Below are 100,275 nucleotides of genomic sequence, written 5' to 3'. Positions count from 1 at the left end.
TTCGTCACTACGACGAGACCCAAATCCTCCTTAACTTACAACATCAAATTTGTGCCACAGGTGCTGACGGGGAACACAGCAGCACGCGATTATCAGGAATCACTTATGGCGCTGGAGACGCGGACGAGCTTTAAGGCATTTGCCGATATGGGTAAGCTGCCCGAGAAAATGAAACGCTATGAGAATGAGCTCGATACGGTCGAGGTGACAATAGACCGACAACGGACACTTGGCACGATGATCGAAGATATGCGGCGCTTCGGTGATATGACGCGCCTGCTGGGTTTTGAGATCCTGCGCGATGACACAGGAACGGGCTTTCTGACATCAGACAATCCGGTGCTCTATTTTGATCCTTCCGATCCGGGCATTCGTCATCCCTATATAGAGAACAGCAGAATTAAGCTCTTTTTCCCGCTGACACCGGTCCATGTCTTGCATGGAGCTACGCGGCTACAGCATCTCGGTCAGGTGCCGCAGGTTCGCGGAATTTCAGATGCTAAGAAAATCCAGAAGATCAATCGCCACACATCGCGTTTCGCCTATCGACTCGCATTTGCCAAGGACCGCGCGCACGACCAGCTGGTTCAGCGTCATGCTGCAACATCACCGGTCTTTACTGCTCGCGTCGTGCGAACTCCCAAAAAGATTGATTATCATATCGCACATAAATTCGCAGCTCGACCGAATCTCCCCGCATTCAAGCCTGAGAACTGTGAGGATGATTTATATGAGGAGGATTTCGAACTTTAGATACAAATCTCGATTTCCTTCTGCGCCGAACCTAAGGACTGAACCCCTAGCCGAGCTGTTTTGGGATATAGAAGATTCTGCGATGAACGAAGAATCGCAAACTTACTTGCTTTTTCACTATTTTTAGTATATTCACCGAACGATGAAATATAGCGAATCAATGAAAATTGAAGAAGAGGCCAGAAATGAGCTGGTTGCTCTGCTGTCGGCGATCGATGCGGTTAAAATCATCAATATCAAACGCGAACCAGCAAGCGATGATGTCATTCTGGACTTCCTAATGGAGTTGGAACACGCCCGCAAAAAATATCACCTCGCGTGCGAAGTAAAATCCAATGGCCAGCCTCGGCACATCCGGAATGCCATATTCCAGCTCCACCATTTCGCACGAAACTTCGGCAACACCGCCTATCCGGTCATCATAGCGCCCTACCTCTCGCCGAAGTCACAGGACTTATGCCGGGCTGAAAGATTCGGCTATCTCGACTTTGTCGGTAATGTGCATCTGGAGTTTGGCTCGGTCTTTATTGATCGCAAAACCGATGAAACGCCAAAAGGCGAACAGCGGTCGCTACGATCAATCTTCAAGCCCAAAGCCGCCAATATCCTGCGTAATCTGCTGAACGATCCCGAACGGCGGTGGCGCGTTACCGAGTTGGCGGAGACCGCCAATGCCAGCGTCGGGCATGTCAGTGAAGTTGGTCAGGCCTTGCGTGAACGGGAATGGGCCGTGCAGTCGAAAAACGGCCTGTATTTGACCGATCCTGACGGATTGCTCGATACCTGGTCGCAAGAATATGAGCAGCCGGATGGTGAACGTGTCGAACTATATACCCATCTGCATGGCAGCGCCTTGATCAATACAATCGAAGAATTGATGGCGGATTATCCCGAGCCAAAAATCGTATTCGGTTCCTACACTGCCGCAGGCTGGCTTGCCCCCTATGCCCGAGCGGGAAAAACCTATCTCTATGCGGACGAACGCGGGCTGGGTGAATTGCAGGAACGACTTAACCTGCAGCAACCGCTCAAGGGGCCGAACATAGAGATTTGCGTACCCAATGAACCTGGCGTGCTCAACGATATCGAACGGTTTGGCGATCACGTCGTTTGCACTAGCGCCGTGCAAACCTATCTTGATCTCATGAATTCTGGCGAACGGGGACGCGAAGCGGCCGAACATCTGCGGAAAGCGAAATTACAATGGCAGTAAACAAGGAACCGCAATCGGCAGCAGACTACGAAGATCGCGCCACCGAAGCGGTCAAGTCGGTCATTGTGGAGATTGGCCAAGTATTAGGCAGCTACAAAGGCAAATTCGCCATCATTGGCGGCTCTGTTCCCTGGTTGCTGCTCGATCCGGAAGACATGCCGCATGTCGGCACTATTGATGTGGACCTCGGACTGGACCCCGTAGCGCTAGCCGATGGCGAATATAGCCTTCTTGTGGAAGCGCTACTCGGACAAGGGTATCAGCAGTCTGACAGTCTCCAACGTTTCCAGCTGATGCGGTCGATCGAACCTCAAGACGGTTCGGAAACCATCAATGTCATTGTAGATTTTCTAATGCCCAAAGATGCCGTGCTAGTAAAGAACGGACCTAAATTGATCGAGAATTTTGCCGTTCAAAAAGCAGACGGCGCAGATTTGGCTGTCGCATTTCAGCAGTTCGTCAAGGTTGAAGGCAATATGCCGACGGGCGGTAAAAACCGTGTCGAGATCGCCGTCTGTACTATACCGGCATTGCTGGCGATGAAAGGGCACGCCCTGAACGGACGCCTCAAGCAAAAAGACGCGTATGACGTCTATTATTGCATCCGCAATTATCCTGATGGGATAGACGCGTTAGCGAAAGCCTGCAGACCGGTGCTGGAAGAAGCGAGCGGCGCGGAAGGCTATAAGTGCATCAACGAAAAATTTGAAACCTTCGATAGCTATGGCCCGACCAGTGTTTGCAATTTCGTTGCAGAAACTCACATTTTGGGAGGGCGCAGCGCCGATGAATGGCAACAAGATGCCTACGGTCAGGTCGATGTGTGGCTAAAAGCGCTCGGATTGCGCGCGTAGATGTCTGCATCGAATATTATCGGCATTCCGGCCGACGATAAAAGCTTTGAAGAAAATTGCGTTATCCTGTTTGCCGCGCTGCTGAGCGATCCGAATGTCAAACTGGTCGGGACAAGGGGAAAAGCGCAATCGGGGCTCGATATTACTGGGCGCCGCGACCGCGACCCCAACCAGCCTGTCGGCATCCAGTGTAAACTGATTACGCGCCGCGCCAAGCTGACCGAAAAGATCATTCGCGATGAAACCGAGCAGGCTCTGCGCGTCAAACCTCATTTGACCGAATATTTCATCGTAACCACGGCGCGCGATGATCCGCTGTATGACGAAATCGCAACCACGATATCGCAGGAACAAGCCACGCTCGGCCGCAAGATCGATGTTCAAGTGTGGGGCTGGGATACACTGGAGCCCAAAATACGCGCTAACAAAGCGGCGCTGGATGCCTTCGACCCAGGCCACAGCGCCTCGACGGATCGGATAATTGAGCTGGGCGAAGAGTCCCTCCAAAACCAAGGGCAGCTGCAGGGCACATCAGATTATATGATCGCGCTGCAAGAGCAAACACTTGCGAAAATCGCTGCCTTTGCTCCGGATACCGGAAAAAGTGATGCTCTGGATGCGCATCTGGACACGCAAATCGACGGTTACCGGGACATTCTCAACAGCGGGAAGCCCAAAACCGCGCTCGAGCTGCTGGAAAAGCTGCAGGGCAAGCTCACCGAAGACCATTCAAAGGCCATACGTGCGCGCGTGTGCGCCAACATCGGTCTAGCGCAGCAAAGGCTTGGCGATGAGAAAGCCGCTGGCGAGTTGCTGCTCCAGGCCTATGAAATCAACCCGGATGATCCGAAAGTGGCAACCAACCGGACCCTCGGACTGCAATTGCTCGGGCGGTTCGAAGAATCCGTCGAATGGGCTAAGACCAGATTGGAAGACGATCCGACCGACGAGTTCGCGGCAGGTTTTATGTTTCAAGCGGCCACGCTGATGGACGATCCACCCGATCCCTATCAGCTGGTTCCGGCTGACCTGCTCACAAACTCGACGGTCCGGCTGTACTGCTGCAATTTTCTAAGGTCTGTTGGAAGGATCAAGGAATGGCAGGATCTGGCCATTCAGACTTGGGAAGACGATCCTGACGATTCCGGGGCAGCACGAACCGCCGCCGAAGCGCTGCTCGAAAAAGCGATTGGCGATGGAGAATTCGAGCGCGCGCCGTGCCTGACATCGGAACGTCTCGGATATCTGAAACAGGCGCAGGAACTGCTACAAAAGAGCTGGAACGAGGCACGCGGCTTCGAAAACGCCGATCAAAGCACCTACCTGGTTGTCGGTTGCAATCTTGTCACGACGTATCGGGCGCTGAAAGACTATAAGAACGCGGAGCGGATTGGCAATGAGATGCTCGCCGTCAATCCGGATGACACCGAAGTGCGGGCAGCTTGCGTCCAGATCGCAAGCGACCAAAACAACCTACAAAAAGCTCTCGAGCTTGTCCGGCCATTGCCCGACGGCCCCGAAAAAACTTCGATGATCTTGCATATCTGGTCAGCGATGCCCGACTGGCAAGCAATCCTGGATTACGCCTCCGAAGACCGGCGCTCAGAGCTCAGTGAGAAGCTCAAGGAACAATATGACACGATGCTCTTCCGCGCGAAACACGCGCATGACGAGACGTTGGACCCGGCCCTAGAAGCAGCTAATTTACTCAGGCGGTGGCCTGAATCGATAGCCATTCATGTTGCCATTGCCGATGTCTACCGGCACTCAGACCGCGAAAAATTCGAAGATGTTTTCGAAAATGCGCGGACGTTGTTGAACGGCAAGATCAACTTTGGGCACCGCGCAATGTTTGCCCATCTGTCCTATCTCGAAGAGCGATGGGACGCCGTGATCGAAGCGCTGGACGGTTATGTTGCCATAGATGTCGAAACCGAGCCGCTGGCGTGGCTGGCGCTGGCTTTTGCCAATGCCGATCCGCGGTCCCGCTCGAGCCAGTTTTTCAAATCGCTTGCGCCGGAGCTGATGGCCTCTTCCCGCTACGCCAGACTGGCGGGTGCGGCTGAACATGGCCGCGGCGACGTCAAAGCTGCCGAGCGGTATCTGAGAGCCGCCATTGCCGACGATCCAACCGATCTTCGGGCGCATCTGTTGCTGCAGAGCGCCCTGGAAAGAAGCAACCAGTCCGACAAGGCCTCGCTCCATATTTGCGGACTCGATGAAGCAAAAATGGTCGGTCATCCGCTCGACAAGCTGCGTCTGGCACAGCTGTTTCGGCGCTTTGGAGCAACCGAACGAGCCCTTAGATTGGGCTTTGAAGTTGCATCCACCAACCGCGACGACGGGGAAATCGTCTCATCCTATCCAGGCCTGATTTTCGCTGACGACAAAATGCCATCGCATATCGGCAGCACTGGTCCTGCCAAAGAGGGTTTCTGGTTTAGGCTGGCTGGCCAGGAAGGTGAAAAGGATGTCGAAGGGATATTATCAGACGAAGCTATAAACGGGATCAGTAACTTTGCATCTGGCCATGCCCTTGCAGTGGCGCTCCAGGGTAAGAATGTCGACGATGAGCTCACGCTGCCACAGAACATGGGGCCGGACCTCAAATATAAGGTCGCGGAGCTGAAGCACAAATATATCTGGCTCCTGCACGACATTATGGCGACGCACGGGTCTCGCTTTCCCGAAGAAAACACGATGTTTTCGATGACGATCAAAGATGGGGATACAAAACCCGTTCTCGACCTGGTCAAGCACAGAGATGAGCGTGGACGGTCGATTATTGACATGTATCTGGAAAATCCGCTCCCATTGAGCGCGATTGCTCCGATGTGCCGGAAAAAAGTAGTCGCAATGGCCGATCATCTCGCAGTCATCGGCAAAGATGTGCGCACATGTACCGGTTTGCAGCAGGAGCGCGTCGAAGCCGAAAAACACGCGGCAGATGGAAAAGCCACCGGCGCAGTGCTCGACATACTGACGGTTTGGCGCGCGCATTGTCTAAATTTGCTGGCCCCGCTCAAGAAGTGGTTTGGTGATCTTTATATTCCGCAATCCGTGTTTGACGAATTGCTCGAGATGAGAGCGGAAGCCGAGTTCAGCAGCAAACGTGATTTCATGACGATTGGCTATAATGATGACGGGCAGGCGTATCGAACGATGCACTCCACCGAAGAGGGCAAGTCTGCAGTTGCGGCAATCGACGCCGCAATTTCCGACGTCCAAGAACACTGCACAGCCATGCCCGTCGACAAAGCTGATGATCTCGATCTGGGGTCTCAGCTCACCGACTTTGATGCGGGGCTTCTGATCGACCCCATCCTGCTGGCCCGTTCACAGGATTGCCTGCTGCTGTCCGACGAACTCAATGCGCGTCAGCTCGCCGCTCAATATGGCGTGGAGAAGAGTGTCTGGCTTCAAACGGTCGCCAAAAACCTGGCGGCCAACGATGCCATTACTATGGAGCTCTATAACCTATCGGTTGCTCGCCTTGCCGTTAGCCGGCACGGACATGTATCGCTCGATACGCATGTGCTTGTCGGGATACTGACCAACGATCACGAATATGCATTTGAATATTTTCAGGCTGCCATTCGCTATATCGGCGGACCCAAGGCAGAGATGATCTCGCATATCGAAACGGTAAGGAATTTCATGCTCATAATCTGGAGCACGGACCTGCCGGACTGGCAGAAAGGACGCGCTATCGGCCTGATCATTACCAAGCTCATAAAGGAAAGGTCGGACTGGCTTGCTGTATTGCATGTTCTCGAACGCGAGTTGAGAGAACTGACGAGACAATCATATGCGGCTGAAAAGGCATGGCATTACATGATTGACTGGCTGCGCGGGCACTTTATCGATTTGAAACTCGTGCGCGCCGATCCATTGGCGAAGCAAAAAGAGAAGCGCCGGAAACCGAAAAAGCGAAAATAGCTGCTCGATATGCGTACCTTGAGCAGCGTGAATTTGCAGCGATGGACAAATCCCGCCCGGGATTTCTGAGGCGAGCATTACAATACCCTTCGATTGTCATTTCGCGAAAGCCGAACGCGGGACGTTCGTCCCCAAGCGAACCGCTAACGCAGGCTCCTACCCACCGTGCGGTGGGCTCATAGGAGCCTACTATTTTAGATGGTGCGGGCGGTGGGAACCGAACCCACACTCCTGGCGGAACGGCATTTTGAGTCCAGCGAGACTACGGAAGTTAGTCATAGCATGTTTCTGCTTCAGTCTTCGAGCAAATTCCGGACATGCCGAAATCGACTGTTATCCGGGTAAATTGTGTAAAGGGCAGTGCAAATTTCTCGCGGACATTGAATTAAATTAGCTGCCACTTGGAAAAATCTACAACCCCATATCAGCCATGCAGCTAGTTGCATAATTTAAATAAGGGAACCAAGAATCAGATCCTAGAACTGGCGCTGGCAAAAGCCCCTGGCTATTATTGCTACTTGGGCCAAGATGTTGGATTAATGCATGAGTTTTCGCGACGTCATCCGCCGCAGAGCTCATCAAAACCGAATTTGGACATGCAAATCAATTAGATGTGAAAAATATGACGTATGGATGTAAACGGCCACGATTTCATCTCTTGAGCGCATGGCCGCACCGCATTAAAGATAACTGTTGAAATTCGCTGTTGTGCAGCGCGCAGATGGTTACCAGCCAACTTATTCCGCGTAATATAGCCGGCATTTACCCCTGGAAGTGAATGGTTCATCAACAAATGCATGTCAATTTCGTTGACATCAGCTACCTGCCCTACCGTTCGATAGGTTTGCCGTAGTTCATTGCCCCAATAAGCTAGGGTATCGCGCCGTTCCTTATGCTCAATAATATGACCATTGGCACTACCTGCAGGGAATAGCCATTTCGGCGCCTGCTCGGGATGCATCTGCCGTCCAGCAACTATTGCACGGAGAAGACATCGGATCATTTCCCTCGACAGTGGAATACAAAACGCCTTGTCAATCCCGCCTTTTGGTTCGGGTATATAAAGCTGCCGTGCGCAAAGATTGAGATGCTCTGGTTTAGACCGCTTGATCGCTTCGGGGCGGCTTCCTGAAAGAAGCAGGAACAAATGTAATTCGCGGCGGATCGGATTGTCCAACGCTCGTAATTGCTGGAACCATACAGGCAAATCATCTGTTCCCATTCCGCTATCACGGCGGCTCTCCGGATTCCAATCCACAGCAAAAACAGGGTTTTCGTTAGGCAAGCCGCGAGCGGATTTTCGCGCGTGATTATAAATAGCACGCAAAGACCTCATGCATCCATTTGCCATGTAGGGACCGCATTGCTTCGTGATTTCATCGTGTCGTGCTTTCACTAGCGCTGGATCATGACCCAGCACGGATAAGGGTTGGTCAAGCCAAGCCTTCATCAATCGCTCTACATGATCAGCATAGCTCTTCTCGGTCTTTCCACTCCGCCCCTTTCTCCGCATATGACTGTCGCGATAGGAAAGCCAAGCTAAACGAAGCGTGGGATCCCGACCATTCACAACGACCGTATTCGACACTTCTGCTTTAGGTCGTGGGTCAATTCCGTCCGATATTTGTCCAAGCAAGGCTTTAGCCTTGGCGCGAGCCTCACGGGTCGTTATTTTGCCAAAATGTCCAACTTTCATGCGAAGTGACTGTCTGAGTTCGCCTTGTCGCAAGTCACCTTGCAACATGAAGGTTTTTGACCGGCTACCTACCATCACAAAGAACCCGGACAGTTCAGTATCACGCACAATCGTCTGCTTGCCCTTTTCCATCGGCAGTCTAGCAATAACACGATCGGATAGTGAAGCCTGCAACGTCAAATCTCATTTCTAGAACGGTTTTAGAACGGTAAACTCAACCATGAAAGTCAAAAGCTGTCAATTGCCAATTCTACGCCGCACTACATTTTATTATTATAATACAATTAGATACATAGATAAGTAGATGCAATGGCGTAGAGATGAGTTTTATAGAAAAGCGCTAAAGATTAACTTTTAATCAGTAGGTCGCTGGTTCGAACCCAGCAGGGCTCACAATTATTTTAATAGGTTGTGGATGATTCGATCTGGAAGGAACGACATACACCCCGCTGGGACATCCGTTTGCGACCAGCGTCAGAGCCGCTGTTTCTGGCTATTGTTCCTTGTTAGTCGGGAATATTAGCTGCGAGCGCGATCTTAGACAGCCATTTGCGGAGAATGTCACTGCAGCAATGATATCACGCTGTCCTTTCGCGCCTTGCTGGCACGGGTTAGGGCAATGGAAGAAGAAGAACTGGAGGCTATCGAACTGGCACAAATCGCCGAAAACTTCCATCTTCCATAGCAACCGCGGCAATCAATATTGCCATCATCGGTGAGGGCAAAGAGTAGCAGCCATGCCCATGGCTGCTACAACAATCGTCGTCGACACTGATATCCCAAGAGACACCCGCACCGTGCTTTCGAAGCATCAACTCACATATTCGCTCAGAGTTTTCAGCATATTGTTATTGGTTTCAAGCCAGCCGCTAATACCTTCCTCTGCCGTAACTTCCACCGGTATAAAACTCGTTTGAAAGCTGACATTGCATGCGTCAGGCCCTGATGGCGTAACTCTGATTTCACCCCGGTAGTTTGCGTAGGGAAAAGGACCTACATCGAGAACGCGATATTGCAAGCATCTTGCTTCATCGTCTATAAGCTCGATGCGTTCCCGAATTGTGCCCCTACCATCTTTCAAGACAGTGGTCAGAACAGCGCCTTGGCCTGAACCTTCAAAATCCGCACTTTCGCCATATAGAGTCAGAATCAAAGTCCTCATTTCGTCTCCAGAAATGATCTCCCAAACCCTGTCTGCAGGCGCTTCTATCCGTTTCGCCGTTTCTGCATTTGCCATTTCATTTTTCCTTTCCTAAATGCGTTCAAAATCTCAAACTAAACTTAAGTGGTGCGAAAAAAGCCGTAGAGTACCCCCCCCCCAAAAAAAGGGAATCCGTCGTAATTCGCCTACAAGGCGATACATATTCAAAACTCCGTGAGGAGGGCATTGGCGATACAAGAAGGCTGCATTTCACGCTTGTTTTCGTCACGAAATAAAATCCTTGGACGGATGTGATCGTGGATAGGAACGCAAGAAGGCCAGATATTTACCCAGTGTTTTGTCACCGCCGGTGAGAGTTCCTGCATTATAGTGTATGGAGTTCAATATATCCTTATCCTCACCTACAGTGCGTTCCATTAACTCGATGGCGGTGACAAACCTTTCCTCTGCCTGCGCGTCGGGATCCTCGGATGTCAACTCACCTCGATCAATTGCAAGCACGGCAAAAACCTCATGCTTGCCGGGTGTCGGCAAACCGAAGCCCACAAGACCTCCGAGCCAGAAATCGCCGTAAGGCCCTTCCTGAATGAACACACTTGTTCCATCAATGCCAACCCGCCATTCGATTGGAATTCCGCCTTGATGATCGGCAATAAAAGTATATCGTAAGCCCCAGTCGGTCCATTCTACAAGTTTGTGAGGATCCGGAATAGAAAATTCGGTTTTATGCAAGGCCTTTAGATGCTGCATATCCGGCGTGTTTGCAGCAAACACCCAGGGATCACAGTTGTAAAGGTCGGGCAATCGGAACAGTTTAAACTGCAAGCGTTCGTGGGGTTTATCGAATTTCGGCAAATCCCAATGTGGCTTGTTTCCGTTGAACGCCCAAACAATTCCGTAATGTTCGACCGTCGGGAATTTAAACAACTGTGCAAGCTTGGGCGCAGGATCTCCTATGCCTGTTTTCACGCAAGCACCCTGCTGATTATATTCCCAAAGATGGAATGGGCATTGCAAATTATTCTCAATCACGCAGCCAACCGACAAATCGGCCCCCAAATGCGGGCAATATGCACTCATTACACGCGCCACCCCATCCTTGCCGCGATACGCCACCACTTTGCCGTCAAGAAACCGCTCGCCACGTAGCTCACCGATTTTCAGCTCATCCGAAAGACATATTGGAAACCAAGATTCACTAAAAAGTCCGTCCTCGCCTTCGTTCGGCACTGGATTACGGATCCGCTGGGTCGGGTTGTTTTCCGGAAGCTCAATTTTTGATCCTACGGTCATCGATACGGCTTGATCGGCAGTATTGCTCACTTTTCTCTCCTATTGGTCCGCTGAACGGCGCTGTGGCACCCTGCCCACAATCGTCCAACCGACTCCTGATAAATATAATATCTAAACTGATATTCTATATTTAGAATATATGCAAGGATATTATTATTTTCCTACTGATCAAGTTTCTTTTTGTGAAGCGTTTGTAGGGATTCCACTGTCCAAAAGTGCGTCAAAACCGCCATGGATATCGATTACCTGTTCAATACCATGTTTACGCAGGATGCTGGCCGCCGCCATTGAGCGATAACCAGACTTGCAATGAATGTAGAAAACTTTCTTCTTATCAAGAAGAGGCAGGTTTTTCTTGATCACACTCAGAGGAAATGAGATTGCCTTGGCGACATGCATCGCATCGAATTCAGCGACAGTTCTGCAATCAAGAATATTAAGCGTCCCGGTTTTAAAGAGATTTGAAAAGTGATCGCTGTCAATCGTCTCAATTCGGTCCACGGCATGCCCCGAGCGTCCCCAAGCTCGCAAACCACCATCGAGAAATCCATCCACATTTTGATAACCAATTCGACCGAGATGAACAATCGCGTCATTAATTTCCACTTCAGATCCGACGAGGATCAAAGGTTTCGAAGCATTTTGAATCAACGCCTCCACCCAGATGGCAAACATACCGTCAATGCCTATATTGATTGAGCCTGGGACAAATCCGTCGGCGAACTCCGCGGCACTACGTATATCAAGAACTTGAGCGCCCTGCCCGACAGCCGTTTTAACAGCTTCCGGATCTAATGGTCGCAACGCGCGCTCTTTGACAATCTGCATATCTTCATACCCCTCTCTCTTCATGGTGACATTTCACATAAAATATGGCGGCGTAGCGTTGCGCTAACCGGTTACTATCGTGATGGAATTCTGATGATTACTGATCGCGAAAACAGAATTGGAGGTGCTTTCGTAGCGATTGTCGAGAATCGGTCAGGGTAACCGTGACCAGGATAGACAGTGACGTGGTCCGGCAGGAGAACTGCCACATCGCGGTCGCTTTCAATATAGTCAGCATAGCCTGCGAGACATGGCGTGTAGACCTGTCTAACCCCCATTTCTTACCCCTTCCCGATAGCAAGTCGTATTTTTTTCAAGGGCACAACAACGGCGTCGATGATATATTGCATCGCAATGATCTTGATATCTAAAAATCACGATGAAAAATATCGGATGGAATGCTCTTCAAATAAGAATCTTGAAGAGCATTCCGTAGCCGATTCTAAACAATGCACATCAGTTCAATGCGTACCTTAAACTCACACCCCACCACCGAGGCTTTGCGTAGGTTTTTTCGATGACACCAGCGAATGCAGCGATGTCATACGCCCAAGTTGCATAGGATTTATCACCGATATTATCCACAAATGCGGACAGCTCCCAACGCTCGTCCAGGGTACGATAGCTAAGACGCAAATTGCCGACCAGATAACCCTTTTGTTTGACCACATCGGAGTTTGCGATGTCGAAATAATGATCATCAAGATACACAAAATCACCAACGGCAGACATGGTCCCGCCAAAAGCATCCCATTGATAACGAGCGAGGCCGGAAACGTTCCATTTAGGTGTCATTTGCGGTCGCGCATTGATTGTGGACAATCCCGCAGAAACGTCATTAATGACGGCGTCAAGATAGGATACACCTAGCAAGAAATCGAGATTATTACTCGGCGATGCGGCGATTTCGATTTCTGCGCCTTTTGTATTCCCATCCTTATTCCTGAGAATCTGCGTAAAACCTTCTAGCTGATACGCCTGAATATTGCCGTAATCATAATAGAAAACCGCGCCGTTCAAGCGAAGTTTATTATCAAAAAATGATGCTTTGAAGCCTAGTTCATATGCATCGAGAACTTCATTGGCAAATTTCATTTCGCTTGCAGGAAGCGTGAATACTGGCGCGTTAAACGACCCCGCCTTTACGCCCCGATTCCAACTGGCGTAATACATCATATCATCCGTTGGCTTCCACGTAAGCGCGGCCTTGGCCGACCAGAAATCGTCATCTATTAACGCATCCTCTCCGTTCAAAGTCGGATTAAATGCTCCAATCGGCAACAGCCCGTCGAGTGGTACCGTTAGAGGATCCAAAACATCCGGAACGTTCACAGCATTATTCGAGAAAAAATGCTTCTTCTCTTCTTTGGTCCATCGGAGCCCTGCTGTAAGTGTGAGTTGAGGGGTAATTTTCAGATCTGCTTGACCGAATAGCGCCCATGACTGGGTGTCTGTTTCGAATTCGTTGTAAATTGCGTTAAAGGCAGGAGAAACAACTGCAGCAACGGTGAACGGTGCGACGAAAGTCGACTTATATTCACCATCAATATCGAGGAAATACCCGCCTACAACCCAATCTATATTGGAAGAGACTGAGCTACCAACCCTAATTTCCTGAGAAAACTGAGTAACGTGATTGTCGCCACCAAAATGTAGTAGCGATGTATTCGCGCCCTCATCCGCGTCAGAAAGATAGGTTTTTTCCAGATCATTATAATCAGTGATGGCAGTAACGTCGATATCACCAATATCCATCGTTAGCGTAGCACTGGTTCCAAGTGTACGGATTCGGTAACCGCCCGTCAGATTCCAGCTCCCTTGATGAACATCTCCACTGACATCGCCATTGGTAAAAACTCCGACGCCGGTCGGACCAACATTTGCAGCCGCGTTCTTCCAATATTGCGGTGTATCCACATTGTTTTGCGCGCCGCGGAAATTGATCAGCAGATCCGCATTATCTCCCAGCTGGGCTAAGAACTGCAGCCGCCCTGAATAGCTATTTTGCTCATTACCGTCCGGCCCAGAAAGATTCTCAATATACCCATCATTTTGCTCGTATCTGAGCGAGGCACGTGCCGAAAGCCCCTCGGCAAGCGCGCCGCCTATAGCGCCTTCAACACTCGCCTGGTCAAAGCTGCCATAAGAAACCTGAGCATAGCCAGACAGTTCCTCGCTTGGCTTTTTGGTGATGAAATGCAACAATCCGCCAGTCGCGTTTCTGCCGAAAAGCGTTCCTTGGGGGCCTCGCAAAACTTCGACACGCTCTGCGTCGAAGAGCTGAAAACCTACACCTGCCATTTGCGACACATACACGTCATCAACATAGACGGCCACGGGCGCTTCTTGATGATCAGAAAAATCGGTCTGGGTGACACCCCGCACATTAAAGCTGAATGATGACAGGCCATTGGCATAATTGATTTGAACGCTTGGTGACAACGCCGCTACATCAACGGAATCTTCAAAACCGAGATTCTGGATAAGTTCAGAATCAAACGCTGTCATCGCAATGCCGACATCTTGACTTGATTGCTCTTTCTTTTGTGCTGTAACAACAATGACGTCAGTTACACCTTGAGCGATGACCGGCTGTGCCTGAAGCAAAAGTGCCGCGGCAGATACGCTAACCAATAGATATTTTCTGTGCATTTAAAGTCCCCTCTTCCTTATTGTGACAGCAAACGAAATCCGCAATCTTGATTGCATTCCGACTGCCGCTACCTCCCAAAATCGATATTTCTCTCTTGCTTCTCCATCGATGCACCGCTGATCAAAGGAGAAGCACCAACCCCGGATGCCTGCTCGATCACACATCGACTAAGACGAATTTTGATTATAACCGACTCTCGCTTTCTAAATATAGAATATCAGCTTATAGATTCTATTTTTAGTAAATGCTACAAAATATTTCCAAAATTCACCAGGCCGGGTAGCCACCAGATCAGGAACCCCAGTCAAATTTGGGATAGGGATTTTTTATCTTTTATAACAATTGCTTATGCCTATTTTTGAGAAATATGCGCAGAGGACGCAAGCCGGCCGGGATTGGCACATTAGTAAAATGTGCCTAGAGGCCTCCTATACGCAGCTATGTTTGAATTAGTCGGTTATCGATAACCTAAAATTATCAGAAACATTGATGCTTGGCGCTACGACCGAACCGAACGCGCCCGGCAGCAATAATGAATTTTGTCACTTTAATTTCATTTTTAAAAAATATTCGTGATTAGAACTAAATCTTGTTATGAGATTATTTTGCACGGTTAACGGGTTAACGAAGATGACTGGACTACGAGAAAAATCCAAATTGCGAAGGCAGAAGCTCATCACAAGCGCTGCCGAGAAACTGTTTCATGCGCAGGGCTATTCTGGGACGACGATTGAACAGATCGCTTCAACGGCGGAAGTCAGTATCGGATCCATTTATTCTTTTTTCGGATCAAAGGGCGGGATCATGCGCGCCCTCATGCAACCCGTAATCGAGCGAATGAAAACAAATGGTGAGGCGGTCCTCCAAAACCCTGCCAAACGCGGTGCCGATGCGGTGATAGAATTGTTCGAAGCACATCGTTTCACGAATGATTGGAAAGATCTTAATATTCTCAAAGCCCTGGATCCGCGTGCAAGCTCCACGGATGAGAGCCTGAAGCAACTGACCGTGGATTTCGCAGAGTTTATTCAGGACCAATTGACGCAGCTATTAACGCAGTTGCAGGAAGATGGTCGCCTGAATGAAACTGTCGTAATTGCCGACGCGGTATTTATCTTATATACGTTGCTAGTAGCTCATTTCGAAGTCTATCTGCACGGTGACGGTCTTGAGGATTATGACGATGTGTTAGTGGAACTGCATAGGCGGATACGACTCATCTTCATTTCTTGGGTATGATCTCAGGAGCTTTTCACACGGCCTTATTTGCTTTCGGGCCAGATCCAAAATTTCGAGATATTGTACCCGCTCATCCATACCGGCACGCGATCAAACGGCGGGCCTTCGTATCGAGGCGCTAGACGATCCGGGCGATAACATCTCCCGCATGCACAACGCTATCTTCCTTCTTGGAAATATGGATAACACCTGTGACTGGAGCATCAATTTCAAATTCTGTTTTCTCCAGTGCGACAGTAGCGATCATGTCACCTTCGCGGACGGTATCGCCATCATTCACAAACCATTTGCTCAGCGCGCCCTCGTCTTCATTCGTCCACATGTCGATGATAATGTTCATTTAAATACCTAACTATGTTGATAATGTAGCTCGCACACTGGCGATAATTTTGTCTTTGCTGGGAAGAGCGAACTGTTCCATTGGTCGGGCAAAAGGAATAGGGATATCCGGATGCGCAACTCGCTGGGGCGCGGATTTCAGCCAACCGAACGCTTCACTTGAGACCAGCGCAATTATTTCGCCGGTGACACCAAAGCTTTGATAATCGTCATCGACGACCACAAGGCGCCCGGTTTTCCGTACTGAATTGAGAATGCATTCCTTATCAAGCGGAACAAGGGAACGTAAGTCGATAACTTCCGCCGAAACACCTTCACCTGCAAGATCTTCGGCTGCGGCAAGTGCCAGATGCACGGGCCAGCTCAATCCAACAATTGTGACATCTGTCCCTTCACGCAGGACTGCCGCTTTTCCAATCGGAACCTCATAGGCATCGGTGGGTGTATGCGTTATCGAGTCCGGCGTAGTTCCCAGCCAAGCTAGGCCGTGTAACGCTTTATGGAATAAATAAATGACCGGATTATCATCTTTGATGGCGGCATGCATCAGCCCCTTCGCGTCATAAGCATTGGAGGGTGCAACGACCTTCATCCCCGGCAAATGCGCAAAAGTACCGTAGAGGGTTTGCGAATGCTGGCCCGCATCACCGTAGCCACCGCCTATAGCACTCATAATCACCATCGGAATTGGCTGATTGCCACCGGAGAAATATGCGTTTTTGGCAGCAAGATTGTAAATCGCATCCATGCAAACGCCAAAAAAATCTACAAACATCAGCTCTACTACCGGTCGCATACCGCAAGCGGCAGCACCGACCGCCGCACCGATAAAACCGGTTTCGGAAATCGGGGTATCTCGCACTCGCGTGCCACCAAATCTGTCATAAAGGCCAGCCGTGTTTCCGAATGCACCACCAAGCTTACCGATATCCTCGCCCATGACGAACACCCGTTCATCGGCATCCATTGCTTCCCCCAACGCTTCCGCCATGGATTTTGCGATGGTTAATTTTCGTGATTTTCGTTCAGTCATTATGGTCGCCTCCAACAAAAACCATTTTCAATGCATCTTCGGGCATTGGTTCGGGAGCCGCTCGTGCAAAAGCAATCGCACGGGCGGCAATTTCATCAGCTTCCCGCTCAATCCTCTCTATCTCACTCAAAGCTGCTGCGTCGTTGGCGATCAATTTGGCACGCATTGCGGGTAGCGCATCCCGTTTTGCGATGGCTTCCTTCTCACCTTCTGGCCGATAGCCTTCGGCATCGCCGGTAAAATGACCCGTTAGTCTGAAAGTTTCGATTTCAATGAGACTTGGCCCGCCGCCATTACGGGCTCGCTCAATAGCCTCAGCTGCGACCGCGTAAATTTCATAAGGATCATTATCTTCGACGTAAAAACCAGGCATATTGTAGCCTGCTGCACGAACATCGTTGCGCGGCACCGCTGTCGACGATTTTTTGTCTACCGAAATGCCATAGCTATTGTCTTCGATAATACAGACGAATGGAACCTTCCAAAGTCCTGCGAGATTTAACGCTTCATGAAATGCCCCCTGATTAGCAGCGCCCTCGCCGATGAACGCAACGGCAACATGTGGCAGACCACGCATCTGGAACGAAAGTGCAGCACCAACCGCAGGACCGATACCTTCAGCAACTATGCCGCTCGACATGAAATTAACCGAACAGTCAAACAAATGCATATGTCCGCCCCGCCCGCCGCTAAGGCCGCTCGAGCGCCCGAATATTTCCGCGGTCATCCGGTCGAGATCAACTCCCTTTGCTATGGCAATGTGATGCGCCCGGTGCGTAGCTGTCACATAGTCATCTGCTGTTAGATGCGCACATACTCCTGCTGCACAAGGCTCCTGCCCTCTGGACAAGTGCATCTCTCCAGGAATCGGTCCGTTTGCCATATTAAAATTTGGTAACTTCCCCTCGAAATAGGCCGCTTCAATGGCATTTTCATATTGTCGGCTGATGTTCATCAGCCGAAACATGGAAAGGGCTTGCGATTTATCCGGTTTCATTATCCAGTATCCTCAATAGAATGTATCGGCACTATGATCGGTTGTCGGCCTACAAAATGATGGCGCAAGGCTAGGCATTGCCAATCAATTTTTTGCAGCGACCAACTCAATTTCGAGCAAAAGATCGGGATGCGCCAGGCGCGAAACTTCCACCCAAGTCGCTGCTGGCAAATGCGTCGCATCATAATATTTTGCCCGCGCACTAAGTGCGCCAAGCGCCTCATCCATATTGGTGGTGAAACCGGTTTCTTTGACGACGTCGTTAAAACTAAGGTCGAACTGCTGTAGGGCCTGCGACAGCTTAGAATAGATTTGCTCGATTTGCCCCGCCATGTCTCCTGGATGCAGCACTTGGAAATCATCATCCCAACTGACAACACCTGATAAAAAAACGAGATTTCCAGCTCCCACAGATTGGCAGAAGCCAAGCTGTTGCTCATGTGCTTTCGACATGTGTTTCCGGTCAATCATCAGCAGACTCTCCATTTATATAATTTATGTTTCATAATTCTATTATTAGAATTTACGTCATTATATTCATAAAAAATCAAAGCGCAATCCCAATCCAGAAGATTTGCGCAGCTACGCTTAGAATCATTCCGGATCCTATCTTGCGACCATCAGCCAATCGCGCGCCTGCACGAGCGTTCAACGGAATATTCGATATTTTGCATACGCGCATTCTTTAAGGGGATACCGCCCTGATCCCGCAAGACTCCCGGCTGATCGGGGACTATGACAGCGTCATCGCTTTTGGTCAGAGTCGCGCCCTGCCGGTGTAGCAGCGCATCATATTTCCAGATGAATCATCCATCCAGATCGAAAATGCGCCAACAGGTGATAGTCCGGATATGCCGAGCTTGCTGACCCAGCCGACAATCAAGATACGCCCGGGATTTCCGCCGCGGATCGTGGTCCAAAAGGATCTGGTTTTGCGGTCATGGACCGGCGGTGGACATTGAGATGGTAGGTATTCATATCGCCAACCTTCCCTACCGGACTCCCATTAAGCTCACGATCTCGGTTTTACCGGACCTCAATTATGCGCGGGCTGATTATGAGAACATTTATGCAAAAGCCTATGGGCAAACGGACCCGGTCATCGCACTGATCCCTGAGATGCTTCAAACTTTTCTGGATAGCGATAGGGAGTTTAGGCGCATGCGTGCAAAGCGACAGATTGGAAATATTTGATGGCAGATTCCCAAAACCCTCTCCAATCCGACATTGGAATCCACCCCATCTCAGTTCGTATTCCGATTGCGGTGAAGATGACTGATATTGGTCGTTCCAAACAATGTGAGTTTATTGGCGCGGGCGAGATCGAATCCATCAAGGTAGGCAGGCGCGATTGGTGCTGGTGAGTAGCCTTCAGGAATTTATCCAAAGACACCGAGACCCACCCGGAAAAACTTAGTCAGATCGAAGCTGACGGGACAATTGATTCATCTTCGCTTGTTCTCACATTTATAGACGTCTGCGGAGAGAGGTTCTGGAGGTGCAAGCAGTACAGGCACTACTTGTCTCTGCGACGCATTTCCCTGTTAAGTGGGTATTTACAGGGAATTTTTGGGAATTCGCGAAATTTACTCATTCATTGGCAGCCCGCAGAGCCCAGAAATTAGGCGTTCTTGACACTCAATTCCCTAAAAAGAATACAGGGAATTTAATTTCGATAACAGGGATTCGATTTATTGATTGCAGCGAAATTGGTAAGCGTACGGGGGTTGCACGCTTGTTCCTGGCTTCAAGGTCTCGATCTTCATTTGCACGGAGGGTTCCGTTGCAGAGGAGAAGATAATGGCGAGAGTGAGTGCTGAGAAGAGGGCGGAGCTGGAGGGTTTCTGGCGGGCCCATCATGAGGGCTGGCAGGCTAGCGATTTGAATCAGCGGGAATATTGCGAGCTGCATGGGCTGCCGCTGAAGCGGTTCGGTAACTGGCGCGATCAGTTCAAGGTCGAGGATGCAGTGCATCAGGCAGGGCTTCTGTATCGGCGCGGAGGCCTTAATCATATGACTAGTCCTATGACTGACAGGGAAAATGGGCCCGTATCGACAGGTTATATTCCATCGGGCGGTACGCTGCCGGAGGCCCGTCGCAATTTCCGGTTGCCGGACAAAAAGCGGATCGTGGCCGAAGCGATGGCGCCTGGTGCATCTGTCTCCGGGGTGGCGCGTCGCTACGGGATAGCGCCAAGGGTATTGTTCCGCTGGAAGCAGGAACTGGCATCGCCCGAGCCCGATCCGGTGTTTCTGGAGGTGGCTGTGCGCGATGCAAAAGGCGAGATGTTTGCAGAATCCGCCATGCTATCGCCGTCTCTGGCAGCTGCACCCACCGCACCAGTAATCGTCGAGCGCGTAGCGCAGGAGATCGAGGTTGAGCTGGTGGGTGGGCGGAGCGTGCGCTTTGCGCGGGACACCGATCCCGGGACGGTGCGGGCGATGGTCGAGATGCTGGAAGGAGCGAGGCAATGCTGATGCTTCCTGGCGGGACCAGCGTGAAGATCCATATTGCAGCCGGCGTCACCGATATGCGCAAGGGCATGGACGGGCTGGCGATGCTGGTCGAGGGGGTACTGAAAGAGGACCCGTTCTCGGGCCACCTGTTCGCGTTCAGGGGCCGCAAGGCCAATCTGATCAAGATCGTGTTCTGGGATGGCAACGGTCTGTGCCTGTTCTCGAAGCGGCTCGACCAGGGCGGGTTTATCTGGCCGCAGGTGGATGATCGGGGCGGGAAAGTCGTGCTCAGTTCTGCGCAACTGTCGCTGCTGATCGAGGGGATCGACTGGCGGGTGCCGGAGCGGGTGTGGAGACCAATGGCGGCAGGATAAAAACACCGGAACACCGCGCAAATGCTTGGGTTTATGGCTTGTCTGGTGTATAAGCAGCCATGCGGCTCGATCTCGACAATCTGCCTCGTGATACGGCACTTCTGCACCGCCTGGTGCGTAATATGGCGAGCCTTGTCGAGCACCGCGATGGCGAGATCAGCCGCCTTCAGCAGATTATAAAACAGCTCCAGCGTGCACAATATGGGCGCAGGTCCGAGCGGCTCGATATGGACCAGCTGGCGCTTGGCCTCGAGGAGCTTGATGCCGATATAGCGCAGATTATCGAGAGCCGGCCCGCGCCGCTTGTCACCGAACCGTTGCCGGCACGGCGCAAGCCGCTGCCCGAACATCTGGAACGCACCGAGCACCTGCTCGATGTTGACGGGGAGGACTGCGCGCGGTGCGGCGGCACTCTCCATCCGATCGGCGAAAGCGTGAGCGAAATGCTCGACTGGGTGCCCGCGACCTTGCGGGTGATCCGCATCCGGCGTCCCAAATATGCGTGCCGCCAGTGCGAGACGGTGACGCAGGCTCCGGCGCCAGAGCGCGTGATAGCTGGCGGGCTCGCAACGCCTGCGCTCCTCAGCCATGTGCTGATCAGCAAATATTGCGATCACCTGCCGCTCTACCGCCAGTCGCAGATGTTCGCGCGTCAGGGCGTGGAGCTTGAGCGCTCGACACTTGCCGGATGGGTGGGCGGCGCGTGCTGGTGGCTTGATGCGCTGCACGATAGCCTGGGCATGAACATCTTCGCCTCCGATCATCTGTTTGCCGATGATACGCCATTGCCGGTGCTCGATCCCGGACGGCGGCGGACCAGGACTGGCAGACTCTGGGTTTATGCGAGAGACCAGCGGGGCTGGGCTGGCACCGATCCTCCTGCAGCCATATATTATTATGAACCCGATCGCAGGGCGCAGCGGCCGAAGGATCATCTCAAGCACTATAAAGGCACGCTTCATGTCGACGGTTATGCCGGGTTCGAGCAGCTGACTGCCATAGGCGATATCATGCTTGCTGCCTGCTGGGCGCATACGCGGCGCAAGTTCTACGAGATCGCGCAGGGAGATGGATCACCGGTTGCGATCGAGGCGGTACGCAGGATCGCGGAGCTTTATGCGGTCGAGGCAAAGGTCCGGGGCAAGCCACCTGCCGAACGGCTCGCGCTGCGCCGGTTGATGGCGCGGCCACTGGTCGCCAGCCTGCGGCAATGGCTCGAAGCGCAGCTGCCGCGCATACCGCAAAGAGGCAAGCTTGCCGAGGCGATCCGCTATGCGCTTGCCCGCTGGACCGGGCTCACCCGGTTCCTTGATGACGGCCGCATTGAGCTCGACACCAATCCGGTCGAGCGCGCCATCCGGCCTGTCGCGCTGGGCCGCAAGAACCATCTGTTCGCGGGCAGTGATCAGGGCGGCAAACGCTGGGCCACGGTCTGCTCGCTGGTCGAAACCGCGAAACTCAACCAGGTCGAGCCATATGCCTATATCGCTAACCTCCTCCAGCGAATGGTCGATGGCCATCCCGCCAACCGGCTCGACGAGCTGCTGCCCTGGAACTGGAAATCCGAAATAACCGTCAAGCGATAGTGACGTGCAGCGCCCGTACGCTTACCGAAATTGGATCCCTCATGAAAATTCGATCTAAGACCCTTGGCGGGGGTCGTGTAAATGTAATGAACCGCCCAAAGATAATGTTAATTCACTTAAGCTAAAGCCATCACATGAATGCGATCGCTACAATTGATGTTCTGCCCGCTTGTTGCTGGGACGACGTGTACACGGAAGTCAACGCTTGGCGCGGGGCGTGCATGCATCATTTCTCTCAAGTTGAAATGGCAGTGACGCAAACTTTACTGGCGCTTGATGCGGCGAAGCCAGATGGAGCATCTCTTCGGCTTCGTCATCTGATTGGGCAGCAATATGAGGATCTGGAAGCAGCCATTTCTCCAAGTGGTCCGTTCGGCAATAAGGGGAAGCCTGCATGCGATGCACTCTCGTCGTATCGCACCCAACACGAAGCATTCCGAGCGTTGCTCTGCCACGGAACAATTAAGGTGTGTATGGAGCGCAATGGACATTGGCTTCTGGTCGTGCGTAGCATTTCGATCCGTTCGCGTCAGGCGGTATATGCCGAACAGACTATGGAGCAATCAGCCGCGCAGGAAAAACTTCTAGCGCTGAAAAGAGATGGCCTCAAACTTTCGGCAGCTTTGGGCAATTTGCGCAAAGCAATTGGATAGGCCGCCGCGTCTTTCTGCGTCAACGATCGGTTGCCGCCAGTTCGCGCGGTGATAGCTCGCTGCGTTCTAATGCCAGATCGATGATCTGGTCCTGCACTTTGGCAGGGATCCGGTTCCACACCCGGCTTGGAGCGGATGGTCGGTCGGCAAGCGCTTCAGGCCCGCCTTCCAGATAGCGTTCAACCCAGCGGTAGAAGGTCCGGCACGGTACGCTGCAAAGCGGCCGCATACATTTGACCTGATTTCAGATAATTTCGACTAATTGCGACTCATGGCAACACGTCGCAGGATACGCGATGCGTGCGCTTTGCGCGGAACACCGAAACCGTTGCAGAATCCGCCATGCGAAACGTGCCTTTTAATCTTTGACATCAAATCCTAAGAATCTAAGCGCTTTGATTGTGCGGCCATTAATTGGAGGTCGGTCCAAGTCCATCCAGCCAACTACCTCCATAGTACAAGCTTCGCCGAAACCTGCTAGCCTTAGCTTTTCATTATATAGACAATCGTATGCGCGCTCGAGCTGCGTACCTTTGCCGTGGAGTAGATAGGTAAGAGTAGCCTTTATTGCATTCAGGCCGTTTCGCTCAAAAAATTCCACCCGAAGCCCCTTCAGTCCGCCAGCAACAAACCGCAGCCTATCGTTGAAGGCATGGGCTCCGGTCAATGCATCGAAAATTTCATCATATGTAGCATTTTTGATAGAATCGGTAGATTCTAGAGTTTGTCGGAGACGAGCAATGTTACCGACTTCGCTCTCTGCTCTGACCATATCGCCTGCATCTGTGTTGATCTGATCAAACCACCTATCCATCCAACGATTCAAGCGAAGTTTTCGTTCGGCCGCATTGGCTAAAGGCGAAGCCCGCCATGTATCGCCTGGCGCGTGTACGATCCGCAACCAACCAAGAAACCGTCCGATTTCGATATCAAGGTCGCCACCAATAAATTCAGCGCGTCGGCGACCATCTTGGTTGAAAACCTGCCGCACTTCCTCGAAAGCTGGACCTAATTGTTCATCGTACTTTCTGCGCAAGCTCTGCAAGAAGGAGCGCTTTTTCGACACGGCGTCGCTGCCCACGGTCGCGCTGGGCGGGATGGCAGCAGGAACAAACTTTTCAATATGGGCTTGGAAGTTAGCATCTTCCGTAGGCTTGCCAACCAGCTTGAATGCCTCCTCATACTGCGTGCAAAGCTCCGGAGTAAAAACGTCGGCGTGATCCCAAAACATCCTAAATATACCCGGCAGTTCATCAAACCCCTCATCCCTCTCCTGACGGAGTACCACTGATACTTCTCGGTTTGACATGAGCCCAGCGTTTGTGAGGTTTGCAGAACCCACCATCGCGATGTCGCCTACAATATAGAGTTTGGCGTGAAAAGCGCGGTCAGTATAGTAACGCACGGCAACCAGTGGGTCGTTGAGTGCCTTCCGAAGGATTACTGGCGGGGTGATTGAGCACAGGCGTACCAGTAAATTGACTTGGCAGCCTCCGCGAGTAAGAAACTCAATGGGCTCATATGTTGAAACAAACGGGCAGGCCAAAAATGCATCCCGCCCCCCAATTGCAGCATGCCGGAAAAAGTCGACGGAGAAGCCAGACGCAGCTGAGTTGCCGTAGGTATCTCTGATCTTGTTGTGGCTCACTTTTTTTCCCCCGGAGTTAAAAATGCCAAAAAAGCACAGACCGCATGCTATAACCGCCTGGCCAGACAAACCAACGCACGAACAAGAGACAAACCGAATGCAAGGATTCGCCGGCAACACTGGGTGTCTAACCCGAAATTAGTCAATGTGGCGCATGATACTTTGCGAAATAGTAGTCATAAAAAGCCAGAACCATCATTCTTGAGTGAATCGCCGGAATCAACGAGCCTTGGATGGCGGTTACCGAACCTGCTTTCTGATTGAGCGAACACGATCAAGTGTATCTTCAAGCTCAACCTCAATCTCCTGCAATCTCAACCCGATCTCGAGGTCGCCATGGCCAGTTACCTCAAGTAGAAAAATCATCACCGGTTCTGAATGAGCAGCGAGTTCCAGTAAATGCAGTCCGCTGGGGCTCGCTCGTCCATTCAACCAGGAACGCGCCGTATTATCACTTACACCTGTCCATCGCATAACGGTCTTCGTTGCTCTTCGACTCGCGCCCAATTCATTCCTGAGGACTTCTCCAATTTGCTCGGCCAGCGCGGATTCCGATAGTGAAATTCCCAATTTCCGAAGTGTACTGCGGTTTTTACGAACCATGCTTCGCATCCTATTGCTGTAGACCGCCTTCGCGATGGACTCGACGTGATCATCAGATTGGACGGCAATGGTAATAAATTGGTTGGACACCGACGAAGAGAACACACCGACAACGGCCTCAATGTTGCGAGCCGCTGAGTATGTTCGCATGTCGACGGAGCATCAGCAGTACTCAACAAACAACCAATCTGAAGCCATCCACCGGTATGCAGAACAGCGCGGCTATGAAATCGTCAAAACATATGCTGACGAGGGTAAAAGCGGTCTCAATATCGGTGGCCGACTTGCTCTGCAGCAACTGTTGGAGGACGTGGAAACCGGAAGGTCCGATTTCAGTATACTCATCGTCTATGATGTTAGCCGCTGGGGACGTTTTCAAGATCCAGATGAAGCAGCATCCTATGAGCTGCGTTGCCGCCAGGCCGGCGTGCAGGTTCATTACTGCGCTGAGCAGTTCGAAAATGATGGCAGCATCGGCTCTTCAATAATCAAAACCGTTAAGCGCGCGATGGCGGGAGAATATAGCCGCGAATTGTCAGTGAAGGTATTCGCCGGACAAGCAAATCTGATCCAGCTTGGTTACAGGCAAGGCGGTCCGGCGGGATTTGGCCTGAGACGTATGCTTGTTGATCAATCTGGACAGGAAAAAGGAATTTTAGAGCCGGGCGAGCATAAAAGCATAGCGACCGATCGCGTAATTCTTGTGCCCGGTCCAAAATACGAAATCGAGATAGTGGGCGAAGTCTATCATTTGTTTATCGAGAAAAGCCTCTCTGAGCGCGAAATTGCCGAGGTGCTCAACGATCGCGGCATTCCAACCGACCTCGGCAGGACTTGGACCCGCGGCGCGGTGCATCAGTTACTGATCAATGAGAAATACATCGGAAACAACGTTTGGGCTAAAACTTCCTGCAAGCTCAAAGGAACTCATGTCCAAAATGACCCCGACGATTGGGTCCGTGCGGACTCAGCATTCGCCGGTATTGTGTCGGAAGATATGTTCAATGCAGCCCAAGCGATTATAGCTCAGCGCAGCTCGAAACTCACCGATGACGAAATGCTCGAAGCCCTTGCGCGGATTTTAAAGCAGAATGGCGCACTTTCCGGCTTGATAATCAACGAAGCCGAGGATTGCCCTTCGAGCAGTTCGTTCAGAACAAGATTTGGCAGCCTCCTTAGAGCCTACACCCTTGTCGGCTTTACGCCTGATCATGACTATAGCTATCTCGAAACTAACCGCAAATTGCGGGCAATGCATCCGGGCGTCATCCAGTCCCTGATCGACGGTATCTTGGAAGTTGGCGGTACAGTTTCCCGAGACCCTTCGACCGATCTGCTCACGATCAACCGGGAATTCACAGCATCCCTCGCGATCGCTAGGTGCTTCCAGACGAATGCTGGCAGCCTACGCTGGAAACTTCGCCTGGATACGCCACTAAAGCCAAATTTAACGGTCGCGGTGCGCATGGATACTGGAAATAGCAATCCACTCGATTACTACCTGCTGCCGCGGCTCGATATGCGTGACGCGGTACTGCGGCTCGCCACTTACAATGGCCTTTCTCTTGATGCCTATCGTTTCGATAGTTTGGCACAATTTTTTCAGATGGCGGCACGCTGTGACTTTCGGATGGCAGCCTGATGTCCGCCTTACCCGCCCAGCGCGTGGAGATGATCCCGGTCGAACAGGTTACGGTTGTCAATCCACGCGTTCGCAATCAACGCAACTTCAAAGAGATTGTAGATAACATTGCCAAGATTGGGCTGAAAAAACCAATAACTGTTACGCGGCGCTCCGAAGCCGGCGGGCCATTTTATGATCTTGTTTGCGGTCAAGGCCGGCTCGAGGCCTACATCGAACTGGGGCAGAAGGAAGTACCTGCCCTTGTCGTCTCCGCTGATCCAGAAGATAGCCTCATTGCCAGCCTTGTCGAAAATTGTGCACGGCGCCAGCACCGAGCCATCGACCTGCTGCAGGACATCCGCGGCATGGAGGAGCGAGGCTATTCGATTGCTCAAATCGCGCGAAAGACAGGCCTTACCAAGGAATATGTAAATGGCGTCGCGCGGCTGATCGAAAAAGGCGAGCAGCGCCTTCTCCGGTCGGTAGAAACACGGGTGATCCCGTTAAGCGTGGCAATAGAGATTGCAGAATGCGAAGATCATGAGATCCAGCTCGCTTTATCCAATGCCTACGAGAAGGGATTGCTGAAAGGGCGCAAGCTGATCCAGGCCCGCAAAATCATTGAAGCTCGCAAACGCCGCGGAAAAGGACTTGCCACACATGATAGCAGACCGCGTGAGCGTGTCTCGGCAAACTCGCTGGTTAAGGCATACCAAGAAGATGCTGAGCGGAAGCACTCGCTTATCCAGCGTTCGCAGGCAACTCGTGACAGGTTGCTTTCAATCGTCGAATCCATTCGCCGGCTAACGCGCGATGAACATTTCATGTCGCTTCTAGAGGATGAAAACCTCACAACACTGCCGCATAATGTAGCAGCTAGGATGGAAAAGGGATTGGACACGGCTTCGTGAGAAACGAACCGATCTCGCACGCATTTGAAAATTGCACACTTCGGATCCCAATCTGCAACATCATGCCACTACGGGAAATGAGACCGGCGATCAGAAAATCCGTGAAATATCTGCAAATTGCTGCGTCAATTGAAGAAGTGGGGATTATCGAGCCTCCCGTTGTCATTCCTGATCCTCTCGAAAACGGTACATTTCGGCTTCTGGACGGGCATATTCGGATCGATATCCTCTCCGGAAAACAGACGAAAGAAGTCGTGTGTCTGATTGCAACCGAAGATGAAGCATATACTTATAACAGGCGGATCAGCCGGATAGCCATCATTCAGGAACACCGAATGATACTTCAAGCGGTCAAACGCGGGGTTTCAGAAGAGCGGCTGGCACGAACGCTCAATGTCAATATCGACCTGATCCGCAAAAAGCGGAACCTGCTTGTTGGCATCTGTCCTGAAGCGGCCGATCTGCTCCGAGATAAACATCTGCCGCTCAATGCGTTCACTGAGCTCAGGCGGCTTAAGCCCATGCGTCAAATCGCGGCGGCCGAAATGATGATCGCGATGAACCGGTTTTCTCTCAGCTACGTAAAATCGATTGTCGCCGCGACCCCGGAGGAACAATTTGTTGAAGGGAAGCGACCAGCAGCTCGGGGACTGACGCCTGAACAGATCAGTCTCATGACCCAGGAGTCGGCAAGGCTCGACCGCGAGTTCAAGCAAATCGAGCAAAGCTATGGAGCAGATCATCTCGATCTAGTGCTCGCGACAGCCTATATTTCCAGCCTGCTCGATAACGCCAGAATTGTGCGCCACCTCGCTCAATATCACGCAGATTTGCTGACTGAGTTCCAAAAGATCGCAGAACTGCAGATGGCAGCCTGATGGGGACCCGGACCCGATAAGCGCGGGGACCGTGGGAGACGCCGCACGGTGAGGCGGATCAAGCACGGCGGTGGGAATGGCGGCGAACCCGCATGAAGCCCACCCGGGAACTCAGTTCCCGCATCGTTGTGCGCCGGCCATACCGCAATAGCCGGCGCACAACCCTTTTTCGCGAATTGCAACCGCATAACGACAAAGAGGAAGCGAAGCCTTCGACGAAGTCTTGAAAGAAGCATCGTAGCGACCGCCGAGTTCAACGTAACGCCAGACGTATGTCGAACTATAAATGTATTTCCACGTATACTTCGACGTATACTAAGAAATGATAACGTATCAATAAACGTATGACGAAGTAAACACTCGAACATTACGACGTACTATAAAACGTAGTCATTAAAGTAAGGCAAATGTATAGGCCATATTAATATACCTATATTTAATTATTTCATTTTTTTCTTGCTCTATTTTTTTCTCGCATATAGATCTGACAGCGTCCCCAGCGAATCCGGAGCGCGCGGGGCTGATGCACTGACCATGATGATCAGTCGCTTCGCCACGCAAATTTTGATCATGCGGGAAGGCCAGAGGCCTTTCCGCAGCGAAGGAGTTCGTTATGAATAAAACCAGCCTTTCTTTCGAAAGTATCGACCTCTCAGAGCTGGCCGAGCACCCCACCAATCCGCGTCTTCACAATAAGGCGCAGTTAAATCGGATCGCAGCGAGCATTTTTGAATTCGGCTTTACCAATCCGGTCCTGATTGATGAGGAGAACTGCCTCATAGCCGGACACGGCCGAGTTGGTGGCGCCCGGATTGCAGGCCTATCGGAGATACCGGCGATCCGTATCGCTGGGCTAACAGAGGCCCAGAAGCGTGCGCTGCGCATCGCAGATAACCGCATTGCTGAACGGTCGACCTGGTCAACTGAGCTGCTTTCCACCGAACTCGAAGCGCTCGTTGACCTTGATTACAATCTTGAGATGACGGGTTTTGACATCATCGAGATCGACGGGTTCATGGCCCTAGACGAGATACCTGTCGAGGATGATCCGCCACTTGAACCGCCGACAGCAAAGCCCGTCACTCGGCCCGGCGATCTTTGGCAATGCGGGAAACACCGGATCCTTTGCGGTGATGCGCGGAGCGCGGAAGCTTATCCACTCGTCACAGACGGAAAGCTGGTGGATCTCGTCATCACAGATGTACCCTATAATGTCGCCATTAAGGGCAATGTAAGCGGGAGCGGGCGGCACGGGGAGTTCGCCATGGCTTCAGGTGAGATGACCATTGAGCAATTCCGCGGGTTCTTAACTGACACACTGGGTAATGCCCGCAGCGCCTCGCGGGATGGATCCCTGCATTATGTTTTTATAGACTGGCGGTCGGTCGCAGACCTAATCATGCTTGGGAGAGAGCTTTTTACCTCCCTCAAGAACGTCATTGCATGGGTTAAACCCAATGGCGGAATGGGCTCTTTTTACCGTTCGCAGCATGAATTTATCGCCGTCTTCAAACACGGCGAGGCTAGTCATATAAACAATATTCAGCTCGGCCGGCTTGGACGCTACCGCACAAACGTCTGGCAATATCCCGGCGCCAGCGGATTTTCCAAGTCCCGCAAACAGGATTTGGAAGACCACCCCACCGTCAAGCCTGTCCAGTTGATTGCAGATGCAATCCGCGACGCAAGCGCGCCCGGCGACCTTGTTCTCGATCCTTTTGGCGGAGCCGGCACGACCATGCTTGCTGCAGAAACCGTCGGACGCAGGGCTGCTTTAATCGAGATTGAGCCTGCATATGTGGATGTGACGCTGCGCCGCTATCAAGAGGCCACGGGCACCGAGCCGTTGTTGCTGCCTTGCGGTACACCTTTCGGCCGCGTTCGCGAAGAACGGCTGCAAATGGAGACGGTCAATGTCTGAGCCAGGAGATGACGAAGCCGCAGGGTACCGCAAGCCGCCGCGCAAAAACCGGTTCCGCAAAGGCGTTTCTGGCAATCCCAATGGTAGGCCGCGCCGAACCAAAAACATCGATTCCCTGATTGAACGCGAGCTTGACCAAGCCATTTCGGTCAAAGAAGGCGGACAGGAAATCAAGCTGCGTAAACGCGAAGCAATTGTGAAGCGTCTGGTAGCCAATGCGCTCAAGGGTGACACCCGTTCGATCGAGTATCTAGTTAAATATTCCCGCGAAAATGGAGCCGGCGATCCATTCGAAGTGAACGCGGAAGACGAGGCAGCCTTTAATGCCGCGCTGGAACGCATGAGTCATAATCTAGGAGAAAAACCATGAAACGAAGTCATTTAAGGGGACTATATCGTTCCGATTTTCGTACATTCATCAGCTTTGCTTTTCGTGAACTCTATCCAGAGAAAGTGTTTGTTGACGGCTGGTATCTCGATATCGTCTGCGATGAGTTGATGCGATGCGGCCCTAATGGGAACCACCGGCTAATTTTAAACCTGCCGCCGCGCTACCTGAAATCATTCTGCGCCTCGATAGCTTGGCCACTATTTATGGCCGCTCGCCATAGCGGTATGCGGATTTGCGTGATCGCAGGGACACGCGAGCTTGCGTCAGAATTCAGAGAAATGCGAAAGCGGCTGCTTCGCTCACCACGTTTACTCGCGGTATTTCCGGAACTACGCTTTCGAGACGAGGGCGATACCTTGATTTTTGCGAACAGGGCGCAAATTAGTCAGTCGTATATTTCGAAGTCGCAAATAGGTCGGAGCGCTGACATCTACGTCATTGATGACCCCTTACCGGCACGGCACGCGCACAGCGAAAAGAAAAGGAACGTCATTAATAACTGGTACGATGATGAAATAGTGGCACGGCTCAGCCGGAAGGACAAAGCGGTTCTTGTCTTGGTTATGCAGCGGCTGCATTCTGACGATCTTTGTGGACATCTTGATCGAAACAAAGAGGCTTGGCGGCGAACCGCGCTTTCTGCGATCGATAATAAGGACGAGCAATGGCAACTCAGCGATGGCCGGACTATTGAACGTGCCGCCGGAGAAGTTCTGTGCAGCCTGATCGAAACTAAGGATCAATTACGTGAAATCCTTATAGAAATGAAAGGTCGCAACTTTCGCGCTCAATATCTTCAGCGACCGGCATCAGGCTTATTTGATCGTGAAAGCCGATTCCTCATGCATTTCCAACGGGTAACAGAAAATTGGAAATTCGGGGAACCCAAGCTGTTGCACAGGGGTGGCTGTTTTATCATAACATCAGAACAAGATATTATTTGGGATTATTTTGGCGTCCCAAATCCGTTCAAAGAAGGCCGAAAACTTACGGAAGAAGAATGGGAAAGAGAATTCTACATACAGCAAACGGAACTGATCGCGTCAGTTTTCAAAGATAGAGACGAGCGAGAAAGAAGAGAGAAAGCCGCGAAGCGACCGCCAAATGATTGATAGCACATAGAATATCGCGCGATCCGCTCGCCAGTGAGATCGGTGAAAAACGATCAGCAACTATTAGGAAGCCTGTCTAAAGAATCCCACAAAATGACTCCAAATTTGGAAGTTCCATTCGACTTGTCGGTAAAAGCAAGCATTGGTGTTCACAGCGCGTGGGACATTCCAGGCCTGCCCCAGCCAACCCATTGGTGGGGCTAATCTCGGTAGGAGGAGGCAATGGTGCCTTCTCCGATCGGGAGATCACCATGACCACTGACAAACCGGCCGCGGCTGCAAAAGCGCCCCGCGAGCACAGCAAGGCGCATCGCCTCGTTGAACTACTGAAGATCGGCACCGGTGCCAGTCTTGAAGACATGATTGAAGCGACAGGCTGGCAGAGCCACACAGTTCGCGCCGCTATGACAGGTCTTCGCAAACGCGGATATGTAATCGACCGCAAGGTGGAGGGCACGACCACCGTCTGGTCGCTTGAGGAGCCAGGCGCATGAGAAAGGCAAAAATCCGGGTGACAGAAATCGTCGCCGACCTGCCTGCCATGTCACTTGCTGATCTTCGCAAGGAGTGGGAGCGGCGCTACGGCGCCCCTCCCCGCCATCGCTCGTCAGACCTTCTGCGGCGCGTCCTTGCGTGGCGCATTCAAGCCGATGCATACGGCGCGTTCGACGCGGCAACACGCCAGATGCTTGCTCAGGAGCATACCGGAGCCAAAGTCGCGCCTACCGCAGGCATGCGCCTCGCCCGTGAATGGGCAGGTAAACGCCACGAGGTCGTAGTTGTCGAAAGCGGGGTCATTTACCAGGATCAAACGTTCGGCAGTTTGTCGGAAGTCGCTCGCCACATCACGGGCAAGCGATGGAACGGGCCGCGCTTCTTCGGCCTGCGGCAGGCGAATGTCAGATGACGGCGCCGCTAAGCCGCCGCCGCTGCGCAATCTATACCCGCAAATCCACGGAAGAGGGGCTTGAGCAACAGTTCAATTCGCTGGATGCCCAGCGGGAATCGTGCGAAGCATATATACTGAGCCAAGCTGGTGAAGGCTGGGAATGTCTTCCTGATTTCTACGATGATGGCGGTTGGTCAGGCGGCAACATGGATCGCCCTGCCCTCCAGCGTCTTCTCGAGGATATCAGTAAAGGGCGGATTGATGTTGTGGTCGTATACAAGGTCGACCGGTTGACGCGCAGCCTCATGGACTTCGCGCGGATCGTCGAAAGCTTCGATGGCAATGATGTCTCGTTCGTGAGCGTGACGCAGGCATTTAACACGACAAGCAGCATGGGACGGCTTACCTTAAACGTCCTGCTCTCCTTTGCGCAATTCGAGCGCGAAGTCACCGGCGAACGCATTCGCGACAAGATTGCCGCATCCAAGGCCCGAGGCATCTGGATGGGCGGCAACATACCGCTCGGTTATGATCTGGGCGATCGCATTCTGCTTGAAAATCGGGAAGAGGCAGACACCGTTCGGTATATTTACCAAAAATATCTTGAGCTTGAATCAATCCCAAAACTCGCAAAGCTTCTCGCCGCCGAAGGCATTCTCTCCAAAAGGTGGACTTCCCAGCGCGGTATCATCCATGGCGGTCTAACGCTGCGGTGCGGGACGATTGCTCACATTCTCAACAACCGCATCTATTTGGGAGAGATTGTCCACAAGGGCAAAGCTCATGTTGGAGAGCATGAAGCCATCATCGACCTAAATGTATTCAACGCCGTCCAAGCGAAACTTGATGCGAACCGCCATAAGCGTAGCACCCGCAAAACGAGGGTTGCGGCATGCCCGCTCGCAGGAAAACTGTTCGATCAGGATGGCCAGCTAATGCGGCCGAGCTTTGGACATGGGCGCGGGAAGAAGGTTTACCGCTACTATGTCAGCGAAACACTGCTGCCCAACGGCCAGATCGGTAACACTGACAACATGCGCGGTGAACGAATTTCGGCTGAGCGGATTGAGCGGCTGCTGCTTGACCGGCTATCGTCCATTCTCCCCAGAGCAAAAGCGTCCGACGAAATATTCAATGTGATCACACGTGTCGCCACAGTCGAGGACCGTATCAATATTACCATAGATGCTTCAGCCCTCATCACGAAGGAAATTTGCGCCACGGTGTTGCTTGGCCGCATCCAGCACGAAATTGACCCTGCCGCCAAGATCGAGAGCAATGACTTGAAAATATCGATTGATGGCCGACCCGTGCGGCGCGGCAAAACACTGCAATCTAAAGTGCATCTGCTTGATGACGCCGAGCAGCGGGCCGTGATGGCCAATCTCGTGCGCACTGCTCACCGAAAGCTGATAGAGCTCAATGCCTCTCCCCTACATCCTGCATCTCACACAGAGATGGGCGTCCCACGCAACGAGTGGACGCGGAGCCGTGTTGCAGTTGGACTGCTAGCTCCAGATATCCAAAAGGCACTGCTACTGGGCACGATATCGAAAGCGCTGGATCCTGAAATTCTGATGTCGCGCAACTTTCCGCTTAATTGGGACGAACAGCGAAGACTCCTTGGTATGGCGGCTTAGCGCTCTAAACCAAGAGTACTCTTTCAGTTCTCGAGTAAGAAGCAAATATATCGGACTCTTAATATGACGGTCGTGGGCTCAAATTCACCTCCCCACACCATGAAAGCCAATAACATTAAAGATGCACCATCCTCGCTTTTAGCTTCAGATTTTTTTGTCTGCGCTGTAGGCACAAAGTAAGCGAAAGGGTAAAGTCCTCAAGCATCTTGCGAGCTTGAAGATTCGCCATTATTTGATGGCATTGAAAGTTCGATCCAACCTGTCAAGCTGTCGTCACCGGCCTTGAACTGCTCGTTGACGGTGAAAAATCGCGGGAAATGTGGATTCAGTGCTGATATTCAAAGGATGAGCGATGACCGACTTTCGATTCCTTCACGCCGCCGACATCCACCTAGACAGTCCTCTACACGGACTTTCGCGTTACGAGGGCTTGCCTGAGGCGGACATCCGAGGTGCCACTCGCGCTGCTTTCGACAATCTGATTCAATGCGCCATCGACGAGGCGGTCGACTTCGTTGTGATAGCGGGCGACCTTTTCGACGGCGACTGGAAGGACATGGGAACGGGACTTTACTTCGCCCGTGCAATCGGACGGCTTGACCAAGCGGCAATCCCGGTTTTCTTACTGGCGGGCAACCACGACGCAGCATCGGTCATAAACCGGAGCGTGCCGTGGCCCCCCAACGTCCGCCAGTTCGGAAACCAGAAACCCGATACACACTTTTTGCCTGAGCACAGCGTCGCGATTCATGGACAGAGTTTCTTAACCCCGGCGGTCACCGAAAATCTCGTTCTCGCGTATCCTGACGCGACCGAACACCATTTCAACATCGGCATACTGCACACTGCCTTGACAGGTCGGCAAGGCCATGCGCCTTACGCACCGTGCAGCCTCGAAGACCTCAAGTCTAGGTGCTACGACTACTGGGCGCTGGGACATGTCCATGAGCACGAGATCGTTTGTGAGAACCCGCACGTCGTATTTCCAGGCAACACCCAAGGACGCACGATTCGGGAGACAGGTCCAAAGGGCGCAGTAATCGTTGCCGTGGAAGACGGACAGGTTGCCTCGGTCGATCGCATCGACCTCGACGTGCTCCGCTGGGCGAAGGTCGAGGTAGACTGCACCGGCGCTTCCGCCGAAGGCACACCTGCGCTGATCCGCGAGGCGCTCCTGTCGAAATGGCAGGATAACACGGCGGGCCTGCCGCTCGTGGCGCGGGTGACGCTGATCGGCCAAACCAAAGATGCAGGCGCGATGTACAACGGCGCCGGCGCATTTCGTGATGACGTTCGCGCCGTTGCCGCGGCGATCTCGCCCGACCTCTTCATAGAGAAGGTCAAGGTGCTGGTCATCCCACCGTCTCAATCACAAGACGTGGCGATCGGCGACGATCTCGCGGCTCTGATCGAGCAGGCTGGGACGGACCCGACGTTGGCGGCGCTCCTTGCTGAGGATTTAGCGCCGTTCCTGCTCGCGGCGCAAACATCACTCGGAGAGTCAGATGACGAGGATCTAAGGCGCTTGGCGAGCGATGGCGACTGGACAGCTGTGCTGAGCACCGCCAAACTCGCGCTCCGATCGCGTCTGACAAGGGAGGCATAGGCATGCGCTTTGTCAGTCTCGCCCTCGAACGCTACGGACACTTTGAAGATTGCGAACTGTTTTTCCGATCTGGTGCGCCTGACCTGCACGTCGTCTATGGCGCCAACGAAGCCGGCAAGACCACCTCGATGGCAGCGGTGTCGGACCTGCTCTTCGGTTTCCCCACCCGCTCGCCTTACAACTTTCTCTATGATTACTCCTTGCTGAGAGTAGGAGCCGTACTCGAGGACGATGGCAAAACGCTCCCGTGCCGCCGCAAGAAGGGCTCCAGCGGAACACTCGTCGGCGCCGACGACCAACCGCTAGACGAGGGCACGTTACTTGCGATGCTTCGCGGGCAAACAAGAGAAACCTTCGGCCTATCCTTCAGCTTGGACCAAGAAGGTCTCCGGGCCGGCGGGCGAGCAATGGTTGAGGCCCGCAACGATCTTGGTAGGGCGCTGTTCGCGGCTGGCTCGGGGCTCACCGGCGTGTCCGACGAGTTATCGAGTCTGGAGAACGAATCAGACACCATTTGGGGGCCGCGTGCATCCAATAAGCGGTCGTTCACACTAGCGCAGCGCGAGCTCGAAATGCAGACACGTGCTGTCAGGGAGCAGTCGCTGAAGCCCAAGACATGGCTCGACGCTAGAAGCGCGGTCGCCGCAGCAAAGAACACCCTGGACGATGCCCAACGACGACGGGATGAGGTCCTTGCCGAGGTCAGCCGTGTTGAGCGTATCCGCCGGATCGCGCCCTCGGTCCGACTGCGCACTGACCGCCTCGCCGAGCTAGCTAAGTACGCCAGCACAGTCGACATTACACCCCAGCGCGAGGAAACGGCCGAGAGGGCGATGGCCGCTGCAGAAGACGCATCACGTGCTAAGGCCGCAGCCGAGAAGTTGGCCAAGGAGGCAACCGAGCGGATGGATGCGCTCGCGGCCGACCCCGTCATCCTGACACAGGCGGAGTACATAGACGAGCTCGTGACCGGGTCAGGAGCGGTAGTGAAAGCGCGACGCGACATTTCTCGCCTCGAGACGGACCAAGCGTCCGGAGCTGCTGTGATCAAGAGGCTTCGTGAGGAGGCCGGTGCGATCGCAACGGACCCGCCGACAAGAATCATCAGCTCAAAACTGCGCGAACTATCATTGGCGCACGTCCATGACGCATCAGCGCTCAGCCAGATTGATGAGAGTGAGGAAGATCTCGCACATCGCCGCAAGGCAATCCCGAGCGATGGGGATATAGGCAAACCGCCAACCGCCCTAGCGGCGATCATCGCGGCTGTAGATGCCGCCCGTGGGCTCGGCGCCGACGCCGACGCCCGGTGCGAGTCGTCACGCAGGAAAGCCGAGCTCGCCGCCATTTCGCTTGAGCAGGCGCTCGCTCGGCTTGCGCCCTGGACCGGCGATGCTCCGACGCTTCTTTCACTTCCAATCCTTACGCAGCAGGAAATCGACGAGACGCACACAACACTCTCCAACCTCACTTCAGAGGCAAACCGAGAGACCTCAATGGCCACCCGCGCGCGCGAAGATGCCGCCGCCCTCGTATTGCAGATGGAGCATCTCTCGTCAGGCGCAGCAGTCTCGGCTGAGGAGATCGCTGCCGGAAGATCGGAGCGAGACAAGCGGTGGCGACCACTAAAAGAGTATGTGCTTTCGAATGTCCCGCTTAAGTCCGCGGACGAGGCGGTAACCGCCTTCGAGGCGACGATCACCGACGCCGACGAGAGAAGTGACCTGAGGTTCGCCGCCGCTGATGAGTCTAGCCGGCTGACAGACATGGGCCAGCGTAGTGCGAAGCTCATTCTAGAGGCGGAACAGGCGGAAGGCCGCGCGACCTCTGCGACCGAACGTCTTGAGATTGCCCGCACCGCTTGGGCGGAGACGCTGACCAGCGCCGGGTATCCCGATATGGAGCCGAGCCGCTTTCTCGGCTGGCTTACTGACCGGGCGACGGCAGAGGCGGCGCACAGAGACGCTATCCTCGCGGCAGACGAATCCGAGAAAAATCTTGGTCGCCGGGCCGAGGTCCGTGCGGCACTCGTTGACTGTCTGCCCGCAGGCTCTGCATCACCAGAGGGCGTCGAACTCGCCCCAATCCTCGCGTCCGCGGAGCGCCTTCGTAGCGATGGGGAGGAGACGGAACAGCAGCAACGGCTTGACGAGGCGGCGGCGGCTCAGATCGTAGAAGACTCCGAGGGATTGGCGCGGCGCAGGAAACGGCTCGAGGATGCCGCAGCCGATCGAGCCGACGCCTGGCGCGATCTCCTGAAGGAAGCCGGCCTCGATCTCAATATCTCTGGCGCGATCGCCACGCTCGACATTCTCGAGGACCTAAGGGTCGCCATTACTGCACAGTCGGACCTGAAAGCACGGATCGATGGCATGGCAAGGGACGCCGATGAGCATGACAGAGAGGTCACCGCGACTGCGGACGCGCTCGGGATTGCCGCAACTAAGGAGGTCAGCGAACGCTTGGACCTCATGCGGGCGCGTCTCGCGGGCGCACGATCAACCGCGAATGTTCTCAACACGCTCCAAGATACCGCCGCAAGCCGGACCGCCGAAGTTGCGGAGGAGGACGCGAAGCTTGTCGCAGCGTTGGGCTCGCTCAAGCCCCTGCTAGCGGAGACCGAGTCCGCAGATCCGACCGAACTGAGCTCCGCGATCGAACGCTCCCGGGCGGCCCGTGCCCTCCGCGCGGCGGTCGTAGAAGCCGAGACCGCGATCAAGGCAGCCGGCGATGGCAAGGGCATTGAGGAACTAATAGAGGCTCTCGTGGGAGTGGATCCCGACAGCATGGCCGCGAGGACACAGACCCTTGCGACGGAGCTAGTCGAGCTCAATGACGAGGTCGCCGCAGCAGCGACCACGCACGGTGACGCAAAGAGGGCCTTCGCCATCCTCGAGTCCCATGGCGATCCCGCGGTCGATGCCGCCACTGATGCAGAGCAAGCGCGAGCTGAGCTCGCCGTGCTTTCCGAACAGTACATTCTAAAGCGCGCTCAGGCGGTCACATTGCGCTGGGCGATCGAGCAGTACCGCGAGCGCCACCAGGATCCGATGCTGTTGCGTGCCAGCGAGCTCTTCTCAACGTTGACGATTGGCCGCTACGCAGCATTGCGGATCGATAACGACGGCGCCACACCCCGACTATTGGGGCTGCGTGACGACGGGCGGACCGTCATCGATGTCGGTGCAATGAGCGAAGGCACGACGGACCAGCTGTTCCTCGCGCTGAGACTGGCGGCGGTCGAGCAGTCAGTCGCCGCCGGCGTGCGGCTCCCGTTCCTGGCGGACGACCTATTCGTCAATTTTGATGACGAGCGATCGGAGGCAGGTTTCAGGGTGTTAGCTGACTTAGCCCGGACCACGCAGGTGCTATTCTTCACGCACCATCCACATCTCGCCTCAATCGCCCGCGCGGTGGTCGGAGTGGATGTGCATTCGGAATGCTCGCTGGCGTGACGCACCGATTGGGGAAGGGTGCTTAGAGACGAGCTAACGGGCTGGGGAAATGGTTTTGACTCACGTAACAAATACTATTGGATTGGGATTCGACCACAGTCATTCAATAATCCTAACGCCGTTTGCAATCGATCTGGAGTGGCGACTGGCGGATTCCCTTGATTGGCACCGGGCGTCAACGACCATCCTCCTTCCTCAATTACCACGCGTAGCCGCAATAATGTTTTGCCCCGACCCCGCGCGTCCGCGAGGCCGCGTCCAACGCACCAATAAGCATGTTGAGCAAGCACCCATCCTTCAACTATCTTGATGACGCATTTTTGAGGCGATAAATTTCTCCAGTTTTTAAATTCCGACTTCGCTCGTGAAATTGGCAAACGATCATTTGCTTGCGCTACGTTTTCTCGCTCTTCTTCAATTTCCGTCAGACAAAAGGCGATGCCTTGCCTGATCAACTCAGGAATGCCAAAGTCGCCAGAACCGCGTAGCGCATCATTTAATTCTTCCAGCAGCCCCACCGGATTGTCTGTTTTCGTCAAAAACCATTGTTCTGCGGTAATAGCATCGGAATCGATTGTATTTTGAACGAACCGTTCTGAAATTGATTCGCTGCTTAGGGGACCGTCAATTAGTTCACCGACGAGCCAATAAAACATTCCTTCTAGTGATAGCCGAAAAAGCTGCCTTGTCTGAACTTTGCGCCATGCATTCGCCTTCGAAATAATAGCTTGGTCGTCATAGTTTCCTTTTTCAGTTTCCGCCATCTTCGCTCGTATGTCATGAACATCGAATTCATCGTCAGATTGCTTTTCAATTGTTGCCTCGATTAATGCCATACCGTCTCTTCGTTTTGGGTTAGACGATGGCCCAGCAAGTCGAGAAAATGCCGCTTCCTGTTCTTTTTCGGTGGGATCATCAAGCGCCCACATGCCTCCCCATTTTCGAACGTCTTTCCGCTTAACAGTAATGGCCCCAAGCTCATTGAATGCCTTATGTTCCAACAACTCATCAAAGCGAGCTTCGAACGCGTCCAACATGGGATCAAGTTCGGGGTTTGGCCGGAAAACGCCTGCGGGGCCAACCGGAATCAACCACCCCATGCTGCGAAGTCCTGGGCCATAATTCAGAGGCGAAATCAAACCGGTTGAGGTACGCCTCAAATCTCTGCGTTTTTCCCATTCGGGTCCGCCGAAGCTATATTTTTTACTCTTGCCATGGATTAACTGATCCAGGGCTTGTCCGCCCGGTATCCCAGCCTTTGGATCAATAAGAAACTGCGACCAAGCATAAATTGCTTCGATACGATCAACAAAATCGCGCATTTCATCGTCCGTCGCGCCACCTTTTTTATCTTGTTCGACGATATATCGGACGCGCCGCCAAGCCCATGTCATTAATACAAATGGACGTATCTTCTCTGCAACATTGTTGAGGCCCGGTAAAACCTCATCCATGAGGTCAAAGTTGATCTGACGAAGACCCAGTGGATCGACTCCTCCGACTGGTGATGATCTCCTTTCAATAAGTGTTGGTTCAGAAGCACCAGTGGCTTGAAGAAGTAGGTCATCAAGGTTGGACATTACAGTTCCTTACATAGAATAAGATGCCCTCGGTGGATCGTGATCCCGGTTAGGCGCAGTTCCTGTTGGGAAGCGGTCGGCATTACAAGGAAGCATTGGGGACATGCCTGGACAAGTTCTTCGATCACGCAAATGCGGATTCGAACGGCATGGTCATCAAGTGCCTTTAACAGCTTGTGCCCATAGGGGCCGGACTCGAGTTCTTCATAGCCCGACCGGGGGCCATTTTCGTCGGCTGCTTTCAAATAGGCCGCAACCTGTTCTGCGGGAGTGCTGGCTGCACAGACTTGATTGAGGAATGTTTGTCCATCCCAGTTTGGTTCCAGAATCTCCATGAAGGACAGAATGTTTTCGAGATCGAGTGTCAATTCAGCTGGATCAATGCCGCAGCGGATTAAAAACCTACGTGCTCTTACTGCCGCTCTGGCCTGACCATCAGTTGCCTTGGCCAACAAACTCGCCGCAGCGATATCCCCATATTCTGCTGGATCGAACTTCTTAATGCTATTAAAAATTCTTGCGAGCCAAGATTGAACCTGATCCGGAGTTGGTCTGATGCGATCTGCAAGATAATGCGCCAATGCAAAAGCAGCGGCAGCATGCTGTCCGTTATGGCGTTTCGCCAGCATATCCTCTAATAGCCCTTCAAAAGCGTGCATTGCATTGGCCTTCGCTTGCTCTTCCTTTCGCAAACGCTTCTGCCGATCTTCAGCACTTTCTCGATCATCCTCAACTTCGGCGTGATCGTCCTCATCAGTACCTGATTTCCATGGTCCGCGCTTTTCAGAAAATGCGGACTTCACTAGCCATAATGCACGTTGCCATGCCGGTTCCCCGTGTCCACCTCTATCATTTCCAGTTTGCGTCGCGCTTCCGGCGGTTGTTAATGCTTCAACCGGCACCCAAATGGGTTCTTTTTCCCTATCTTTCGAGGCACTGCCGCTGGTTGATGCTGATTGCAGAATGCGCTCCGGGTCATCCTTGAACCACGAAAGAATGGCGGCAACATCCTCGGGTGTTTCGGTGCCAGATAGCATTGCGAGTAACCGCGGTGCCATTGCTCCCGCGCGTCGGATAATCTCAGCCACCGATGCCACAGAAACAAAGCCTTCCGCCGCAAGTTTCCCTTGTTCGATGCGCACAACCATCCGACCGCCGCTCCAACTTTGCATTTCAATATCCGGCGCAGGAGCTTCAAAATTCCCGTTCGCATCGACATCAGTTGAACCCAGATCAATCAGGCCGGCAGAGAGTACAACCTGGAGTTTCGCCACTCCCGATATCTTTGGTTCGAGCACAAGCCCATGAATGCGGTCTCTTTCAAGAGCAGCTCGCAATACACCAACCCTCTCTAGTGTTTCCTTATCATCATCCACTTCAACTTGCGGTAACTGGGCAGGTGGATCGCAGGGCCGCGTCACCCAACCAACAGATGTTCCGCGCTGGATACGAACAAGAGACGCCTCTACATTACCTACTTCCAGCGCAGCCCGAGTGGCGTTTGCGCTACCCGTCATCAGAAGTCTGCCGCGACGGCAGATGATTTCGAAGCACTTGGCGTGCAGCAAGCGCGTGTCATCACCGAATGGTTCGTCAATGCAGACAGACTTTGCATTAGTTCCTTGGGGCCAATTAATTCCCATGATACCGCGTACTGGTGATGACGGATGAACATGAAGTGAGATATCATCGCAGCCAAAGTTCTCAGCAAGCCGTGCTACTGCCCCCCCATTTTTGTCAAAATATGGTGAAACAACGTTAATCCTCTTTGCCCCACCAAGGTCATTTGCTAGATCAACCAGTTGCTGTCCTATCGGCCCACCTATGCTGTGCAGTAGCCGAAATTCACCATTCCGTGGAGACCCAACTGCTGCCAATCGTAAATCCTTGGCAATTTCTTCGAACCTGTCAGACACTCCGCATCTAATTTGGTCCGCGATGGCCAAAAGTTCAAACATGTCAGCCGCGTCATCAAAAACCTCGGCGGCAAAACTTGGATGAAGATGCTCGACTGCTTCCAGATTCATACCCCACCCACCAAACGTCAGGTTGCCGGAACCGACCAGCATGTGGGCATCATTGCCGTTAAAAAAAAGACCGAGTTTCGGATGGAAAACTCCAGTGGTACACTTTACCGGTTCCAGCTCGTAATCGCGTCCTGCCCGACGCGCGCCCTGTTCACTCAAACCAGCTCGAATACCTTCCGGATCGGCAAGGATTAGTGCGCCCTGCCCACCACCACGCACCAATTTTTCGAGAATGATCGCTTCTACAAATGAAAGGCTGAGCGCATAGGTGGTGAATACAACCCGCCGCCATGGTGCTGCATCTATAAGATCAAGTGGATGCATTGAGTTTCAAGGATTCCTCAGCCTTATCCCGAGACATTAGTTTATTTTCCCTCTGTAAAAACTGTGTTCGAGTACAGTTCTATGTTGTGGTCCCTTTCACGGATTTGTTCACTACTTTTGCCATCTCCAGATAACGACAAAATGCATTCACAAGCTGCATCTGCCGAGGTGATTTACAATCAGCTTCAAAAATCTGAGGGGAAGAAACTAGAATTGCCAAACATTTGGCTCGAGAGATAGCCACATTCAGCCGGTTACTACTATACAGGAAGTCCATTCCTCTTGGAGCATCTAGATGACTTGAAGTCGCCATTGAATAGATAGCGATTGCAGCCTCCTGCCCTTGAAACTTATCAACGGTGCCCACGTGCATGGCAGGCAGGCGTTCCTGTATCTCATAAACTTGAGCATTGTATGGCGCGATGATGACTATATCATCCTCCGTCACTGGCTGCGTAACCCCATTACGATCAGTCCAAGTTGTATCTGAATTCAATATCGTCTCTACGATCTGGCGGATAGCGTCTGCTTCTTCCGAAGAGTTGCTGTTGTTACCGGTATGGGGGACCGGAACGTAAATCAGTCCAGTCCCATTAAACTCACTTTGCGATGAGATATTTTGATTCCCACAATCTACATGTGAATCCAATTTTCCTTCGTAGAACAGCTCTGAGTTAAAGCTGCAAACATCTGGGTGTAATCGCCATGTCTCGCTGAGGAAAAGTCCCTGATCTTCGGAAATCGTCTTCTTCTCATTGAGAATATGGTCAAGCGCCGACACTCCGGTGCCGTCTGGGTGCGTGCCTTTCGTTGGTTGATCTAACTGTTGTGGATCTCCCAAGAGCACAAGACTAGGGGCCGCTTGACTGACTGCCAGAACATTGGCGAGCGACATTTGAGCGGCTTCATCAACGATCAAAACATCTACCGAATCCGCTGTGTCTTCTCGTGCCCAATAAAATGAAGTGCCACCGAGCGTGCTGATTTGTCTCGAACTAATTGCCAAATTTGCTTTGCCGTTGTCTGTAAAAATTTTGACGAAGTCGGTATCATCCTCTTTTGAAGATAGTTTTTGCCCGAAGTTAACCGCGAGCCCTTGCTCTTCAGCAATTTCCACCGCTTTATCAATTAGGTTTCGAATAACTTTATGGCTGTTGGCGGTTACACCAACTTTCTTACCCTGTTTAACCAACTCACAGATCATATGGGCACCTGTGAACGATTTTCCCGTCCCTGGAGGTCCCTGAATTGGGATGACTCCTCCTTGAATCTCTGGAATTATTCTCAGTGCATTTTGGAGAGTTGTCTCTCCGTCCACATGTAATTGCGTGTCGCCGAGTCTGGCGGCATGTCTAAGAAGTAAGTCACGGGCAGCTTGGTATGCACCAAGACCCTCAATCCCATTTTCGGCAACATAATCGCCTATCCTGAGCAGAGATGCGACTTGTTCGTTGGTCCGGAAAACTTCGTGAGCAAATATTCCGTCTGGATGTAGATTGGCTGTTGCGCCCATTTTCTTGATATCAATCGTCCGATTTTCCTGTGAAATCGAAACCGCGCTACCAAAAGAATCTCCGCCGGCTGCCTTTAAAGTCTCGCCACCACGAAGGTCGGTATCCTGATGTGAAAAACTGTAACGGTCAGTTGGGATGCCAGTCGCGGTATGGTCCACGGTCTCTATATATGTCAGTTCTCCGAGCGCGCTCTTCTCTGTGAGAAGCTCAAGAGGCTGTAAGTCACGAAGCCTAAAATATTCCCACCAAGTCGCTTTGTCTTCACGCCGGTGCCAATCGAGGATATTCGCTAGAATCCATCTGCCTTGCTGCTCCAAACTTCTTTCTTCGACATCAACCGACACATCAGAGGTAAGCCTTTCAACGAGTGCAGCGATCCGTTCCTCATGCTCCGATATTTCTTCGCTTGGTCCATCTTGGCCAGGTTCTGGCCGTTCAATCTGCACACCATTGGCCATAGCCTCTGCGCGCAAACTCTCTAACCAATCACGCAGAGCTTCGGTTGAGAGGCAATCATCATCGTTGTATCCCGCGACCTTGTCTTTGGTATCATCTTCTATCGACGGAATGTCATTGAATTCTAACCCAACTTGAAGCGCTGCGAGTGCGACATTGGCATCTTTGAGCGGAATTTTACGCTCGTACTCATAAAACGGTTCTAGTTTCTTAATCGAATAGCTTTCCACGCTAGCCCGAATTGAGTTTCGAACGACAGTGAAGAGATCAACAAGCACCTTGCCGCGCAGAAGATTGTCAACTTCAGTTTCCTTGGTGGCATAGCGCCCCATAAGTCTTTTCAGTGTGCTAGGTTCGTAGGGTGCATAATGATAAATATGCATACTTGGGAACTGCTCCCGCCGAGCAGTCACAAAATTCATGAAGTTTTCGAAAGCTGTTTTCTCTTCTTCGCGATTGAATGCCCAATCCGCCACTCTTACGATTTCGCCATTATCGTCACGATAGTGGTAACCAAAAAGGTACTCCAGCCCTCCCTCAACGATGAAGGAATCACCCTCAAGATCAAAGAATACATCCCCCGGGGACGGTTCAGGGAGTAAAGCAAGTCCGGAATCCGGCATCTGTTCAATTATCTCGTAAAGTAATTTATCTTGTTCCCGTGCATCCACCTGAATTTTTGCCTGAGCGATTGATTTCTCAAAGCTGGCTGACGAGCCCTTTTCGGGTGTCCAAGGCAACGGTATTGCAGTTTCGCCAAGAGCCTTTGCAGTTCCAATGCCACGAGCCTGAAGCTCGGTAATTTGAGTTTTCGAAATATTTGCAACAAGGCACAGGTGATCATCATCGCGCCTACGTTTTTCACAGACGTCCGACCATCTGCAAACATCGCAATGTTCTTTAGGCTCAGGATATACAGACTTGCTCTCGTCGTCCGCAACTGCGGCTTCGGTCGCCTTTTGCGCTTTTCTGAAAAACGCGGCGTAGTCAGCAACACGAAACTCCTGCGGTTCAAAATTGGACCACGGCGCAACGACATATATGAATTCCGGAGCGATCCCCTGCATATTTCTAAGGAGTTCGGCATATAAGCTGAGTTGCAAAACCGTTCCACCTTTGGTTTCGCGAGCCAATTTTGTGTCGATGATCTCATAAGACCATTCGCCAAGTTGGCTTGGGACTTCAATCCGGCGTAAAACATCGGACCTTCCGATCCAGTCTCCAGATTTCAACGCGGCTTGGATGATAATCGGGTGACCGGCTTTCATAGCATCTAACGTCAGATCTACCGATCTATCGTCGACATCCACGCCAGGAATTTCCGTGATGGAGAATCCTGCGTCCTGCAAATTCTTGATATAGGCTTGCTCATGCCTAATCCCTCTCTCACGAAGGATTTCTAACAACGGGTCCCATTTCGCTGGCTTGGCTAATTCGCCATTTGCCACCATTAAGTCCGCATTTGTCAAATGTTGGCAGTTTGTGTGCCCCACCAAATCATGAGCACTTAATATTATTGAACCGTCTAATTTTTTCATCCGAATAGAGTACACATATACGATCATCTATTCAGCAAAATACTGGTGAACCATCGAAATAAGATGATACGGAATTTGCAATAGATCACTGAAAAGTGGAGACCATGGGGATGATGGGTTACTAATCATTGATAGCGCCGCAAAGGACAGTGCGAACGCCGAAGCCGATAACGAGAGGCGTTACGGCAATCAGTGGGCCTGATTCAGGGCTATTAACGATGAATGATGAAGTATTTATAATATAGACTTTAAGAGAAATTACTCTGACTCGATTGCATCGAACGCTATTGATACGAAATGAGAATAGGTTCATGGAACTAACACAAACAATTGATTGCAAATTGCCATGCTGCAAAGTCAAAAACTCGCGATAACGTGCATCGTTTCACGCAGGAGGGAGGAAGAAGTGAAAGATCAGAAATGGAACTTAGCCCACCCAGTCTGCGCACCGACGAAGAAAGTGGAAAGAAAGCGCTGAGACTGTGAGCGAAACAGTTCCGCCACCCATCCTGTTGGGTAATCGCTACACCCTCACAAATAACGTTCGAAAGGGGGCGCAGGCTACGGTCACTCAAGCTTTCGATAGCAAGCTCGGGCGGATGGTTGCCGTAAAACGTGTTAAATTCGGGTCCGATGACGTCCGCGGACAAGAAGGTTTCCAACGTGAAGTCGGTTTACTCCAAAAGTTAAACCATAATAATATCGTCGAGTTAGTTGATGTCGACAAAGATGCCGATGGTAACTGGTATCTGGTTCTAGATTGGATACCAGACAACTTAGAGGACATCATCGCCAGAGATGGCATTATGACTTGGCTAGAATTTTGGGACCGGTTTGGAGAACCACTGCTTGACGCTGTAGCCTATGCACACAAAAGTAAGATTGCGCATCGCGACATCAAGCCTAAAAATATTCTAATCACGGAAGAAGGCTCCGCGAAGTTGGCGGACTATGGGATCGCCAAGCTCCTGGACAATGGAGGAACTTGGGCACCAGTTTCTGGATACACGTTTCGGTTCGATCGTACCCCCGGCTATACTCCCGAAAAGCCAGAAGAGGCTCATGTGCTTACCCGCGACTGTTACGCTTTTGCGGCTGTTGCCCTTTCTTGCGTGACGGGTCGTGCCTTCGAGAATGATAATGATTTGTACGTCGCTCTTGAAGAGGCTACGCTCCCGCCGAATGTCCGCCCAATCATTGAGCGATGTCTGAGCACTGACGCCTCCGATCGTCCCCCGTTGGCATCCCTGCTATTAGAACAATTGAAGCATGCTGCGGAAGATAACGAAAACCGCAATTCTTCGGCCCTCGATCTTTTCCTGCGCTTGAATGCCAGAACAAAAACGGCGCTCGGGAAACGATTTGATACAGAAGATACAACGCTTATTGAACAATTCATTGTTGATGAACTTGGCGACGTCTGTGGTGTTATCGCGCTACCTAAGACAGACGACGAACCAGACCGATTAGAATTGGTCGGCGGCGCTTGGAAGTTCGAGGTTCTGGTCGCCGGCAAAAAGGGAGAGATACTCCACGTAACTCAGGCCAGCGAGATTGGAGCTTCTCTTGCATCGAATATTCGTGATGGGGCTGTCATCCATAAGGTGAGGATCAATTTTTCGCGCCCCAGAGACGAAAGTAGTGCGGGTCAGAAAGTTGCTCTTCTTATCGTTCAATCTCGCAATTTTTCCACCCAATTGAATGAAGAACGGGAAGCCCGCGCGACGGAAAGAATTTTCCGTGTTTGGCGCGGTTACCTGAAGGATCGGGCCGACCTCGAATCGAAGCGGAGCAATGCGATCCAATACATCGACCGGAGTTTTCAGAGCGGTCGTGTTGTGTTCACTACAGAAATCGCACCATCAGACGAAATTATCGGTCAAGATCGCATTGTCTATGGCCCAAACGGAAACGTTGCCGGACAGATAACAGCATCGTCGTTCAATCTCGTCACGATGGAAATAACTCACGGCGATGAGCGGCGGCTGCCGAGGAGGGGTGAATTAGCGATCAATACGATTGCCGCCCAGCGTGCGCTTAATCATCAAACTAGAGCCTTGAACGACGTGGTTTATGATCGGGCAGTTGAGCAAAGACTGAAGTCTATCATACTAGATCCCCAAATTGCTTTACCTTGCGTACCGATCGAGACAGTGACTCCAACAGATCCTGATTTTGACAACGAGAAGCTCAGCATCCTCAAACGAGCTCTTGGTGTACAAGATATATTGGCGATTGAGGGGCCTCCGGGGACGGGCAAAACAAAACTTATAACTGAGATTTTGGTTCAGTGGCTGCGGCGAAATCCGAAGCACAGAATTTTACTCTCCTCTCAAACGCACATTGCCCTCGATAATGTGCTTGAGCGAGTCACTTCGCTTGAAATGGGTCTCGACATTATCCGGATTGGTAATGCAGACGAACCTCGTATCTCAACCGCAAGCAAGGAACTACTTCTGGAGAAGAGGGTGGAAAAGTGGATTGCGGAAGTCCGGCATGATGCGGAGGAAGAAATGAACCGCTGGGCCGAGGAGCAAGGAGTCGATCGCGCCGCCGTCGAAGTAGGAATGAAGGTTGAGAAACTCCTGCAAATCCGACGGAGGCGCGATGCAGCAAGGCATTTAATCGCGACCCTCCAAGAGGAGAGGGACGGCCTGCAAGACAATGCAGAGCGGGAGTCCGGCGAAGTAGATAGGGAAGAAGCCGAGGAGGAATCAACACAGCTGGACAGCGAAATTGGAGAGTTGCAGCGGTCGATTTCGCAACTGAAAAAGGACGAAGAAGAATTGCTCAATGAGATGGATGCAATGGGAGGATACGCTGCAGAGCTTGCGACAACCAAAGAGGAGCGAGATCTTTCCGATTGGGCGGTTCACTTTCTTCAAGGCGATGAGACAGTCCATGCGTGTAGGAATCGGCTTGCACTTCTAGAAGACTGGCAGTTGCGAGTCGGTCGTTCATCGGACTTCAATGCTGCCATGCTCTCCTCAGCTCAGATCATTGCCGGAACCTGTGTAGGTATCGCTGGAGTGAGGGGGATGGAAGACGTGGCTTACGACCTCTGTGTGATCGATGAAGCTTCGAAGGCCACTGCAACTGAAATTCTGATCCCGATGGCGCGCAGTCGACGATGGATAATTGTCGGCGACCCTAAACAATTGCCGCCATTCTTTGACGAACTTGGCGAAGATCTTTTGGACGCCTTTGAGGAGGACGAGATCAAAGAAACGATGCTCGACAGATTATTGGAACCTATTATTGGCCTCCCAGATGGTTGTCGGGACAAGCTCAGAAATCAGTACCGAATGGTGGAGCCGATCGGCAACTTGGTCAGTAATTGCTTCTACAATGGCCAAATCGAGAGCCCGGTTAAGTCACACGGGCTCAAATTGGATTTGGCGTTTCCAAAGCCAGTCACATGGTATTCCACGCACGCTCTGTCTAATGCCACAGAAAAACGTGAGGGGATGACGTATTTTAACCTCGCGGAAGTCGCGGTAGTTCGTGACCTTCTGGTCAAATTGCAGTTCTTTGCCAAAGCCCAAAAGCGCAGATTCTCTGTCGCGGTTATCTCGGGTTACACCGCACAAGTACAGCTAATGAAAGAAAAAATTTCTCAAGGTATTGCAGAATGGCCTGATCTCGAGGTTACCTGCAACAGTGTTGACGCCTTCCAAGGACGACAAGCTGATGTATGTATATATTCGATAGTTCGCTCCAACCCGCAAAGAAAGTTGGGTTTTTTACGTGAACCGCCTCGTTTGAATGTAGCTCTTTCGCGAGGGAAGAGTGCGCTAGTAATCGTGGGTGACCAAATGTTTTGTCGGTCGGCAAAAGGCAAGAACCCATTCCTCAAGTTGCTCGACTACATAGATTCGAACGAAGAAACATGCACGACGGTAGTGGTGTCATGAGAGCTGAAGATGTCGCTCGAGAGCACCAGTTTCGTGAAGGCTTTAAGCTGGTAGACTTCGGGGAAGTCGGTTTACCAATCTTTCGCTTAACAATTGAGGCAATCACGACATCAATGCGTTCAATTCCAACGATCCAAGAATTTGCAATGCGGTGCTTAGCGCTCGGCGAGAACCAAGAAAAACCAATTGCGAGAATGTTGGGTTTAAAGGAGGATATAATCTGCGGTGCGATCGACACGTTGGTGTCGGACGGCCTTGTTGTACGTATCACAGTGGTAGGCGACCACAGTAGCTTTTCATTGACGGCACTCGGTGAAGAGAGGCTGGCCCAGGATGCGCAAGAGGTCGTACAGGAAGAGATGCTCGTAATCGACTACGACGCAATGCGCCGTAAACCGATAAGACTGGCGGGAGAAAATGTAGTTCGAGCAAGTGAGTTGAAAGCCTTTGGGGCAGTTGAAATTCGACCATATCCAGTTGAACCGCCAAGTGTTTCGGATTTGGCGATCCCAGAGATTAGTCGAGCGATTCGCCGTCGCGATGGCGAAGACTTTCGCCGAAATGTTTTGGCGCTCAAACAAATCGTCCGGCGAAACAACGTCTTTCGTGAAGCGGTTGCTCTTGTTTTCGCCGCCGAGCGAGGAAGCGAGGTACAGGTCGCCTTTGTCTTAGACGGGAAGCTCTCAGAAAGTCACGAGCGCGCCTTTGCAGAAAACGGTGGCCCTCGGAAGATGGGGTTCATTAGAAAGATTGGCGAGCACAGCACACGACAAGGACTTCAAAGGTTAATTGGCCGCGAAAGTTTTGCTGCGATGCCAAATTCAATGATGATGAAGGATGCGCTGAAAGAGGAAGCTGAGTCCCGATCTCAGGTGCGTTCGATTGCACTAGCGGTTGATAGCAACAGGACCCGCAGGACATTAAATCCCGCCACCCCTGCCCTCGAGGCGGCGCAGGAACGCTTTGCGCTCGCGAAACACGCCCTCGACACTATGGACATCCGTCCTCTCGCATGTTTCGAACAAGACGAACTTCTAGAAGAAGCGATATCTAGCGCAAGGCGCTCACTCATTGTGACAAGTGCTGGATTGCAGCCTACGATCCTCACTCAGCACGTTTTAAGAGATTTGGAGAACCTTGTCGCAGGCCGTGTAGCAGTCGACATTGGATCATTCTTGAGACCACAGAATGAGCCGAGAGGCGGTGCGTATTACGATCCACTGTCAGAGCTTACAAAACGAGCTCAAGCAGGCAGAATGAATCTCCATCGTACCCGGCGAAGCGCCTTCTTCTACTTGATCAAGGACGATGACCTAGCCGTAATTTCTAATAGGCCAATGCTAGGAGACGTAGTGCGCCGAACCAGTTTCCAGAAAGTTGAGGGCGTGATCACTCGCGACACTCGAAGAGTGAACGACATTAGGGAGCTCGCCGCAAAGGTCTGCGGCGTGAAGAAGAATGGATAAAGGCGTCAAAATATCGGCGGCAACTCACGTCGGTCTGCTGAGACCTAGGAACGAAGACCGCTTCTGTATTCCCGATTGGAGTTCGAGCGGGCAAGAGGACTCTTGGCAAGGCTATACCGTACGAGAAGGCTGCTGGGCCTTGGTTGCCGACGGCATGGGAGGACATGGTGCCGGAGAAGTAGCAAGCAAAGTCGTGGTCAAAATTCTGTCTAAGCATCTTCCGTCGATTCCCTCAGCCGATGGCCTAGTGAAAGCCATTCAGTTCGCCAACGATAAAGTGCATGAAGCGATGTATTCAGAGCACGGTCGTCCCGGCATGGGGAGCACCGTTGTAGGAGTTCAACTACATGGCCAAATCTGCACTTGTTTCAATGTCGGTGACAGTCGGGCGTATCTCCTGAGAAGAAAACAGTTACGCAGATTAAGCCTCGATCACACGCCTGAGGGCGGAATTCGACAAAAGTTTCGTAGCCACGCACTAACGCAGTCTCTTGGTGGCACTGTTTCGCGGGTGGAGCCTCAGCCTCACATTGAAAAGGTTGCCGTTCTGCCAGGCGATCACATCTTACTATGCTCTGATGGACTGTCAGATCTAATATCGGAGGATGAGATCGCTGAATTAATGGAAAAAAAATCAAGCCGTCCCGCATCGCTGTTAATTAATTCTGCTCTTAAAGCGGGTGGACGAGACAATATTACAGTGGTTCTACTTTCAATCTGACCCATCCTATTGAAATTTGGATGTTTTTTGTAATTTTCTCGTTAAAACTTGGTTCAAGGTACGGCTCTTTGCTTCACGCAAAAAAAAAAGTGGAATACCAATTTCTTCGCAAATATTCGTTCTACGACAGCTGAAAAGCCTGCTCGACCGCTTCCTTTTCGTTATCACAATGATGAGATTTAAGCTTGCCATTGGCCCAGGACCAAACAGTATAACCGTGCTTTGATTTTTTCTGTACACTTCCGTTAGTTATTGCAACTTCACCTTCCGAGATAAGACGCAAGACTAGACCTTTCCCTTTCTTCGTGCCTTCAATATCAAAGAGCTTTGAAGCCGTCGCTTCTACTAAGAGGTGGTCACCTTTGGTATCGATGGCAACTACTGCCTTATCAACCCACACCAAAAAGTCCGGCCAGTACGCCTTGCCCTCACTTAGTAGCGGCAAAGAATATCCGCTACCCACTGGATTTCGAACCCACAACCGCTGCGTTTTATCCAGCGCTCTTGCGAACTTGATTTCGAGACCATTCAGTCCAGAATAGCAGCTGTGGAGCGACTTCTTGAACTCTTCATAGCCATTTACGTCAATGGCGACCGGACCGACCGCGTACGGACTGTCTATATCGTTTTGAAAAACCACAGAATGCTCGACATAAGCTTGAACAGTTTCACGGGCCTTCTGCCGAAAATGATCAGCGGCAGGGCTTCCAAGCTCAACAAGGACATCGAATTTTCGGTCTTCTATGTCGACTAGATTGATCGGACCACCTGCTCTCCGCAACCCCCCCGGATAGCTTCGCTGGATCTCTCTCCGAAAGACTGAACGGGCGGAGACGCGGTTGCTGTGCTCAACTTCTACCCACTCAAACTGCGAGTCAGATTCTTCACCTATTGACTGCAAAACTTGCATTCGGCTGCCTTGGCCTACTACGTTGGTAGTATCGCCGTGGAAGTCTATGATATTTTGAACAATGCGCGATATTGGCTTTAGTGCCCTACTGCTCTCGATACCCACAGTCGGCACTGTGCGAAGCGGGTTAGGGTCGATCCTGTCGTGTTTGCCTCGGGTTTTTTCGTCCTTGACCACTAAAGCAATAGAAGGATGCTCGGAGGCGAGGTCTTTCCGAATTTCGTTTAAGATGTCATCGAAAACACCTTTGTCATCTGTCCTAATATGAAAGTGCGCGGTATTCAGGACTGGATCGGAGTAGTGCTCAGCGCCGGGTTGTCTAAGGACACGTCCAACAACCTGCGTTATCTGCCTCGCAGATGCCATCTCTTTGTCAATATAGGCAAAGCCACAGCAAGGATCGTCCCAGCCTTCTTGCAAACCTAAGTTGAATATAATGTGTTTAAAATCTCCAGCAATGAATCGAGCATAGTCTCGCTCACCCCCATCAAAGAGATGCAACTCTCTCGGTTTAGGCGAATCTTTTGTGAACTTTAGCTGGCAATAAACTGCGATTTCGTCAGGTGATATTTTCGCGGTTTCGACAAGGTGACGCCAAATTAGGATTGGGCGAGCTTGGCGTTCATCGAACGCACGCTTTAGATCTTCGGTGATCGACATGCCATCGACGGTGTTTGTTGAGCAAACGTAAATCGCTTTCGGGCGAAAGGGTAGCTTCATAGCTACCGCTGCCCGACCTGCAATCTCCATGTCGCTAAGCAAATTATCAATCGCTGGCTCCATCGGCGTGATGTATCCGTCAATCGAGATCCGTTCTTTTACCAAGCCAGACAGAACCACTTCACGACTTGATACAGCGGTTGAAAAGTTGCTGTCTTCCCACCCTTTATCGTTACGTAGACGGTTCATGACATTCGTAATTCTTGGCGGAAGTGTCATAGTGGCGCTGGCTACGATTAAAGCATCTGGAGCTAGCTCAAGAAGCCGTTCCGATTGGAGATCGGATAGGTTGTGGCCCTCATCATAAACAACGACGAGCGGCCTGCGCTGCCCCAATTCGGTCCTGCGCTTCTTCAGCTGATCCCAGAGGGATTCCTGTGCCAAATCAAGTTGCGCCCTATAAACCTTTCGATCATCGGCAGCGGCATCTTCGACCGCAAATTTCCCAACCGTGGCGACAAGCAGAACCGGAGTATCCGCATTTTCTAAATGATCAGAAGTAACTTCCAAGAGTGGCAAAACGCTAAATCCAGCAAGATTTTCAGCATATTTGCCCACAGACAGATTCTCGAAAGTCTGAGAGACAACCACTTTACCTTTAGATATCCATAGCACGACCGGAGCGAGGGGCATTCCGTCACGAATTCGCGAAATTGTATCGGCCAGCATCAACGTTTTACCACTGCCGGTAATTGCGACGAGCGTCTGCAAAAATGGGACCGGCGTATTACGGTCAACCATCAATGGGTTCTCAATGTAGGTGAAAAACCGATCCGCAATCTGATTCGCTGCTTCCTGTTGAAATCCTAATAATTCCATCAGGCTAACTCTTCTTCGTTGTTATACTCATCATGCTCAGTGAGGCCGAGATCGGATAGAATTTTATCGGGAATTTTCCAAAACCGGACGTTAGGCGACTGATACATTTCGTAGCGAGCATAAGCATGGAACGGCGGCTCAATTCCCGCACGCTTGGCTTCTTGTGCAACTCGTTTATAAGTTTCAAGATTTAACGACCCAACTGGACCTCCATTGTCCCAAATTAAGAAATATCCCTCGTTGTTGTCATCTTTGCCAATAAGATATTTGTCACCTTCACTTTCGATGAGCTGCAAACTAGGTGCCGAGCGTCTATGCGTTTCCCAATGCGATGTGAGCACGACATCGATTAGTTCATCGCGCTGCATGTTCAAGACAGTCCGAGCGTCGATCGTCTTCATTAAGAGGCGGTATTCAAAACCACCTCCAAGCGCATCAGCCTTTCGACCGCCAGGTCTTTCTCCCGTGATTGCGTTAGAAAGCCTCTGCCAAGTTAATGTGCGAGCGTATTTATCACCATTTTCAGGTGCTCCTTGCTCAATCAAAATGAAGCGACGATCCGCGCCGGTTTCATAGTTCAATTTTAGAACGGCGTGCCCTGTCGTTCCCGAGCCAGCGTAAGGATCGAGGACCAAACCATTTCGTGGGCACCATATCTGGATAATCTTGGTTATGAGCTTCAGTGGTTTTACCGTCTGGAATCCGTGCCCTTTGCCGATAATGGTATCCAGCTCATTGATACCAGACTGTGAATGTCCAGATTGAGCGTGCTCCCATGAGACAGATCCTATTGAAACCGGCTCCTCATAAGTTTCGTCAGCCCAAAAAGTCCAAGGAATGCGCCCCTGAGAAATCCCTTCCAAATGACGCTTTATCGCTGGCCTGCCGGCACCTGGTCGCCTCTGTTTGTCATCTGAGAAAACGATTTTCGGCAGGACACGCTTCTTCCTGTTGCCGTCCTCGAGGATTTTTAGTGCTTTAACTTTTGCTTCTTGGACGACAAGATCGTCGCTGGGATCATAACCTGCGAGAGCCACGGCACTACCCTTAAGAATGAGCGCCTTACCTCGTCCGTCTCCAATTTCTTGCTCGATGTACTTACTACCCCATTCTTCGAGCAATTCACGAAACTCTTTTTTGGAAAGCCCAGACCAATGACGAGTTGGAACGCTGACTTCCCCGTCAAATTCGAACTCTGCTTCTGGATAGTGTAGTTTTCCCGTGAACGGTGACTGGATAGCATAGATGGTCCTATCGCGCTTGTCCTTCGCGGCCAAATCACCGGACCTCCAAGCGCCAGCTGGATCGCCATCCCTGTTGGTAAAGCGCGAATTCATTTTTTCGTCCCGCTCAAGGTGTTCGGTGTTGGCTAGTCCTTGATCTTTGGCATAAACCAACACGTACTCAGTAGCGCTCGCGACATGGTTGGCTTTCTTTGGAGAATACGTCTTTTGCCAATTTAATATCGCAAGTCGATTCTTCTCACCAAAAACCTCGTCAAGCATCATACCGAGATGGAAAAGTTCGTTATCATCGATGCATATTGCCAAAACACCTGATGGCTTAAGCATCGCCTTCATTATTTGAAGACGCGGCATCATTGTCTTGATCCACTTCGTGTGACGTGATCCATCCTCGTTTGATACCACTGTACCGAGCTCCGGATCATTCGGGTCGTTGTCCCACCGATCATTATATCGGAAATATTGCCCAGTATTGTAGGGCGGGTCGGCGACGATCAAATCAACTTGACCACGGTATTTATATAGCGTCACCATTGCTTGAAGATTCTCACCTTCAATTAACATATTTTTAGACTGACTCTCTGGTGGACCCATATGAAGACGCGGTTCGCGGCGTGTCTGGCGAGGACGCACTCGTTTGGCAATTTGCATTGCCGAGCGCTTTCCGTGAAAATTCAGAGCGACCCCGCTCGTCATCATACTTTTAGCAAGCCGTTCTAGATCATCCCGGGAGAGCTTCGAAAGCTCAGCGTCAACGTCAAATTCCATGATTTCGCCTATCTTACCCGAAAGGGTGTTTGCCAACTGTTCCCTATAGCCAGAGACCGCCGGTCGCAAGATGAGACTAAACGAGCATGCCACACTACCTGGTTGAGACAACCTTTTCCGGCGAGGATGGAAGTGGATTGAACGGCGGAAACTACGAACAAAACCACCGTCGTAAATCTTATTTACATCGAAAACCGTCGCTCCACTTTCCGTCGCAGAGACCATGGGTTATTTCGACCTTATTTATATAGTGATTACAGTCTCTTGAGTGCCATATATCGAGTATAACTGGCCGCAGGTGCGCCGAATGCCGCACTAGTTCTCTATAGTATAAGTCATTGTTATATAGAAGAAAACTGTCTGGAGGCCCGAGCCGGAATCGAACCGGCGTACACGGATTTGCAATCCGCTGCGTCACCACTCCGCCATCGGGCCGGAGAGAGGGCGCGAATTGCTTCGCTTTGCCGCGAAAGTCAACCCAAAGTTGCGTCCATAATTTCTGGGACGATATCTGACACGGCAAATTGCGCAAAATTGCCGGATTGTCGCGCAAAAGACGCAGTCGATATAGATTCGCCGAATTCTATCTTGGCGCAAGTGCCAAGCCCCGCTAGAAGCAACGGAATCTCGCCCATAGTGTATTGCGTTAATAATACAGGCATGGCATGAACGAATAAATTTTCATTGGAAGGATCGACTCTTGGGTCAGGAAAACTTCAAACAGATGCGCAAAGCCATGGTGGTCAGCCAGTTGCGTACAACTGACGTCAGCGACCCGCGCGTCATCGCGGCAATGAGCCATGTCGCCCGGGAGGATTTTGTACCTGCCGCGCAACGACATTTTGCTTATGCCGACCGCGGTGTGCAAATTGGCGAAGGCCGGACCCTGAGTCCCCCGCTTGCCACCGGACGATTGCTGGATGTCGCCAATATAACCACTGCCGACAAAGTCTTGCTGATTGGTGCAGCGTCAGGCTACACGGCCGCGGTTCTGGCCCAGCTAGCCGGGTCTGTCGTGGCGGTTGAACAAAATGCCAAACTGGCGGCCGCGGCAAAGAAAAACCTGACAGATTTTGACAATGTGACGATCGAATGCGGGAATCACGCGGAAGGATGGGCACCATCGGCACCCTATTCCGTGATTCTTCTGGATGGACTGGCAGAGCAGATTCCTCAGGCATTGATCGATCAACTCACACCTGATGGGCGCATTGTCGCTGCTATCATGCGTGATGGCGTATCCCGGCTTGCGCTGGGCCGCACCGCCGCTGGTCATGTCGGCTATCAATATTTTGCTGATTGCGGGGGCTGCGCCCTGCCCGGCTTTGAGGAAGCAAAAAGCTTCAAATTTTAGGGCGTTCGGGAGAGCATCAAAATGATTAAGCGCCGCCTTTTTCTTGGAACAGCTATTCTGGCGGTCCTGTCTACACCAGTGCACGCCGACACCCTGCGCGATGCGCTGGAAGCTGCTTATCAAACCAATCCTACTCTTTCCGGCGCACGTGCAGCACAGCGCGCGACAGACGAGTCCGTAGCCATTGCCAAAGCCGATGGCCGGCCAAGCGCGACCAGTGACTTTGGCTTTCAGGAAAATTTCCTGCGCAGCGCCAATAGTTTCACCGCGCCACTGCGCCAATCCACCGCGGGCGGGTCCATTGACGTACCAATCTATTCCGGCGGTGCCGTCAAAAATGCAGTCCGCGCTGCCCAAACCAGAGTGGCAGCCGGTCAACTCGACCTCCGTGCGACCGAAGCAAGCGTCTTCAGCAATGTCGTTGCCACCTATATGGACGTCATCCGTGATTCGGCGATCGTCAAACTGAACCGTGCCAATGTCGGCGTTCTGTCCGTCAACCTGGAAGCAACCAGTGACCGGTTTGAAATCGGAGATTTGACCCGGACGGATGTCGCGCAATCAGAGGCCCGGCTGGAAGTCGCGAAAGGCGACCTGGAAACCGCGCGTGCCAATCTGATTCGCAGCAAGGAAAATTATATCGCGCTAGTCGGCCGCGAGCCCGGCGATTTGGAGCCACCTCCACCTTTGCCAAACCTGCCTGCGACGGCCGACCAAGCCGTGGATTTGGCCTTGTCCAACAACCCTGACTTGCTTGCCGCCAAAGATCGCAGCGACGCCGCAGAATTTGACATTAAGACGGCCCGCGCCAGCAACAAACCCAAGGTTTCCACTTATGCACAAGGGCGTTATTTAAATTTTCACGGTACGCTCGGTGGAAATATTCCCGGCACAACTTTTATTCAGGAACAGTCTACTGCCGAAGTCGGCATCCGGGCAACCATGCCGATTTATCAAGGTGGTCGACCAGCCGCGCAAATTCGTCAGGCACAGGCGCGTTCCGGCCAAGCCTACGAGCAGCTGATTGCGACCGAGCGTGATGTGATCGCGCAGACCCGTGCGGCCTATTCCAGCTGGCGCGCATCGGAGCGGGTTATCCAGTCTTCGGAGCGGGCGGTAGCCGCTGCTAGCTTGTCGCTCGAGGGTGTGCGCGCAGAAAACTCTGTCGGCAACCGGACCATTTTGGATATTTTGAACGCCGAACAGGAATTGCTGAACGCGCAAGTGCAATTGGTAACAGCGCGGCGCAATAGCTATGTTGCGGGCTTTTCCCTGCTTGCTGCGATGGGCCGGGCCGAAGCGCGCGATCTGGGTCTGGAAGGCGGCCCGCTCTATGATCCAGAGGTTAATTTTGACCGGGTCAAAGGCATGTTCTATGACTATCAGAGCGACCCCAATCCGGAACCGCAGGCAACCAGAACCGTTGACACCCAAGCGCAAAAAGCGGAGATAGAGCCATTGCCTGAGATATCGACAGATCAATAGAATGCATAGCGTAGATTGGTTTCGGCAACAGAGTATAAGTTTGGGGATTTCGCAAATGGCTGAGCAGAATAGGGAATCATCGATGGAGGAGATCCTCTCGTCGATCAAACGTATCATCGCCGACGACAAGGTGATCGATGAGGATCGCCCCCAACAACGGCAAAAGACTGCGCTAAAGCCGGCCCTTCAGGCCGTTCCCGATCTAAATCCGACAGACCAAGATGAAGAAGTGCTGGAACTGACCAACGAATTGCAGGATCGTCAGAATCCTTCCGCGCAAGGCGTGTTTGGAGATCGGCGCAAGGAAGATCGTCTGATTGACGACAACAAGCTTGATAGCATGCGCCAATCGCTTTCAGCACTGGTCGAGAAAGAAGCGATCGATCGTAGCGCACGGCCTCAACAATCTAGCGGTACGTCGCTGGAAGACCTGACCCGCGAATTGATGCGGCCGATCATAAAGAAATGGCTGGACGAAAACCTCCCCAATCTTGTCGAAGAACTGGTAGCGCGAGAAATTCAGCGGTTGAGCGACAAATAGGTCTGCGTCCCTAATCCCAATTGCCTTGTCAGACAGCCGTGCTAAACTCATGGCCATGACAAAATTTTTCAAAACATTCACCACAACGCTGTTTCTGACCGGCGCAATTGTACCCACTCTTGTTTCAGCCAGACCGATGACAGCGGAGGATCTCGCCACGCTGAAACGGATGGGAGCTGTAACCGTTTCACCCGACGAGAAATGGGCCGTCTATGACGTGACAGAAACACAGCCCGAGACCTATCAGCGGTCAAATGCGCTATATCTCATTGATATTGATACGACCGATGCAGCACCCATCCGGATTCTCGACGTGGATGGAAAAAGCGAACATAGTCCGGCTTTCGCGCCTGATGGCAGCCTCTATTATCTCAGCGATGCCAGTGGTTCGGAACAGCTCTGGCATGCAGACATCGTTGCAGGAGGAAAGGTTGGTAAGCCTGTACAGGCGAGTGACCTAAAAGCCGATATTGCTGGTTTCAAACTGTCTCAAAGCGGTAAGCAAATCGCGATCTGGGGTGACATTGCCAGAGACTGTCTTACTTTCGGTTGTGACAAAAGCGGCAACCGGGCCGAACCCGGCCCTGGAACCGGACGCGAATATGACGAACTTTTCGTCCGCCACTGGTCGAGTTGGGAAACCCCAGGCAACTACAGCCGGGTCTTTGCTTTTAGCCTGAAAGATGGGAAAGTCACGGGCGATGGCGCCGCGCTGGACGGCGATCTCATCGGCGACAGTCCTTCCAAGCCCTTCGGCGGCGGTGAAGAAATTACTTGGGTACCAAGAGAAGAAGGCGTCTTTTTCACGCTCAGGATTGCCGACCGGAACGAACCCAAATCCACCAATCTCGATATTTACGGCGCCAAGGCCGATGGCAAGGAAACCGTCAATTTTACCGGTGCAAACAAAGCGACCGACACGCTTCCGGCCTTTTCGTCGGATGGAAAATGGCTGGCTTGGGCAGCAATGGAACGACCGGGCTACGAAGCTGATCGTCTTGTCGTAAAACTGCGTAAACAGGGCAGCAATGAAGATGAAGCCATCGCTCTGACCAAGGACTGGGACCGCTCGGTCGGCTCTATCGTGTGGACTCCAGACGATAAATATCTCATCGTAACTGCACAGGAGGTGCTCGACCATCCAGCCTTTGCGGTAGAAGTCGAGACGGGCAAAGTCACGCGATTGACCGCTAGCGGCAATGTCGGCACTACCATTCCGTTGCAGGATGGCTCGCTGGTTTACACAATGAACAGCCTGCAAGCCCCTACCGATCTGTATCGCCGTTCAGCGGACGGGACGGTCAGACAGCTGACCAATATCAACGGCGGAGAGCTGACGCAGATTGATCCCGTCGATATCCAGCGCTTTAATTTTGCCGGTGCAAATGGCGAGCGGGTTTGGGGTCAGATTATCAAACCACGGGGTACGACCGGGAAGCTGCCGATGGCATTTCTGGTGCATGGCGGCCCCCAGAGCAGTTTCGGCAACAGCTGGTCCACTCGCTGGAACCCAAAAGTGATGGCGGCCCAAGGCTATGCTGCGGTGACCATCGATTTCCATGGCTCTGCTGGCTACGGACAGGAATTTACCGACAGCATCAATCAGGATTGGGGTGGCAAGCCGCTTGAGGATCTCAAGCTCGGCTATGCTGCTGCGCTGAAGATCGATCCGCAAATCGACGGCGAGCGGTCCTGCGCTCTGGGCGGCTCTTACGGCGGCTATATGATGAACTGGATCGCCGGCAACTGGCCCGACCGGTTCGACTGCCTGATTAATCACGCCGGTGTATTTGATCTGCGCGCTATGGCGCTGAGCACGGAAGAACTATGGTTCGACCAGTGGGATCATGGCGGCACATGGTGGACACGACCCAACCCGGAAAAATGGAATCCCGTCAACAAGATCACCCACTGGAAAACGCCGACGCTGTTCATCCACGGGGAAAAGGATTTCCGGATTCCTTATACCCAGAGCATCATGCCCTTTACCGTATCACAGGAAATGGAAATTCCATCCAAATTGCTGATCTTTCCCGATGAAAACCATTGGGTCCTCAAGGGCAAGAATAGCGTGCAATGGTACCGGACGGTGTTCGACTGGATGGACAAATGGACTGCAATCGATGGTCAGGAAGGCAAGGACCAATGAGCTTCTTCCCGACCGAAGATCGCGATGACACGATCATTGTCACACTGACCAATGGCGAACGCAACACGCTCCATCCCGCGCTGCTAGAAGACGGGATCACCGCCTTTCGGGCACTGGCCGAAAGCCCCCCGAAAAATGGCATTGTTTTGACCGGTGCTGGCGAACATTTTACCTGTGGCATGGATACAAAGGTTGCGGCTTCGCTGGACAAGGCGGGTCAGATACAGGCCGCTGCGGCAATCGACAAATTTACGGCGGCACTGCATCGCCTGCCCTGCGCGGTTGTGGTTGCGCTAAACGGCAATACGATTGGTGCTGGCGGGATCATGGCTCTCGCGGCCGACTGGATTGTCGCAGCGCAAGGCGATTACAAGATCGGTTTGCCGGAAGCCAAGGCTGGCCTGCCCTTCCCCCCGGTGCCGCAAGCGATACTGGATCACTGGCTGGACCCTGTCTGGCGGCGGCGTCTGTCTCTGTCGTCGCATTTGCTGACGCCGGTTGAGGCTTTGAGCGCCGGACTGGCCGACGAGCTGGCGGCCCCGGATCAGTTGCTTGATCAGGCCGTGCTTTGCGTAAAGGAGCTCTCGGCACAACCGGGTTTCAATGCCTGCAAACGGCAATTACGGGCGAAAGCCAACGCCGAAATTGATGCCATTTTGAAGGGATGATAGTAAGCTCCGGCGATCAATAGTTGATACGGAGATTCGGGAAACAGTCATAACGCTTCGCTACAGAGAGCCCCGCATCAAATGCGGAACACAAGACTGCTTGAACCTAAGGCAATCCAATGCCAAAGGCTCCCCATGACCTTAGATAAAAATTTTGACCCCGCCGCCATTGAAGCACGCTGGTATGAGCATTGGGAAAGCCAAGGCCTTTTCCGTCCTGAACGCGACGATCGCGAACCGTTCACCATCGTCAACCCGCCACCCAATGTCACCGGCAGCCTGCATATCGGTCACGCGCTCGATAACACGTTGCAAGACATCATCATCCGTCACGAACGTTTGAAGGGCAAGGATGCGCTATGGGTTGTCGGTATGGACCACGCCGGAATCGCGACCCAGATGGTGGTTGAGCGCCAACTGAACGAGCGTCAGCAAAAGCGTACCGATTTTACGCGCGAGGAATTTGTCAAAAAAGTCTGGGAGTGGAAAGAGGAAAGCGGCGGCGCGATCACCAAGCAGCTGCGCCGGCTGGGCTGTTCGATGGACTGGTCCAACGAACGCTTCACCATGGACGAGGGCATGAACGAAGCCGTGCTGAAGGTCTTTGTCGATCTCTATAATGAAGGTCTGATCTACCGCGACAAACGGCTGGTCAACTGGGATCCGGCGCTAAAAACCGCGATTAGCGATCTGGAAGTCGAGACGGTCGATACCAAAGGCAGTTTCTGGCATTTCAAATATCCGCTCGCCGACGGCGTGACGCTGGATAATGGACAAGACTATATCGAGGTAGCAACCACCCGCCCGGAAACGATGCTGGCCGATATGGCGGTTGCGGTACATCCCGGCGACGAGCGCTATAAAAGCGTTGTCGGCAAGGAAGTGATCCTGCCAATTACCGGACGGCACGTCCCAATCGTTGCCGACGAACATGCCGATCCCGAACTTGGGTCCGGCGCGGTGAAAATCACACCGGGTCATGACTTCAACGATTTCGAGGTCGGCAAGCGCGCGGGCTTTGCCGCAAGCGAGATGCTCAATATGCTCGATGGCGAGGCTAATGTCTGCCAGACCGCCGACGGGCTGGTACCGGATGAATATATCGGCCTGCACCGGTTCCGGAAAGAGGGCGTCGACGGCGCCCGCGAACTAGTCGTGCAGCAGCTGAAGAAACAGGGCTTCCTGATCCCACATGTTTCGAAAAGCAAGGACGGCGAAGAAGTCAAACATGACGCCGAACCGCGGACCATCGCGACGCCTTTCGGTGACCGCGGCGGCGTGGTGATCGAGCCATGGCTGACCGACCAATGGTATGTCGATGCGGAAACGCTCGCGCAGCCCGCGATCAAAGCAGTGCGCGACGGTGATATCGAGATTGTTCCGAAAAGCTGGGAAAAGACCTATTTCAACTGGATGGAAAATATCCAGCCTTGGTGCGTGTCACGCCAGCTCTGGTGGGGGCATCGTATACCGGCGTGGTTTGATGAAAATGGCAAGATCTATGTGGCCATGGATGACGCAGAAGCGCAGGCTCAAGCAGGCGAAGGCGTCAGCCTGACACGCGACCCCGACGTTCTTGACACATGGTTCTCGTCCGCCCTCTGGCCTTTCGGCACATTGGGCTGGCCGGAAGAAACCAGAGATCTGGAACGCCACTACCCCAATGATCTGCTGATCTCCGGCTTCGATATCCTGTTCTTCTGGGACGCGCGGATGGCGATGCAGGGACTCCACTTCATGAAGGAAGTTCCGTGGAAACGGCTCTATCTTCATGGGCTGGTCCGCGCAGAAGATGGGTCAAAAATGTCAAAGTCGAAGGGCAATGTTGTCGATCCGCTTGGCCTGATCGATCAATATGGCGCTGATGCGCTGCGCTTTTTCATGGCGGCGATGGAAAGTCAGGGCCGCGACATCAAGATGGATGACAATCGTGTCGAGGGCTATCGCAACTTCGCCACCAAACTGTGGAATGCCTCTCGCTTCTGCGAATTCAACGGCATCGGTGCGAGCAAGACGCTCGCCGCGCCCGAAGCTACCCTGCCCGTCAACCGCTGGATCATTTCGGAAGTGATCGAGACCCAGCAGGCGCTCGACAAGACGCTAAGCGATCTGCGTTTCGATGCGGCAGCAAACACCATTTATCATTTCACCTGGGACCGGTTTTGCGACTGGTATCTCGAACTGATCAAACCGGTTCTTCAGGGTGAAGATTCTGGCGCAGCCGATGAAACCCGTACCGTTGCCGGCTGGGTGCTCGATCAGATCATCGTCATGCTCCACCCGTTCATGCCGTTCATCACGGAAGAACTGTGGCACAGCATGGCCGCAGAAACCGGCGGTCGGGATTATGATCTTATCGTTGCCAAATGGCCGCAACCCAAGGCCGAGGTGGATGTCCAGGCCAAAGCGGAAGTCGACTGGCTGATCAAACTCATCTCCGAAGTGCGTTCGGCAAAAGTGGAATTGAACATCGCGCCGGGTACCAAGATGACAGCCCATGTCGAGGACGCAAGCGCCGATCTTCAACAACAGATCGCTCGCCAGAGTGCAGCACTCGACCGCGTCGGACGCTTGGAAACCGTCTCGTTTGATCCGGCACCGGAAGGCGCTTCGGCACAAATTGTCGTTGATGGAGCAACTTATGTGCTGCCGCTCGCTGGTGCTATCGATGTTGATGCTGAAAAGGCACGCCTCACCAAGGCGCTGGAAGCCTCGCAAAAGGAAGCCAAATCACTATCCGGTCGCCTCGGCAACCCGAATTTCGTCGAGAAAGCCAAATCCGAAGCGGTCGAAAAAGCCCGAGCCGATCTGGCCGAAAAAGAGGCAGAAACGGTGCGGCTGCAGGAAGCTATCGATCGGCTTGGCTGATCTCGCTCCTGCGCCGGAAGAAAAACTTTGCCAAGATGCTTCAAGGCGCAAACATCTGAAATAGGGTCCCCGCTTTGGCGGGGCACTAAATTTCGGTTTCTCGCTCAGCGATCCTCGCCGCGCCGCATTTTTTCGGCACCGGCGCGCATTTTCTCGGCCCCTTCGCGCATTTTTTCCGCACCGCGCCGCATTTCGGGAGCTTTTGCCAGCAGATGCTCGGCAGTGACTTTCATCTCTCTACCCTTGTTCTGCCGCACCGCCTCGCGTTCGCGAAAAGCATCATCGCCTTCCAGCCGGTCGGCATAAGCCTCCATCTCGTCAGCAGCGCGCAGCATTTCCTCCGCGCCATACTCCATATCAACGGCAGCTTCGGCCAGCCCGGCCTTTACTTGGGTCTTGATATCCCGGGCCAGCGCTTCGCCCCATTCTTCATTGTGTGGATGTTCTGCATTTCGCGCATGGCTTCCCATTACCGGCATTATCGACGCGGCCGCAAGACCCAGCCCCGCAAGCAAAAGGGAATAGCGTTTATCAACCATTGGATTCTCCGCGTCAGTCCACCACACCCGATGCATGGCCTAATGACTACAGACGTAATCGAATATCAGAAAATTGCTATCGACTATCGATTAACAGCAAATGAGTATGGACAAACGATCGCAGCGATATCTATCGGCCCTGCGCTCTCCAGCGTTTGATAACGCGCTGGATGATTTCTTCTTCGCCACCATGTTCGCGCCACAGATCGGAGAATATCGGATCTTCCGATGCCGGACGCCGTTCCTCGACCAACGTGTCGAGCGAAACACGGATCGGGATTGCAACACCTTCACCACAACAGATAACTTCGCGATTGCGCAAAGCAGGAATCGAATCAAGAAAGCCGCGTGCGCCTTCCGGCATCGCAGCCTTTACAAAGGCCTGATCTCGGTCGTTGTTGAGACGCATCGAAAGGATTGTACCACATTGTGAAAGCACGCCTTCGGCAAGGTCGGATGGCCGCTGGGTAATCAACCCCAGGGACACACCATATTTCCGGCCTTCTTTGGCGATCCGACTGAGAATATCGCGGACGCTGCTTTCTTCGGCGACATCATCGTTCGGAATATAACGGTGCGCTTCCTCGCAAACCAGGAGCATCGGGCGCTGGGGCTCGTTGCGGGCCCAAATGGCATAATCAAACACCAGACGACTGAGTACAGAAACCACCGTAGGCGTGATCTCTGACGGCATTGCCGATACATCGATAATTGAAATAGGCTTCCCTTCTGAGGGCAGCCTGAAAATCTTTGCCAGAAATGCCGCCATTGTATCACCGACGAGCATCCCGGAAAACATGAAACTGTATCGCGGGTCGGCCTTGATCTCGTCAATCTTGGTTTTGAGCCGCTGATAGGGGGCACTATTGGTCGCCTTGTCGAGCTTGCCCATTTCATTTTGCAATATGGCGGTAAGATCAGACAACAGATAAGGAACCGGAGAATCCACTGTCAGTTTCGCGACATGCGCAGACGCCTGGCTTTTTGCTTTTGCGGCGAGCAGGCATTTCGCAAGAATGTCACAGTCCATCTGCTTCGCATCACCTTTGGACTGAACAAACACTTCGCAATGTTCGCGAAAATTCATCAACCAATATGGCAAGTTCAGATTGTTCACATCGAACAGTTTGCCATTGTCCTTGAATGCTGCAGAATATTCACCATGCGGATCGATCATGATGATGTGACCTTCAGGAGCAAGATCACAGATTTTGTGCAGAATGAGGGCCGCCGAAGTCGACTTACCGGTACCGGTTGATCCCAGCAGCGCGAAATGCTTCCCAAGCATAGCGTCTACATATAGCGCACCGCGAATGTCATCGGTGGGGTAGACCGTGCCGATTTCAACATTGGCGCGGCCATCCGAAGCATAGACTTGCTTAAGGTCGGCCGTAGTCACTGCATATACAAGCGACGCTGGCGTTGGATAACGCGTGACGCCGCGGCGGAAATTGTAAATGTGGCCGGTGAGCTGCTCTTCGTCGCCCTCTCCCAGAAAATCAATCTCAGCAATAACCAATCCCGCCTGCCCCTCATAGAGTCTCTGGGTCCGGATATTGGCCAGCAACCAGGTCTGGCCAACACGGATTTTAATCTGGCTACCGACTTGCCCAGCCATTTTTACTGTCGGATCAGGATGATCCAGCAACTTGTTCAGGACAGTGCTGTCCATGACAATTTTGGAACCCGACCCCGCGATCTCGATAACTTCGCCAATTTTATGGCCTTCACTTCGCTTTGGCGCGGAGCCTTGGCTACTGCCACCTCGTAACCCACTTTGAGAAACCGGCGTTGTGCTATCGGCGGAAAAATTATGTAATCCCATGTCGGACATTCGTGCTTTTCCTGTTTTACTGGTCAGGGCACAAAACTAGTGGGTCATGGTTAAAGAAGGTTTACCGGGCTTGCAGAAAGATAATGCGAGACGTTTAAGAGCAAACACGCCTCACATCTTGCGAAACAGGTAACCGGCCGACCAGCCCAGAAAAACCGAAATGAGCACTGCAATCAAGCCATAGAGAAAACCATTTTTTTGGGACAAATTGGTTATAAATCGCCCCATCCCAATTTTTTCAATCGTAACTTCTTTCACTTCTGCCGCCTCAACCCGTCCGTCGAGAATAAGGAAAGTCTCTGCCGTATAGTCACCCACCGGCACGCTGGCCGGGAGATTGATCCGCGCCTGATACAGCACGCTGTTGGTGATCTTGACGCTATTGGGTAAATTTTTAAAAAGTTCCCCCCGGGATTTCAGATCCACCAGCCCGTTAACAAAACGGTCCAGTTCACGACTGTCAATCGCACCCGCGGGAGAAAGCTGGAGATGGTGAAGCCCCAATTCATAGATGTCTGCTGTTTTTCCATCCACTATCTCGTCAATCGGCTTGGTAGAAGCAACTGCATAAAAGCCGGGAGCGGAACGGAATTCGCTGCTCGCGGCATTGATCCAGATACCGGCAATTTGCTGCTTTTCGCGAACAATTATTGATTCGACCGGCCCCTTGAGAACAACCACGATATCAGCCTGGTCTTTATTGCGGGTACCAGGCGGGTAGGTGATCGCTCCAAACAACAGCAATTGTGCGCCGTTAAAATCACCCCTGATACTGATTCGATCCTGCGATACTTCGGGAACCAGAACCGGGGTAGCCGCGACCGTCATGATAGCGATGCCAAACACTGCGAGCAAACGAGCCAGAAGAATACACCGCCACATCACAACAGTTGCACCGTGTAAATTTCATCCGGTTGAAATCCCAAACCCAATGCCATGCGGATCGCAACAAGCAGCACCATCGCTGCCAGGCTCAACCGCAGATATTCCGGACGCATCCGTTGGGCAAATTTTGCTCCCAGCTGTGCACCGGTCACGCTGCCAAGCAACAGCAGCGATGCCAAAACAATATCTACCGCGCGTGTGGTCATGCTATGCATCATCGTCGATGCTATGGTAACGAACAGGATTTGAAACAGTGAGGTTCCGACCACTACCTGCGCGCCCATACCGAGCAGATACAACATCGCCGGCACCATGATAAAACCGCCGCCAACACCCAGTAACATGGTCAATATCCCAGTAAGAAGGCCAAGTATGAACGGGGCGATGGGCGAGATATAGAGACCGGAACGGTAAAAGCGCCATCGGAACGGAAGGTTCGCAACCAACGGATGGTGCCGCCTCTTGCGCGCAGGCATCGGCTTGCCGGCACGCATCGCTCGCACACTCAGCAAGGATTCTTTGAACATCAACCCGCCAATACTCGACAGCATCAAAACGTACAGTACGTTGATGACGGTATCGATCTGACCCCAGCGTTGCAAAATCTGAAAAAGCCCAGTGCCGATCAACGTCCCCAACATTCCGCCGGCTACCAATATTGCACCCATCCGGAAATCTACTCCCTTTCGGCGCATATGGGCCGCTACTCCCGAGATACTGGCTCCCGTGACCTGGGTGGATGCCGACGCTGCGGCGACCGTCGGCGGTATGCCGTAGAAAATAAGCAGCGGGGTAGTCAGAAAACCACCACCGACGCCGAACATGCCAGACAAAATCCCCACTAACCCGCCAAGAAGGACGATGACAAATGCATTGACTGAAAGATTGGCGATGGGGAGATATATGTCCATATTCTCATTGGACTAATCTCTTTTTGTTTCGGGATAAAGGGCGTTGCGGTCTTGAATGATAGAATTCAATTCAATTGCCATGCAGGCGCAAAAATTTGTCGGCTTAAAAGCCTGTTGAAACGGTTATCGCCAGACCGCTTTCCGGCCGGGCATGGCCCGCTACACGAACCCGCCAGTCGACCGCCAAGCGCGCGGATGTGGTACCGAGAGGGACACTGAGATCGACCCGCGGTCCGACATCAAGCCTGCTGATCTGCCGCTGACCACCGGCCCATAGCCCTGTCCCAATGAACAGTTTTTTTCGATCCGTTTCTGCAATCGGGCGCAGCAAAGTCGCCGACCCGTCAAAAAAATGGGTTTCATTTTCACCTAGTACATATCCTGCTTGTCCATATGTCTCGAGTAGAATTTTTTCGATGACCGGATCCGGCCCCGTACCGCCAGCGACATAAAAGGCCGTCCCACGGTCACCGCCATTGTCCGCGGCCAGCCTTTGCTCCCCGTAGATGGAGAAAGGCAAACTATGCATTGGATGTATCGTCAGTCCGATTGCGACTTCTTCTTGTGACAGTGGAGCCAGCGCCGAACTCAATCGTCCGTAGACCGCTAATTGGGGGTCCGGCTTGATCAATATTGGATAGGACAGAATAGCACCGATCTGGCTGCCGCCATATTGACCATTTGATATGATCGCACCATCTTCTCTCTTCGCCCTCTTTATGCTTTGGGAAGCTTGTCTGGCAAAGACCCAAGAATAGCCACGTAACCCTTTCCTACGTTGCTTTGCAGCAGAATACCGCATTGGTCTGTTCTGCTCAATTCGCGGTTCGATATGCAAATCCTGCTTGGATGATGCGCCGGGTGAAAGCCTATAACTGGCAAACTCCGGCTGGATCATCGTCAGCAAATAATCACGCTGATGGACACCCCGTTCCTTAGAAAGCGGCCTTTTGGATGTACGGGTCGGAGAGGGCACGGATTTCACGCCCTGTTCGTGGGCCACAGCATCCGGGGTAGTGAACGGTGGCGAGAATTGAAATTTGATTGAATGTTGCGTTGCCACATTGTGAATTGGTTGGGCTCCACGATTTGCTGTCTTTTCCATTGTCAGCTTTGTCGGCTCTACAAGAATATTTGCTGGAACATTCCAGGAGATGACACGCACAAACATCCATATGACCAACAGACTTCCCCAAGCACGGATAGGAGCGCCAGCCACCTTGTCAGACACAGCATCAGGTCCTTTCACCAACCGAATAATTTTCTCGCAGTTGTTCAATTTGCTCGATTTCGGGATAGAAGTGGCGGGTTTTCTCCCAATTCACAGGACGACCGGCCAGTTGGTGAACATAGTGGCCAATGGCACGCCAAGCAGCCAGAATATTAATGAGATTGGCTATGATCGTCCTCGGGATCGACAAGAGCGCTTCGCGAAAACCATAAAGGGAAAAAACAAAATAGCATTTCAAAAGCAATCGCCAGATCAGAAATCCCGCATTGACGATAAGCAGCATTTTCAGAAATTTGGACACTGGTTGCAGCTTGTAGATGCCCAACAGTTCAGCGATCAGCAGGATACCCGTCAAAACTACAGCGATATAGGCGATCGCCAGAACGACGGCTGCAAAACAGGCTTTGCGATCACGCAATCGCATCCAATTCTCTCGCCAGCTGTTATTCCATCCCAGTCGATCCCACCCCGACAAGGCGATACCTGCTATCCAACGGCTTTTCTGACGAATGGCTTCTTCAAGTTTTTCCGGGAAAAATTCCTGCGTTGCGACCAACTGACCGTGCCGATCTCGCAGTCGTGCAAAAATGCCGCGAGCCCCTCCTCCTGTCAAATTGAGGCCCAGTTCATAGTCTTCCGTCATACTGTCTGCATCGAACGGCTTCCCATTCGTCCGGACAGACAGTTTTAACAAGGCATCACGGGCGAAAGCACAACCGACACCAGCAGACGGAATTGAGGCTCCGAGCGCCTCACGCATTACCATTTGCTTGCCATGCAATTCAGCAAATTCATCCCCGTAATGACCTGCGACCCAACGAGAACGCGTCGCGCGGCGGGGAATGACAGGCAGTTGGACGAGCGTCGCCCTTCCGATCAGATATTCAAGAAGCCGAAGTTCCTGAGGGTGAACAATATCTTCGGCATCGTGTAGCACAACCGCCTTGAAATTCATCCTTTCCTCTATTTCGTCCTGACACAAGGCATCCCATAGATGATTGAGACAATCCGCCTTGGTAGTTGGTCCATTTTTTCTACAGATGACAATCCGGACGTTGTCCCTACCGGATGACGCTGTCGCAACCGCAGCGATGGTTTTAGGATCATTGGGATAACAACCGACGTAAATGCGATAATTGCTTGATGTCCATTGTTGCAAACATCTCGCCAGCATTGCACCAATGACCGTCGCCTCTTTCCAGGCCGGTACAAATATCGCCATCCGGCATCCGGGCATGGGTTCGCCCAATGTTTCGACGGTTGCCCGATTATAGCGGGAATAAACGAACAGCTTGCGCTGCAAGCTGTAAAAAATCCACAAACCGTCGAAAACCAGATCGTCAGATGAGCCCACCAGAAAGCACAGGCTCGCAAAAAGGAGCATTTCCTTTTGGAGAATGTCGAGAAATAATAGAATATGATCGCTCACCATGATTATGCTCCGTCAGTTTGCAGAACTGCTGTCGCTGCAGAAAGTGAATACAATGGGTAGAAATACGTGACCGGAGCGATGTGCGAGGCTAAACGGGATCTATTTCGCAATCCCGCAGCACGGGCGTGTTTTCTGAGGACCCGATCGCCAGTGCCAACAGCATCGGATAGGCCCAGAACACCGCACCGGTTGCAAAAGCCCAAGAGCTTATCTGCGGCGCCACCATCATCGCTGTATGAACCGTCACTGCAAGCAGGTGAAATGCAGTTGCCCAGATCGGCCAAAAACGATCAGATTTCAGAGCCAGATAAATCAACGCAAAAAGTGCGATGATATCAGTTGCAAATATACCTATTTCCACACTCGTCCAAGCGGTGCCAAACAGCCTGCTTATGATCAACGTAAAAACCGACCCGGCGATCATGATAGCAGCACCGAAATATTCAGAACGGGAACCGCGACAAACAGCATATCCGCAGCAGCCCACGAGAAATATATAATAAATGTAGGCCCAGATTGTATTGAAGATCACAGCGCCAAAGCCATGGTCATGCGGGTGTCCGTTACATTTTGAGCAGATGCAGTCACAAAAAATTAGGCAGCATGGTCTGTCAGAGTGACTATTTTTTCATCTTTTCTGTTTTGTAGCATCGGCGGTTTCATGTCTCCGCTGCCCATGGCCATGGCTTGCAATCCGATTTGATCTCGCGTTTCCGCCAGTCGGTTGTGCGTCGCAACCAGTTGCCCTCGCGCATTAACCAATGCGGACAGGGTATCGACCGCTTGCGATATCGCATCTTGGCCGACCACAGCCGACAAATTGGCATTCACCCTCGCAACCGGCATATATCCCGCTAAATCCGCCATTTTGCGAATTGCCTCGTCAACAGCCTGTTCCGTAGCAAACAATCTTTCCGTCAAATTTTCGGCAGCATTACGTCGTTGTTTCAGCATGATTTTTCCTTTTCGCGAGAATTGAAATCCCACGCGTTCGAAAGTTACAAAACCAAGGAATGAATGCGCAGACTTGATGGGGCTTTGATCACCCCTTGAGCCGAGAAAGCGCTTCCAATCCCGCTATAAGCCCACCGAAAGACAAAGCGGACACGATAGCGATAGCCAAAATCCAACCCAGTCGTTCGACCGTACCGAGATTGTTCCTCTCGCCACGATGTCGCGGAATGGGAAGCTGCGGGTGCCTGATTTCCGATTTTTCAGAAGCCACGACAGCAACATTGCCATCTACTTTTGCTACTTTTGAAATATCAGTTACCGAGCCTGTTTCGTCGCTTACGGTCCTTCCGGTTGACGAGTCCAGTTTTCCATTTTTGCTCTCTGACTCAACATCCAACATTTGATATATCAATGGTTGATATTGGACTTTATTATCAAGGCCCGCAAATTTTCGTGCCGCTTCGAAACGCGACTGCACGTTCAATATTCGCATGGAGGTGCGCAACCGTTGGTCGACAGTATGTGGAGATACTCCCAGTTGTCGCGCAATTTCCTTGGAATTATGATGTGCCAGCACAAGCCGCAAACAGTCCCGCTGCCCGTCGCTCAATCTATCAACATTAGACATGGTCATCTTGCGAAGAATCCACCGAATCGCCTGTATCTGAATTGAAGGAGTCGGTATTTCGTTGCGGGTTTGGAAAAAATAACCCGATAAATTGCGGGAATTGCGCTTGCTGCACCAAATCTGCCCCCTGATTGCGATAATTTGACTGGCCGATACTATCAGTTACAATAACAGAATTCCGCCATTTCGTGAAATTTATTCACAATGCGTAATGATTGCTCCCCGAACACCGGTCCAGATCCTAATCGCTCCAATGTCCGCTGGACTTGTCATCGCGTTCAGGCCATCACCCAAAAAAAGTGGAGAGAGCATGAGCGCAACACAGGCAGGGCCGCTGACGAATACCGGGCTGGCATATCGATCCGATGGATATCGGAACTATGTAATAATCTCTTTGATGCTTCTCTACACCTTGAACTTCATCGATCGCATATTGATCGGCGTCGTTGCCCAGCCGATCATCGAAGAATTCAAGCTGCAGGACTGGCAATTTGGCTTGCTGTCCGGCTTCGGCTTTGCCCTCATGTATACGGTCATGGGCATCCCGATTGCCCGGCTTGCCGAGCGCATGAACCGGGTCAGGATCATTGCTGCCAGTGTCATCCTGTGGTCGCTCATGACTGCATTATGCGGGATAGCCGGCAGTTTTGTCGCGTTGCTGGTTTTCCGCATCGGTGTCGGTATCGGTGAAGCTGGCCTGACGCCTGCAGCCAATTCGATCATCTCCGACTATTTTCCGCCGCGCAGTCGTGCTCGGGCAATCGCGATTTACACCATGGGTATTACTCTGGGCGGCGTTTTGGCCAATGCATTTGGCGGGCCGATCACCGAATTATTTTCCTGGCGCGAGGCGTTTCTGGCGCTAGGTATACCGGGTGTTGTTTTCGGTGTCATTTTTCTCTTCACCGTCGAGGAGCCACCGCGCGGCTACGCTGACCCGCCGACCGCAACCAAACCCAGGAAAATGGGCATAGCGGAGACGGTCAAAGAATTGTCGGCCAAGCGCAGCTTCTGGATCAACATGATAGCCGCCGCTCTGGTCGCCTTTGTCGGCTATGGCGTCAGCAATTTTCAGGTAGCCTTTTTCCAGCGCGTGCACGAAATGTCCATTTCGGAAGTGACGCTGCAGATTGCCGTACCTCTGGGGTTAGCTGCCTCTGCCGGAGCTTTTCTCACCGGATATCTGACCGAGAAAATGAGCGGCCGTTATCCCAACGTGGTCGCGTGGCTGCCGGGTGTCATGCTGATCATTTGTGTGCCGCTCTATTGGATTGGCTTCTCCACCGGTAGCGTGCCCTTCGCCCTGACAGCCCTGCTCGTCGCCGCCGTCCTTCACTATGGTTATCTCGGCGCCCAATATACTATCTGCCAAGGTGTTGCGAGCCCGCAGTCACGGGCAACCGCCGTTGCCTTGTTCCTGTTCATCGTCAACCTCGTCGGCTACGGCTGCGGCCCTCTGGTCATGGGGATTGCGAGTGACATGCTGATGAGCGCCAATCTTGCCAGCTCACAGTTTGCTGCAGAACTGACCAGCCAGATTTGCAAAGGCAGGCCGGAAGACCTGATAGCCACCCTCGGCGCAGCCAAGGCCGGAGCCTGCCTGACCGCAAGCGCGGAAGGACTGCGCTGGTCGATGATCTATATCGTCGGCATATTCTTTGTCGCGGGTGGCCTGTATATATTTGCCTGCAAGACGCTGCAAAAAGACCTTGTGGCGAAGATGAGCTGAAGCAATATGGCCCGTCCTGAACCGTGGCAGCTACTTGCCGAAAACTATCCCGTATCGGTCGTCATGCAGACCCGGTTTCAGGATATTGATCCCAACCGACACCTCAATAATGTTGCCTTCGCCGCGATATTCGAAAGTGCACGGGTTCACCTCAACCGCGCGTTGCGCCCGTGGGCGGAACGGCCGAAGAACGAACGGAGCATGGTCGCGGCGGTGACGATCAACTACCTCGGCGAAGGGCAATATCCCGATGACGTGGAGATCAGCTCGGGCGTCAGCAGGATAGGCACATCCAGCTATGTCATTGCCCAGGCCATGTTCCAGAACGGCCAGTGCATCGCCACTTGCGAGTCCGTCATCGTCTGTCGCACCGATGGAGAGGGTAAACCTCTACGGCCAGAGGTCGTCGCGGAACTGGAGAAGATGCGAACCACGGGTTAGCTTCTTCCCGTCAGCACTGAACCTGTCAAAGTGTCTATATGGCCTTGAGAGATCCTTCGACAGGCTCAGGACGAACGTTAACCAGCATATCAATCGGCAAAATTCGCGGTACGTTTTTGCATGAACGCCATCACCGCTTCCACCTGGTTGGGGGTACGGGCGACCTTGTCCTGACCGATCGATTCCATCATCAATATCTCGTCTTCGTTCATATCGGGCAGCTTGTTGATCAGATCTTTGGCGATCTGAACCGCTTGTGGATGTTTGCTGGCGATCTCGGTCGCGATTTCCATGGCCTTGGCGTGCGGATCATCCGACAAATGGGTAACGAAGCCCAGTTCCTTGCCCTCTTCGCCGGTAAATATCCGGTTGGTATAGGTGAGTTCGCGCAGGATATCGTCGCGGACAAAGCTGCGCCAGGTGGTAAAGCTGCCCATGTCCGGGATCAGGCCCCAGCGCATTTCCATGATCGACATTTTCGCGTCCGGTGCCACCACGCGGATGTCGGCAGCGCTGGCAAATTGCAGACCACCACCGATGCACGGACCGTGGACCGCGGCGATTACCGGCGCTTTCAGTTTCCGCCAGAGCAGCACGATATGCTGATATTTATTGGCATTGCCAAAGGTGCGTTCGGTCAGGGTGTTGGCGAGTGGTGACTTGTCGCCATCCTTGCCTGGTTCCGATGCAGCAGCGGCCGATGCGGCAAAGCTACCCATGTCGAGGCCGGCGCAAAAAGCCTTGCCCTCGCCCGACAGGACGATGGCTCTTATGCCCTCCATCGCCGCCAGCTTTTCGCCAGCTTCCACGATTGCATCAATCTGCTCAGCATCGAGCGCATTCATCTTGTCCGGCCGGTTGAACCGTACATCGGCGATATGATCTTTGACGGTGATAGTGACGCGCTCTGACATGATAGGCTCCGGTTTGCTGGATTCGATAGAAATTACACCCCCTGTTTAATCGCCCAGTTAACCAGCGGCAACTGATCATTGCCAAAATACATTCTTTCGCCCTCGCCAAACGGCACGAAAATGCTGGGCGAGCCATAAGCACCCCGGGCAATAGCCTCTTCGGTATTGGCACGCAGTCGGTCCTTGATGTCCTGCTCCTGCGTGCGCGCAGCCAGAGCAGCGCCATCCAGTCCGACCTCGTCGGCAATCGCCATCAGCACCTGCGGATCATCCAGATTGCGCTGGTCACCATAATAAGCGTTGAATGCGGCGGTCGCGAACTTGTGCAGTGCCGCCTGATCATCTTCCAGCGCGCAACATAACCGCATCGCATAAACCGACTTGACCGGATGATGCTCGCTCGGAAAATTCATCGGCAGACCGGCAAGCTTCGCCCAGTCCTTGAGCACGCGAAAACTGTGCACGAATTTGCGATTGTCCGGATTTTCCCGCGCCGCGTAGACGTTCTGATTGACCGCGTTGAACACGCCGCCGACGAGGAACGGTTTCCAGATGATTACCGCCCCATTGTCTTTGATGATCGGCTGGATATTGTGGAAGGCGAGACATGTCCATGGAGAGGAGAGATCGAAGTAAAATTCTACTGTTATCGGCATGTATTAATCCTTTCTGTGCCCCGGCGAAGGCCGGGGTCCATCTCCTAAATCATCGCTAACAGGCATCCCTCATGTTCAGCGCTGCACGCAAGATCAAACTCCATGTCTGATACCGGATGCCGACGCAAATCCACGAGATGGGCACCTGCCTGCGCAGGTGCGCTATTCCTTCAACCCGAACAAGGTCTTGCGCGTCTGGGCGTCGTCCTGCGGGTTGCGATTGATCTTGTCCCGACCCACAGCCATCCCGCGCCGCAGACCTTCGCGCTGTTTGAGCGTCTCGTACCAGCGCTTCTCATGGGGGAAATCATCAAGGTTGATTTCCTGCCGCTTGTAAGTCTGCACCCAGGGGAAGCAGGACATGTCGGCAATGCTGTAATCTTCACCAGCGAGATAGTCATGGTCAGCCAGCCGCCGGTCCATCACGCCAAAGAGCCGCAGCACCTCCTTGCGATAGCGCTCGGTGGCATATTCGATCCGGTCGGGCGCGTAGAGTTTGAAATGGCCATGCTGGCCCATCATCGGACCCAGCCCGCCCATCTGCCACATCAGCCATTCCGTTGCCGCAATCTGCCCACGCAGATCATGCGGTAAAAATGCCTCTGCCTTGTCTGCGAGATAAAGCAGGATCGCTCCGGTTTCGAAAACAGATACCGGCTCTCCGCCATCCGCAGGATCATGATCAACGATCGCCGGGATCCGGTTGTTCGGGCTGATCGCGAGAAAATCCGGTTCGAACTGCTCGCCGGCTCCGATGTTCACCCACTTGATATTATAATCGAGCCCGCATTCCTCAAGCATGACCGATATTTTCCAGCCATTGGGTGTCGGAGCAAAATATAAGTCAATCATAAGCGCAAATCATCCTCGTCGAACTTTACACACTTTACAGTGTTATGTTTTGAAAATCCCGGCGGCCCGATTGCCGGCTCCGAGGGGGAAAAAAAACGAGTGTTTCGGGTCAGTGAACATCATGCTGCAACGTGGCATAAAAGCTGTGCGGTAGGACAGCAAAATATGACGATAATTGCAGTCACCGGGAGGAAAATCGGTACGCGACCCGGCGCCCCTGCCTGATCCATATTTCGATAATTGTAGAAATATGGTTGACGTAGCGACATTATTTTTATAATTCCATGAATATCGAAATGATGGAGTCGTTCATGGAAACAGGACAGGCAGTAGACGCCCTGGCATCGCTCGCACAGGAGCATAGGCTATCGATATTCCGCCTGCTGGTGCAGGCCGGTAAAGATGGCCTTGCCGCCGGCGCGATCGCCGAGAGTTTGGGAGTCCCTCCCAGCTCCCTGTCCTTCCACCTCGCCCATCTGACGCGTTCGGGGCTGATCAGTCAGGAACGCCAATCCCGTACGTTAATCTACCGGGCGGACTATGCGGCGATGAATCAGCTCGTCGCCTATCTGCTCGAAAATTGCTGCGCCGGTAACGCCTGCGCGGTGGACCTTCTCGTTTCACAAGGAGCCTGCAAATGAAAAGAATGCACATTCATCTGTCCGTTGAGAATATCGACAAGTCGGTCGCTTTCTATACCAGCCTGTTCGGCGCGGAGCCGACGGTCCTGAAAGACGATTACGCAAAATGGATGCTCGATGACCCACGCGTCAATTTTGCCATGTCGAGCCACGAAGGCGCAAATCGCGGCGTCGAGCATGTCGGTATCCAGTCCGAAAATGCCGAGGAACTGGCCGAGGTTTATGGAAGGATCCAACAGGCCGGCGGCGCCATATTTGACGAAGGCGCAACGACCTGCTGCTACGCGCAGTCGGAGAAAAACTGGACGGCGGATCCCGATGGCGTTGCCTGGGAAGCCTTTCTGACCAACGGCGAAGTGACCGATTATGGCAATCGCGTCGATCTCGGCCAGCTTGCGTCCGGGAATGCCGCCGATGGGACGTGCTGTACGCCTGAAATGAAGCCGCAACCCGCAGCTTCTTCCTCTTGCTGCGGATAAATATATGACCGGCAAGACTTATAACGTGCTGTTCCTCTGCACGGGAAATTCGGCGCGCTCCATATTGGGTGAGGCATTGCTCAACCGCGATGGCGCAGGTCGCTTCCGCGCCTATAGCGCTGGCAGCTTTCCCAAAGGGGAAGTCCATCCCATGGCAGTTGAAATTCTCGATCAACTCGAATTTGATACCGGCGGCCTGCGATCCAAAAGCTGGGATGAATTTTCCGCACCAGACGCTCCCCGGATGGATGTCATTATAACCGTCTGCGACAATGCCGCAGGCGAAACCTGCCCGATATGGCCAGGCCATCCGGTGACAGCCCATTGGGGCATTGAAGACCCGGCCGCTGTCGAGGGCGATGGCCAGCGCGAGGCGTTTCTGACGGCATTGCGCTATATGCGTAACCGTATCAGCCTGTTGCTCAACCTGCCGATCGACGCTCTCGACGAGCTCAGCCTTAAGACCCGTCTCGCAGCCATCGGTGCTGACGAAACCGCCAGGGAACGGAATATATAATGGGACTTTTCGAACGCTGGCTTTCGTTATGGGTTGGCCTGGCCATATTGGCTGGCCTGCTCCTCGGCAATATTGCGCCCGGATTATTCAGCCTGATCGCCGGTTTTGAATATGCCTCCGTCAATCTTGTCGTCGCCGTGCTGATCTGGGCGATGATCTATCCAATGATGGTCGCGGTCGATTTTGGCAGCCTGCGGGACATCGGCAGCAGACCCAAGGGACTGATTATCACCATCATCGTCAACTGGATGATCAAGCCGTTCACGATGGCGGCGCTTGCGGTTCTGTTCTTCGACTATATTTACAGCGGAATCATATCCGGCGACGATGCGCAGCAATATATTGCCGGTCTGATCCTGCTCGGCGCAGCACCCTGCACTGCAATGGTTTTTGTCTGGTCACAAATGACCAAGGGCGATGCCGCCTATACGCTGGTGCAGGTCTCGGTGAACGACCTGATCATGATCGTCGCCTTTGCCCCGATTGTCGCATTGCTGCTTGGTGTAACCGATATAGCCATTCCGTGGCAGACGCTGCTTCTCTCCGTATTGCTATATGTAGTGGTACCGTTGGTTGCCGGGGCCATTACCCGGCGCATGGTCATCTCCAGTCATGACAATGATGTTGCGGCGGTGGATCATTTCACGGCGCGGCTCAAACCGGCTTCTATCATGGGGCTGCTGGCGACCGTCGTGCTTCTATTTGCCTTTCAGGCGCAAACCATCCTGGCGCAACCGGTGCTGATCGTGCTGATCGCCATCCCCATCGTCCTGCAATCCTACGGCATATTCGCGGTTGCCTATGCAGTGGCATGGGCATGGAAAGTGCCGCATAATATCGCCGCGCCCTGCGCGCTTATCGGGACGTCAAACTTCTTCGAGCTGGCGGTTGCGGTCGCCATCGGCCTGTTCGGCCTGTCCAGCGGAGCGGCACTGGCAACGGTGGTCGGCGTATTGGTAGAAGTACCGGTCATGCTTTCGCTGGTTGCGATAGCGAACAGGACAAAGAAAGGATTCGCCGACTAAAAGCAAGGTCGAGCGGGTATTCAGTCCACGACGTCCGGCAGAACCTGATAGTCGATCGGCTTGAAACTCCCGCCGTTGGATGCATAAGCAGAGCAAGCGGTCAGGCCGATCACGAGATCCATCTCTGCCTTCAACCGGATGACGTCCCCGGCCTTGCTTGTTGGCGGGAGGACTTCCACCTTTCCGGTTGCCTGATCGACCGGCACGTTCATGAACACATTAAACGCGCAGGGGATCGCATCGGGTTCGACACCATAAGGCGCAAGCGCTGCTGCCAGATTGCCGAAACATCCCCGATGCACCGGCTTGTCGGGATAGAAATGTTTGAACGTATCTTCGCTGCAAGGTGTCAGCAGGAAGTCGTGCGAGCCCACCGTATCATGTACAATCCTGAGCATCGGGTTCGAGCGGTTCGACCAAAGCCGGTTGCCTTCGCTCAGTCGAATGGTTTCCTCATAATCAAAGGTTCGACCATTTGACAAAACTTCCCTGACATCATCGGCATTATAGGCAAGCAAATCGGAGACCTGTCCGCCATCGGGATCAATCACTTCAAGGAACTGCCCCTTCAACAACCGAAATGCTGCGCCTGATCTGGGTGGTATACGTGTCACACTCATGTCGTCCGCCTATCCTGAAACGGGCATTGCCAGTCATCATCGACCTGCCGTCCGCTATACTGGCGCGCTTCACTGGACTCACCATGTTTTGCCAGCATCGGATTTATGTCGCCGGCCAGCTTTTTATCGCGATCCAGGATGGTGTCGCGCATCTTTTCATAGCGGCCTTGTTCCCGCAATCGCTCGAACTGGTCGTGAAGATTAAAGATCAAAGTCGGTTGTGAAAAGCGGCGAGCCGGACGGGAGGAATTGGGGTGCAGGCCGATCACGAAAAACGCCTCGCCGCCAAAGCTGAGAGAAAAATGGGGGTCCTCGGGATCGGCGCTGACCCGCTCGTCATAGGACAGACCCAGCCACGCATCCTTGTCTGCTATCGACTGAATCCTTTCCCACATCAATTTCTCAAATTCGACTTCCGACAAATCTTCCGGCCCCTCGAATATAACAGCAAGACTGCGAAACCCCTCGTCGCGCTCGCGATATTGACGGGCCCAGGCGAGCAGTTCGCGATGGATTGTCAAATCGTCCCAGCTACTGTCGATCCGATGGGCCACCACGGTTTTGAGATTGTCACGGGCCAAGGCTGATTTCGCGCCGACACAGGGAAATTCCGGCTGCGAAATCATCGCACCGATCGTTTCCTGCAGCTCTTCCAGGCGTCTGACCTTATAGTCTTTGTCTAACAGGTTTGAATGGTTCATGCCGATCCTTACGCTTCAAAAACGGAAGCGTTCCGTCCGGTCAACATCACAGAAAAAATGCTTTGCCAGTTTCGTTTCATACCGGCGCGATTGTCAGCGGGCAAAATGTCGAGCGCTTGCTTCGCCCCGCAACAACATCGCTTCCCCACAGTTTAAAAGCCCGCTAATAGGCGCGGATGACCGCAGAAAAACCAAAGCTCATCATCCGCATGGCGGAACTGGAAGATGCCAGAAAAATCTCAACCCTGTCGCGCAAGGTGTACGGCAAGGGCGAAGGCTATACCGCCGAGGAAGTCCGCGGCCAGATCAATAATTTCGCCGATGGTCAGCTGGTGGCGGAATATGAAGGCAAGATTGTCGGTCATTGCGCGACATTCCAGATCTCCGAGAAAACTGCCCGCGCGGCGCATAGCTGGTCGGAAATCACCGGCGGCGGTTTTGCCGCGCGGCATGATCCCAACGGCGAGATTCTCTATGGTATGGAAGTTAGCGTGGACCCGGATTATCGGCGTCTGCGCATCGGACTGCGTTTCTACAGGGTCCGCCGGGAGCTTTGCCAGCATCTCGGGCTGAAAGGGATCATCTTCGGCGGACGCCTGCCCGGCTATTCCCGGCGCAAGCGCAAATATCCCGATCCGGCCGATTATCTGGCCGCCGTGGTCGACAAGCAATTCCGCGACCCGGTGATCAATTTCCAGCTCAATCAGGGCTTCGTCCCCATCGGGATTTTGAAAGACTATATGCCGTCTGACAAGGCGTCCGGCGGCAATGCCGTCCATATGTTCTGGGAAAATCCGCTGGCCGCCGAAGCAAAACTGGTGACCCAGACACCGCATGATCGCCTGCCCCAGTCGGTGCGAGTGGCAACGGTGCAATTCCAGATGCGCAAGATTGCCTCGCAGACCGAATTTGAAGAACAGGTCGAATATTTCGTCGATGTCGCAGCCGATTATGGTGCGGACTTCGTGACGTTCCCGGAATTGTTCACACTGCAATTGCTGTCTCTGGAAGGCGAAAAACTGGACCCGGCGCAGGCGATCGAGAAAATCGCCGAATATACCGACCGGTTCAAGGAAGTGATGGAGAAGCTGGCGGTTTCCTATCATATCAATATCATCGGCGGATCCCACCCGACCCGGATGGAAAATGGCGATATTCGCAACATATCCTATGTCTTCCTGCGCAACGGCGCGATTTATACGCAGGACAAGCTGCACCCGACGCCGAGCGAGGTGCGCTGGTGGAATATCAAGGGCGGCTACGGCGCAGAAGCCATTCCGACCGATTGTGGACCAATCGGGGTGATGATCTGCTATGACAGCGAATTCCCGGAAATGGCGCGCCATCTGGTCGATCAGGGCGCGATGATATTGTTCGTTCCCTTCTGCACCGACGAGCGGCGCGGCTATTTGCGGGTGCGCTATTGCTGTCAGGCGCGAGCGGTGGAAAACCAGTGCTATGTCGTGATGTCGGGCGTGGTCGGCAACCTGCCCAATGTCGAGAATATGGACATTCACTATGCCGAGAGCGCAATATTGACGCCATCCGACTTCCCGTTTGCGCGAGACGGCGTCGCGGCTGACACGGCACCTAACACAGAAACCATCGCCCTTGCCGATCTGTCGATGACAAGCCTGCTTACCAGCCGCCAATCGGGTGCCGTACAGAATTTGAAAGACCGTCGCTTCGATCTTTATCGGGTGCTGTGGAAGGGGTAGATGGTGCGCTGAATGGCGTCTGATCGGACGCCATTCTGTTACCGCGAACCCATCAACCCTGGCTCAGGAACCTCTTGAGGTTCCGCGCGGCCTGCCGGATACGCTGCTCATTCTCGACCAGTGCCAGTCTGACAAAGCCTTCTCCCTCGTCACCAAAGCCGGTTCCGGGCGCCACCGCCACACCAGCTTCTGCGATCAAGCGTTTCGAGAATTCCATCGAACCAAGATGCTTGAACTGCTCCGGAATCGGGGTCCAGGCAAACATGCTCGCTTCCGGTGCCGGAATGTCCCAGCCGGCACGGCCGAAGCTTTCGACCATGATATCCCGCCGCTTTTTATAAAGCGCACGATTTTCGGCGATAATGTCCTGCGGGCCGTTGAGCGCAGCTGTCGCGGCGACCTGAATCGGCGTGAAGGCACCATAATCGAGATAGGACTTTACCCGCGTCAGGGCGCCGATCAGCTTCTGATTGCCGACCGCAAAGCCCATGCGCCAGCCGGGCATCGAATAGGTTTTGGACATGCTGGTAAATTCGACCACGCAATCCTTTGCCCCTTCAATCTGGAGCATCGAAGGCGTCGGCGTATCACCAAAATAAATCTCGGCATAAGCCAGATCGCTGATCACCCAGAGCTTGTGCTCGCGCGCGAAATCGACGACTTTCTGGTAGAAATCGAGATCGGCAACATAAGCGGTCGGGTTGCTCGGATAGCCCATTACCAGCACAGAGGGTTTCGGCACGGTATAGCTCATCGCATATTCCAGCCGGGTGAAGAAATCCGGACCCGGCGCAGCGGGGATCGAGCGAATCGCCGCACCTGCGATGATGAAACCGAACGTATGGATCGGATAGGACGGATTGGGCGCGAGTACGACATCGCCCGGCGCGGTGATCGCCTGAGCCAGATTCGCCAGCCCCTCCTTGGAGCCAAGCGTCACGATGACTTCGCTTTCGGGATCAAGGTCGACGTCAAAACGGCGCTTGTAATATTTGGCTTGCGCCAGCCGCAGCCCCTTGATGCCCTTCGATGCCGAATAGCGGTGCGCGGTCGGATCATTGGCGGTTTCGCAAAGCTTGTCGATCACATGCTTTGCCGGCATGCCGTCAGGATTGCCCATGCCGAGATCGATAATATCCTCGCCCCGCGCTCGCGCCTCGGCCTTCATCGCGTTCACTTCAGCGAAGACATAAGGCGGCAGGCGTTTGATGCGGTAGAATTCTTCGGACATTATCGGTCGTTTCTAGCTTTTAGTTATAGGGAGCCGCCGCTTTGCGTAATTTTGATACGAATGTCGAGAGATTGAAGCTGGTTTGAGCAATTTGTTCACCGCAGATGATGCTGAGTCAGCACCGTACAGCCGCAGCGGCTCTTCACAGCTTCACATCAGTGCGGAGCATTCAGGCCTGAAGCCGTTTCACGCCCCGCTGCACCGTCTGGCTTTTGCTCCCGCTCAGAGCAATCGACTTCGCCCGGATAGTATCGAGAAAATGCCATGTCGACGTGGCTTTCTCGGGGGTAAGGGTCACGGTCATATAACCGCGTTGGGCGGTATCGGTCCATTGCAGGGCGGGATTGGTGTCGATCAGCGCTTTCGCGGCGACGTCGGGGCTCGCCCCTGACAGATAGGATTCGATGCCCGGAGATGTCACGCTCTGCCCGCCGAATTCGACACCGGCCGCGCCGTCACTGGTCGCAAGATCAAACGCCCAGGCGTTGTGGCTATCACCGGACAGTACAACGAGGTCCGCGTCCACTTGCTGGGCGCTGGCAAGAGCACGTTCGCGGGCCTTTGGATAGCCATCCCAGCTATCGAGGTTGATCGGCAGACCAAGCTTGGCCGCCATTGCCCCCACCGCCAGCCGTTCTCTGGCATAGGCCGGCGCATCATCGGAGACCCAGTTGATCGCTTCCTGCGGTAGTTTGAGTTCACCCATTACGCATTGCTGTGACCAGACCTGCCATTTGGTCCCGGACGCCTTGGATTTGCGCATCCCGGACGCCAGCCAAGCCTGTTGCTCGCCGCCAATCATTTCCAAAGCCGGATCCTGCCAGGCATTGTCCCGAAAGGATTCGAGCGCCTGCTGGATATCCTTCTGCCCTTTCAGCGCCGCCGCAAGATCGAGCTGCTTTGTGCGCGCGCCGATCCGGCTCTCCGTGAGGAACAGCGTCGCCAGATCGCCGATCTGATATTCGCTCCAGCGCGGACTACCATTTCCCCTGTCACTGACCGGCATCCATTCCCTGTAGACCCGTTCGGCGACCCGCTTGCGGACCTCCCAGTCTCCTTCGCTGGCATCATGATTCTCCGCACCGTCCCTATAGGCATCATTGGCAAATTCATGATCATCCCACATCGCGATCATTGGTAGCACCTGATGAATGCGCTGCAGGTCGGGATCTTTCCGATAGGAGGCGTAGCGCAGGCGATAGTCGGCCAGCTGCACCATTTCCGTCGCCGGGTTTATAGCCCGGCCTGTTAGCGCCTGCTCCTTGGATGGATAAGTCCCCGCCGCATATTCATAGAGATAATCCCCGGTATGAACCATCATGTCGAGTTCAGCATTCTGGGCCGCATGGGCATAAGCGTTGAAATAGCCGAAGGGTAGATTGGCACAGCCGACTACACCTAAAGTGAATTTCTTGGTCGGCCCTTCCGGGAGGGTACGCGTCCGGCCGACCGCAGATTTCGAGCCGTCGGGGGCAATGAAACGGTAAAAATACCAATGGTTTGGATCGAGGCCCTGCACCGTTATCTTCGCGATATGGTCACGATCAACCAGCGCTTCGACCTCTCCCGCAATTTTGGCACCGGCAAAATCGGGGCTTACAGATATTTCAGCCGTAAGCCTGACATTGCCGTTACCGACAAAACGGGTCCACAACAAAACAGAGTTTTGTGATGGCTCTCCGCTGGCAACCCCGTGCGTGAAGCCCTTCGCGCCCAACAACGATGCAGAAGCCGGCACGCTTAGCGCACCAAGACCAAATGTTCCCAGCGCCATCAATTGGCGACGATCAATATTCATGATCATGATTTTATCCCAAAACACCCAAAGCCAGCAAAATAGCGAAGAATAAAGTCAGGCTGATGACGGTGAACACCAGCAGGAACGAAACCCGCACCAAGGCTTCGGCTCGGGACATTTGATAGGCGTGCCGGAGTTGCCGGTACATATGGAATGGCGGATAGAAGATCAGCAGGCCAGACCAAACAGCGCCAGGGATGCCCATCGCGGCGAGAATGGCGCAGGAGATAAAGAGCAACGACATGAAGCTGATCGAATAAGTGGTGAACACCGCATGATCATAAAAATGGTAACCGCGCCGGCCAATGATGGTCAGCCAGACAAACGGCAGGGAAATGGGAATCAACAGCCACGCAAATTTATAGCCATTGGCCTTCAGTTTGTAGAGCAGCAGTTCCGGGTTGGCGGTGACCTTCTTGACGGCGGTGGCGAGCCATTTGTCAGCTTCCGGAGCGCCCGTACTGATGCTGCTGTCGGATGTCAGTACATTGCCGGTCTGGATATCATCCAGTCCGTCCTGTATCTTAGACAAATCATCGCCTGACAAATTGGTGTCCTCTATATCGCCATCAGCCAGTTTGACATCGGGATATGGCATTTTTTCGCCGGTCATCGTTGCCATAACATTGCGGCCCTTCTTGAGGTCCAGGATCTCTTGCTCAAGCTTGGTTCTGTTTTCACCGTCAGCCAGATTTAGCTGCACCGTCTTCGCCTTGATCTGTCCATCCAGTCGCCCCGCCTCCTCGGCTACCCCGGCGCTCCATTCACGATCCGTGGCGGTTTCATCTCCACTCGAGAAAGGATCGCCAAGAAAGGAAAAGACCGCGAACATCATGAATATGGAAAACAGGAATAGCGCCATTGGAGAGATGAATTTTGCGCGTTCGCCATGCACGTAACGCCGGGTCAGGTCACCCGGTTTCCAAGCCAATAGCGGCAAGGTCCGCCAGAACTTGCCTTCAAAATGCAACACGCCATGCAATATATCGTGCCAGAAAGCACCTATTGACCGATGAACATGCAGCGGCTGTCCGCAATTGCCGCAATAGCTGCTGCCCACAAGCGCACCGCAGTTGAGGCAGTTTGGACCTTCGTCACCCGCTGATCCAGCGCTGTGTCCATCCAATGCTTTGGCTAACAGACCGCCTTCCACAGCGGTTCCCATTGCTTCCAGTTCCTCCGACATAGGACGCAGTTTGGCCTATTCGATTGATAAGGCAAGCAGCTTTTGTAAAATTGCTCATGTTGTGCTATACGATATATCATATCAGTTCATGGGAGGGTTCACATGCGCACCAAGAAACTGCATTTTCAACCGAAAACCCCCAACCCTGTTCCGGAACAACCATTTGCCGATCTTAACATTACGCCGTTGATCGATGTGCTGTTGGTCCTTCTGGTCATGCTCATGCTTTCGGTTCCGGCGGTGACGCACAAAGTCGCCATGGACCTCCCATCCGGCGCACAGGAAACCGGCATGCCGCTTGTCAACAAACTGTTTCTGAACGCGGCGGGAACAGCAATCTGGAATGATATACCCATGGACAGCGACCGGTTGCGGGGCCGGCTGGAAATGATGGCCAGAGACCCGGCGAGACCGCAGCTCCATTTCGAAACCGATGCCCGCGCCCGTTACGAACGATTTGATCAACTCGTGGCAATGATCAAGGGGGCGGGCGTTGAAGAAGTCGGATTCGTCGGCAATGATCAATTTGCCCACTGGGACAATCCCTAAATCCTCCAATTGCGTAAAGATCTCGCTGAATTCTTCACACCGGCTTGCAGCGGAACCGAACACACATGTTCAGATAAACATCAAAATTAGTGCAAATAGCTAGGCCATTGACGCAATAAATCTATATCAGGCTTATCATGTCAAACTCAAATGCACTTTTGGTGGCCTTGCGCCAGATCAACCGCGCGATCGATTTGCAGTCGAAAAAGCTGGAAAAAGAAACCGGACAGACAACGCCGCAACTTTTGCTCTTGAAGGAACTGGAAAAAGATGGCCGGTCAAAGCCCTCGGCCATCGCCAAGTCCGTGCATTTGTCTCATGCCACAGTTACGTCAATTGTTGATCGGCTGGAAAAATCGAAAATGGTTGTCCGTGAAAAAAGCGAAGATGACCGGCGCTCGGTGGACATCGTGTTGACGGAGAAAGGGCGGGAATGCGTGCAGAATGCTCCGGAAATGCTGCAAGAGGATTTTTTATGCTCCTTGTCCAAATTGCAACCATGGGAACAGAATTTGCTGATCTCGTCTGTCCAGCGCATTGCCGTGATGATGGACGCCAACCGCCTGGATTCAGCCCCTATTCTCGAGATTGGCGAAATTGAGCCCTAAGGCGCAACTTCGGTCATGACTTCATCTGCCGGCAGATCCCACGGAAGGTGCCGGTCATCGAGCACAACCATGTTTTTGTCGGTAATCAGCGTGCCCAGTGTCTTATAACCCAGCAATTGCAAAGCCGTCAGATTCGGATTTCGAGCCAAAGCCATGGTTTCATCGGACGAAAAATTTGTCAGACCTCTCGCCAGTTCTTTGCCCGATTCACTGTAAATATGGATAACATCGCCTTTGACGTATGGCCCTTGAATGGAAATCACATCTTCCCGGCCGATATTCCGTCTGCCCAATTTGAGAGCTTCGGCTGTTTCCGGAGTGACGACAATGCTCCCCGCCATCTGCAAACGATCGGTTAACCAGTTGGCCCAGGCAGACTCGGGCCGGTCATTGGCAAGAATTCGTGTATGCGGCCTTTCGTCATTCAGTACCGAGGTTACCGGCTGCTCATATTCGCCGTGCGCGATCCGTGTATCGCATCCGGTATTTTGCGCCATGTGAGCCGCCTGAATTTTCGTCAGCATTCCGCCACTACCCAAGCTGCTCACGCCTTCGGTGACCGCTAGATAAGGCGAAACGTCGGCGACTTCCTCGACCAGTCGGGCGCCAGGCTCGGAGGGGTCCTTGTCGTAGAGGCCGTCAACCTGCGTCAGGATAATCAGTTCGTCCGCCTGCAGCATTTGGGCAATTTTCGCAGATAGCCGGTCATTGTCGCCGACCCGGATTTCTTCGGTCGTGATTGTGTCATTTTCGTTGATGATCGGCATGATGTTGGCGTCGAGCAGCCGGTCTACCGTGTTCTTGGTATTCAGAAAGCGTTTGCGGTCTTCCAGATCGCGCAAGGTCACCAGAACCTGGGCTATTTCAAAGCTATATTCGTGAGCGACCTGCTTATAGGCATTGAGCAAAAGCGGCATGCCGCATGCGGCTGCAGCCTGCTTGTCCCGCAGACCAGCAGTCTCCGGCCGTTCGCCAATCATGTTCATGCCCAGCGCAACCGAACCGGACGAGCATAATATGACTTTCGCTCCGCCTTCCCTTAGCCGGGCGATGTCTTCCAGCAAATTATGCATGAAAGCCCAGCGTGGCGTGAGCCGTTCTTCGTTGGCAAGCAGGCTTGAGCCGACTTTCACAACGATTGTTTTACCTTGTACCATTTAACTTGATGCCCTTTTTGTTCCTTTGAGGTAGGGATTGAACGTAGTCAGCGCAATAATTTAGTGGTCATGATATAAATTTTTGCTTAAAACCTAATAAGATAGGCATTTGTTGACATATCTATTTTGAATACTAAGGACATTGAGCGACTTCAACATCAAAAAAGTAAGAGATTAAGTTGTCAAAAATATTGCTTCTTGGATGCGGAAACATGGGCGGAGCGCTGTTAAAGGCGTGGGCTGCAAACACCGATCATTTGTTTACGGTCGCAGATCCGGCCAAGCCGGAACTGCCCGAAAACGTATCTCAGGTTGGCTCGGTTGAGGAACTGGGCGAGGATATTTTCGACTATCTTATCGTCGCGCTGAAACCACAACTTATTGATGAGGTGCTGCCGACATATATTCCACGATTAGATCCTTCCGGAGTGATCAGTTCGATAGCAGCCGGATATTCCGCTGAAAAGCTGGCAGCCCATGCACCGGGCCGGTCAGTCATCCGGATCATGCCGAACCTGCCTGCGGTCATCGGGAAAGGTGTGAGCGGCCTTTATGCCCATGGCACCGTTCCCGAAACAGCATCCAGCGAAATAGAGCGGCTGGCGTTATGTTCGGGCGAAATCGTCTGGGTGGACAATGAGGATATGCTGGATCGGCTGACGGCAGTCGCCGGAAGCGGCCCCGGATATGTATTCGAAATGCTGCGCGCTTATGTAGAGGCTGCTGAAGAGCTGGGTTTTTGCGAGAAGGACGCCAAAAACCTGGTTCTGGGAACGGTCCGCGGGACACTGGATCTTGCGCTGCAATCCGACAGCTCGCTTGAGGACTTGCGCAAGAATGTGACCAGCAAAGGTGGCACCACTGCGGCGGGTCTCGATGCGCTGAATGGTAATGGGGAATATTCCGAATTGATCCGCAACACGCTGCAGGCTGCCTACCAGCGCGCAACCGAACTCCGATAGGCGCAACGCAGGCCGACAAATCCCAACATACCGCCATAAATCAACAGACGTCGCAAGCTACTGCTCGATGCAAAGCGTTTCGCCCGGCGCAAGCTTGTGATGCGGCGATATTCCTTTCAGGTACAGTAGCGTTTCGGCCTCTTCCTGTGTCATTCCGAGGGCCGCCGAATGGGCCATTAATTCGTTTATGGTAAAGCTCTGTGAATCCTCATCCCCGACTTCGGGTCCCTTTAGAAAAAGCCCTCGACAATTGGCTTCGTCAACCGGCTCAGAAACGCTTTGCGCACAACTTGCCAGAGCCGAAGCGCAAGCCAAGCCCGAAAAAATCAAAAAATTCCGTATCAACAATATTGCCATGCCCTTCAGATCGCCTGGAAGCGAGTTTGACGCAACCGATGACATTATCAACCACAAAATTGATATCATTCAGACTAACAGTCTACGACCCTGGTGATTACCTGCGCTCAACTTTAATCCACAATTCTATCCTATCAATCGCCATTGTATGAATAGATAAGCGACCGATGAAGCTAAAATTATTTCACAAATTATTCCTGTTGGTAGCGGTTACCGCGCTTATTGCCTCTTTGGCGATGGCGACGGTCATGGCGTGGAATCTTAATCGCGGCTTTGCTGATTATCTGGACGCGCGGGATGCAGAAACACTGGATGCATATGTTGATCTAATTTCTCAAAACCTTGACGAACAAGGTGGAGTCGAAGCGCTAGAATCCGGCCAGGTAACGCTTCAAAGCCTGCATCGCGACATGGTCAGAGACGGGCTGATCCCCAGTCGGGTAACAGCTTTCGGATTAGCAGGGCGCCCACTCCGGAGACCGCCACCCCCTTTTCCCGAAAATGGCTTGGAACGGCTACCACCACCTCCGAAAAGTAAACCACCAAGTTTTCTGGCACCACGCCTCCTCTTATTCGATGCGGATGGAGAACAAATAGCTGGCCCCCAGGCACCTCGAACAAGCGGGCCTGCCATGATGGTGCGTCAGATTGTTTTGGACGGTACAAATATCGGTATCGCAAAAATCATCCCGCACGGGCCAACCCCACGCGGGGTTGATTCCCGGTTTTTGCGCAGCCAATATGTTAATGCTGCACTGCTGGTGGTTGCGTTAATGGTTTTCGCGGCGTTGGCGGCATGGGGCTTTGCCCGTGCGGGAACACGGCGACTGGCTAATATGGAAGCTGCAACCAAGGAAATCGCCAACGGAAATTTCAATATCCGGGCCGACTCCTCGGGCACGGACGAAGTTTCAACCATGGGCAAGAATATCAATCTGATGGCGGAGAGTCTTGCCAGATCCGATCAGGCACGACGCGGCTGGCTGGCCGAAATAGGGCATGAACTGAGGACGCCGCTTACTGTCTTGAAGGGCGAACTGGATGCCCTGAAAGATGGTATCAGGCCGCTTGACCAGGCTGCAATTTCCTCATTGCAAGAAGAAACCGGACGACTGGGCGAGCTGATCGAAGATCTGCACTTCATGGCGGTCTCCCATCTGTCCAATGCTCCGAGCGCATTCGGTCCAAATGATGCGGTGACAATAGTGGCCGACGTGACGGAGAGGTTCAGGCCGTTGCTGTTGCAGGCGGGATTGAACATGAGCGTGGATCTGGGGCGAGAAAATTCAATTCCGGTTGTATGGGATGGCAAACGGATTGAGCATCTGCTCGGTAATTTGCTGACGAATGCGCTACGCTACACTGATGCTCCCGGGACGGTCCAGATTGGCTTGAAAAAAGTCGATGATTTCATCATCATTTCGGTAGCAGACAGCGCCCCCGGAGTGCCGCCTGATGCGGTGCCTCGACTATTTGAACCGCTTTTTCGCATCGATCAGGTCAGGGATCGCGCATCCGGTGGCAGTGGGCTTGGACTGGCGGTGTGCAAGACGATTGCAGAAGCGCACGGCGGCCGGATTTTAGCCAAAGATTCGGACCTGGGCGGACTGTTGATTGAATTGACTCTACCATTGGAGGCCCCCAGCCATGATTAAAAACCGCACCGTTTTTATTGTCGAAGATGATCAGAAAATCGCTGCAATCCTGTCTGATTATTTTACCAGTGCCGGTCATCAGCCGCAGATATTTCCCGATGGTCGCTCGGTTGTTTCTTCCGTTCGATCCTGTCCCCCGAGCGCGATTATTCTGGACCTTATGCTCCCGGCATCCGATGGCATGACGATTTGCCGGGAACTGCGTAAATTCAGCGCGGTACCGATATTGATGCTGACCGCCCGAACCGACGAAGTGGACAAACTGAAAGGTCTGACCGACGGCGCAGATGACTATGTCACCAAACCATTTAGTGCACGGGAGGTGGTAACCCGGGCGAATGCCCTTATCCGCCGGTATGAAGGCCGCGTGACGACCGATCCTTCTGCCAGCAAATATCTGGTCGATGATGCTGGCAAACGCATCGCCTGGCGCGGAGCCTGGCTTAAATTGTCGGCGTCGGAATATAATATATTATCGACGATGATGCAGCACACCGGCCGGGTATTTTCCAGGGATCAGCTACTCGACAAGATTGGTGAACAATCGCTGGAATCCGGTGACCGGGCCATCGACAGCCACATCAAGAATATCCGCCGCAAGATAGAGCTTGTCGACCCTGAATCGAGTTGCATTGCCTCGGTCTATGGTGCTGGCTACCGCTTTGACGCCGACTGACCAGTCAGCAAGGCCAACCAAAGCGTCCTCCGTCGGGCATTAGCGGGCCACGCCTGACGGACGCATCGCAGCTTTCACCACTACCATCGAAAGAGAATCTCTGCTGGCCAGTCCTGCCGCATCGACGATAGCAGCGTTTGCTGGATCGTTTTATACCCCGGGCCCTTTTAAACGATCCCGGCTGAGGCGCCCCGTCTGCGCTGATCACAATTTCATATCAGTTCCGTTTGGCGAAGAAACAGCATCATACCAACAGCAAGCGCGGTGAGTGACGCCAGTTTCGGTATATAATGGGACCAATCGCCCGCACCAGCCTTGCGGAAAGCGAGGATAATCAAAAGCACCACAGCGAGAAAGACAAACTGACCAATCTCTATACCCACATTAAATCCCGCCAGGGTGGCAACAAGACTACTTGTGCCCGAAAGCATAGAACCGATGGCGGATGCAAAACCAAAACCGTGGATCAGACCGCATGCGAATATGATGACAATTCTTGCCCAGCCCATAGCGCCGCGATCACCGGGACCATATTTCAGGTTGAGCGCGGCCATCAATACGATGCTGGCAGCAATGGCCGGTTCGACGATCGTCGAGGGTATCGAGAATATACCTAACGTGGAAAGCGTCAAGGTGATGCTGTGAGCAATCGTGAAGCTCGTCACGACGCCCAGCCAGTAGCGCCATCCGGCACCGGCTATAATGATTGTGAGCAGAAACAGCAGATGATCGAGCCCGCCAAGAATATGCTCCATACCCAGCCCGACAAAATCGACAAAGATCGCGAGTGACCCGCGGAAAAACTGATGCTTGCCGTTGTCTACAGTGAGAATCGCAACTTCCTGATCCTCACCCAGAGTGGCGCGCATCGTCATTTGTTCTTCGCCATCACCGGTCCCGAAAAGATCGGTTTCAACTGCCGGCTTTTGCGGAGGTTCATCGAATTGAACGCGGTGCAATATCACCACATAGTCACTATCCAGAGGGTCGCCGTCAGTTTGCGGCGGGACAACCCAGGCCATCAGCCCTTTGCCAGACTTGCCAGCATTTGTGACTGTAAAGCGCGCGGTGAATTGCTGCTCGATATCCTGGCTGTGCTGCTGGATTTCCTGTGCGGACAACAGCCCGTTCCGATCATCGTCGACATCTACCAATGCGGAGACGGGGACGGAAATGACGAAATTGGCGCTGTCGTCAACGATCTTCATTGTTGCGTTCTGCTTTGGTAGCAAATGCGCCTGCGCGATCCCCGCCGATACCAGCAACGATAGCGCCAGCAGAAAACGGATCATCTTTTACCCTGTCCTCGCGGTGGGCGATTGCCGTCTCCCCTACCCCGTCGCTGACCACCTTTGCCACGTTGCTGCTCGCGGCGGACCGCCGGCTGGCTATCGGTGGAACCCTTTACGCAGCGCTGGACAAACGGAAAGCTGTCAGTCGCATAATAGTGGTATATGCCTTCGGGAAACTCAGGTGTTACGCCAACCCGACCGTTGCATTCGTCGAGATCGCCCATACCCGCAACATATTCATAATCCTGAGTAAAAGCTCCCATCGGGATCGTGGCCGTGCTCGGGCGTCCGGCATCTGGCGCGGGTTTGAGGCGATAGCTGGACTTCATCGGACGCAGCGCGCTGGTCATGAAATTCGCGCGATCATGACCATATCGGGCATAGATCGGGAATCCGTCTGCCGCCCAGCCGATCAGCTGCATCGATTTCCCGGCTTGTGTTTGTGCAGACAGCATCGCTTCGGGGATACCATGATAATGATATTTGCCGCCGGGCTGTACATGGGCGTGATTATTGTCTGTGCCAAAGTCGAATGTGGACTGGCCCAATGCCTCGATACTCCATTCGCCTTCCTGCGCCCTGCAAGCCCGCGCCTCGGTCGCATTATCAGGACAACGCTCTGCTGTCCCGGGGTCAAAGGGAATACCATTTAGCGCAAAGCCGGCATCCTTGACCCGCACGCCACTGCCGGTGCGCGCCACCGGATCGACCGCGACGGCAAAGCGGAACGATTGCAGCGAAATGCTGTTCGGATTTCCCGGATTGGGGAAGGTGCCAATTGCGTGATCGGGGATACCGTTGGACACCAGGAGGCGCTGGCCTCGTTCGCATGACCATTTGGCTTCGCTCTTCAAACCGATTTGCTGGTTCAGTACAGCAGTTTGCGCGTTGCAAAGCACTCCGAATGTCTGGGCCCGGGTTGACTCGATCGGTGTACCGAGGTTGACCTGTCCCTGCGGGGGACGGTTGCCCGGCCCCATAGCCCCGCCCGAGGGCCGGCAGGCCAGTGGCAGACCCGCTGGTGCGAAGCAACTGCCCGCGACCTGGTTCCCGTCAGGCCCCTCTGCAGAGCACGGATCATTGGCCTGCTTCGCCGTGCAGGCCTTCAGCATCGCCTCTGTAGGCTTTTGGCCACCTCCGGGCGGTTCGCGGTCCGGCCCGCGCTGTGCATTTATCTGCGCCGCTCCAAATATGGCAAGCGCCGTCGTTGCGCCAAATGCCACTATGCCCAGCGCTGCCCGCCTATGTTTTATCATTGACCGTCGCGCTCCGTGCCACCAGCAGGCTTGCCTGAGGGGCGGCAGGCCAGCGGCCGGCCAGCAGGCGCGAAACAACTACCGGCAACGGCCTTGCCATCCGGACCTTCCGCAGAGCAGGCATCATCGGCTTTCTTTGCTGTACAGGCCTTGAGCATCGCCTCGGTCGGCTTTTTACCGCCACCCGGAGGTCCGTGCTCCGGACCGCCTTGCGCGTTTATCTGGGTCGCGCCGAACAGGGCGAGCGCCGCTGCTGCGCCAATACAGGCTGTACCAAAGACCGTCTGATTTACGTGTTTCATATTAGCTGATATTCCCTTTCAGACAGCGGCTCATGTATGGATAGCTGTCGGTTGCCATATAATAATAGATGCCGTCCGGAAATTCCGGCGTCACGCCGGTGCGGCCATTGCAGTCATCAAGGTCGCCCGAGCCGGCCGAATAGGTCCAGTCGGACAGGAACGCCCCGAGCGGGACAAGGCTTGTCGACGGCCGGCCAGAATCGGCGACGGTGTCTTTGACATAGCTGCCGGTACAGACTTTTAGTTCACTCGTGGCATCCATGGCACTGGAATAGCAATAGCGTCCATAAATCGGATAGCCATCGCCAGCCCAGCCGATCAGAACCATTTTCTTGTTGCTATCGGATGCACCCGCGTTGGTTAGAATCCCTTCCGGCATTCCGTGATAATGATATTCACCAGTGGGTTGAACATGCGCGTTGTTACTATCCTCACCAAAGTCGAACGTGTCCTGACCGAGCGCTTCAACTCGCCATTGGTCCGCGCCATTTGCAAGGTTGCAGTCGGAAGGCGACGTCATGCCGCTCGGACAGGTGCCAGCCGTGCCGGGATCAAATTTGACGCTGTTGCGGGCATAGACTGAAGCACCGCCAGGACCACCGATCTGGGTGTTCGTCGTCCCCATCGTCGGTGTCAAAGTCATCGAACCGCTGACCGTCTGTGCAGAAATCGTGTTAGGATTTCCGGCATTGGGAAACGTGCCGACAACATGGTCGGGTAAGCCATTTCCGGTCAGTTTGCGGTTTGTGCCATCGCAAGCCCAACTCCATGTTGCGGTCAACATGCCGGCATCGCTGTAATCCCCCATATAGCTGCCGCTATAAGGACAATCGACTTCAGCTGTGGTCACCGAAGTTGGCGTGGGGGTAGGCGTCGGAGTAGGCGATGGTGTCGGGCTTGAACTATCGGGAAGGGTTATGCTGCTATCGGTACTGCTGCCATCACCGCCGCAACCGCTGAGAGCGAGTATCCCTAGACTTGACGCCAAATATAGCGGTAGCCGTCTTTCAATGTTACTCAGCATATTCTTTCCTTAACATCTGATCCGACCTGAACGCGGTTAGATGATCAATGTGGATGGAATATGGATGACCGGTGCAATTTACGCAGCCCAAGTTTTGGCACGATGTTGATCGACTATAAAGCGCGCCTAATTACCGTCGTTGCGATGTTCATCAAACCACTGACGCATAATCGCCGCCTGGCAGCCACTGAAACCAAATGTCCCGACAACCGAGCAGCTGTTCGGGCGGCCGGAGCGAGCGGCTTCGTCGTGGGATGCGACTACCGAACTCCAGCTCTGCGCCCCCTCTTCCGCCTTTTCAATTTCGCGGAGTTCCTTGGGAATGCGGTAACGTTCAGATTCCGGGCGTTGGGCGCAAACAACGATTTCGTCGCCGTCCGCTTCAGGACATTTGTCATCACCATATGTTACCAGAATATTGATGCGATCCGGTGTGTTGAGCGAGGTTGACGTGTCTGCAAAGGCAGGGGAGCACAAAAAACCACCAGCCAAGACGACCATCATGATTTTGAGAATGTTCGAAAGCGTCATTATATTGATCTTTCAATTCGCAGACAGTCCTCAGGAAAACCGCCGGCCCACAATATTACACAATAGCGGTCTGACCGTTTCAGCTTGCTGAACGGTGTTCCCCGTCAGCACCTGTGGCACAAATTTGATGTTGTAAGTTAAGGAGGATTTGGGTCTCGTCGTAGTGACGAA

The 100,275-nt window shown here is 53.0% G+C and carries 83 protein-coding genes, 1 tRNA gene and 1 pseudogene; 43 read left to right on the top strand and 42 right to left on the bottom strand.

Annotation, left to right across the window (positions count from 1 at the left end; genetic code table 11):
* The 4 genes from ACN0VD_RS12305 to ACN0VD_RS12290 all read left to right on the top strand — a co-directional run.
* The coding region (locus ACN0VD_RS12305; protein ID WP_417594660.1) for a DUF4238 domain-containing protein at positions 1-753 on the top strand (753 nt) is incomplete at its 5' end.
* 160 nt (positions 754-913) lie between these two features.
* Entirely contained in the window at positions 914-1,966 is a 1,053-nt protein-coding gene (locus ACN0VD_RS12300; protein WP_417594658.1) for a type IV toxin-antitoxin system AbiEi family antitoxin, read from the top strand.
* Positions 1,957-2,820, top strand: coding sequence for a nucleotidyl transferase AbiEii/AbiGii toxin family protein (locus tag ACN0VD_RS12295; protein ID WP_417594656.1), 864 nt, complete (start codon positions 1,957-1,959; stop codon positions 2,818-2,820). The genes ACN0VD_RS12300 and ACN0VD_RS12295 overlap by 10 nt, the downstream gene beginning before the upstream one ends.
* Positions 2,821-6,759 carry a PIN domain-containing protein gene (locus ACN0VD_RS12290; protein WP_417594654.1) on the top strand — a complete coding sequence of 1,313 codons (3,939 nt, stop codon included), beginning with the start codon at positions 2,821-2,823 and terminating at the stop codon, positions 6,757-6,759. It abuts the gene before it with no gap.
* 607 nt (positions 6,760-7,366) lie between these two features.
* On the opposite strand, the gene ACN0VD_RS12285 is transcribed toward ACN0VD_RS12290, so the two are convergent.
* The 5 genes from ACN0VD_RS12285 to ACN0VD_RS12265 form a co-directional block, all read right to left on the bottom strand.
* Positions 7,367-8,635 (bottom strand): integrase arm-type DNA-binding domain-containing protein, encoded by a 1,269-nt coding sequence (locus tag ACN0VD_RS12285; RefSeq protein ID WP_417594652.1) that lies wholly within the window; start codon positions 8,633-8,635, stop codon positions 7,367-7,369.
* Between the two features lie 631 nt (positions 8,636-9,266).
* Positions 9,267-9,692: an SRPBCC family protein gene (locus ACN0VD_RS12280; protein ID WP_417594650.1), complete on the bottom strand. Its 426-nt coding sequence runs from the start codon at positions 9,690-9,692 to the stop codon at positions 9,267-9,269.
* Between the two features lie 189 nt (positions 9,693-9,881).
* Positions 9,882-10,940 (bottom strand): Rieske 2Fe-2S domain-containing protein, encoded by a 1,059-nt coding sequence (locus tag ACN0VD_RS12275; protein WP_417594648.1) that lies wholly within the window; start codon positions 10,938-10,940, stop codon positions 9,882-9,884.
* Between the two features lie 138 nt (positions 10,941-11,078).
* Positions 11,079-11,738 carry a rhodanese-like domain-containing protein gene (locus tag ACN0VD_RS12270; RefSeq protein WP_417594646.1) on the bottom strand — a complete coding sequence of 220 codons (660 nt, stop codon included), beginning with the start codon at positions 11,736-11,738 and terminating at the stop codon, positions 11,079-11,081.
* Between the two features lie 456 nt (positions 11,739-12,194).
* On the bottom strand, positions 12,195-14,390 hold the full coding sequence (locus ACN0VD_RS12265; protein WP_417594644.1) for a TonB-dependent receptor: 2,196 nt from the start codon (positions 14,388-14,390) through the stop codon (positions 12,195-12,197).
* A gap of 631 nt (positions 14,391-15,021) precedes the next feature.
* Here ACN0VD_RS12265 and ACN0VD_RS12260 point away from each other — a divergent pair.
* On the top strand, positions 15,022-15,630 hold the full coding sequence (locus ACN0VD_RS12260; RefSeq protein ID WP_417594642.1) for a TetR/AcrR family transcriptional regulator: 609 nt from the start codon (positions 15,022-15,024) through the stop codon (positions 15,628-15,630).
* Between the two features lie 118 nt (positions 15,631-15,748).
* Here ACN0VD_RS12260 and ACN0VD_RS12255 read toward each other — a convergent pair whose 3' ends face one another.
* The 4 genes from ACN0VD_RS12255 to ACN0VD_RS12240 all read right to left on the bottom strand — a co-directional run bounded on the left by ACN0VD_RS12255 (position 15,749) and on the right by ACN0VD_RS12240 (position 18,470).
* The gene (locus ACN0VD_RS12255) at positions 15,749-15,970 is read right to left on the bottom strand and encodes a lipoyl domain-containing protein (protein ID WP_417594640.1); all 222 of its coding nucleotides are present in this window, start codon (positions 15,968-15,970) and stop codon (positions 15,749-15,751) included.
* Between the two features lie 12 nt (positions 15,971-15,982).
* Positions 15,983-17,002 (bottom strand): alpha-ketoacid dehydrogenase subunit beta, encoded by a 1,020-nt coding sequence (locus ACN0VD_RS12250; protein ID WP_417594638.1) that lies wholly within the window; start codon positions 17,000-17,002, stop codon positions 15,983-15,985.
* Entirely contained in the window at positions 16,995-17,858 is an 864-nt protein-coding gene (locus ACN0VD_RS12245) for a thiamine pyrophosphate-dependent dehydrogenase E1 component subunit alpha (RefSeq protein ID WP_417594662.1), read from the bottom strand. The genes ACN0VD_RS12250 and ACN0VD_RS12245 overlap by 8 nt, the downstream gene beginning before the upstream one ends.
* A 225-nt stretch (positions 17,859-18,083) precedes the next feature.
* Entirely contained in the window at positions 18,084-18,470 is a 387-nt protein-coding gene (locus tag ACN0VD_RS12240; protein ID WP_417594636.1) for a RidA family protein, read from the bottom strand.
* A gap of 480 nt (positions 18,471-18,950) precedes the next feature.
* On the opposite strand from ACN0VD_RS12240, the gene ACN0VD_RS12235 reads away from it, so the two are divergent.
* From ACN0VD_RS12235 to ACN0VD_RS12210, 6 genes are all read left to right on the top strand, one after another.
* Positions 18,951-19,193 (top strand): DUF2274 domain-containing protein, encoded by a 243-nt coding sequence (locus ACN0VD_RS12235; protein ID WP_417594634.1) that lies wholly within the window; start codon positions 18,951-18,953, stop codon positions 19,191-19,193.
* Entirely contained in the window at positions 19,193-19,363 is a 171-nt protein-coding gene (locus ACN0VD_RS12230) for an excisionase (RefSeq protein WP_417594632.1), read from the top strand. Before ACN0VD_RS12235 ends, ACN0VD_RS12230 begins: the two co-directional genes overlap by 1 nt.
* Positions 19,364-19,799: 436 nt before the next feature.
* Entirely contained in the window at positions 19,800-20,477 is a 678-nt protein-coding gene (tnpA, locus tag ACN0VD_RS12225) for an IS66-like element accessory protein TnpA (RefSeq protein WP_417594630.1), read from the top strand.
* Positions 20,471-20,830: an IS66 family insertion sequence element accessory protein TnpB gene (gene tnpB, locus ACN0VD_RS12220; protein ID WP_417594628.1), complete on the top strand. Its 360-nt coding sequence runs from the start codon at positions 20,471-20,473 to the stop codon at positions 20,828-20,830. The genes tnpA and tnpB overlap by 7 nt, the downstream gene beginning before the upstream one ends.
* 59 nt (positions 20,831-20,889) lie before the next feature.
* Positions 20,890-22,416 carry an IS66 family transposase gene (tnpC, locus tag ACN0VD_RS12215; RefSeq protein WP_417594626.1) on the top strand — a complete coding sequence of 509 codons (1,527 nt, stop codon included), beginning with the start codon at positions 20,890-20,892 and terminating at the stop codon, positions 22,414-22,416.
* Positions 22,417-22,550: 134 nt separating this feature from the next.
* Complete coding sequence (locus ACN0VD_RS12210) at positions 22,551-23,069, top strand: hypothetical protein (protein ID WP_417594624.1); 519 nt, start codon at positions 22,551-22,553, stop codon at positions 23,067-23,069.
* A 34-nt stretch (positions 23,070-23,103) separates the two neighbouring features.
* On the opposite strand, the pseudogene ACN0VD_RS12205 reads toward ACN0VD_RS12210, so the two are convergent.
* The 3 genes and pseudogenes from ACN0VD_RS12205 to ACN0VD_RS12195 form a co-directional block, all read right to left on the bottom strand.
* Positions 23,104-23,280, bottom strand: a pseudogene (locus ACN0VD_RS12205) (helix-turn-helix domain-containing protein); the annotation flags it as partial.
* A 147-nt stretch (positions 23,281-23,427) separates the two neighbouring features.
* Positions 23,428-24,717, bottom strand: a complete 1,290-nt coding sequence (locus tag ACN0VD_RS12200; protein WP_417594622.1) for a phospholipase D-like domain-containing protein — start codon at positions 24,715-24,717, stop codon at positions 23,428-23,430.
* A gap of 240 nt (positions 24,718-24,957) precedes the next feature.
* Positions 24,958-25,320, bottom strand: coding sequence for a hypothetical protein (locus ACN0VD_RS12195; RefSeq protein WP_417594620.1), 363 nt, complete (start codon positions 25,318-25,320; stop codon positions 24,958-24,960).
* An 82-nt stretch (positions 25,321-25,402) separates the two neighbouring features.
* On the opposite strand from ACN0VD_RS12195, the gene ACN0VD_RS12190 reads away from it, so the two are divergent.
* The 11 genes from ACN0VD_RS12190 (at position 25,403) to ACN0VD_RS12140 (ending at position 39,747) form a co-directional block, all read left to right on the top strand.
* The gene (locus ACN0VD_RS12190) at positions 25,403-26,962 is read left to right on the top strand and encodes a recombinase family protein (RefSeq protein WP_417594618.1); all 1,560 of its coding nucleotides are present in this window, start codon (positions 25,403-25,405) and stop codon (positions 26,960-26,962) included.
* Positions 26,962-27,855, top strand: a complete 894-nt coding sequence (locus tag ACN0VD_RS12185; RefSeq protein WP_417594616.1) for a plasmid partitioning protein RepB C-terminal domain-containing protein — start codon at positions 26,962-26,964, stop codon at positions 27,853-27,855. The genes ACN0VD_RS12190 and ACN0VD_RS12185 overlap by 1 nt, the downstream gene beginning before the upstream one ends.
* 77 nt (positions 27,856-27,932) lie before the next feature.
* Complete coding sequence (locus tag ACN0VD_RS12180) at positions 27,933-28,733, top strand: plasmid partitioning protein RepB C-terminal domain-containing protein (protein WP_417594614.1); 801 nt, start codon at positions 27,933-27,935, stop codon at positions 28,731-28,733.
* Between the two features lie 613 nt (positions 28,734-29,346).
* Complete coding sequence (locus tag ACN0VD_RS12175) at positions 29,347-30,654, top strand: site-specific DNA-methyltransferase (protein WP_417594612.1); 1,308 nt, start codon at positions 29,347-29,349, stop codon at positions 30,652-30,654.
* The gene (locus ACN0VD_RS12170) at positions 30,647-31,024 is read left to right on the top strand and encodes a DUF5681 domain-containing protein (protein WP_417594610.1); all 378 of its coding nucleotides are present in this window, start codon (positions 30,647-30,649) and stop codon (positions 31,022-31,024) included. Before ACN0VD_RS12175 ends, ACN0VD_RS12170 begins: the two co-directional genes overlap by 8 nt.
* Positions 31,021-32,157 (top strand): hypothetical protein, encoded by a 1,137-nt coding sequence (locus tag ACN0VD_RS12165; RefSeq protein WP_417594608.1) that lies wholly within the window; start codon positions 31,021-31,023, stop codon positions 32,155-32,157. The genes ACN0VD_RS12170 and ACN0VD_RS12165 overlap by 4 nt, the downstream gene beginning before the upstream one ends.
* Before the next feature lie 251 nt (positions 32,158-32,408).
* A complete protein-coding gene (locus tag ACN0VD_RS12160) occupies positions 32,409-32,651 on the top strand; it encodes a DUF3489 domain-containing protein (protein WP_417594606.1) in 243 nt (80 codons plus the stop codon).
* Positions 32,648-33,064 carry a DUF2924 domain-containing protein gene (locus ACN0VD_RS12155; protein ID WP_417594604.1) on the top strand — a complete coding sequence of 139 codons (417 nt, stop codon included), beginning with the start codon at positions 32,648-32,650 and terminating at the stop codon, positions 33,062-33,064. Before ACN0VD_RS12160 ends, ACN0VD_RS12155 begins: the two co-directional genes overlap by 4 nt.
* Positions 33,061-34,686: a recombinase family protein gene (locus ACN0VD_RS12150; protein ID WP_417594602.1), complete on the top strand. Its 1,626-nt coding sequence runs from the start codon at positions 33,061-33,063 to the stop codon at positions 34,684-34,686. Before ACN0VD_RS12155 ends, ACN0VD_RS12150 begins: the two co-directional genes overlap by 4 nt.
* 352 nt (positions 34,687-35,038) lie before the next feature.
* On the top strand, positions 35,039-36,292 hold the full coding sequence (locus ACN0VD_RS12145) for a metallophosphoesterase family protein (protein ID WP_417594600.1): 1,254 nt from the start codon (positions 35,039-35,041) through the stop codon (positions 36,290-36,292).
* A 2-nt stretch (positions 36,293-36,294) separates the two neighbouring features.
* The gene (locus ACN0VD_RS12140; protein ID WP_417594598.1) at positions 36,295-39,747 is read left to right on the top strand and encodes an AAA family ATPase; all 3,453 of its coding nucleotides are present in this window, start codon (positions 36,295-36,297) and stop codon (positions 39,745-39,747) included.
* A 74-nt stretch (positions 39,748-39,821) separates the two neighbouring features.
* Here the strand turns inward: ACN0VD_RS12140 and ACN0VD_RS12135 are convergent, their stop codons facing one another.
* The 3 genes from ACN0VD_RS12135 to ACN0VD_RS12125 all read right to left on the bottom strand — a co-directional run bounded on the left by ACN0VD_RS12135 (position 39,822) and on the right by ACN0VD_RS12125 (position 47,213).
* The gene (locus ACN0VD_RS12135) at positions 39,822-41,327 is read right to left on the bottom strand and encodes a septum formation inhibitor-activating ATPase (RefSeq protein ID WP_417594596.1); all 1,506 of its coding nucleotides are present in this window, start codon (positions 41,325-41,327) and stop codon (positions 39,822-39,824) included.
* Complete coding sequence (locus ACN0VD_RS12130; RefSeq protein ID WP_417594594.1) at positions 41,327-43,678, bottom strand: hypothetical protein; 2,352 nt, start codon at positions 43,676-43,678, stop codon at positions 41,327-41,329. The genes ACN0VD_RS12135 and ACN0VD_RS12130 overlap by 1 nt, the downstream gene beginning before the upstream one ends.
* A 79-nt stretch (positions 43,679-43,757) precedes the next feature.
* The gene (locus ACN0VD_RS12125; RefSeq protein ID WP_417594592.1) at positions 43,758-47,213 is read right to left on the bottom strand and encodes a TM0106 family RecB-like putative nuclease; all 3,456 of its coding nucleotides are present in this window, start codon (positions 47,211-47,213) and stop codon (positions 43,758-43,760) included.
* 455 nt (positions 47,214-47,668) lie between these two features.
* Between ACN0VD_RS12125 and ACN0VD_RS12120 the strand changes: the two genes are divergently transcribed.
* The 3 genes from ACN0VD_RS12120 to ACN0VD_RS12110 are packed head-to-tail and all read left to right on the top strand — an operon-like array spanning position 47,669 to position 53,287.
* Entirely contained in the window at positions 47,669-51,100 is a 3,432-nt protein-coding gene (locus tag ACN0VD_RS12120; protein ID WP_417594590.1) for an AAA domain-containing protein, read from the top strand.
* Positions 51,076-52,566 carry a hypothetical protein gene (locus ACN0VD_RS12115; protein WP_417594588.1) on the top strand — a complete coding sequence of 497 codons (1,491 nt, stop codon included), beginning with the start codon at positions 51,076-51,078 and terminating at the stop codon, positions 52,564-52,566. Before ACN0VD_RS12120 ends, ACN0VD_RS12115 begins: the two co-directional genes overlap by 25 nt.
* Positions 52,559-53,287 carry a PP2C family protein-serine/threonine phosphatase gene (locus ACN0VD_RS12110; RefSeq protein WP_417594586.1) on the top strand — a complete coding sequence of 243 codons (729 nt, stop codon included), beginning with the start codon at positions 52,559-52,561 and terminating at the stop codon, positions 53,285-53,287. Before ACN0VD_RS12115 ends, ACN0VD_RS12110 begins: the two co-directional genes overlap by 8 nt.
* Before the next feature lie 121 nt (positions 53,288-53,408).
* On the opposite strand, the gene ACN0VD_RS12105 is transcribed toward ACN0VD_RS12110, so the two are convergent.
* The 3 genes from ACN0VD_RS12105 to ACN0VD_RS12095 all read right to left on the bottom strand — a co-directional run bounded on the left by ACN0VD_RS12105 (position 53,409) and on the right by ACN0VD_RS12095 (position 58,183).
* Entirely contained in the window at positions 53,409-55,736 is a 2,328-nt protein-coding gene (locus ACN0VD_RS12105) for a DEAD/DEAH box helicase (RefSeq protein ID WP_417594584.1), read from the bottom strand.
* Positions 55,736-57,784 carry a site-specific DNA-methyltransferase gene (locus tag ACN0VD_RS12100; protein WP_417594582.1) on the bottom strand — a complete coding sequence of 683 codons (2,049 nt, stop codon included), beginning with the start codon at positions 57,782-57,784 and terminating at the stop codon, positions 55,736-55,738. The genes ACN0VD_RS12105 and ACN0VD_RS12100 overlap by 1 nt, the downstream gene beginning before the upstream one ends.
* 325 nt (positions 57,785-58,109) lie before the next feature.
* Positions 58,110-58,183, bottom strand: a tRNA-Cys gene (locus tag ACN0VD_RS12095).
* Positions 58,184-58,448: 265 nt separating this feature from the next.
* Between ACN0VD_RS12095 and ACN0VD_RS12090 the strand changes: the two genes are divergently transcribed.
* The 6 genes from ACN0VD_RS12090 to ACN0VD_RS12065 all read left to right on the top strand — a co-directional run bounded on the left by ACN0VD_RS12090 (position 58,449) and on the right by ACN0VD_RS12065 (position 66,813).
* Positions 58,449-59,102 (top strand): protein-L-isoaspartate O-methyltransferase family protein, encoded by a 654-nt coding sequence (locus ACN0VD_RS12090; RefSeq protein WP_417594580.1) that lies wholly within the window; start codon positions 58,449-58,451, stop codon positions 59,100-59,102.
* A gap of 21 nt (positions 59,103-59,123) precedes the next feature.
* A complete protein-coding gene (locus ACN0VD_RS12085; RefSeq protein ID WP_417594578.1) occupies positions 59,124-60,587 on the top strand; it encodes a TolC family outer membrane protein in 1,464 nt (487 codons plus the stop codon).
* A 55-nt stretch (positions 60,588-60,642) separates the two neighbouring features.
* The gene (locus ACN0VD_RS12080) at positions 60,643-61,128 is read left to right on the top strand and encodes a DUF2497 domain-containing protein (RefSeq protein WP_417594576.1); all 486 of its coding nucleotides are present in this window, start codon (positions 60,643-60,645) and stop codon (positions 61,126-61,128) included.
* A 55-nt stretch (positions 61,129-61,183) separates the two neighbouring features.
* Positions 61,184-63,277 carry a prolyl oligopeptidase family serine peptidase gene (locus ACN0VD_RS12075; RefSeq protein WP_417594574.1) on the top strand — a complete coding sequence of 698 codons (2,094 nt, stop codon included), beginning with the start codon at positions 61,184-61,186 and terminating at the stop codon, positions 63,275-63,277.
* On the top strand, positions 63,274-63,945 hold the full coding sequence (locus tag ACN0VD_RS12070; protein ID WP_417594572.1) for an enoyl-CoA hydratase/isomerase family protein: 672 nt from the start codon (positions 63,274-63,276) through the stop codon (positions 63,943-63,945). The genes ACN0VD_RS12075 and ACN0VD_RS12070 overlap by 4 nt, the downstream gene beginning before the upstream one ends.
* A 135-nt stretch (positions 63,946-64,080) precedes the next feature.
* Positions 64,081-66,813, top strand: a complete 2,733-nt coding sequence (locus ACN0VD_RS12065; protein WP_417594570.1) for a valine--tRNA ligase — start codon at positions 64,081-64,083, stop codon at positions 66,811-66,813.
* Positions 66,814-66,917: 104 nt separating this feature from the next.
* Here ACN0VD_RS12065 and ACN0VD_RS12060 read toward each other — a convergent pair whose 3' ends face one another.
* From ACN0VD_RS12060 to ACN0VD_RS12020, 9 genes are all read right to left on the bottom strand, one after another.
* A complete protein-coding gene (locus ACN0VD_RS12060; RefSeq protein ID WP_417594568.1) occupies positions 66,918-67,352 on the bottom strand; it encodes a hypothetical protein in 435 nt (144 codons plus the stop codon).
* A gap of 130 nt (positions 67,353-67,482) precedes the next feature.
* The gene (locus tag ACN0VD_RS12055; protein WP_417594566.1) at positions 67,483-69,186 is read right to left on the bottom strand and encodes an ATP-binding protein; all 1,704 of its coding nucleotides are present in this window, start codon (positions 69,184-69,186) and stop codon (positions 67,483-67,485) included.
* Positions 69,187-69,297: 111 nt separating this feature from the next.
* Complete coding sequence (locus tag ACN0VD_RS12050) at positions 69,298-70,014, bottom strand: TIGR02186 family protein (RefSeq protein ID WP_417594564.1); 717 nt, start codon at positions 70,012-70,014, stop codon at positions 69,298-69,300.
* Positions 70,015-70,067: 53 nt separating this feature from the next.
* Positions 70,068-70,982: a sulfite exporter TauE/SafE family protein gene (locus tag ACN0VD_RS12045; RefSeq protein ID WP_417594562.1), complete on the bottom strand. Its 915-nt coding sequence runs from the start codon at positions 70,980-70,982 to the stop codon at positions 70,068-70,070.
* Positions 70,983-71,085: 103 nt separating this feature from the next.
* Positions 71,086-72,261 (bottom strand): hypothetical protein, encoded by a 1,176-nt coding sequence (locus ACN0VD_RS12040; RefSeq protein ID WP_417594560.1) that lies wholly within the window; start codon positions 72,259-72,261, stop codon positions 71,086-71,088.
* Positions 72,218-73,645 (bottom strand): glycosyl transferase family protein, encoded by a 1,428-nt coding sequence (locus ACN0VD_RS12035; protein ID WP_417594558.1) that lies wholly within the window; start codon positions 73,643-73,645, stop codon positions 72,218-72,220. Before ACN0VD_RS12035 ends, ACN0VD_RS12040 begins: the two co-directional genes overlap by 44 nt.
* A gap of 88 nt (positions 73,646-73,733) precedes the next feature.
* The gene (locus tag ACN0VD_RS12030) at positions 73,734-74,177 is read right to left on the bottom strand and encodes a hypothetical protein (protein WP_417594556.1); all 444 of its coding nucleotides are present in this window, start codon (positions 74,175-74,177) and stop codon (positions 73,734-73,736) included.
* Between the two features lie 62 nt (positions 74,178-74,239).
* The gene (locus ACN0VD_RS12025; protein WP_417594554.1) at positions 74,240-74,632 is read right to left on the bottom strand and encodes a hypothetical protein; all 393 of its coding nucleotides are present in this window, start codon (positions 74,630-74,632) and stop codon (positions 74,240-74,242) included.
* A 55-nt stretch (positions 74,633-74,687) separates the two neighbouring features.
* Positions 74,688-75,233: a helix-turn-helix transcriptional regulator gene (locus ACN0VD_RS12020; RefSeq protein ID WP_417594552.1), complete on the bottom strand. Its 546-nt coding sequence runs from the start codon at positions 75,231-75,233 to the stop codon at positions 74,688-74,690.
* Positions 75,234-75,537: 304 nt separating this feature from the next.
* On the opposite strand from ACN0VD_RS12020, the gene ACN0VD_RS12015 reads away from it, so the two are divergent.
* Together ACN0VD_RS12015 and ACN0VD_RS12010 are read left to right on the top strand one after the other, a co-directional pair.
* The gene (locus ACN0VD_RS12015; RefSeq protein ID WP_417594550.1) at positions 75,538-76,956 is read left to right on the top strand and encodes a spinster family MFS transporter; all 1,419 of its coding nucleotides are present in this window, start codon (positions 75,538-75,540) and stop codon (positions 76,954-76,956) included.
* 6 nt (positions 76,957-76,962) lie between these two features.
* Entirely contained in the window at positions 76,963-77,397 is a 435-nt protein-coding gene (locus tag ACN0VD_RS12010) for an acyl-CoA thioesterase (RefSeq protein WP_417594548.1), read from the top strand.
* 89 nt (positions 77,398-77,486) lie between these two features.
* On the opposite strand, the gene ACN0VD_RS12005 is transcribed toward ACN0VD_RS12010, so the two are convergent.
* From ACN0VD_RS12005 to ACN0VD_RS11995, 3 genes are all read right to left on the bottom strand, one after another.
* A complete protein-coding gene (locus ACN0VD_RS12005; RefSeq protein ID WP_417594546.1) occupies positions 77,487-78,311 on the bottom strand; it encodes a crotonase/enoyl-CoA hydratase family protein in 825 nt (274 codons plus the stop codon).
* Between the two features lie 32 nt (positions 78,312-78,343).
* Complete coding sequence (locus ACN0VD_RS12000; protein ID WP_417594544.1) at positions 78,344-78,967, bottom strand: 2-hydroxychromene-2-carboxylate isomerase; 624 nt, start codon at positions 78,965-78,967, stop codon at positions 78,344-78,346.
* 162 nt (positions 78,968-79,129) lie between these two features.
* Entirely contained in the window at positions 79,130-79,819 is a 690-nt protein-coding gene (locus ACN0VD_RS11995; protein ID WP_417594542.1) for a glutathione binding-like protein, read from the bottom strand.
* A gap of 311 nt (positions 79,820-80,130) precedes the next feature.
* On the opposite strand from ACN0VD_RS11995, the gene ACN0VD_RS11990 reads away from it, so the two are divergent.
* From ACN0VD_RS11990 to arsB, 4 genes are read left to right on the top strand one after another with little or no spacing between them, the layout of a single operon-like run.
* Positions 80,131-80,460, top strand: a complete 330-nt coding sequence (locus tag ACN0VD_RS11990; RefSeq protein ID WP_417594540.1) for an ArsR/SmtB family transcription factor — start codon at positions 80,131-80,133, stop codon at positions 80,458-80,460.
* Positions 80,457-80,939, top strand: a complete 483-nt coding sequence (locus tag ACN0VD_RS11985; protein ID WP_417594538.1) for an ArsI/CadI family heavy metal resistance metalloenzyme — start codon at positions 80,457-80,459, stop codon at positions 80,937-80,939. The genes ACN0VD_RS11990 and ACN0VD_RS11985 overlap by 4 nt, the downstream gene beginning before the upstream one ends.
* 4 nt (positions 80,940-80,943) lie before the next feature.
* A complete protein-coding gene (locus ACN0VD_RS11980; RefSeq protein WP_417594536.1) occupies positions 80,944-81,456 on the top strand; it encodes an arsenate reductase ArsC in 513 nt (170 codons plus the stop codon).
* Positions 81,456-82,481 carry an ACR3 family arsenite efflux transporter gene (arsB, locus tag ACN0VD_RS11975; RefSeq protein ID WP_417594534.1) on the top strand — a complete coding sequence of 342 codons (1,026 nt, stop codon included), beginning with the start codon at positions 81,456-81,458 and terminating at the stop codon, positions 82,479-82,481. Before ACN0VD_RS11980 ends, arsB begins: the two co-directional genes overlap by 1 nt.
* Positions 82,482-82,501: 20 nt before the next feature.
* On the opposite strand, the gene ACN0VD_RS11970 is transcribed toward arsB, so the two are convergent.
* Together ACN0VD_RS11970 and gntA are read right to left on the bottom strand one after the other, a co-directional pair.
* A complete protein-coding gene (locus ACN0VD_RS11970; RefSeq protein WP_417594532.1) occupies positions 82,502-83,101 on the bottom strand; it encodes a DUF1989 domain-containing protein in 600 nt (199 codons plus the stop codon).
* The gene (gntA, locus tag ACN0VD_RS11965) at positions 83,098-83,802 is read right to left on the bottom strand and encodes a guanitoxin biosynthesis heme-dependent pre-guanitoxin N-hydroxylase GntA (protein WP_417594530.1); all 705 of its coding nucleotides are present in this window, start codon (positions 83,800-83,802) and stop codon (positions 83,098-83,100) included. The genes ACN0VD_RS11970 and gntA overlap by 4 nt, the downstream gene beginning before the upstream one ends.
* Before the next feature lie 176 nt (positions 83,803-83,978).
* On the opposite strand from gntA, the gene ACN0VD_RS11960 reads away from it, so the two are divergent.
* Positions 83,979-85,520, top strand: a complete 1,542-nt coding sequence (locus ACN0VD_RS11960) for a nitrilase-related carbon-nitrogen hydrolase (protein WP_417594528.1) — start codon at positions 83,979-83,981, stop codon at positions 85,518-85,520.
* A gap of 52 nt (positions 85,521-85,572) precedes the next feature.
* On the opposite strand, the gene ACN0VD_RS11955 is transcribed toward ACN0VD_RS11960, so the two are convergent.
* The 3 genes from ACN0VD_RS11955 to ACN0VD_RS11945 form a co-directional block, all read right to left on the bottom strand.
* Positions 85,573-86,751 (bottom strand): LL-diaminopimelate aminotransferase, encoded by a 1,179-nt coding sequence (locus tag ACN0VD_RS11955; protein WP_417594526.1) that lies wholly within the window; start codon positions 86,749-86,751, stop codon positions 85,573-85,575.
* Between the two features lie 169 nt (positions 86,752-86,920).
* Positions 86,921-88,555, bottom strand: coding sequence for an alkaline phosphatase D family protein (locus tag ACN0VD_RS11950; RefSeq protein ID WP_417594524.1), 1,635 nt, complete (start codon positions 88,553-88,555; stop codon positions 86,921-86,923).
* Positions 88,556-88,559: 4 nt separating this feature from the next.
* A complete protein-coding gene (locus ACN0VD_RS11945) occupies positions 88,560-89,714 on the bottom strand; it encodes a DUF3667 domain-containing protein (protein ID WP_417594522.1) in 1,155 nt (384 codons plus the stop codon).
* 123 nt (positions 89,715-89,837) lie between these two features.
* Here ACN0VD_RS11945 and ACN0VD_RS11940 point away from each other — a divergent pair, with 123 nt between their 5' ends.
* Both ACN0VD_RS11940 and ACN0VD_RS11935 read left to right on the top strand, forming a co-directional pair.
* Entirely contained in the window at positions 89,838-90,284 is a 447-nt protein-coding gene (locus ACN0VD_RS11940; protein WP_417594520.1) for an ExbD/TolR family protein, read from the top strand.
* Positions 90,285-90,421: 137 nt separating this feature from the next.
* Positions 90,422-90,892 carry a MarR family winged helix-turn-helix transcriptional regulator gene (locus tag ACN0VD_RS11935; RefSeq protein ID WP_417594518.1) on the top strand — a complete coding sequence of 157 codons (471 nt, stop codon included), beginning with the start codon at positions 90,422-90,424 and terminating at the stop codon, positions 90,890-90,892.
* Here the strand turns inward: ACN0VD_RS11935 and proB are convergent.
* Positions 90,889-92,049 (bottom strand): glutamate 5-kinase, encoded by a 1,161-nt coding sequence (gene proB, locus ACN0VD_RS11930; RefSeq protein ID WP_417594516.1) that lies wholly within the window; start codon positions 92,047-92,049, stop codon positions 90,889-90,891. The genes ACN0VD_RS11935 and proB overlap by 4 nt on opposite strands.
* 179 nt (positions 92,050-92,228) lie before the next feature.
* Here proB and ACN0VD_RS11925 point away from each other — a divergent pair, with 179 nt between their 5' ends.
* Positions 92,229-93,011, top strand: a complete 783-nt coding sequence (locus ACN0VD_RS11925; RefSeq protein ID WP_417594514.1) for a pyrroline-5-carboxylate reductase family protein — start codon at positions 92,229-92,231, stop codon at positions 93,009-93,011.
* 57 nt (positions 93,012-93,068) lie between these two features.
* Here the strand turns inward: ACN0VD_RS11925 and ACN0VD_RS11920 are convergent, their stop codons facing one another.
* Positions 93,069-93,368 carry a hypothetical protein gene (locus ACN0VD_RS11920; RefSeq protein ID WP_417594512.1) on the bottom strand — a complete coding sequence of 100 codons (300 nt, stop codon included), beginning with the start codon at positions 93,366-93,368 and terminating at the stop codon, positions 93,069-93,071.
* Positions 93,369-93,535: 167 nt separating this feature from the next.
* Here ACN0VD_RS11920 and ACN0VD_RS11915 point away from each other — a divergent pair, with 167 nt between their 5' ends.
* A complete protein-coding gene (locus tag ACN0VD_RS11915; RefSeq protein WP_417594510.1) occupies positions 93,536-95,023 on the top strand; it encodes an ATP-binding protein in 1,488 nt (495 codons plus the stop codon).
* Positions 95,016-95,699 (top strand): response regulator, encoded by a 684-nt coding sequence (locus tag ACN0VD_RS11910; protein WP_417594508.1) that lies wholly within the window; start codon positions 95,016-95,018, stop codon positions 95,697-95,699. Before ACN0VD_RS11915 ends, ACN0VD_RS11910 begins: the two co-directional genes overlap by 8 nt.
* Before the next feature lie 212 nt (positions 95,700-95,911).
* Here ACN0VD_RS11910 and ACN0VD_RS11905 read toward each other — a convergent pair whose 3' ends face one another.
* The 5 genes from ACN0VD_RS11905 to ACN0VD_RS11885 all read right to left on the bottom strand — a co-directional run bounded on the left by ACN0VD_RS11905 (position 95,912) and on the right by ACN0VD_RS11885 (position 100,104).
* Positions 95,912-96,991 carry a HupE/UreJ family protein gene (locus ACN0VD_RS11905; RefSeq protein WP_417594506.1) on the bottom strand — a complete coding sequence of 360 codons (1,080 nt, stop codon included), beginning with the start codon at positions 96,989-96,991 and terminating at the stop codon, positions 95,912-95,914.
* Positions 96,988-98,247: a YHYH protein gene (locus ACN0VD_RS11900; protein ID WP_417594504.1), complete on the bottom strand. Its 1,260-nt coding sequence runs from the start codon at positions 98,245-98,247 to the stop codon at positions 96,988-96,990. The genes ACN0VD_RS11905 and ACN0VD_RS11900 overlap by 4 nt, the downstream gene beginning before the upstream one ends.
* Positions 98,244-98,549, bottom strand: coding sequence for a hypothetical protein (locus tag ACN0VD_RS11895; protein ID WP_417594502.1), 306 nt, complete (start codon positions 98,547-98,549; stop codon positions 98,244-98,246). The genes ACN0VD_RS11900 and ACN0VD_RS11895 overlap by 4 nt, the downstream gene beginning before the upstream one ends.
* A gap of 1 nt (position 98,550) precedes the next feature.
* Positions 98,551-99,573 carry a YHYH protein gene (locus ACN0VD_RS11890; RefSeq protein ID WP_417594500.1) on the bottom strand — a complete coding sequence of 341 codons (1,023 nt, stop codon included), beginning with the start codon at positions 99,571-99,573 and terminating at the stop codon, positions 98,551-98,553.
* A 126-nt stretch (positions 99,574-99,699) separates the two neighbouring features.
* Positions 99,700-100,104, bottom strand: coding sequence for a hypothetical protein (locus ACN0VD_RS11885; protein WP_417594498.1), 405 nt, complete (start codon positions 100,102-100,104; stop codon positions 99,700-99,702).
* Between the last annotated feature and the right edge of the window lie 171 nt (positions 100,105-100,275).

Source organism: Parasphingorhabdus sp., from assembly GCF_048267785.1.
GTDB lineage: Bacteria > Pseudomonadota > Alphaproteobacteria > Sphingomonadales > Sphingomonadaceae > Parasphingorhabdus.
This window is presented reverse-complemented; position numbering and strand designations above follow the sequence as displayed.

Excerpts from the sequence above, each read along its gene's own strand:
- ACN0VD_RS12300 (WP_417594658.1), top strand. The coding sequence starts at position 914 with ATGAAAATTGAAGAAGAGGCCAGAAATGAGCTGGTTGCTCTGCTGTCG.
- ACN0VD_RS12295 (WP_417594656.1), top strand. The coding sequence starts at position 1,957 with ATGGCAGTAAACAAGGAACCGCAATCGGCAGCAGACTACGAAGATCGC.
- ACN0VD_RS12290 (WP_417594654.1), top strand. The coding sequence starts at position 2,821 with ATGTCTGCATCGAATATTATCGGCATTCCGGCCGACGATAAAAGCTTT.
- ACN0VD_RS12280 (WP_417594650.1), bottom strand. The coding sequence starts at position 9,692 with ATGGCAAATGCAGAAACGGCGAAACGGATAGAAGCGCCTGCAGACAGG.
- ACN0VD_RS12270 (WP_417594646.1), bottom strand. The coding sequence starts at position 11,738 with ATGCAGATTGTCAAAGAGCGCGCGTTGCGACCATTAGATCCGGAAGCT.
- ACN0VD_RS12265 (WP_417594644.1), bottom strand. The coding sequence starts at position 14,390 with ATGCACAGAAAATATCTATTGGTTAGCGTATCTGCCGCGGCACTTTTG.
- ACN0VD_RS12260 (WP_417594642.1), top strand. The coding sequence starts at position 15,022 with ATGACTGGACTACGAGAAAAATCCAAATTGCGAAGGCAGAAGCTCATC.
- ACN0VD_RS12255 (WP_417594640.1), bottom strand. The coding sequence starts at position 15,970 with ATGAACATTATCATCGACATGTGGACGAATGAAGACGAGGGCGCGCTG.
- ACN0VD_RS12250 (WP_417594638.1), bottom strand. The coding sequence starts at position 17,002 with ATGACTGAACGAAAATCACGAAAATTAACCATCGCAAAATCCATGGCG.
- ACN0VD_RS12245 (WP_417594662.1), bottom strand. The coding sequence starts at position 17,858 with ATGCACTTGTCCAGAGGGCAGGAGCCTTGTGCAGCAGGAGTATGTGCG.
- ACN0VD_RS12240 (WP_417594636.1), bottom strand. The coding sequence starts at position 18,470 with ATGATTGACCGGAAACACATGTCGAAAGCACATGAGCAACAGCTTGGC.
- ACN0VD_RS12230 (WP_417594632.1), top strand. The coding sequence starts at position 19,193 with ATGGCAGATTCCCAAAACCCTCTCCAATCCGACATTGGAATCCACCCC.
- tnpA (WP_417594630.1), top strand. The coding sequence starts at position 19,800 with ATGGCGAGAGTGAGTGCTGAGAAGAGGGCGGAGCTGGAGGGTTTCTGG.
- tnpB (WP_417594628.1), top strand. The coding sequence starts at position 20,471 with ATGCTGATGCTTCCTGGCGGGACCAGCGTGAAGATCCATATTGCAGCC.
- tnpC (WP_417594626.1), top strand. The coding sequence starts at position 20,890 with ATGCGGCTCGATCTCGACAATCTGCCTCGTGATACGGCACTTCTGCAC.
- ACN0VD_RS12210 (WP_417594624.1), top strand. The coding sequence starts at position 22,551 with ATGAATGCGATCGCTACAATTGATGTTCTGCCCGCTTGTTGCTGGGAC.
- ACN0VD_RS12195 (WP_417594620.1), bottom strand. The coding sequence starts at position 25,320 with ATGGTTCGTAAAAACCGCAGTACACTTCGGAAATTGGGAATTTCACTA.
- ACN0VD_RS12185 (WP_417594616.1), top strand. The coding sequence starts at position 26,962 with ATGTCCGCCTTACCCGCCCAGCGCGTGGAGATGATCCCGGTCGAACAG.
- ACN0VD_RS12180 (WP_417594614.1), top strand. The coding sequence starts at position 27,933 with ATGAGACCGGCGATCAGAAAATCCGTGAAATATCTGCAAATTGCTGCG.
- ACN0VD_RS12175 (WP_417594612.1), top strand. The coding sequence starts at position 29,347 with ATGAATAAAACCAGCCTTTCTTTCGAAAGTATCGACCTCTCAGAGCTG.
- ACN0VD_RS12170 (WP_417594610.1), top strand. The coding sequence starts at position 30,647 with ATGTCTGAGCCAGGAGATGACGAAGCCGCAGGGTACCGCAAGCCGCCG.
- ACN0VD_RS12165 (WP_417594608.1), top strand. The coding sequence starts at position 31,021 with ATGAAACGAAGTCATTTAAGGGGACTATATCGTTCCGATTTTCGTACA.
- ACN0VD_RS12160 (WP_417594606.1), top strand. The coding sequence starts at position 32,409 with ATGACCACTGACAAACCGGCCGCGGCTGCAAAAGCGCCCCGCGAGCAC.
- ACN0VD_RS12155 (WP_417594604.1), top strand. The coding sequence starts at position 32,648 with ATGAGAAAGGCAAAAATCCGGGTGACAGAAATCGTCGCCGACCTGCCT.
- ACN0VD_RS12150 (WP_417594602.1), top strand. The coding sequence starts at position 33,061 with ATGACGGCGCCGCTAAGCCGCCGCCGCTGCGCAATCTATACCCGCAAA.
- ACN0VD_RS12145 (WP_417594600.1), top strand. The coding sequence starts at position 35,039 with ATGACCGACTTTCGATTCCTTCACGCCGCCGACATCCACCTAGACAGT.
- ACN0VD_RS12140 (WP_417594598.1), top strand. The coding sequence starts at position 36,295 with ATGCGCTTTGTCAGTCTCGCCCTCGAACGCTACGGACACTTTGAAGAT.
- ACN0VD_RS12135 (WP_417594596.1), bottom strand. The coding sequence starts at position 41,327 with ATGTCCAACCTTGATGACCTACTTCTTCAAGCCACTGGTGCTTCTGAA.
- ACN0VD_RS12130 (WP_417594594.1), bottom strand. The coding sequence starts at position 43,678 with ATGCATCCACTTGATCTTATAGATGCAGCACCATGGCGGCGGGTTGTA.
- ACN0VD_RS12125 (WP_417594592.1), bottom strand. The coding sequence starts at position 47,213 with ATGATCGTATATGTGTACTCTATTCGGATGAAAAAATTAGACGGTTCA.
- ACN0VD_RS12115 (WP_417594588.1), top strand. The coding sequence starts at position 51,076 with ATGCACGACGGTAGTGGTGTCATGAGAGCTGAAGATGTCGCTCGAGAG.
- ACN0VD_RS12110 (WP_417594586.1), top strand. The coding sequence starts at position 52,559 with ATGGATAAAGGCGTCAAAATATCGGCGGCAACTCACGTCGGTCTGCTG.
- ACN0VD_RS12105 (WP_417594584.1), bottom strand. The coding sequence starts at position 55,736 with ATGGAATTATTAGGATTTCAACAGGAAGCAGCGAATCAGATTGCGGAT.
- ACN0VD_RS12085 (WP_417594578.1), top strand. The coding sequence starts at position 59,124 with ATGATTAAGCGCCGCCTTTTTCTTGGAACAGCTATTCTGGCGGTCCTG.
- ACN0VD_RS12080 (WP_417594576.1), top strand. The coding sequence starts at position 60,643 with ATGGCTGAGCAGAATAGGGAATCATCGATGGAGGAGATCCTCTCGTCG.
- ACN0VD_RS12075 (WP_417594574.1), top strand. The coding sequence starts at position 61,184 with ATGACAAAATTTTTCAAAACATTCACCACAACGCTGTTTCTGACCGGC.
- ACN0VD_RS12070 (WP_417594572.1), top strand. The coding sequence starts at position 63,274 with ATGAGCTTCTTCCCGACCGAAGATCGCGATGACACGATCATTGTCACA.
- ACN0VD_RS12065 (WP_417594570.1), top strand. The coding sequence starts at position 64,081 with ATGACCTTAGATAAAAATTTTGACCCCGCCGCCATTGAAGCACGCTGG.
- ACN0VD_RS12060 (WP_417594568.1), bottom strand. The coding sequence starts at position 67,352 with ATGGTTGATAAACGCTATTCCCTTTTGCTTGCGGGGCTGGGTCTTGCG.
- ACN0VD_RS12055 (WP_417594566.1), bottom strand. The coding sequence starts at position 69,186 with ATGTCCGACATGGGATTACATAATTTTTCCGCCGATAGCACAACGCCG.
- ACN0VD_RS12050 (WP_417594564.1), bottom strand. The coding sequence starts at position 70,014 with ATGACGGTCGCGGCTACCCCGGTTCTGGTTCCCGAAGTATCGCAGGAT.
- ACN0VD_RS12045 (WP_417594562.1), bottom strand. The coding sequence starts at position 70,982 with ATGGACATATATCTCCCCATCGCCAATCTTTCAGTCAATGCATTTGTC.
- ACN0VD_RS12035 (WP_417594558.1), bottom strand. The coding sequence starts at position 73,645 with ATGGTGAGCGATCATATTCTATTATTTCTCGACATTCTCCAAAAGGAA.
- ACN0VD_RS12020 (WP_417594552.1), bottom strand. The coding sequence starts at position 75,233 with ATGACCATGTCTAATGTTGATAGATTGAGCGACGGGCAGCGGGACTGT.
- ACN0VD_RS12015 (WP_417594550.1), top strand. The coding sequence starts at position 75,538 with ATGAGCGCAACACAGGCAGGGCCGCTGACGAATACCGGGCTGGCATAT.
- ACN0VD_RS12010 (WP_417594548.1), top strand. The coding sequence starts at position 76,963 with ATGGCCCGTCCTGAACCGTGGCAGCTACTTGCCGAAAACTATCCCGTA.
- ACN0VD_RS12005 (WP_417594546.1), bottom strand. The coding sequence starts at position 78,311 with ATGTCAGAGCGCGTCACTATCACCGTCAAAGATCATATCGCCGATGTA.
- ACN0VD_RS12000 (WP_417594544.1), bottom strand. The coding sequence starts at position 78,967 with ATGCCGATAACAGTAGAATTTTACTTCGATCTCTCCTCTCCATGGACA.
- ACN0VD_RS11995 (WP_417594542.1), bottom strand. The coding sequence starts at position 79,819 with ATGATTGACTTATATTTTGCTCCGACACCCAATGGCTGGAAAATATCG.
- ACN0VD_RS11990 (WP_417594540.1), top strand. The coding sequence starts at position 80,131 with ATGGAAACAGGACAGGCAGTAGACGCCCTGGCATCGCTCGCACAGGAG.
- ACN0VD_RS11985 (WP_417594538.1), top strand. The coding sequence starts at position 80,457 with ATGAAAAGAATGCACATTCATCTGTCCGTTGAGAATATCGACAAGTCG.
- ACN0VD_RS11980 (WP_417594536.1), top strand. The coding sequence starts at position 80,944 with ATGACCGGCAAGACTTATAACGTGCTGTTCCTCTGCACGGGAAATTCG.
- arsB (WP_417594534.1), top strand. The coding sequence starts at position 81,456 with ATGGGACTTTTCGAACGCTGGCTTTCGTTATGGGTTGGCCTGGCCATA.
- ACN0VD_RS11970 (WP_417594532.1), bottom strand. The coding sequence starts at position 83,101 with ATGAGTGTGACACGTATACCACCCAGATCAGGCGCAGCATTTCGGTTG.
- gntA (WP_417594530.1), bottom strand. The coding sequence starts at position 83,802 with ATGAACCATTCAAACCTGTTAGACAAAGACTATAAGGTCAGACGCCTG.
- ACN0VD_RS11960 (WP_417594528.1), top strand. The coding sequence starts at position 83,979 with ATGACCGCAGAAAAACCAAAGCTCATCATCCGCATGGCGGAACTGGAA.
- ACN0VD_RS11955 (WP_417594526.1), bottom strand. The coding sequence starts at position 86,751 with ATGTCCGAAGAATTCTACCGCATCAAACGCCTGCCGCCTTATGTCTTC.
- ACN0VD_RS11950 (WP_417594524.1), bottom strand. The coding sequence starts at position 88,555 with ATGATCATGAATATTGATCGTCGCCAATTGATGGCGCTGGGAACATTT.
- ACN0VD_RS11945 (WP_417594522.1), bottom strand. The coding sequence starts at position 89,714 with ATGGGAACCGCTGTGGAAGGCGGTCTGTTAGCCAAAGCATTGGATGGA.
- ACN0VD_RS11940 (WP_417594520.1), top strand. The coding sequence starts at position 89,838 with ATGCGCACCAAGAAACTGCATTTTCAACCGAAAACCCCCAACCCTGTT.
- ACN0VD_RS11935 (WP_417594518.1), top strand. The coding sequence starts at position 90,422 with ATGTCAAACTCAAATGCACTTTTGGTGGCCTTGCGCCAGATCAACCGC.
- proB (WP_417594516.1), bottom strand. The coding sequence starts at position 92,049 with ATGGTACAAGGTAAAACAATCGTTGTGAAAGTCGGCTCAAGCCTGCTT.
- ACN0VD_RS11920 (WP_417594512.1), bottom strand. The coding sequence starts at position 93,368 with ATGGCAATATTGTTGATACGGAATTTTTTGATTTTTTCGGGCTTGGCT.
- ACN0VD_RS11915 (WP_417594510.1), top strand. The coding sequence starts at position 93,536 with ATGAAGCTAAAATTATTTCACAAATTATTCCTGTTGGTAGCGGTTACC.
- ACN0VD_RS11910 (WP_417594508.1), top strand. The coding sequence starts at position 95,016 with ATGATTAAAAACCGCACCGTTTTTATTGTCGAAGATGATCAGAAAATC.
- ACN0VD_RS11905 (WP_417594506.1), bottom strand. The coding sequence starts at position 96,991 with ATGATCCGTTTTCTGCTGGCGCTATCGTTGCTGGTATCGGCGGGGATC.
- ACN0VD_RS11900 (WP_417594504.1), bottom strand. The coding sequence starts at position 98,247 with ATGATAAAACATAGGCGGGCAGCGCTGGGCATAGTGGCATTTGGCGCA.
- ACN0VD_RS11895 (WP_417594502.1), bottom strand. The coding sequence starts at position 98,549 with ATGAAACACGTAAATCAGACGGTCTTTGGTACAGCCTGTATTGGCGCA.
- ACN0VD_RS11890 (WP_417594500.1), bottom strand. The coding sequence starts at position 99,573 with ATGCTGAGTAACATTGAAAGACGGCTACCGCTATATTTGGCGTCAAGT.
- ACN0VD_RS11885 (WP_417594498.1), bottom strand. The coding sequence starts at position 100,104 with ATGACGCTTTCGAACATTCTCAAAATCATGATGGTCGTCTTGGCTGGT.